The organism is Fulvivirga ligni (genome assembly GCF_021389935.1).
Classification (GTDB): Bacteria; Bacteroidota; Bacteroidia; order Cytophagales; family Cyclobacteriaceae; genus Fulvivirga; species Fulvivirga ligni.
On the sequence record NZ_CP089979.1, the window covers coordinates 6083187 to 6198529 of the forward strand.

Genomic DNA, 115343 nt, shown 5'->3' on the forward strand with positions numbered 1-115343 from the left:
TGCCCTTTTCCTCTGGTCTGATTTTCAGTGATTATTATGGTGCCCTCCATCACTCCGCTACCGAGCATCTGCTGAGCTTCTTCATTGGTAGAATGACAAGATGGCAGGAAAATTAGGTTTTTCCCCATAAATAATGTTTTGGCAAGAATTTTATACAAGTATTTTTGTAGTTTTGTTTATGAAATTCAAAGATAATTAATGGATGTAAATAACAATTTAGCGCCTTCCGAAAAATTAAGCAGTATAGTGGTGAAGGGTATGCAGGAGAAAAAAGCCTCAGATATTGTAGTAATGGATCTTAGAAATGTTAAAAATGCTATGGCAGACTTCTTTGTGTTATGCTCAGGAAGTTCTGACACACAGCTAGATGCAATAGCAGATTCTATAGATGAGCAAGTGTCCAAAGCGCTTGAGGAGAATCCATGGCACACAGAGGGTAAAGAAAACAAGGAATGGATGCTACTAGATTACGTTAATGTTGTAGCCCACATATTCAAAAAAGACAAACGCCAATTTTACGCTTTGGAGAGTCTTTGGGGTGATGCTGAAATAACAGAAATTGAAGATATCTCCTAAAGGATGAAACCTTATACCCCATTATGGAGTTTGAAGCTTAGATAATTTTTTACTATTGATATGCCAGATAAGAAGAGAAATATTTTACCAAACAAACCTCAAAAGCCGAATTACCAGGTTTGGGTCATTGTAGTTTTAATTGCAGTGATTTTCGGCATCATGCTTTTCAACAACTCGAGCACTTTAGCGCCTACTACCATGAGTAAGTTTGAAAGTATGATGATGGACAACGCCGTGAAAAAGGTGATGATCGTCAGAAATCAGAACTATGTAGAAATAACGCTTAAAGAGAGTGCGCTGGAAGATAGCAAATACCGTCAGCAGCTCGAAAACAACAGTCCTTTCGGAGTTGGAAGCGGACCTCACTTTAAACTTAACATTGGCTCAGTAGATAGCTTTATAGAACAATACACTGAATTTAATGATAAGCTTAATAAAGATGAGCAGGTAGACTATCAGGTAGATGATAAAAATGACATCAGTCAATACATATTCCAGTGGGGATTCTTTGTATTAATTCTTTTTGGATTCTGGTTCTTAATGAGAAGAATGACCGGAAACGGTGGCCCTGGCGGTCAGATTTTCAATATTGGTAAGTCTAGAGCAGCACTATTTGATGCTGAGAACAAGGTGAAAATTACTTTTGGTAATGTGGCCGGTCTTGATGAAGCTAAAGAAGAAGTAAAAGAGATTGTAGAGTTCTTAAAGAACCCAGGCAAATTCACTAAGCTAGGTGGTAAAATACCAAAAGGTGCTTTGCTTGTAGGCCCTCCGGGAACAGGTAAAACATTATTAGCGAAAGCAGTGGCAGGTGAAGCTGGTGTGCCATTCTTTACACTTTCAGGATCAGACTTCGTGGAGATGTTCGTGGGTGTAGGTGCAGCCAGAGTAAGAGACTTATTTAAGCAAGCCAAAGAAAAAGCTCCTTGTATCGTATTTATAGATGAGATCGACGCTATTGGTCGTTCAAGAGGTAGAGGTCAAATGCCTGGATCTAACGATGAAAGAGAGAACACCCTTAACTCTCTACTTGTAGAGATGGATGGTTTCTCAACAGATTCTGGAGTAATTATTCTTGCCGCTACCAACAGACCTGACGTACTGGATTCAGCTCTTATGAGACCAGGTCGTTTTGATAGACAAATTAGTATTGACAAGCCGGATATCGTAGGTAGAGAGGCTATATTCAAAGTACACCTTAAGCCTTTGAAACTAGGTAAAGATGTAGATGCTAGAAAACTAGCAGCTCAAACACCAGGTTTTGCAGGAGCAGAAATTGCCAATGTTTGTAACGAAGCCGCACTTATTGCTGCACGTCAGGACAAATCAGCTGTAGAAATGCAGGATTTCCATGATGCTATTGACAGGGTAATTGGTGGTTTAGAGAAGAAAAATAAGATCATTTCTCCTGAAGAGAAGAAAATTGTTGCTTACCATGAGGCTGGTCACGCAGTTGCTGGTTGGTTCCTGGAGCACGCTGATCCTTTGGTAAAAGTAAGTATTGTACCTAGAGGTGTGGCTGCATTAGGTTATGCTCAATATCTTCCAAAAGAACAATTCCTATATCAAACTGAACAACTACTAGATGAGATGTGTATGGCACTTGGTGGTAGAGCAGCTGAGGAACTGGTATTTGGAAAAATATCAACTGGAGCACTTAGTGACCTTGAAAGAGTAACTAAAATGGCTTACAGCATAGTATCTGTTTATGGTATGAACGATAAGATTGGTAACGTATCATTCTATGATTCAAAACAATCTGATTATAACTTCACTAAACCATATTCTGAGGCAACTGCTGAAACAATTGATCAGGAAGTAAGAAAAGTGATTGAAACGGCATTCTCCAGAACTAAGGATATGCTTTCTCACAGAAGTAAAGAGCTTGAAGTAGTGGCTCAGGAGTTATTAGAAAAAGAGATCATTTTCCAATCTGACCTTGAGAGATTGATTGGTAAGCGTCCTTTTGAACATCAGACTTCATATGAAGCTTTCACTAACGGTAAAGAGAAATCTGAAGACTCAGATTCTGATGAAAACAAAACTGATCCGGGAGTAAAATCTTCAGCACCGACAGATTCTACTGTACCTTTGAGAGATTCAGACAACTAGAATATCATATTCATATAGATGAATTAAAATCAGGCCCAATGTGTGCCTGATTTTTTTTATTTTTAGCCTTTTAGATTTTTAAGAATGATAAAGGAAATTACTGACCTTCAAGGAAAGTATATATATTTTGCTTCTGACTTTCATTTAGGAGTGCCTAGCAAAGAAGCTAGCCTGCAAAGAGAGAAGAAGATAGTGCGATGGCTGGATCAGGTGAAGAAAGATGCCCATTCTATCTATCTCATGGGTGATATATTTGATTTTTGGTTTGAGTATCGTCATGCTATTCCAAAAGGATACACCAGACTATTGGGAAAGCTAGCTGAGATAAGTGATAGTGGAATTCCCATAATATTTTTCACTGGAAACCATGACATGTGGATGTTTGACTACTTTAAAGAAGAGCTTAATGTAACCATTTACAGAGATCCACTTCAACTTAAGGTGGGAGCTCAAAAACTTCTCATCGGTCATGGTGACGGCTTAGGTCCTGGAGATCATTTTTACAAAGTGCTCAAGAAGATTTTCCGCAGCAAATTATGCCAATGGCTATTTGCCCGCATCCACCCTAATTTGGGTATAGGAATAGCTAATGCATGGTCTAAAAGAAGCCGAGTGAGCAGTGGTGGCCATGGTACTGAACAGTTTTTAGGTGAAGACAAGGAATTCTTATTCCAGTACTGCAAAACCACTGAAGCAAAGGAACATTATGATTGGTATGTATTCGGTCACAGACACCTTAACCTTGATCTGGAGGTGGCTAAAAACAGCCGATACATCAATCTGGGTGAATGGGTTACTCAGTACACCTATGGTAAGTACGATGGCAATCAATTTGAGCTATTAACCTTTGAAGAGTAGACTGATTATATGGTCACTATTTCTTTTGAGCCTTGCCGTCAAGGCTCAGGATTTTACTTTAATCAAAACGGTTAATATTACTACGCCTGAAGCAGTTTCTATAGATAAGCTGGGCAAGATTTATATTGCAGACAAACAAGGTAATGTGAATCGCTATCTGCCTGATGGCTCATTAGACATCACCTTTTCATCTCAAAAACAAGGACACATTGGCCTTATAGAAGCCTGGAATCCTTTAAAAACCTTTGTCTTTTATGATGATTTGCAGGAATACGCCTTCCTGAACAGGTTCCTTACCGCCTCAGAGAGCTTTCCGCTATACGATCTTTCTGACTTTAATAGCTTAGCGACCATAAGCTATGACAATAATCTTTGGATCATAGACATGGTTGATTACAGCCTAAAAAAATACGACCTCAACTACGGGCAATTCACCATTACCACCAATTTTGATCTATTGCTCAATCCAGATGATTATGACATTACTTTCATCAAAGAGTACCAGAACCTGGTCTTCATGAGTGACTATAATTCAGGTATTTACATCTTCGATAATCTGGGCAACTACCTGCGCCAAATACCAACAAGGGAAGTTGAGTATTTTAACTTTCAAGACAATTCCATCTATTACCTCAGTGGCGATAGTTTGGTGTCCACAGATATTTATAGTTTAAAAAGTAAAAACTCAGCTCTACCGTCAAAAGCCAAATTTGCTCTTAGCGCTGAATCCAATCTTTATCTTATTGATGATGAGCAGATAATGATATACAAAAGGCCTTAATTTATATAAAAATACACCTAATTGGGGGATAGAAAATTTCATCAATTTACAGACCTTAGCTTTTAAGTTCTGATTGATTCAAACATTTTTCCTCCTGCTCAATTCTTACGAGATTCGACGGGAGGAAATGTTATTTTAGACACTTTCCATTTTATAAGTTTGGGGCCTACTTGAGATGAACGAAAAAAAATGTGCAAAAAAAAAAAGAAGTGCTCCGGGTCAGAAGCACTTCCAAGGTCAAAAACTCAAAATAAATAGGATAAATTCTTAATTCATCCAATAACAACACTGCTAATATAACAATAAATACTTAAAAATAATTTAATCTCCTCCCCTTTTTTAATTGACGCTGGTGAGCAAACTATAGCCTGTTAATTTCTTATTTGAGTTGTAACTTTCTGATTTTACAACACCTACATCTTTAGCGATATAGTCAACAGCATACATCTCTATAGTCATGATAGACTCTGAAATGATCTTATAGGTCACTTTAAAACAATCAAAGGTTCCTGCTGGTGTGGTTATACTTTCTTTAGATTCCACTTTTCTATCTGTAATTCTTGTAGACATGTTAAACATGTTGCTTTTCATATGAATAGCCCCATCACTAAGTTTCTGCCCTACGCTGAGGTTAGCTGGCCAGTCTAATGACTCCATTTCAAGCTTAACATTCATACTTTCCATGCTTTGTAGCGCTTCAGCCGGAATGAATCTAGTCATATCCATCTCTATGGTACCATCTTTACACTCCATATCCACCTCTTTATCCATGGTTTCCTTATCCTTCTTATCATATACCTGAAAAGCTAAAGTAGCCTTCCACCCGCTGGAATTTTCATTTAATGAAGTGATCTCGTAAGCCTGCTTGCCCGTCTTCTTATCTTTTTGATCATAGGAAGTAATCTCCCATTTCTTTCCTTCTTTAAAATTATAGTACGGATTGCATTGGGAAAAAGCAGCATTAAAACTAAATATTACTAGTGCGAGAATGATTGTGATCTTATTCATATCTACATTTTTAGGTGATTCATTACTTAAATTAATATTTTAAAAGAACATGTAAGTACTCATTATCAGAGAATAATAAATACCATCATGATGATTGTCCGATATCGTTCAGTATATTTACGAAATAGTACAACATGTGCCCTATAAACGGCCTTCCTGATATCGGGAGCCATTTGGCATAATTTTTCTTTATGCATTCATTCAATTAATTGTAAACCTGTGGACAAAGAAATTGGTAAAATTTTAATGATTGATGATGACGAGGATGTGTTATTGGCAGCTAAACTGTTGCTCAAGAAACACGCTCATCAGGTAATCATTGAGAAAAACCCTAAAAAGATCCCTTTCCTGTTAAATAACGACAGTTATGATGTTATTCTGCTGGATATGAACTTCAGCAAAGACATCACCAGTGGTAAAGAGGGGTTTTATTGGCTCAGCCAGATTATAGAAAAAGATCCTTCAGCTGTGGTAATCATGATCACCGCCTTTGGAGATGTGGAAATGGCTGTAAGAGCTTTGAAGGAAGGAGCTACAGACTTTGTGCTGAAACCATGGCAGAATGAAAAACTACTAGCTACTATTTCTACAGCCATCAAGCTTAAAAAATCTTACAAAGAGGTAGATAAACTCAAAAAGGCTAAGAAGCAACTGGAAGAGGATATCAATCAGCCTTTTAAAGACATTATCGGTCACAGCAAAGCAATTCAGGAAGTATTTAACCTGATAGAAAAAGTAGCCAAGACGGATGCTAACGTCTTGATATTGGGTGAAAACGGAACTGGTAAAGAGTTAGTAGCTCGCGCCATTCACCAAAGATCATTACGAAAAGACAATAGCTTTATCAGTGTAGATATGGGTGCCATTACAGAGTCTTTATTTGAAAGTGAGCTATTTGGTCATAAAAAAGGAGCCTTTACTGATGCTAAAGATGATCGTGCCGGTAGATTTGAAATAGCGAATAGCGGCACCTTGTTTTTAGATGAAATTGGTAATCTCAGTATGCCTTTACAGTCTAAGCTACTTACCGTTTTACAGGGCAGGCAGGTTACTAGAATAGGAACGAACAACCCTATCAATATAGATATCAGACTAATCTGTGCCACCAACATGCCGGTAGAAGAAATGGTGCATGATAATACTTTCAGGCAAGATCTTTTGTATAGGATTAATACCGTTGAGATTAAACTACCGCCACTAAGACAGCGCCTGGAGGATATACCTCTTTTGGCTAAACACTTTTTAGGAAGCTATGCCAAGAAATACAGAAAAGAGGTAAATAAGATTAATGAAGATGCTATTTATAAGCTTCAAAAATATAACTGGCCAGGTAATATCAGAGAGCTGCAGCATGCCATGGAAAGAGCCATTATTATGAGTGATAATAATGAACTTGGTGCTGAAGATTTCTTCTTTTTAAACAATGATCGATCATCTGCTACTGACAGCTCTGCTTCTGTTTCAGCCGATAATCTCAATCTGGATGAAATAGAGAAATCAGCCATCGAAAAGGCCATAAGCATTCATGGTGGCAACATCTCTAAAGCCGCCAAGGAGCTGGGACTAACCCGAGCTTCATTATACAGACGCTTAGAAAAGCATGGACTTTAGTAATACCAAAAAGGCATCAATATACAGGGTAGGTTTGCTTACCCTGACTATATTTTTCCTATCCTACCTGATTTATAACGATGGCTACTTCATCACTGAAATAGTGGTTTTAGGGCTATTGGCGTTACAGATCATGTCATTACTTAAGTTTCTGGATAAAAACGATCAGGAAATCATCAACTTCCTAAATTCAATTAGGCATGATGATATTTCCTACACCTATAAAACAGATTTTAAAAACGAAGACACCAACAAGCTAAACGCTGAGCTCAACAAAGTATTAAAAGACCTTCGAGAGACACGCAAGCAAAAGGAAGCTGACTATCAATACCTTAAAAATATAGTTCAGCATGTTGGTATAGGACTAATCACATTTAATAAGCCCGGAGAAGTTCACATTATTAACACTGCCGCTAAGAAGCTCTTAAAGATCAATCAGGTAGATAATATCCGGGACTTGGGTCAGGTAAGTGAAATTTTGGTGGATGTATTTCTGAGACTGAGAACCGGAGGCCGTGACCTGATCCGCCTGGAGATAGGCGAAGATGTAGTGCAATTAGCCGTTTATGCTATTGAATTAACGCTTCGTGGCGAAGAGTTTAAGCTGGTATCCATTCAAAACATTCAGAATGAACTAGAAGAAAAGGAAATGGAGGCGTGGCAAAATCTGGTAAGGGTGCTCACCCACGAGATTATGAACAGTGTAACGCCCATCTCCTCATTAGCCAATACAGTAGAAGATGAACTCAACCTTCAATTAACTAATGATCAGGAGATTAACCAGATTTCTAATGATGAAATTGCCGATTTACATTTGGCCATTTCCACTATTAAAAAGCGAAGTCAGGCACTGATCCGTTTTGTACAAGACTTTAGGAACCTTACCCATATTCCTACACCAAAAATTTCTGAAATAAGGGTTAAAGAACTTATGGAAGAAATGCTCATTTTCCTTCGTAAAGAGATCAATGATAATAATGTACAAACCACCGTTCGCATAGATCCTCCTGAGCTGACCATTAATGCTGATAAGGACCTCATTGAGCAAGTATTGATCAACCTGATTAAAAATGCTGTACAAGCTTTTGACGAGCAAACCAATAAGCTGGTAGAGCTCAAAGCCTATGTAGACGAAAAAAGCAGGCCGGTAATATCCGTAAAAGACAATGGCAATGGCATTGATGAAGAGGCACTTGAAAAAATATTCATCCCTTTCTTCACCACTAAAAAGACAGGATCTGGCATAGGACTTAGCCTTTCAAGACAGATCATGAGGCAACATCAAGGCAATCTGGGGGTTAAAACTAAGATAGACGAAGGCACAGAGTTCTTTCTGAGGTTTTAGGTTATCACTTTATTCTTTAGATTTACGGAGCAAAATAAAACCATAGCCTACAACGCGAATGAACATTCAAGAAACCATTACCCAAATTTTAGTAGATAAACTTGGAATAGCAGAAACAGAAGTAACTCCGGATGCTAACCTGGTAAAAGACCTAGGAATAGATTCATTGGATTATGCCGAATTAGTAATGGAATTCGAGCAGACCTTTAACATCAGAATTCCTGATGAAGACGCTGAAAAGTTACAGACTATTAATCAGGCAGTAAATTATATTGATAATAAGCTGAATAAAAAGGCCTAATCAATCACATTTCGATTTTCTGATCTCAGATCAGCACCTGTATTATCCAGAATAACCGTCATTGCCATCTATGTGCTTTACATAAGATGGCATTCGCTTTTATGGCAAATAGGGAAGTGATTGGTTTTCCGTAAAATCCTCAGAACCAAGGAAAAAAGGCTTTAAAATAAAAAAGCCCAAAGAAATCTTTGGGCTTTTGTGACCTCCGCAGGATTCAAACCTGCAACCTCTTGAGCCGTAATCAAGTGCTCTATTCAGTTGAGCTAGGAGGCCTTTTCAAAATTGAGATGCAAATGTAAATAATTATTTCTCGCAAAAAAAGTATTATTCATGTCTATTTGTTTCAATTTATAGGCCACATAGAATGATCAAAGCACTTCATCTTGTACATCCAGACAATGATAAAATCATATTTCTTGGTAGGATACGAAGTTTATGGTCATTTAACGTATACTTTTTTAAAAAACCTTATCTTTGGCGCCTACAATAAAATGAAAGATTTCAGGTTAATTATACTATGAAGAAAATTTCACTATACATTCTCATTACACTTATTTCTATTTCAGCTTATGCCACTGGTACTGAGCCTGATAAGAAAGCATCATTACAACCTAGCAAAATGCTGCAGCCGATGAAAATCAGAGAACGTGCAGCCCGACCTGACATACCTGGTTCATTAATCATTAACCTTGGTTGGAACATACTTCAGGATACGCCTGACGAAATGGAATTAGGTAATTATGGTTCTAGAAGCCTTGAAATCTATTACTTACATGATATGCCAATCGGCAATACAGGATTAGAATTCAGACCAGGTATTGGTGTAGGTTTAGACAGATTTAAATTTGATAATAACATCACTTTAAACCAAACGATTAACGGTGATGGGGAAACAATAGTGAGCACCGCTGACTTAGATGAAGACTGGGATGTGAAAAAATCGCAGTTAGTGGCCAACTACATTGACATTCCTTTGGAACTTAGATTCTTCGCAAATCCTGATGACAAGAGAAGGAGCTTCAATGTAAGTATAGGAGGAAAAGTAGGAATGAGATTCAGTTCGCATACTAAAATTAAATACTCTGAAGAAGGTGAGAACATAAAGCTAAAAAGCAAAAAAGACTTTGGCCTTAACAGATTCAGATACGGTGTAACTGGTAGACTAGGAATTGGAGGTTTTAACCTTTTCTATTACCAGGGTCTTTCTAACCTATTTGATGGTGGGCCTGACGGAACGGAAGATGCCACAAAAATTACAGTAGGTCTTACTTTCACTGCATTCTAAAAGCAGCACAAAATATAAAACAAAAGGGCTGGCTCAAATGAGCCAGCCCTTTTGTTTTATATAGTCTTTATCAGCAGCTATTCGTAGCTTATCTCACTGATCAGAAATTCTCGACTTCCTTTACTTAACTCAAGCACTGCTACCTCCCCTGCCTTCTTCTCAATTAAAATTCTAGCCAATGGTGATATAAAGGCGATCTTGCCTTTCGCTATGTCAGCTTCATCCACTCCTACTATCTGATACTTCATTGACTTGGCTCCAACCTTTAATGTGATGGTAGCGCCAAATCTCACCTCGTCCTTTGGCTGATCTTCCAGACTAATAACTTTAGCCTCATTTATTCTTTCGTTTAACAGCTTGAGTTTGGCATTAATGAAATTGGTAGCTATACGTTTCTCATTTTCATTAATAGAACTTAAACCATCGCGTTCTTTTATTAGGCCATCTTTCTCTTTCAAAAGATCATTAAGGCCGTTCTGAGTCACAAAATTAGTAACACCAGCAGGCAAATCGGCCCTTGGTGGCACCATTGGAATCTCTTCCTGATCTTCCTCTTTTACAAATCCTCTACTCATATAAAAAGAACAACAGTAATCTGCCTTAGTTCAATCCTAATCCTCTGCCGGCATTTTCTCCATAAAGTAATTAGTGATTAGCGTATATAAATGCCTGCGTGTATTCTGGCCTTCATAGATTCCATGAGACCTGTTTGGGTAGGCCATCATATCAAACTGCTTATTCTGTAATATTAACTCATTGATTAACAGCTCCATATTCTGATAATGAACGTTATCGTCTCCCGTTCCATGTATCACAAGCAGGTTACCCTCCAGGTTTTTAGCATGAGTAATAGGTGAACCCGCCACCAGATCAGCTTTTGTTTCCTGTGGGATGCCCATGTAGCGTTCCTGATAGATGTTATCATAAGTCATTTGATAGGCCACTGCAGCTACAGCCACTCCGGTTTTGAAGACTTCAGGGTATTGAAACATCAAGTTTAAGGTGGATGATCCTCCTCCGCTCCAGCCCCAAACACCAACTTTCTCTTTATCGATATAAGGGAATTTTAGAATTTCAATGGCCCCTTGACCTAAGTCATGAATATTAATTCTACCGATATGACGATAAATGGACTTTCTCCATTCGCTTCCTTTTAAACATGGTGTTCCGCGCGGATCAATATCTACTACAATGTATCCCTTCTGGGCCAGCATAAGATTCCACATCCCTACGAAATTATCAGTAGCTACCTGACCCCAGGGCTCACCATATACATGAAAAATGACAGGATATTTCTTTGAGGCGTCAAATCCTAATGGTTTTATCACGCGGGCATCCAACGTAATATTATCTTCCGTTGTCACCTTAATAAACTCAACTGTGGGCATATCAAGTGCCTTCAGCTTGCCTTCAAACTTCTCATTAGAAACTAAGGTCTTTATGGTCTTATGACTTGGCAAGGACACCAACTCGACTTTAGCTGGCTTTAAAGCACTCTGAGAATAATGTAAAGCATATTTGCCATTTGGTGAAATATCATAAAGGTTAACTCCACTTGACTCTGAAGGAGTTATCCTTTTATCCTTTTTACCTCCTTTTAAATCAACGGCATATAAATATCGCTGTGTGATATCTTTTGGAGAGGCCGCATAATAAAGCTGAGAGTCCGTAAGGCCTGCTATTGATCCTGCATCATAATTCCCAGGAGTTAATAACACCTTTTCCCCGGTGGCAATATTTATCTTATACACATTTCTCCATTGGTCTTCAGTCATCCGAATAAACGACTTGCCGCCATCCGTTAAGATCAGGTCATTATCACCCCAGTGCGAAGATGCCAGGTCGGGATAAGAGATGTCTACCCAGGTATCTTCCTTTTCCTCGTATACTAATCTGGTCTTATTAGCTTTTACATCATACGCCCAGATTTTCAGGTCATTTTGCTTATGGTTGATCTGCTGAATCAGCAACAGATCATCAGAAACCCACTGAATACCAGGGATATAATTCTGAACGGTGCTACCTTCCAGCTCGACCCATATCACCTTTTGAGTAGCAGGAGTTACAATACCAATTTTAGCAGATGAAGGATCTTGACCAATCTTCGGATATTGAATGGGTATTGGCTTCGAATAAATAGAATCAGTATTATTGATCATGTAGAAGGTGCCAATAGTGGAAGCATCTAATTGCCAAAAAGCAATTTTGGAAGCTTTAGGACTCCATCTGAAACCATCACGGCAGCCAAATTCTTCTTCATACACCCAATCAAAAGTGCCGTTAATGATGTCTTTAGTTCCGTCTGTAGTAAGCTGAGTGATTTTACCTGAGGAGAATTCTTCCATGTAAAGGTTAAAATCCATTACATAAGCCACATACTTATTATCACCTGAAAACTTGGCAAACATGAGAGAAGAGGCAGAAAAGCCGCCTCCCAATTGAGATAGCTTATTGGTAGTGAGATCATAAACCCAATAATCACCTTTGGTATTAGACCTCCATACTCTTTTGGAATTTGTAAAAATTAAGATTTTAGTCTCATCATCAGAAAGCGAAAAATCTTCAATATCAAGCGGAGTTGAAGCTCCTTTTGGTGTTAACTGAGCAGAAGATAGAAAGCTTGATTCCTTTTGGCTTTTGGTCGCATATTTTATCAGCTCATTTTCGCCCTTTTCATTCGCGGATACCACCACATAAGCCTCACCCTTCTCGATCCAGCTAATCGGTGCCTGATAGTCTTGCTGAAATTCATTTGACGCAAAGATGCGATCAATAGTTAGTTTCTCTTTGTCTTGTGCGTACAGGAAAACCTGCACGAAACAGAGACAAAATATTATGGCCAGTGATTTTTTCATGGTGTATTTCTTTTTTAAAGAAAGATACACCGTAATTATCACGAAGGCAATAATTTGATAATCAGCATGCTGATTAAGAACATTGGGTAAGGAATAAATAAAAAAGGGTATGTACTAAATACCCTTAAATTCTGCTTTTCTCTTTTCCAGAAATGCGTTTACTCCTTCTTTGTAGTCATGTGAGCTGCCCGCTATTTCCTGACAGTAAGCTTCATAGTCTAGCATTTCATCTAAGGAAGAGGATCCTGCCTTGTTAAGCATCTTCTTCATCAAGCCAATAGCCTTAGTTGGTGCTGAGGCATAATAATCTGTGTAAGCTTTAACCGCATCATCTAACTCAGCCAAAGGCACTACCTTGTTTACTAGACCTAGTTCGAATGCCTCACGGCCTTTAACTCTACTGCCCATAGTACTTAGTTCAAACGCCTTAGCACTACCTACCAATCTCGGCAGGAAATATGAAGAACCCGAATCCAATACCAAGCCGATATTAACAAACACCTCCGTTAGCATTGATTCCTCAGCAGCTACTATGATATCACAAGCTAGCGCTATAGAACAACCTGCACCAGCAGCCACGCCATTAAGCCTGCAAATGATAGGCTTAGGTAGATTACGCATGGCTCTGATAATGGGATTATATCTTTTTTGAAGAGACGCTATGAAAGACCTTTTCTCGTCTCCGGAAGCAGCCTTCAAGTCTTGCCCTGAGCAAAAAGCTTTGCCTTCTCCAGTGAGCACTACTACTCTGGCTTCAGGATCTTTCTTTACGGCCTTAAGCACATCCTGAAGTTCGTAGGTAATACCATCGTTCATGGCGTTGTATACTTCTGGTCTGTTCAGGGTTATCGTGCAGACACCTTGGTTTGTTTCTACTTTTAAAAATTCGTACATGATGGGTATAGTTTATTATTCATGAGTCAAGAAAACACCTGATTGCAGCGTTTTATTTTGACACTATAATAATAAGAAGGCTGTAGTGAAATTTACAGCAAATCCTAATAAACTTCCTAAATGCACCTCTAATGGAGAGTGGGAATTTAAATATAACCTGGCCGATGATACTGCTCCGTGTAACACAAAGGCAACCATGATAGGAACGAACAGCATGCTATCCAGATATTTGAGATGAAAAACCAGCAACAAGCCGACAAAACCGGCTGAGCCAGCAGTATGAGCACTGATCTTAAAGAATGATGTCACTACTGTAACCAGTAATCCGGTGATGGTCATACATACAAACATGACCATAAAACTGATACCTAAGGTAGGCTTGCTAATGAAAAAATAGGCCGTAAGCCCATACCACATGGTTATAAATGAAAATGGTAACAGTCGTTCCCGTCTTATTTCCATTTTCAAGCTACTTATGGATTTCGTTAACTTAAGCGTGAGTACACTTATTACTGGCAAAATATAGGTGAGCACGAAAATTATTCCGGCTACCGGAAGTATAGAATTACCATCTATTGGCATGATGGCTGTTGGTGCGTACCAAAACAAGGTAAACAACAATAGCGTCGCCATAATCAACGGATGAAATACTACCGAAATAAAATTAGCCAGCTGTCTCAATACTATAATTCTTTCCTCAACCTGGCTACAGGAATATTCAATTGTTCACGATATTTAGCTACTGTACGGCGGGCAATGTTATAGCCTTTTCCTTTGAGAAGCTTCTCAAGCTTATCATCACTAAGAGGTTTTTTCTTATCCTCATCATCAATGATCATTTTCAGCTCATTTTTAACTTCTCTACTACTCACATCTTCACCAGAATCTGTAGCTATACCTTCTGAGAAAAAGTATTTCAGTGGGAAAATACCAAAGTCAGTTTGCACCGCTTTACTATTAGCCACCCTGGATACCGTAGAAATATCCATATTTATAATGTTAGCAATATCTTTCAGAATCATCGGGCGAAGTTTACTTTCATCACCTTCCTGAAAATATTCATATTGAAAGTCTACAATAGCTCGCATGGTGTTAAGCAATGTGTGCTGTCTTTGCTTAATAGCATCAATAAACCATTTGGCAGCATCTAACTTTTGCTTCACAAAGCTTACTGTATCCTTTAGTTTTTTATCTGATTTATCACTCTTATCATAAGCCTGTAGCATCTCAGAGTAAGAACGACTCACTCTTAGCTCAGGTGCATTTCGGGAGTTCAAAGAAAGCTCAAGCTCGCCATTATCATTAGTAAGAATGAAATCAGGAATAAGATATTGAGTTCTCACTAAACCAGTAGAACTACCTCCTGGCTTAGGATTTAGTTTACGAATGAGCTCTATCGCGTCCTTCACGTAATCTTCATCCTCAATATCCAGCTTCTTCATTATCTTGCTGTAGTGCTTCTTGGTAAACTCATCAAAGCATTCGCTAATAATCAGTTTGGCCACATACACATCTACATTCTGATCATCAGGTCTTCTTTCCAGCTGAAGTAATAAACATTCCTGAAGGTCTCTGGCAGCGATTCCCGGAGGGTCAAAAGTTTGGATCTTTCTTAAAATTTCCTCCACTTCATCCACGTCCGTATCTATATTTTGAGAGAAAGCCAGGTCATTAATAATAGAATCTACATCTCTTCTTATATACCCATCGCTTTCTATGCTACCAATAAGCTGGTTGCCTATGGCATATTGTCTATCATCCAGGCGTAAAAAGCCTAGCTGATCCATTAGTCTTTCATTAAGTGTAGAGTGCATGGCAATAGGCATTTCCTTATCCTCATTGTCACCATCTCCCTGCATTTTATAGCCACTAAAATCATCATCACGCAGATAGTCATCCACATCCAGATGATCATCATCTGAAGATGAATCCATATCGTCCTCATATTCATCCACCACCTCATCAGGCTCATCCTTACCTTCTTCCAGGGCAGGATTTTCCTCTAACTCCTCCTCTACTCTGCTTTCCAATTCGGCAGTAGGAATCTGCAACAGTTTTATAAACTGAATTTGTTGCGGAGATAATTTCTGTTGTAAACTTTGGGTTAAACCAAGCTTCTGCATCCTATGATTTTGCTTAAATCTTGCACTGACTAAATTTACGTCAAAGTTATTATATTTCTATGATTCTTTGACTAAAAGCCTAAATTATCGTTTTTTTGCCGATCAATTTTGGCGCTCTAGTAAGCATTAACAAAACAAGTAAATTTTAGTTGTGGAAGATCAAAAAAGAATCAAAATTAAGGAGCTGTTAGACTCTCCTCAAGTTGGCAAAAAGGTAGTTGTAAAAGGTTGGGTAAGAACCTTTAGAAGTAATCGGTTTATAGCCATAAACGACGGTTCCACAATTAATAATTTACAAGCCGTGGTGAATTTTGAAGCTATGGACGAAGCACTACTTAAGCGTGTAACCACAGGCGCTTGTGTTTCTGTGTATGGTGAAGTAAAAGAATCTTTAGGGAAAGGGCAGTCAGTAGAAATCATAGTTGAAAAACTAGATATTCTTGGCGATGCTGATCCTGAAAAATATCCGTTACAACCGAAGAAACACTCTCTAGAGTTTTTGAGAGAAATAGCGCACTTAAGGGTAAGAACAAATACTTTCAGTGCCATCTATCGTGTGCGACATGCTATGATTTTTGCGGTGCACAACTTCTTTAACCAGAAAGGTTTTTACAACGTTCACACGCCAATCATCACAGGATCTGATGCTGAGGGTGCTGGTGAAATGTTTAGAGTAACCACTTTAGACCTTGACAACCCACCGAGAGATGAAGAAGGAAAAATCAATGACAAGGAAGACTTCTTTGGCAAAGAAACGAACTTAACAGTTTCTGGTCAGCTGGAAGGAGAGACCGCAGCTATGGCTATGTCTGAGATTTACACTTTCGGCCCTACGTTTAGAGCTGAAAACTCTAACACCTCTCGTCACCTGGCAGAATTCTGGATGATAGAGCCGGAAATGGCTTTCTATGACATCAATGATAACATGGATTTGGCTGAGGAATTTGTAAAGTATCTGGTAAAGTATGCTCTTGAAAACTGCAAAGATGATCTTGAGTTCTTAAACCAAAGAGCACTGGATGAAGATAAAGTAAAGCCTCAGAACGAAAGAAGTGAAATGAGCTTATTAGAAAGACTGCAATTTGTAGCTGATAATGAGTTTGAAAGAGTAACTTATACAGAGGCCATTGACATACTTAGAAACTCTAAGCCTAATAAGAAGAAGAAATTCCAATATTTAATAGATGGCTGGGGAGCTGATTTACAATCAGAACATGAAAGATTCTTAGTAGAGAAGCATTTCAATAAACCAGTAATTTTATATAACTACCCTAAGGATATCAAAGCGTTCTACATGCGTCAGAATGATGACAACAAAACTGTAGCTGCTATGGATGTTCTTTTCCCTGGAATAGGAGAAATCATAGGTGGCTCACAGCGAGAGGAAAGATATGATAACCTGAAAGCCAGAGTAGATGAAATGGGTATTCCCGAAAAAGACTTATGGTGGTATCTAGACCTTAGAAAATTTGGTTCTGCACCTCATAGTGGCTTCGGATTAGGATTTGAAAGGCTGATACTATTCGTTACCGGAATGGGAAATATCAGAGACGTAATTCCTTTCCCAAGAACACCGGATAATGCGGAGTTTTAAGAAAAGCAACATATAATGAAAGCAAAAAGGCCTGAGGGTTTACTCAGACCTTTTTTTTATATAGCATTTTACCTTTTAAGCATAAAAAAAGTCGCTCTTTACCAGAGAGCGACCCTAAGCTGTACCTTAAAACCAACTAAAAACATACAGCTTTTAATCAACCTAAACCTGAAAAGCTTATTTCAATTGGCATGCCAATAAATTCTCAGGCTAAATCAGTCAAAAAACAAGCTTTTTATTACTAAACCGTCTCATATTTGGAAGATCACTCTAAGAAATGGAACAATCCTTAGATTTCAACACTATTCAGGATCATACTCTTCAGCTTCAGTAAGAATATAGTTGCAGTGATACATATCTTCCTGGTTCAACTTCAGCACTCCTTTAATAGTAACAATTTGATCTATTTTAAACCGACGGTGTCGGCCTGAAAACTCCAGCTCAGCTATCGACTCAGGACCGCCGTTACCACAAAAGAAACAAGAGGAATAAGGATTCTTAGAAAGAATAAATATATCATCCTTTTGATTGACGGATAGCATATAACCTTTTAAAAGCACCTCTTTGCCCTCCAGAGCTTTTATAGAAGCTCCGAATTCCGGGTAAAAATAATAGGCCTCTTCTTCCTCACTATATTTATCTGTGAAGGTAACATTTTCTAATTTCCTCCAGGTTATTTTAGTTTGTGCAACAGCCCATTGACTGGCAAAAAACATGATGAACGTGGCGATAAGAATTTTACGCATCTGCTAAGGTTTTAGAAATATTAATGTGAAAAGCCCTGACAGCTGGCAATAGAGCCGCAGTCACTGCAATGCCTACTGCCGCCAGAAATAACCACAGCTCACCGGCCCATTCAAGATTTTGCCATAGCTTATAATGAAAATTCATTTCCAAAACGCTGGAAAGCGACCATAGTAAAAGTCTGTTGAGAAATAGAGCTATAAAGAAACTGCACAATGTTAAAATCAGAGCTTCCTGCAACACCAACTGCACGAGCTGCCATCTGGCCGCCCCATATGATCTCATAAGAGCCATTTCTACTTCGCGCTCTTTAAATCCTTTATAAAGACTGATGAAAACACTAAAAGCAGACACCACAATAATGAAAATGCCTATTAGTTTTATCGTATTGGCACCAATTCCTAAAAATCCAAATAGCCGATCCATTTCATAGGCAGGCACTGCAGCCTGCATATTGGTTTTATCATTAATCTTCCTGGGTAGCTGTATCATTGCCATTGGGTTAGCAAACTTTACCAGCGCTGCTGTCACCTCTCTTTCATCTTCCTCATGTTCACTATGGCCATGGTTCTCATCTTCATGAGCATGCATATCCCAAACACTTTCCATTGAGGTGAGTAAAAGTTGATCCACCACAGCGTTGGTATAATCCAGTATGCCCACTACATGATATGAATGATCATGATGCGCCTCACCCCCTTCTACCAATCCGTGCGACCCATGGAATTGATCTCCAACTTTTAACCCAAGCTTTTCGGCCACAGCTGCACCTACAGTAACCTCAAAATGATCCTGCCACAACCGTCCCTTAAATATGTTTGCATGATACAATTCTGGATACTGATCCGTTGACCCGACTATTCTAAACCCTTTGTAGCTATCACCATATGCCAAAGGTATCACTGATGAAACCAATCGATTCTTCTCTAATTTCATTACCTCCTCATATGGAATGTTGCCAGTGGGTGCGTCTATATGATAAACTGCGGATAGCACCAGCTGCAAAGGACTACCCTTAGCGCCCACCACCATATCTACGCCTTTAAGATTATTATCCATCTGCTGCTGAAACTGCTCCTTTAACTGAAGCTACCCTTTCACAGTTTTTATCATCCAAATTAGAGGTAGGTTCATCGGCTAAAATAAGATCAGGACTGTTCACCACAGCCATGGCAATAGATGCCCTTTGCTGCTCTCCCTGACTTAGCTTTTGCGACCTAACTTTCAGCTTGTGCTCAATACCCAGACTAGTTGACACCTTCAAAATTCTGTCGCTGTCTTGAGACGCACCAGATAACCTCTGTACCAACCTCATGTTCTCTTCCAAGGTAAGTGAGGCGATAAAATGCGGCTTCTGATAAACCAAACCAATATGTCTACCTCTGAATTTATCTATCTCTCGGCTCGAGAGCGACTGAAACTGCCTACCCTGCAGCTCGAGGGTACCTGACTGCGGCTTGAGCAAGCCCGCCATCAGATGAAGAAAAGTAGTCTTCCCAATACCCGACTCCCCTAATATGAGCATATCCTCTCCATCCCTCAAACAGACATCAGGAAAACCAAAGCTCACAGACGAGTTATAAGCAAAAAATAATGACTTCGTCTTGAACATCTTATTCGTTTTCGACAAAGCTAGTCAAGGGAAAACATAAATGCAACATAGTTGCATTTATGTTTTCATTATATATATCTTTGCGTCATTCCAATCAAAACAAGACATGAAGAACAGATTTATTGGTATCCACGCTGATTTCATTGGCTTTGCTGCATCCGCCCTATGTGCTATTCACTGTGCGGCCTTGCCGTTTTTACTGAGCCTTGCGCCACTAGTCACTGTGCAATACCTTAAAAACCCCTGGATTGAATACACCATTATATTGATCAGTTTTCTTATTGCCGTCTATTCTCTGGCATTTTCTTACAGAAGGCATCACAGAGATTTATTACCCATAAAGGTGGTGACTTTAGCTTTTATACTCATTGCTACAGGTCAGTTAATAGATAAGGAATGGCTTGAAGTAGGATTATCATCTACCGGTGCCATACTAGTAGCCACAGGACATCTGATCAACTGGCGAAAAATCAAACAATCAAGAATTGACAACCCAAATTGTATAGATAAAAACGATAATGTTTAAAACTAAAAAACTGCCTGTAACCGTACTAAGTGGCTTTCTCGGGGCAGGCAAAACCTCACTTCTTAACCATATTCTCAATAACAGAAAAGGCCTTAGAGTGGCTGTAATTGTGAATGATATGAGTGAACTAAATATTGATAGTCAACTAGTACAGCATGAAGTATCACTCTCCAAGACTGATGAAAAGCTAATAGAAATGAGTAACGGGTGCATTTGCTGCACGCTACGTGAAGATCTTATTATTGAAGTAGAAAGACTGGCAAAAATGAGAAAGTTCGATTATTTACTCATTGAAAGTACAGGCATTTCAGAACCCATCCCTGTGGCGCAAACTTTCTCATTCGCTACCGGTGAAGAGCTTTATGATCTAAGCAAATTCAGCAGGTTAGACACCATGGTTACTGTGGTAGATGCTTTGAATTTCCTCAAAGACTTTGGTAGTGCGGATACCATTATGAGCCGCGGCATGACTGATGATTCCGATGATCAGCGATCCATTGTAAATCTTCTAACCGACCAGGTCGAGTTCGCCAATGTAATAGTTCTCAATAAAACAGATCTGGTAAATGACCAACAACTCCACCTTCTGGAGGGAATTATCAGAAAGCTAAACCCTGAGGCTCATATAATTAAGAGTTCTTTTAGCCAGATAGACCCGAAAGCGATACTTAACACCAAGTTATTCGATTATGAAAAAGCGGAGCAATCTGCTGGCTGGATCAAGGAACTGAACAATGAGCATACACCTGAAACTGAGGAATATGGCATATCATCGTTTGTTTTCAGAGACAGAAGACCATTTCACCCTGAGCGTTTTCTCCAGTTTGTCAATAGATATTGGCCAGCCAATGTCATTAGAAGCAAAGGCATTTTTTGGATTGCCTCTCGCCCTGACCAGGCCCTACTATGGAGCCAGGCTGGTGGATCATTAAAAGCGGAGCCCTACGGAAGATGGTGGGCATCTATCTCTATTCACGAGCGCGCATTGAACCCATCCTACATGGAAAATCAGGATGAGATTATGCAAAAATGGGACTCTGAATATGGAGACCGAATGAACGAATTAGTGATTATTGGCAAAGACCTAAATCAGGAAGAAGTAACGAGAAGCCTTAATAAATGCCTTGTCGATGATTTTGCATCGCATTATCATGATGACTTTCAGGACGATTGGCCGGTTTGACTTACTACATAACAACTCTTGCCCATTTTTCTATATGAACAATGGGCAGATTGTCTTTCCCGATCTTTAATAATAAATAACCCACCCATCTACGACATGACTATTTTGGTAGGCCGCCACGAAACTATCTTTAAAGTATTCATTTATACCATGGTTTACCTTTGCTACAAAAACACTCTGCTCAGTATCCGCCGGTTGTAAATCCCATGGCTTAATCAACAACCTCTCCCATTTCTGATTTCTTTCAAATTGAATCTCTCGATCCAGATCACTATCACCATCGGCTATCGAAATAATACTTCGGTCAAGATTGAAAGCAAGTGAAGGCAACCTTTCATTGTAAACATAAATCTTTTCCACATCAGGGATGTCTTTAATAAAGGCAGCTACATTGCGCTGATCGTGCACTTTGGCCGGGTTATTATGAAAAAATATGGAAGCTAGCACTGTAAGACTTGAAGTAAATACCACGGACAAATAAATAAGCAGCCTGTCTGGGCTTTCACTCTTAATTCTAACATACAGGATAATTGAAACCATCATCAATAGACCTATACTACAAAACCATAAAAATCCATAAACTAACGAATGATCAAACAGCGGCATTAATCCAAGAGCCAGGGCAACTATGCCTGTAAAAATCAAAAAGCCTGCATCCCAGCGCAATTTATTCTTAACCCTTTCCCATGAATGAGCGGCTAAAAGTGCAATACCGCCGTAGATGGGAAGTACATATAAAATAAGTTTGGAGGTAGATAGTGAAAAGAAAATAAGCGGTAAAAAAATCCATATCAGCAACACGGAATCAACCGAATAAGCTTTTAATCTCAACCTACTTAAAGCTCTTAGGACTATAAAGGCCCAGGGAAGAGAGGTAAGTGGAACAATTACCAAATAAAACCAAAATGGCTGCCTTCGACCGAATGTATTGGTAGCGAACCTATCTATGGTATGCTTAAATATAAAATAATCCGCAAAAGCATGATCCTCTTTATAGAGTACAACAAACCATGAAAAAGATATAGCCAGCATAAGAAAAATTCCCAGGGCGTGATACTTCCAGGATTTATACGCGGCTTGCACCAACCTATTATAGGCCACTACAAAAACTATGGGCACAATAAATATTACCGGGCCCTTATCCAAGAAACCAATCCCTAATAAAATATAAAAAGCAAAGAGAGCCCATCAGATTATATTTCTCTCTGTATGACATCCAACTGACTATGACTGCTAGCACTAAAGTTGTTAAATAAGTATCAGTGGTAAGCGCCCGAGAGCCTATAATTACGGCTGGAAACGAAAAATAAATAGCTGCGGCAAATAAGGCCGTCTTCCTGTTTTTAAAAAGCCGAAGACCAATGGTATAAATAAGCAGCACCTGAATAAGTACAGCCACTTGAAGAAAGAAGCGGGCAGCAAAAACATTGACACCAAAAATATCATACGAAAGTACTGTAATCCAATAAGTTACAGGGGGCTTATGGTAATGCCCTATCCCTAGAAGTTTAGGGTGAACATAATCACCCGAATTTATCATTTCACGACCTATTTCAGCATACCTGGCCTCACTGGTTTCCGTTACACCCCAAGCTGATAAGTTCACGAACAAAATTACTGTCGCAAACATCAGCAAATATATTATACCCTGATTCTGTTTGAAGAATGTCATAATTTAGCTGCTACACTAAACCACACGCTTCTTTATATTATATGGTTGGTTGCCTCTGAGATTTTTACAGCAAATCACACTTTAGCCTGATACGTCTCTTCATTATGCATATTCTTCCACGCCGTAAAACCGCCAGCCAAATTATAAACATCATTAAAACCAGAATGATATAAAATCAAAGAGGCGATGTACCCACGAAGCCCTTTAGCACAGTACACGAGCTGTGAATTATTCTTATCCAACTCTTCAAATCGATCCCTCAACTCATCTAGAGGAATATTGACAGCACCTTCAATTGCTCCATTATCGCATATCTCTCCTGATCCGCGTACATCCAAAATAGTAAGCGATCTCGCTTTGTCTATTAACTCTTCCGCTTCAGTGACATTTACCTCTGCGAAATTGCCCTTTAACGAATTCTCGGCTACATAGCCAATTACAACTACAGGATCTTTCGCTGGCGAAAAAGGTGGAGCATAGGCTAAATCTAACCTAGGCAGATCATGAATTGTGAGTTTGGCATAAATAGCCGTCGATAGCACATCTACCCGCTTATCTACTCCTCTTTCGCCAATCATCTCAGCACCAAGCAGTTGGCCACTTGTCTGATCATAATATATTTCAAGAAATATATCTTTAGAATCAGGATAAAACCCAGGTGTGGTTCCCCCAATAAACATGGAAGATTTAAACGGAATATTTTTTCTATTTAATTCTTTAATCCCCAAACCCGTGCGTGCAATGGTGTAGTCAAATAATTTCATAATAGCAGTACCATAGCCACCACTGAAAGTTTCTGTAGCCCCAGCTGCATTAGCGCCAGCCACTCTGCCCGCCTTATTAGAATGTGTGCCCATAGGAAACCACCCAGCTTCTTGAGTCAACATATTTGGAATAGCAGCACAATCACCAGCCGCGTAGATATCAGGCAGGGAGGTTTCCATTCTTTCATTTACGATGAGAGCACCATTCTGAAGATGTTCGGCTCCCTTGTTAATTAACATCTCCGTATTTGGCTTAACGCTAATACTCACAAGCATAAAATCCGTATGAAATCGATCTCCGTTGCTTAGAATAATCTCCTGATTTTTAGCATCAATCTCCTTCACAGAAACACCAAGCTTTAGGTCAACGCCATTTCTTCTCAACTCACTAGCAGCCATGTGAGCAAACTTTCCATCCCAGTTTGTCAGCACCTGATCACCAAGCTCCACCACCGTAACCCTCTTTCCAGCATGAATCAGATTCTCTGCTGTCTCCAAACCTATCAGACCGGCACCCACAATGGTAATATGTTCAGCATGATCCACCCCCACTTTGCCCATAATTTTATCAAAGTCTTCAATAGTCTTAGCGAAAGCCCAATTATCAAATAACTCAATTCCTGCTATTGGAGGCAGAAATGCACGTCCCCCGGTGGCAATAATCAGCTTATCATATTGATAGGATCCTCTGTGCGTATAAACAAGGTGAGCTGCGGGATCGATATCAATAACTGGTTCATTTAAATGTAAATCCACCGCAAACCTTTTTCTTAATAAATCAGGCTGCACTACCATAAGTTTGTCTCTGGAGGTAATCTTTCCAGACATAGCATATGGAATGCCGCAGGTAGCATAACTAATATGCTCCGTCTTCTCGAAAAGCTTGATCTCAGCATTTTCGTCTGTTCTTCTGGCTTTAGCTGCTGCAGAAGGCCCTGCAGACAGTCCGCCGATTATAATAATTCTATTTCGTTTCATAATTCTATTAGAGATGAACATCTATCGGTTGATTGATGACAAAATTAAAAATGGAAAGCAGCGTCAATTCTGACCGATAGCATCTCACTACATGACAAGGATCAGGGTTAGGAGGTTATGTGATAAGAGTTACAGAAAGGGCATAAAAAAAGCCGCTCTGACCAAAGAGCGGCTTTCGAAATACAAATCTAATCAACCTAAACCTACTTATCTATTTACAATGGCTATGCCAATAGAAAAATATGTCATTCAAGCCATTTAAAGCATGTTATATTCAAAATACACTCCATTTTATGGAAGGATTTTTATAAGGTGGAATATGATACATAACCTAAGATTACCTTCAGATTAATTCTGTAATCCAAAATTTCAGGCATAAAAAAACCGCCCCGAGTTGGGGCGGTCTCTCATACAACTTTTTAATCAACCTAAACCTGACAAACTTATTACATCAGGCGTGCCAGTGGGTAAATATGCATTTCAACCAATTCAAGACACATGACATATTAAAAACACTCCATATCATGGAAGACTTTTTTTAAAATGGAATATGACAATAAAAAAACCTATTACGAACCATATCCTTCAACACGTCAAAACCTATAGACATAAAAAAAACCGCCCCGAAAGGGGGCGGCCACTCATACAACTTTTTAAATCAACCTAAACCTGATAACCTAATTACAACCAATGTGCCAAAGGCCGAATTGGCCTCAATTCAATCTAGAGACACTTTATCAAATCATATCCTTCCGATCAACGGAAACACTGTTCACCGAATGGAAAACTGAACGTGTTTACTCAACCTTTAATGATGATAAAGAGATGTTGGAGGGGTGATAGAACTTTACTTAAACTTTGAGGTAAATGTGATGGGCGCATAAAAAAGAAAGCCGCTCCAGGGCGGAGCGGCTTTAATTTACAACTAATCAACCTAAACCTGACAAACCTATTTCAATAGGCGTGCCAAATTATAAATTCGGGTTAAAAGCCATTTAAAGCCCACTTGGCAATCGATCTTTCCAAATTTTGGAAAAATAGTTTCTAAGATGGAAAATTAGTCTACTTCAGCAAACCTGTCATCACCACACATTCTCACCACTTTGGGCTGGAATGTGCCGACTACATCTACTAAATCCACTTGAGCCGCCATCACCTGATGAATATCCTTATATGCCATAGGCGCCTCATCCAGGCCTGAGCCAATAACATGGACACCGGCATGCTTTAAGTAGCTTCTCACTTCATCTCTGGTAAGCATGGCTTTGGCTTTAGTTCTACTCATTACTCTACCTGCACCATGTGAGGCGGAGTTAATAGAAGCATGTTCGCCTCTACCTCTTACTATAAAACCAGGCGACGTCATGGAGCCAGGAATAATTCCCATCACGCCTTTACCGGCAGGAGTAGCACCTTTTCTATGGACAATAATCTCATTGCCCTCAGCATCTTTCTCCTTCCAGGCGAAGTTGTGGTGGTTTTCAATCATGGCCAATGGCTGCTCGCCAAGGGAGGTTGCCATTCTCTCATGAACCTGGTGATGACATGCCGATGCATAATCACCTGCCAGATTCATAGCCAACCAATATTCCTGGCCGTCTTCAGTATCCAGATCCAGCCAGGCCAGGTGCTTAGCTTCCGCCGGAAGTTTGCACTTATCCATGGCCAGCTTGGTGTAATGCCTGGCAATATTAGCTCCCAGACCTCTGGACCCAGAGTGAGATAACACAGCCAAATATTTACCCTTTGGCAGATTATACTCGTTTTCCACATCCACAATTTCAGTGACACCAAACTCCACAAAGTGATTACCGCCACCACTGGAGCCTAACTGTGAATATGCCCTGTCTTTTAGCGACTTCAGGATATTAATTTCTGAAAACTCACTTCTATCGATTACATCATGACCTTTAGGCCTTTTGAATATAGCATTCCCAAACCTGCTGTTATCATTCAGCATTTTCTTATAGTTATCCAGGTTTTTATATTCAAATACTGCTGGTAAATCATACAGAGTCATGCACATTCTACAGCCAATATCTACTCCTACACCATATGGAATTACAGCATTTCTGGTGGCCAGCACACCACCGATGGGTAATCCATAACCCTGATGCGCATCAGCCATAAGCGCCCCTGAATGCGTGATCGGTAACTTCATGGCTACTTCCATCTGATTTACAGCACCAGCCTCAATGCCTTCAGCACCATAAGTTTGGTAAGGAATTCTTTTCTTGTTTAGCTCCAGCGTTTCATTATACTCTGTCTTGATAATCAAGCTCTTAGCCACTGGGGCCAAGTTTTCATGTTTTAGGTAAAGCGCCGGATTCTGCACTACTCTGGTTAAAAGCTCAAGCTTAAACTTTTTGCTTTTCCCTTTGTAGGAATTCTCCATAGCCTTTATAGCTTCTCCAATGGCTCTACCTTCAGGATATCCGAGCTGTCTCAGCTCTTTACCTGTCAACTTTGTTGTTGCCATCTCCAATTATTTTTAAATCTTTTCAATCTTGTTCTTTTAATATTTTGCTTCAACTCCTTGGTTACATGGTTATCAACCGAATTCATTAAAGCCTTGCGATAATAACCGATCGCTTTACGGTATTCTCCTTGGGTTTCAGCTACTTTACCCAAAACACCAAACACATAATCCTTGTCGATGTCATCGCATTTCTCTGCTTTGACCATCAGATCAGACAGTGCCTGATATTTACGCTTAGACCAGTAGAGCTCTACCAAATCTTCATAAACCTCAATATAGTTTGGGTTAAAATGAAGAGCCAGCAAATAATGTCTCTCTGCCAGAGCTTCATTGGTTTGATAATAGTGATGCATCCAGCCCATGGTATAGTGTAATTTAGGATAGCCCGGCTCTTCGGTCAGTCCGCTCATTAACAGCTTATGCGCCAAATGATAATCACCTTCATAGATAGCATCTTCCGCAAATGGTATTAAATCTTCAATATATTGTTCATATATGTTCATGATACAAAAAGTTAAGAGGCTGTACCATTTACAGCTTTATACCATCAATACAGCCTCAAATTATTTAGATGGAGCGAATATGCTTTTCAATTGATCGATCACCTGGCCGTTTCCAGTTACAGTGATCTCACCGATTTTATCAGCGATTTTTTCTACGTACTCCATTTCTTTTAGCTTATACAACATGTCGTTGTCTTCCATCAACTTTGCAGTGTTTAGCAAGCTCCTGGTGGAAGCAGTTTCCTCCCTCCTGGTAATAACATTTGCCTGAGCTTGTTTTTGAGCAACCAAAACCTGATTCATGATATTTTTCACATCACCAGGTAAGATCACATCTTTCACACCACAATCCTTGATTTTAACACCAAGTGCTATAGCCTTTGCTTCAAGAGCATTCATCACATAATCTCCAATCTCATCTTTTTTCTCTAGCAATTCATCTAAAGAAAAAGTACCCACATACTCCCTGATGGCTAATTGCACTAAGGTGTACAATTGTCTCTCGTAGTCCTTATTAGCAATCACAGCCTTCTCAATATCCACCACTCTGTATTGAACCATAAAATTGATTCTCAAAGCAGCTTTATCACTGGTAAGGATTTCCTGACCGGTAATTTCTAACTGTACTTGCCTTAAGTCTACCCTTGAAATAGAAACCTCCTGAGCATTTTTCCAGAAGTAATAATCACCTGGCCCAAGGATTTTACTCACCTTATTATCAATGAATAATACGCCTTTTTCAAATGAGTCGATTTTGCAGACTCTTATATATGGTACAAGTTCTTTTATCTTCACAGAAACCAAATCGATATTTTCAGTGATATCCACTTTACTCAAGTCAGCTACCACAAATTTCCATTCGGTTACTCCCTTCCAGAAAGCGTATCTCCCTGGAGTAAGCACTCCGCTAAAGTTTCCGTTTACATATTTCAAGACTATCTGACTATCCTTTACTTCAACCACCTCTAATAAGCCTTTAAGCTCAGAGTCTTTTAAAAGGATATTCAAATCTACGGGCCACATAAAGGCCCCACTTCTATCATACTGAACCACTCTTTCAAATGGACTGATCCAGTACTTACCTTCGGTAATTACTCTCTGGTAATCACCATTTCGGAAAACCAATCCTACTTTTCCGGCATTGATCTTTGTCCTCATCATGATCATACTTTTTTTAGGTCAAAACTTCATTTATCATCATTGGTCCAATAATTTAAGTTTAAAGAAAATGTCAAAGGCTAACCATAAGCCAACGGCGGAGTTGCGATTAAGCACAGCATTTTCGAATGGTTCTTTAGTATTAAGCCTTCGAAGGCCGCCTACACTTCGAGTGCCTCAGTGTGACTACTTGGGGCGATCACACATCGATAATAAAAGGTAGCACCTTCAGAGAGCTACTTAGCTAAAGAAGCATTTGAAAAATGAACCATGAGGTATCCTCACACATCAGGGCCTTAACCTATTTTTTGAGTAAATCTGCCAGAGACTTACAAAGGCGGCCTTTGATCATTTTCAATGGTGTCAAATTTTAAAGAGTTCGACAGACTCTCCTATTTGGATTTTGAGCCCAAACAAAAACCACGTTAACAGCATGGTGTACTCTACCACTGAGCTACTTTATCCAGCCTTTTCAGGAGATAAAGACGGGAATCGAACCCGCGACATTTAATCTGTTGTTCTAACCACTGAACTACAATGACTACATCGTCAAAGGAAGGAATCGAACCTTCGTCCCACAGAACCGTGAAGAAACACGAACTCACAATAAGCAGTATATCCCGAAGGACACTGTGGTGCCCTACAGAAACACTCACCTTAGTCTTATTGCAGCCATTTTCCTCATGCTTCTACCTTTTCGGTAAAAGATTTTTAATGTTGTGGCTATCTCATATTGAGACCTTCAAAATCTTCTTTATTTTGAATAGAGAAACATTTCGAGTACCTCAATGTGACATTTCATAATCAAGTAATTACTTTTCAAACAGCCCTAATTTTGTGGTGATTGCAGGATGCGAACCTACAACCACCAGAATCTGACAAACCGCTATTCCAAAGGAGCTTTATCAAACATCACAGCACAAACGGAGTACTGCTTGTGGTCTTTAACCACTCTCCTATGTTTTTCAGGAGACACCCGTTTTGCCTCTCCCGTGGTTTACCAATCGGATAGACTTTTTCTATCCTTTCACTTTATATTTTAATTTGGGCATAAAAAAACCCCGACCTTATTCAGGACGGGGTTCAATGATGCTCTTAAAGAATATCACCTATTCCGTATCCTGAAATTTATATTTTCAACATTCCATACTTGTGGACTACCCAGGTGTGAACAAGACGCACCTCTCCCCTGAAGAAAAATACCAATACCAAATATTATTCTGTTTTCTGTCATAAGCAGGAATTTTTATCGCATAAAAAAACCCGGACTTTATAGGCCCGGGTTTAATTTATCTATTCAAATAAATTAATATCTACCGGACCTATACCTACAAAAATCTATGCTTAACCCATATTTCGTGGGTTCCATGCGATTGATATGTTGTGTGTATAGTTTCATTTGTTTCTCTGTTTGTGAGTGCAAGTATCGTAAAAGGATTTTATAAAACAAAATATTATTTTGAATTTATGCTTTATACAGAATCAGTCAAAATAAAGATAGTGATTCTAATATGATTGGTTACAACATAAAAAAAGCCGTCCTTTTTACAAGAGACGGCTTTTATATAAATTATCAAAATATGGTCATGTTCGTTTAAGAAACTTAAAAGTTTCTTTAAAATGTCCTTCTTTGTCTCTAATTGCCAGGAAGTAATATCCAGGAGCCAGGTCTTCTACCTTTACTCTATAATTGTTTTCTTCTATCTTCTCTATAGGAACTTCTACAACATTACCAATGATATTATGCACGGTAAATGAAGCACTTTTCAGATTAGAGTTCTCGATCTTAACATTTAGATAGCTTATAGTAGGATTTGGGAAAAGCTTTATTTCGTTCTTTTTCACCTCCAATGAAGCCTTATTGAAGCGGTTCATCTCAACATTTTGGGCAAACGCAGAACTTGCGCCCAAAAGCATTGATAATGAAAGTATAGTTAACAGTATATTTTTCTTCATAGGTTTTGGTTTCAATTCTCCAATGAAGTCCGCAAAAATTGATCCAGAATTATAATGCCTAACAATATTAGTTCTTTGCAATCGTTACAATGGACACTTTTATGGTTACGTAAGCAAAGAGTAAAATGTTTAGAATTTAATTTAACAATTTTAAAGCAGAAGGCAAATTTTTCACAAGGTCTGATGCTATCATACCTGTAAATCCTTTTTCCTCAGCGGCCAGATCACCTGCCAGGCCATGAACAAAAACGCCCATACAAGCAGCATTTTTAGGATTATACCCCTGCGCTAATAATGATGTCACCACCCCAGTAAGTACATCTCCAGCTCCGCCTGTAGCCATACCTTGATTACCGGTACTATTAAAAAAAACTTCACCCTCAGGTGTGGTAATAGAAGTATGCGCCCCTTTTAGCACTACGATGATGCCATAGGTTTTTGAAAATTCTTTTTGTATTTCCAATCTTTCAAAATCATTTTTCCATTCACCTACCAGACGCTGAAACTCTTTCGGGTGTGGAGTAAATATGGAATTCTGTGGAATCAGCTCCAACATCTCTCTATGTTCTGAAATAATATTCAATCCATCCGCATCTATCACCATCGGTTTATCGAAAGACTGAATGGCCTGCATGATACTGTACATGGTCTCTTGCTCCTTACCTATTCCTGGCCCTATACCAATGGCATTGTACCTCGACTCATCCGTATAGCTGGTTAGAAAATGATCCCTCTCATCTACTTGAGCCATAGCTTCAGGTACAGACATCTGCATAATCTCATAACCGCACGAAGGAATATACATGGTAAGCAAGCCCACCCCTGACCGTACCGCCGCACTGGCAGATAGTACAGCAGCCCCCATCTTTCCGTAGCTGCCTGCCATAATTAGAGCCCTGCCATTGTCTCCTTTATTAGAAAACTTCTTTCTTTTTTTAACCAGTGACTTAACATCATTAATTGACAAGTATTTATAGCTCGATTCAAGACCATCAATCCCGTTTTGGGATAATCCAATATCTTTTATAATCCAATCACCAACGTATTCTGAATTTTCAGGCAGTAAGAAAGCCAGCTTGGGAAGCTGAAAGGAAATTGTATAAGCAGGTTTAATCACAGCTTTTTGCTCAGTAGGCCGATCAGCAAACAGACCGGAAGCAATATCTACAGAAACCACTTCTTGCTCTGCGCTATTAATGGCAGTGATTACTTCTGCATACAAACCCTCTACAGGTCTGCTAAGGCCTGAGCCAAAAATTGCATCTACTATTAGATCATAATGATCAAAGCCTGGAATTTCAGAGGAACTAGTTATCTCTTTAATATCCACCAAATCTTCAAGACGCTGCAGATTAACTTTAAAATCATTGGAAGATTTATCTGATTTGCGAACTACAAACACCTGTATTTTATAATGGCGCTCATGCAACATTCGCGCTATAGCCAGACCATCACCTCCATTATTTCCAGTACCACAAACTATGACTATATTATGCTTGGGGTCATACTTTGAAATAAACCAGTCAACAAAAGCGGCAGAAGCCCGCTCCATTAAATCAATAGATGATATAGGTTCGTTCTTTATGGTATACTGATCTAATTGTCTTGTTTGCTCAGCTGTTAGAATTTTCATGTGCTTAAGTTTTTATCAGCGACATGAAATTAGCTGTCAAGTTCCTGATATTGAGATACAAAATCAGAAATTAAACTCATTTCATGTCAGTTTTTATCGATAGGTTGAGACATGAAATGATGTATTCATGCTATCTATCAACCTCTCCGAGTACGATATCTATAGAGCCTAAAATGGCTATTAAATCGGCTATCATACTCCCTTTTGATAACTCTGAAATAATGGAAAGGTTTACATAACAACACGATCTTGCTTTGCACCTAAATGGCACGTCACTCTTACCATCTGCACGGAAGTAAAAACCAAGTTCACCTTTAGGGTTTTCAGCTCTGGTGTAGATTTCCTGAGCCTTAGGCCTGATCTTTTTAGGAACCAATGCCTGAGGATCAAAATCACGAGTTCTCTTGTGCTCGCCTTTTAGTTTCTGAATACATTGTTCTATGATCTTGAGCGACTCATGGATTTCCAGAACCCTCACATAAGTTCTATCCCAGCAATCTCCTTTAGTCCCTACTAAACCTTCACCAACTGGAACATCAAAATCTATTTCTGGGTAAACGGAATAGCCATCTACCTTTCTTAAATCATAGCGCAAGCCAGAGCCACGAAGCATAGGGCCGGTAACACCATAGTTAATGGCCAAATCCAGCGGAAGCACACCAATATTAGCTGTTCTCTCTACGAAGATTTTATTATCAATAACCAGCCTCTTAAGCTCATCAAGCTTAGGCCTCAGGTAATCAACAAACTGCTGACATCTGTCTTCAAAACCTACAGGTAAGTCATAAAACAAGCCACCTACCCAGATGTAATTATATAGCATACGAGCCCCACTGGCCCATTCTAATAACCTTTGGATGTGCTCACGATCGCGCATCATCCATAAAAACGGCGTGAAAGCTCCAATATCCATAGCGTAAGTACCAACAGCCACAAAATGAGAGGCCATTCTATTTAACTCCGCCACCAATACCCGAATATATTCTACTCTCTTCGGTATTTTATCAGTAATGCCCAGCATCTTCTCCACACCCATAGCCCAGGCATGCTCTGAATTCATGGCCGTGAGATAATCCATACGATCTACGTAAGGTATAGTCTGGTTATAAGGGAGAGACTCAGCATGCTTTTCAAAGCAACGATGTAGATAGCCCAAATGCGGCACCACATCCCTGATAATCTCACCATCAGTGACTATCTCTAACCTCAATACCCCATGCGTAGATGGGTGTTGCGGCCCGAGATTGACCAACATCTCCTCACTTTTAAGGTCTTTCTCCTGATATTTATTAGGTTCAGACTTTAAAAGGTTGTCTTCTTTATATTGATATTGAATTTGGTTAGCCACAGTTTAGTATTCTACTTTTATGCCCCGGTAATATTCCTGATGCTTATAATCTTTTCTTAAAGGATGACCTTCCCAGTCGGCAGGCAATAATATTCTGCGCAGATCCGGATGACCTTCGAAGTGTATGCCCAGCAAGTCATAGGTTTCTCTCTCATGCCAATCGGCTGTTTTCCAGATACTTACCATAGAAGCCACCACTGGTTTTTCTCTAGGAAGCACCACTTTAAGCATTAAGGCATGTTCAAAAGGAATAGAGTAGAAATTATAGATCACCTCCATTGTGTTTGCCTCAGGGCCATTATCAACCCCGGTAATGCAGGAAAGCATATCGAAGAACAGGCTCTCATTACTATATAAGCTCTCGGCAACCTGAATTAAATCTTCAGCATTGATTACAATCATTTTAGGTGAAGATAATTCATTGACCTCCTGGATCACTTCATCACCACATGATTGACGGATTATGTTGATTATATCTTCAAACTGCATCTTCTTCTTTCATTAGTTCCTCCAAAGCAGTTGGCGCCATGAGGGTTTCGTTACGGATTTTTTCATGCAATTTCAAAAAGCCACCTATAAGCGCTTCTGGTCTTGGCGGGCAGCCCGGCACATAAACATCTACAGGGATAATTCTATCTACACCTTTCACCACATGATAGCCATGTTCCCAATAAGGACCTCCACAGTTGGAACAAGATCCCATAGAGATAACATATCTAGGCTCAGACATTTGCTCATATAAACGCCTGATTCTATCCGCCATTTTAAAGGTTACGGTGCCTGAAACGATCATTACATCCGCCTGCCTGGGAGAGGCACGAGGAGCCATACCAAAACGATCCATGTCATAAGTGGCTGCTCCAGTAGTCATAAACTCGATGGCGCAGCACGCCAAGCCGAAAGTCATGGGAAACATTGAGGAAAGCCTGGCCCAATTAATTAGGTCATCGACTTTAGTAATAATTACACCTCCACTGTTAAATTGCTGATCCAGTAATCCCATATAATATTATTGATTTAGCTTTTGCCTGACTTGTATTTCTGATTGATCTTATCATACAAGCTGCCTGGCACTGGAGATTTAAAATCTGACTGCACCATTTTTGATTTAGGCCATTCCAGATATCCCTTTACCCAGGCATAAGCTAACCCTAAGGCAAGAATTAAAATAAATACAAACATTTCAATAATAGAAAACCATCCCCACAAGCCATCAGTCTGCTCTATTAGCTCCTTATTGCCAAAGACAGTAGCCCAGGGAAACAAGAAAACTATCTCCACCTCAAATAGCAGAAACAAAAGGGCTATAACGTAAAATCGTATATTGAAACGATTCCATCCGGAGCCCACAGGCTGCTCACCACTTTCATAAGATTCCAGCTTTTCCGGATTAGGTCTGTTTGGTCTTACCAGCTTCGAACTGATAAGTCCTCCGAGTACAAAGACAAACCCTCCTATTAAGAAGATAAGTACACCACCGAAAGCTGATATTTGTTCATTTTCCATTATCAAACCAAAGATAATAAACAGATCGATGTTTCATATGTATCTCACTTATTTTCACACCTCTACATTCACATAAAACAGCAAGCTTAATAGATTACTTTTTTCTATTCTATCATAGTTACAACTGATTTAAATCATTGTATATCACCACCATGATTGCCGTAATTTGTACAACAAACAAAGACCAAAAATCATGACTGTGAATAACAAAAAGAACATAGAAAAACTAAATGTATTACTTGCTGACTATCAGATTTATTATCAAAATCTGAGGGGATTTCACTGGAACATCCAGGGTAAGCATTTCTTTCAACTGCACGCTAAGTTTGAAGAGCTATATCTTGACTCAGCACAGAAAGTAGATACTATAGCTGAACGAATTCTTACCATAGAAGGTAAGCCGCTGCATTCCTTTGAAGACTACATTAGCACGGCCACCATCAAGGCAAAAAAAGATGTACATGATGGAGAAGGTGCCGTTTCTGGAGTAATAGATGATTTGAAAAACATCATTGAACTGGAAAGAGAAATTAAAGAAATGGCCGCTGAAAGTGGTGACGACGCTACCGAAGATTTAATGACAGGCTTTATAGATGAGCAGGAAAAAACATTATGGATGATGAAAGCCTGGCTTAAATAATAAGCCTCAAACAAGAATCATATACAATCAAGCAAAGCTGTCTGGAGTGATTTTAACTCTGGGCAGCTTTTTTTCATAAAAATTTTAGCTCCAAAAATCCTACTGACATACTGCTGTCACTCCACCCTATTTTCTTTGAATCATAAACTTTAAAAATCACAGAAACTATGGAAGTAATAACAATGGATTTGATGCAGCTATTATTATCTGAAATGGAACGCGAAGCCGTAACCACAAAAAAGATGTTGGAGCGCATTCCTGATGATCAGCTAGATTATAAGCCTCATGAAAAGAGTATGGCTATGAGATATTTGGCGACTCACATAGCTGAAATACCTACATGGGTACCCATGATATTGAATACTGAAGAGCTTGATTTCAAGGAAAACGAATATGTACCCAAAGAAATTAAGAATAACGCTGACCTCATGAAACTCTTTGAAGACTCATTGGCCTCCGGCAAAGAAGCACTCAAGAAGGCAGAAATCAGTCAATTAGAAGATCATTGGACAATGAGAGATGGTGATAACATCTTTTTTAAGGATACAAAATATGAAATGATAAGACATACCTACTGCCAGATTGTGCATCACAGGGCACAGCTTGGGGTGTATCTTAGATTACTGAACGTACCTATTCCGGGCAGCTACGGACCTAGCGCCGATGAACCATCATAAATCATTGCAGAGTGGACATTTTGAATAACATGTCCACTCTTCTTTATAAGCAATGAGTAACTGTTTATATTGCAGTGAAAATTGCTTATTCATGACCAACCCAAAAACCGTACTCATCCTCGGGGCCAACTCTGATGTGGCCAAGGCCGCTATCAAAATCTATATTCTGGAAAAGAAATATCATGTGGTTGCTGCTTCCAGAAATATTAAGCAACTAAAGGAGTTTGGCCAGGAGAATCAATTACCAGCTGATCAATTGACCATATTAAGCTTCGATGCCGTAGATTTCGATAGCCATGAAGCTTTTTATAAAAATCTTCCCTCCAAACCACATATAGTAGTGTATGCCGCTGGCTATTTAAAGGATAATGAGGAAGCTCTTAGAGATTTCGATGGAGCCTTTCAGATGATGAAGGTGCACTATGCAGGTGCTGTTTCTATCATTAACCGCATAGCCATGGATGAATCCAACACCAATCTGGAGCAGATTATAGGCTTATCTTCCTTATCCGGGGTAAGAGGCAGAAAAAGCAATTTCATATATGGTAGCACCAAATCAGCTTTCACTCAATATTTTGCAGGGCTGAGGCAGTATCTTGCTCAGAGAAAAATTAAGGTGAATGTAATTGTAGCTGGCTACATCCGCAGCAAAATGACCGATGGCCTAGACCTGACTGAGTCATTGATGCTGGAGCCAGAGTTGATCGCCAGAGCAGTGGTGAAGGCGAATAGAAAATTTATTATAGTTCCAGGATATAAATGGAAAGCGATTTATAACATTCTGAGAGTACTGCCGGAGCAACTGGTAGCTAAATTGCCTTAAAAAACAGGAGGTTCCCAATAAAAATCGGGAACCTCACTGAACTTGGAATTAGGCTGAATTATAATCTTTAACAGTCTGTATTGGATCTAAAACTCCAATGCCAACCAGACCCTGAATAGTCATAAATATAGTAGTAGTGGCGCTTATTCACCCTACACCCGAAGATGCTTCTACCACTGTAAATATAATAATTATAAACATATCCTACTGGCAAATCCACGCTGAATAATTCTTTTCCATCAGCAAGACCTTGTAAGCGAATCTGTGTGCCCTGGAAGGGATAAACGTACACTCTTGATCTTGTACAATCAGCCCAGGCGTAGTTATAACCAGGACCATACCTATTTAAAAGACAAGCCTTATAACCATTATAGAAACTTGGGAAGTTACAGTAGTTATTAAAAAACCATACATCATTCAAACCTTCTTGCTTTACAGTAGGCTCGCCCTGAAGATCAGAAAAATAATCGCCTTGCTCTGCTAATTCCTGCTGAATAGCTTCATCATCTTCCTCCATTTTAAGCTCGAATTTATCTTCCATCTCTAATATTTCAGTAGGAATAGAAGCTCCCGGAGCTAATTTTCTATGAATCTCAGCAAAAGTTAAGCCTTCTACCTCTTCATTTAGTAATGGCTCACCACCTGGTTTAAATTTTTCCAGCACCGCTATATCATCTCCGTTTGAAATGAACTGCAACGTGTTATCCGCTACGGTAATTTCTGAAATTACCCTTTGACCTGTCTGAGACTGATCTTCCGTTTTGATTGATTGAGTCTCCTCTTCCTGACAAGCCCACATAAGACTTACCATCATAATTACACTTAAATACTTTTTCATAATAACCACCTGTGTTTAGTTGAACAAAATGTTTACACAAATTTGAGAAGAGCCAGAACGACAATCCAGGGCCATATCCCTGAGATTATGCGAGGAAAAACAACCTTTAGCCACAGGGGAAAATCATCCGAAAGAGATTAACAAATCATACTTTACATTGAAAAAATATAATTGATTTTAGTTTGAAAATTAGCATCAACTTTATACATTAGACTCATTATCAACCTTTAACCCAATTTTTTATGAAAAAAGCAACAACATTGCTTCTTCTTATTATAGCACTTCTCAGTGCTTGTAGTGAAGAGGAGCGATTTGAACCTGAACCGCTGACCGTAGAAGAGATGACATTTATTCAAAACAGCTTGGATGACCATTTCAATCAGTTAAATAACACTGAGATCAGCAACGTGAAAGAAAAATATAACAGCGTAGATCTATTCATACAAAATGGAACGGCCGCTGAGAAAGGTCTCTTTATGAAAAAGAATTCTTTCTCTCTTGATTTGTTAAGAAAGCTTCAACAAACCTCATTAGGTGCGTTCGAATTGTATAGCACAGACAAATCTAAAATTAAGATTCCTGCTAACGGATCAGTAGACCCAAGTTGTGCTACTGATTGTAGAGTAGCATCTTATGAGCTTTGGTTAGAAGTTTTCAATAGCTATAAAGATGCTAAACAAGGCGAAAAATATGCAGATCTAAAAGCCAGCTGGTACTATAAAAACTGTATGCTGAGCTGCAACGAGTAACCTAACCTATACCTACCAGAGGCTGTTTTAATAGTGGGGTTGTACCTAATATCAACCAAACTAGTGAAGCAGCCTCTTTTTATTTAAAAAAGTACGCATACAGCATATATAAAAGACTTATCCACCCCTTCAAAACAACAAAATTTTGCTTAATTTTAATAAAGTAAACTTAACCGATTGAACCATGTCTAGTATTGTAAGCACCTATTTAAACTTCCCGAGAAATACTGAGGAAGCTTTTAATTTTTATAAAACCGTATTTGGTACTGAATTTCAAGGAGATATCATGAGAATAGGTGACGCACCCGTTCCGGATGGTGCCCCACCGTTATCTCAAGAAGATAAAAACCTGGTGATGCATGTAACCCTGCCTATACTTGGCGGCCATCTTCTTATGGGCACCGATGCACCAGAAACGATGGGATTCAACCTCATAAAAGGTAACAACATGCATATCAGCCTACATCCTGAGAGCAGAATGGAAACCAGGAGACTGTTTGATGCGCTGTCTGAAGATGGGCACATTACCATGGAACTGACAGATATGTTCTGGGGCGATTATTTTGGCAGCTGTACAGATAAGTTTGGCATCCATTGGATGTTCAATTGCCAGGAGAAGCCTGAATAATAAATTGCCTTCGCAGCACTGAAAATACTGCGAAGGCCTTAATATCAATCCGCTAAAAAGCTCTGCTCTAATTCCTGCAAAGCCTTCAACTGCTTTAATTCCTTTATTACCCCTTTTCTAATGATTAGAAATAAGATTATCATAATGAAAACATATCCTATGTCCATCAAATAGATATATTTTAAGTCTATATACCTCATAAATTCGGGCGTGAGCATATACCAGCCAATAGAGTACAGTGTGACTATAGCAAATGTAACAGGGCCATGAATGGACTTGCGCCAATTATAAAAATCCGCTGCTTTGCCAGTTGATTTAGCGGCATTATCGTCATAAATTATTTTAGACGCTTTAGCATGGCTAATCAATTCAATAAGAATTCTTAGCAACAGCCCACCAATCATAAAACCAATCCCTACCCTACTAAAAGTATCTTGCAAAGGCGCCAGATAATAAAAAAACATAGCTAAGCCAACCACTACCAGACTTAAGATAACGGTGTTAGCTATGTGATCCTTCTTCGACTTAGCATAGCTACTTTTTGCTTTATTCAACATGCCATCAGCCGTCAATCTTGATGACGCCGAAACCCTGGCCTTTCCCCAATTCTCTTTTAACTTATCAAAACTATTATCCATGATTACTAAGTAATTGATTGAGTTTTTTCTTAATTCTTGAAATCTTGACCCTCAAATTTCCCTCTGAAATACCAACGATTGTGGCTATTTCAGCATACTCTAATTCATCGAGCACCAACAAAATGATCACTCTATCCAGCTCTTTTAGTTGGCCTATAGCAGAGTACAGGTGACTATAATCCTCATGCGTACTATCATCTGTCACCGAAGGCACATCGCTCACCTCTGTCTTTGAAGCATTCCTTTCTTTTCTGATGTGCAAGAGACAGGTATTGACACAAATTCTATAAATCCAGGTCTTCGGTGCCGATTCTGATCTAAATTTTGGTAATGCAGCCCACACTTTCACGAATGTTTCCTGCGTCAGGTCATTGGCCAAATCTCTGTCTCCTTTGGAATATCCCAGGCAAAGCGAGAAAACCATCTCCTGATATGAATTAAAATATGCTTGAAACTTCTCCTTAAGTAACATTATTGATTTAAGAATGAATTTACCTGATCATAAAACCATTCAGGCTGATCAAACATAATGAAGTGCTTACTATCTGCAGCCACTTTAATCTCCTTATTTCCCAGATTGGCATACTGATCATTCATAGTTTTCAAGGCCTGCTCTTTACCAAAAGCATCAGCAGAAAGCACCAAAGTGGGGATATCAATAGAAGGCAACTTCTCTCGCAAGTCTAATTTCAAAAGTTCCACATATCCTTTCACATAAATTTCCCGGTCAGTTTGCATAATGTAGTCAACTAATAAAGATTGCTTATCAGCCTTATTAGTCATTCCCTGAGCCATTTGAACCGCCATAACACTAAGTGCCGAATCTGTCATATTCAGCAGCTGCTGACTGTAGGGATTATCTGCCGAAATCTGACTCGCTGGCACCTGAGGCATCATCACCGCCCTAATACATGGAAGAGCATCGACCAAAATCATTTTCTCAATTCTATCAGGTTGGTCACTCGCCAGATCAATAGCTAACATACCGCCCATGCTGTGCCCTATGATAATGGCTCCCTGAATATTTTCATCTTCCAGGTATTTAGAAAGACCTTTGCTAATAGTGTCATACCATGGAAGACCTATAGAAGGCACGCCTTGAAATCCTGCATAGGTAAATTGATAGGTTTTGTATTTTTTATCTAAAGATTTTATGGTAGCATCCCAAACTTCACCAGGGCAAGTAAAGCCTGGCAAAAAGATTATTGGCGTGCCCTCTCCTGAAACCTTCACTTTAAAAGATGAGTCTTGCGCGCTCATCGAACCAATGACAATGAAGGACAGTAAGAACGAAAGTGCAATTAATTTTCTCATTATATCTAAGTTTTTGTGGCTTAGATACGGCTGACTCTCATTTGTTACACTTATCCGAAAATATTTTTTATTAGTTAGAAAGATAACCGTATTTATCCAGCAGCACCTTCTTGCTCATAGGGTTATCAGTGAGACCGAGCGCTAGTTCCAGGTGTTTTCTGTGAGCTACGAGATCAATGTCTTTATAGAGCTCTAAGAGCAGGCACTGATACTGAAAGTTATCAGCCATTTTTAACTTCAAGGCTTCCGGCAAAGCCTGATCATAACCACGTGCTTTCGCCATAGCAAATGTTCGATTTACTGCTCGCGTTAGAGAGTATTCAACCCTCAATAGTAAATTATAAGCCTGGAAAATATTTTCCCATTTTGTATGCTCACTAATTTTTTTTCTTGTGTGCCAGTAGGCTATAACTGCCTCAAGATAATATTTATGAGTTTTATCCTCAGCCGCCTTAGCTAAGTAAAACTCACCTTTAGCTATCAGGTCTTTATCCCAGAGACTTTTATTTTGTTTTTCGAATAGAATAAACTCACCTTTATCATTGACCCGGGCATCGAATCTTGAAGCATGAAAGCAAAAGAGCGACATTAACCCAAATGTACCCGGTACGCCAGTAAGTTTACTTTCACACATGAGAAGCAACAAACGCATGGCCTCATAACAGAGATCTTTTCGAATAGTATAAGATGGATTTGAAGAATAATACCCTTCGTTAAAGAGTAGGTAAATCACCAAAAGAACATTATCTAACCTTTGTGAAACCAAGTAATCAGTGACATTAAAATCATGAACATTAAAATCCTTAAGGTTTTGCTTCGCTCTAGTTAATCGTTTGTTAACATTTGCCTTTGTAGTTAGCAGAGCATTGGCAATTTCGTCAATATTAAATCCACAAAGAATACGTAAAGCTAGTACTACTTGAGATGAAGTAGTATTGGAAGCATCGCATACAGCGAAAATCATTTTGAGCTGGCTGTCTTGAATATTTGCTTCACTAACATCTAAATCTGCCGCTGAAAAACTCTGCTGAGTCTTAGCCAGGTAGGTGGCCACTTTACTATCAAACACTTTTTTATGCTTGAAGTGATCTTTGCAAGCGTTCTTAGCCACAGTATATAGCCAGGCTTGAGGCTTTTCAGGCACACCTTTGAGCTTCCAGGATTCGGTGGCTTTGAGGAAGGTGTCACTCACTATGTCCTCAGCCAGATCTATTTGATCAAGCCCATATTTATTACAGATTACAGCAACAAGCTTGCTGTATTCCGTCCTAAATAAGTCTGGGATAAGCTGATCCGGCATAGCGGCAATATTTATAGATTAATGTAGGGCACCTCAATAAGTTTTGAAATGCCCTTTAAGTTTTAAGCATCAAATACCATCACATCTCGTACTTCCACGGTGCCGCCGTTTAGAAATATAGGACACCCTTTAGTCATCTTCACTGCCTCTGCCAAAGTTTCTGCTTTTACCGTGGTGTAGCCGCCGATATACTCTTTCACCTCTACGTAAGGCCCATCAGATACTACTGTGTCTTTTGTTACGGTTTGCCCTTCAAAGCCCAATGCGTCGGTAGCCACTAACTTATCCTGGGCGGCTATACCACCGATCCAGTCATTCCAAAGCTTGACGGACTGCTGCATTTCTTCAGGAGAAGGCTGTGGAGCATCATTTCTTTCATTACGGAAAATCATCATAAATTCTTTCATAACAATATATTTTAATGGTTTATGCTTAGATGACGATCGACTTAAATTGAATAGAACATAGTCTGAAATATTTTTTCAAGAGCCTAATCAATAATAACATCCTCGCGCACATTTGCTTTCCCTCCCCAAGTGGTATAAGTATACCGATAGTAGTATTTTAAGGCCGGATCATTTCTAATGGATGATAATTGTAAGTACTTATTTTCGAAGCTTTTATAAGTCATAGATTGACCAGGAGTAGGATCCACCCTTACCCAGCCAAATTCCTGAAGATAAACCTCCGCCCACGAATGCAATGGTGTATTTCCATAAGATGTGGTTATACCATCTATAACCCGTGCTGGTATGCTGTCAGCTCGACAGAGCGCCACAAACAAGTCGGCAAACTCAGTGCAATCTCCAGATTTGCTCTGAAAAGCTTTTGCAGCTCCTTTTACTTCTGCAATGTACCCTTCATAGTAAAGGTAATTCCGAACAAAATCGAATATGTTTCTTACTGCTTTCTGCTCATCTTCATCCGCTAATTCCATAGCCTGGCGTTTAATTTTAGCGTTGGATATCTCGATATATTTCTCCTCCTGAAGATACTGTGGCATCATCTCAATTGGAATATCGTTGACCTTCTGCTTTTTAATTGAAGCCAGATCATATTTAAAAAGCTCAGCTTTAAACTTGATAGATATCTCAGCCTTCTCTCCCAAATTCTTCATTACAAATACTGCATAAAGATTTTCTCCACTGCTAAATGTATCGCTGGGCTGAACTGAATAGGTGAGCTCACTTATACTTTGCCTGCCCGCAAGACTCTTGGGAATTTGATGTATTATCCTTAAACTATCAATAGCATCCGTAGCGGGCTCTATCGCTAATTTAAATTCTATATGGTGTTCATTCTTTTGAGCCTTTACCACTAGACCTGAAAAGCAAACTATAACTACCACCAGTTGGATTTTAAGAAAGGATTTTAATAAGATCTGTTTTTTCATCGTGATTGAGCTAAAAGCCAGGGTATTAAAGTTTTTTCTCTCCCCACATTCTCCCAGCTGTTGTGTTTAACGCCAGGATAGGAAGTAAATTTCACTTTCTTACCTCCTTGTTTAATAATAGCATCATAAACCTGCTTTGAATACTTTATGTCTACCACGTCATCATTTTCTCCGTGAAAAAAACACAGCGGCACATCCAGCATATTAGAAACCTGATCTTTACTGCCACCACCACACACCACATAGGCAGCAGCAAACTTTCCCGGCTCTTTCTGAAGGAATGACAAAACGCCAAATCCACCCATTGAGATGCCATATATATAGACCCTATTTGGGTCAATAGGATATACCTCCATGATGGAGTCTAATAATTCCAGAGTTTGCTGAGCATCTATGCTATGCTGATCAGACCAGGTATTTCCCCAACCCTGATCAGGATTAGTACATTTAGGAGTAAGTACAAAGCAAGAATAATCGGACTGCACGGGCTTTTTATACCACTGCAAATCTCTTGATACGGTATCGGAACTACCATGTAGATAAATAACTAAGGGATAAAGACCGTCCCAATCATAATCTCCAGGCTCAAAAAGTCCATAACGGGTAGATTTATAGAAGCCTTCATGATATTCAGAATATTTCTCTGAAAGCTGAGCATGAACGCAAGAAAGAGACACCAGTACAAATATTAGACATATCTGGCAGGTCTTCATAAGGTTAGATTAGAGGTTTAGCTCATCAATATAGTAAATTTATTAATGCTTAATAATTCCTTTGGTACTGACTTTCATTATTTCCCATTGCCCTTGCCCCTTTTCAACGGCATAGGTCAGCTGCTTCAAGTCAGGAGTAAGGTATGGGTTCCCCTGACTGTTCTCATTAATGCTCTTCGGAAAAGGCATTGGCCTTGACCAAACGCCGTCACCATTTTTTTCACAGTAATACAAATCCAAAGATTCTCCTATGGCGGCAAAAATCAGATATCTCCCATCAGCAGAAACATAAGGTGTGCAATACCCGGGGGCATTAAGTCCTTCAAAAGTCATCTTAGTGGCTTCGGAATATGCTCCATTTTCGAAAGCAGAAGAATAGATATGCATATTAGAATAGTCCGGCTCACTGGCATGAAAATACATGGTGCCATCCGGCATTAAAGTCGGGTGAGAAAGCAATTTATCTCTCAGATTAGTAACCTCAACATATTCAGGCTCACCCCAGCTACCCTCAGTCTTTACACTTTTCCAAATATGCCAGGTATCCGATACATCAGAACCAGTAGGTCGAGTAGAGCTAAATACAAGCGTCTGTCCATCAGGAGAAAAGCTCATGCCATGTTCGCTAAAGTCAGAATTAAAAAAAGCCGGCTCCGCAGCGTGCCAAGTGCCATCTACATATTTACTTACCAACACATCGAACTTTGCAAAAGCTGTATCCGAAACAGTGAAATAATACTCCTGAAGATCATTAGAGAATATTCCCCTGTGAATAAGTTGACCCGCCGGCACCAACTCAGGCATTAAAGAAATGGGTTTACTGGCTGAAACATGAATGTAGGGCATGGCCGATTGCTTTTTTGGCTGTTGGGGTTGACAGGCTAGAATAATTAGAATCAATAGGGAAACCGAATGTCTAATATTCATGAATTATGAAAAAACGATTAATCTTCTTTATTTTCCTCGGTTAAATAAACCATATTTTTGTTAAAAGATGGCAATTTATCGCCTAAAACAGAGAAAAATTCTATATCAGCATTCTCGACTGCTGATAATGCTTGCTGTAGAATATCGGCACCCGCATCGGTTAGTTTTATTACCTTGGCCCTTGTATCTGTAGGGTGCTCATGCCTGCTTATAAAGTTTTTATCTTCCAAAGTCCTCAGCACTTTAGATACCATCATACGATCAGAATTACTTTGCGTGGCAATGTCCACCTGAGTAACCACATCACTCTTTTTACCAAGCCAGCCCAACGCCGCCAGCAACACAAACTGTGTGTGCGTGATGTTCAATGGATCAAGCACTCTTTTTTGTTTGCGCTGCCATAGCATAGTGAGCTGCCCCAGCAGATAGCCCGGACTTTCATTAGGACTTTTAAATTGAAATTCGATCTCTTTAGGCATATTGTTGATGAAGCATTTTTGACGAAATTAAGTCAAAATCATGTTTATTGACCTCAAAAAATCCAAAACGAAACGGATATCCCCATTTTTGTTTATTCTGAATGAAATGAAGATCATCAATCAACGGGAGAATTGAAACATCATCCGTTGTAAAAAACTCTATATTACGTCTGGATGGGCAAAAATCTTCAGACACTTGAAATTGATATATTTCATCATCAATCACTTTGCCTAACGCTGTAAATTCCTGACACTTTTCGGGTTTACCAAAACTCAGCTTTCCAGAATAGTAAATCACAAAATCTCCGGTACGCATTCTTTTAAGCGGCGCCACCTTACCATGACAGGCCTGAGCAATACCTTGCTCAATGCCATTTTTCACATGATCTTTAGATGCCACCAGCATCCAATATTTAACTTCTCTGTCCATCTCACTTAACCTCCAAAAATGTGAGTTTATATCCATCCAGATCTTTTACATGAAAAGCGCGACCAAATGGCGTTTCAATTATGGGGCCTGCAGTGCTCACACCTTTTCCTGCCAAATCTTTCTTCAACACTTCCACATCCTCATCTACAGCAAACCATAGAGCTGATCCCACACCTACTTCTTTTCCTTCAATGGGTTCCAGTGGTGTTCGGATAGCAAAACTAGCCTCCCCTTCCTTGTACTTAAAAACATAAGCCTGAGGATTACTACTTCCTACCTCAAAGCCTAACTGATTAGTGTAAAAATCTTTAGATGCCTCCAAATCCTTCACTTGTAATGATGCAAATGTTAATTGTCTCATGATTTTAAAATTTTATTGTTGTCACAAATATAATATACACGACAACAATATAAAAATTAATTATCATCATTAATTGAATTTCAGTGCTTCTCATTTAACGCTTACTCAGCTGAAAGCCATCTGCAGTTTCCACAACCTGCCATTCAGGTGCTAATTCCAATTGCCAACCTGAGCCACTAACTTGTGAAATAGAAATTTTTTTAGGTGCTGAAACAGTTACTTTGCTCCAATCTGACGCAAGCAGGGCTCCATCTGTAACGGTAAGTACTCCCCAATTATCAGTGACCCGTAAATTAGGATAAACCGTACCCAACTCTTCTAATGGCGTGATATTTCTAGGATCAAATGATATATTCATATTCTGGAATGGTAGCTCAAGTACTGGTTTTTCACTGAATTTGACTTTTAGCTGTGCTATTTTCTCAAGTCTCATTTTTTCCCGCTCCCTCTCTTGGTTCAATATCTGCTCATAGCTATAATCATTAGACATAGCGATTGTGTCTATTGACGAGTTTTCATCAATGCTTACTGAAAATTTTTCCACGAAAAAGTCTGACAAATTAGTGCCCTTATGGATTTGACGATGCCATCCTGGTAAAATTGAATTGAGCATAAATCCATATATGGGCACAGTTTGATAGGCGAAGGAGCGAACGAAGGTGGGATTCTCAAAGAATACATTCTTGCTTTCTATTAAATGCGTAATTATTGCAGCATTATCTCTACCGCTCAGCATCAAACCTGTAAATTCAGCCAGCCCCTCGTTTAGTTCCAAGGAATTCTCTGCCTCTTTTAATTCAGGCGTCGCCTGTCTCCTATCCCTAAACATTAGCGCATTTTCTATATGCTGTAAGCGTAATGAGTCATCATCAGCCAGCAGGGCTTTTTCTAGTGCCTGCAACTCCAATCTCAGAAGAAGCCTTCCTTGATATGTATCCAGATGGGCATTATCTCTTTCCTGAAGAGAATCAAAACCGATAGCGGGTTGAAGCCTATGAAATAATTCATGAATTACTAAGTTATTACGGGCTACTCCTCTTTCCGGAAGCGGCAAAACCAGCATAGACCAACGCTTCCCATTCCAGTTTAAGGCTGTATTGGCAGTATTTATGGCATCCGGGAGACTATCGGTAAATATTGAACCAACCGCCTTAAAGCCCTTTATATCGCTGTCTTCATTTGAATAAAACACCCTGGTATCGGCGTCAACTATAATAATTGGGCCATTAAGTTTCTCACCCCACATTACACCATTATCTAGTTTGAGCACACTATCCACATCCTGGAAAGTAGATAAGATATCCTGTTCTAATGAAGATAAACTTTCGGTAGAAGCTGCTAAATTATCTTCCGATGACTTTACATTACACGCTACCAGAACCGTAGCTATCAGAGCATATAGGAGCTTATTCATATGTATTCTTTTATTTACACCACCATCTTATTTCTTAAACTCAACCCGATAAGCCAATCCCTGCTGATCACTTGAGTTTTTAATGGCATGAGGCCCTTCGGCATCCATGAGATCACCATGATTTAACACCTCCTGAGGCATTTGCGGTATGGGAATACTATCTTCTATAATGAAATTATCTCCTTTGACATTGTATTTATAATAAGTCATAGGAGTGGCATGAGTAAACCACATCACACTTTTCCATTCATGGACATGCATCGGTTCAGTTTGATTAGCTTCCAATATAACCTGAAGGATTCTTACACTGGAGTCTTCATAGACAATTTTATGACTTTCAGGCGCAGCTTTTAACGCATCCAGGCTATCTGCCCAGTTCCAGTTAGCTTCATTTTTAGTTGAAGGCATAACCAGCTCTTCCTGATCAGCCGGATTTGCAGTGGCATTTTCTGAAACCATGAATTTGGCGGTGGTGAAACCCAAAATTCCACCAATTACGAGCCCGATAAGTAGATATGATATTTTCATTAGTTTGTTTATAATAACATATCAATCTAGCTGATTTTCAGATTATTTCATAGCAGATTTCAGCAATACCACCACCTCTTAAGACCTAGATACGCTTTTCCTCTAACCCTCTCCCAACTGCTCCCCAAGCTTCTTTGGAGCGACTATACAATAGGCAGCCACCAGGACATCACTAAGTAATTGCTCATCGACCTCACTTAACTCAACGATCGTCCATCCTTGTTGTCCCCATTTATTATCTACCGGATAAATAGCGGGATTAACGGCTGAAAAATCGCTCTGTTTTTCTTCAGATAGCTTCAGGGTGGCTCTGGCGTTTTTCTCATCATAAGTGGCGAATATTTTATTCTTTACTCTAAATGATATTTTCTCAAAGTGAGGATCAACAGTAACTTCCGGGAAGGAAAGAGCTATTTTTCCCAGAGTTGTGAAGGTGGTCATAATTTATGATATGCTTTGAAACGCAGGCATTCAACTACCCAGCCCATCCCTCTCTATCCAGACTACGGTATTGGATAGCTTCGGCTAAATGTTCTATTCTTATCTGGTCAGCATCGGCAAGGTCGGCTATGGTGCGGGATACTTTTAGGATGCGGTCATAGGCGCGAGCGGAAAGGCCAAGCTTTTCCATGGCTGTTTTAAGCAGTTTGCGGCCTGCTTCGTTTATTTCGCAGACGTCTTTCACCATTTGGGAAGGCATCATGGCATTGCAATGGATGTGCTGCTTATCTTCAAACCTCTGGATCTGTCTTTCACGAGCTTTAATTACTCGAGTCCTGATGTCTTCACTGCTTTCCGTTTTTCGATTGGCAGTCATTTCATCGAAGGATACCGGTGTTACTTCTACGTGCAGATCAATTCTATCTAGCAAAGGACCGCTTACTTTGCTCAAGTATCTCTGTACTACACCTGGCGCACATACACATTCCTTTTCAGGGTGATTATAATACCCACAAGGACAAGGATTCATACTGGCTATTAGCATAAAATTAGCCGGGTAATCCAGCGAAATACGTGCTCGAGATATAGTCACCCGCCTTTCTTCCATAGGCTGACGCATAACCTCTAATACAGTACGCTTAAATTCCGGAAGTTCATCCAGAAACAACACACCATTATGAGCCAGCGAAATCTCACCAGGCTGAGGATTTCCGCCACCGCCAACCAGGGCCACGTCGCTTATGGTATGATGAGGTGCACGATAAGGTCTGGTGGATATGAGGCTAGCCTCTGCGCCTAGCTTACCTGCTACAGAATGAATCTTGGTAGTTTCCAGTGCTTCATGAAGTGATAAAGGCGGCAGTATAGATGATAACCTCTTGGCTAACATGGTTTTACCAGCCCCAGGAGGGCCAATCATAATAGCATTATGACCACCAGCTGCTGCTATTTCTAACGCCCTTTTAATGTTTTCCTGACCCTGAACATCTTTAAAATCAAAGTCATAATTATTTAGCTCGGCCATAAACACATCACGTGTGTCTATTTTCAGCGGCTCTATCTGAAGGTCTTCTTCAAAGAAATCAACGGCCTCTTTAATATTATCCACCCCAATGATATCAAGATCATTAACTATGGCCGCCTCTCGAGCATTTTCTTTGGGTAATATAAAGCCTTTGAACTTGTTCTTCCTGGCCTCAATTGCTATGGGTAGTACGCCTTTGATCGGCCTGAGCTCTCCATCTAGCGAAAGCTCACCCATAATCACATATTGAGAAAGGTGCTTGGCCTGTATTTGATCTGATGCTTGTAATATGCTTAGCGCTATGGGTAAGTCATAGGCACTACCCTCCTTCTTTATATCGGCGGGTGCCAGATTTACTACCACCTTTTGGCGTGGCATTCTAAACCTGTGAAATTTGATGGCTGACTCTACGCGGTGTTCACTTTCCTTTACTGCACTATCTGGCAGGCCACTCATATGGAATTTAGTTCCCTGACCTACATTTACCTCAATGGTAATGATCCGTGCATCGACTCCGTAAACTGCCGCTCCAAAAGCCTTTGCCAACATATTACACCTGTTTTTCTATAAGCATGATAAGAATGTGAATCACCTTGATATGTATTTCCTGTATTCTATCTGCATAACCATAGTGCGGCACGCGTATTTCCAGGTCGGCTAGCTCTCCAAGCTCGCCACCACCGTTGCCAGTTAGGGCTACTACCTTGGCGCCTTTTCTTTTGGCTACCTTGGCTGCTTCGATAATATTTTTAGATTTACCGCTGGTACTAATACCCAACAGTACGTCATTTTCATTGGCCATGGCCTCTACAAAGCGTGAAAACACGTGCTCGTAGCCATAGTCATTACTAACACAAGAAATATGACTGGGATCTGAAACTGCTACAGCTGGCAAAGGTTTTCTATCATCTCTATACCTACCTGTAAGCTCCTCTGCGAAATGCATGGCGTCACAGTGAGACCCACCATTACCGCAAGAAATAGCTTTCCCTCCTTTTTTGAAGCTTTCAGCAAAAAGAGCTGCAGCCTCTTCTATCTTTTGAATATTAGAAGCATCTGTTACGAAATCTTCTAACACATCAGAAGCCTGCAAAAGCTCCTGCTTTATCAACTGTACGTTTGTCATAAATTAATTATAGATCAGTTCCCTGCTCTTTTTTCTCCTCCACTTTTACAGCAGTAGTACTTCTGGGTGTTCCTACAGACTGTAAATCAAACATCTTTGCCTTCAGGGAATTTATTTCGTGCTTTAATCTCTCCTTCTCCTTCTTCTGGTGTCTGGCCTCCATAGTAATGAGCACAATATCAATAATGAATAAGATTAGGCCCAATACAGAAACGTAGATCATAAGATCCATTCGCTCGCGGAGACGAAGTAAAAATTCAAAATCTTCCGATTTGTAGTTCACATATATAGACACTAGTAAAAGCGCTACATGAAACAAAAAATAGATTAGATAAAATATAGACTTCGGCTTCTTCATACGTTATTTCTTCAAGGCGGGAAATTAGAGAATTATTACATTCATTAAAATTAAAAATACAAAATTTAATCAAGTATTCTGCATCACGTTTAGCTTTTTGTAGATGCCTTCCTGACTCAATAATTGCTCATGAGAACCCCGCTCAATGATTTTCCCTTGTTGTATAACAATAATCTCATCAGCATGTTGAATAGTGCTCAATCTATGGGCTATTACCAATGAAGTTCTGTTCTGCATAAGGTTAGAAAGCGCTTCCTGCACCAGTCTTTCAGACTCTGAATCTAATGCCGAGGTAGCCTCATCAAGTATCAAAATAGGCGGATTTTTCAATACCGCTCTGGCTATACTTATTCTCTGCCTTTGTCCACCTGAAAGCTTCATACCACGATCACCGATATTAGTATCATAGCCTTCTTCCATTTCTTTGATAAAATTATGGGCGTTGGCAATTTTTGCGGCATTGATTACATCCTCCATTTTCGCCCCTTCAATACCGAAAGCTATATTATTGAAAATAGTATCATTAAACAGAATAGATTCCTGTGTTACAATACCCATGTGCTTTCTAACAGATTCAACATCATAATCACGAATGTCTTTTCCGTCAATTTTTATGCTACCACCAGTTACGTCGTAAAACCTGGGGATAAGATCTGCCAAGGTAGACTTACCGCCTCCTGAAGAGCCTACCAAAGCCACTGTTTTACCTTTAGTAATGGTGAAGTTGATATCTGAAAGAACCTTGGTATCCTTATCGTATGCAAAGTCGACATGATCGAAGCTCACCTCATTCTCAAACTGCTCTAGTATCTCAGCGTTTGGCTTGCTGATAATGGCAGGTTTAATATCAATGATGTTGAAAATTCTCTCGGCAGACACAAGGCCTTTTGGCACAGTAGAAAATGCCTGAGAAAATGCCTTAGCTGGCGATATAATCTGTGAGAAAAAGGCAAGGTAAGCAATAAACTCACTAGCTTTTAACTCGGTAGAATCTGATAAAACCAGGGACCCACCATAATATAAAATTACCGTAACAATACCGACTCCTAAAAACTCAGAAACCGGCGACCCCATTTCTTTTCTGTAGGAATAAGATAGATTGACATTTTTATAATAATTAGTCTCATCATCCATCTTCCTTCTTACATAATTGAGTGCGTTAAAGGCCTTTACAATTCGAATTCCACCAAGAGTTTCATCCAGAATATTCACAATTCGCCCTAAAGATTCCTGACTTTCTACAGCCTTTCTTTTCAGCTTCTTCACAATATATCCTAGCACCCCACCAGAAATGGGTAATATAAGAATTGTAAAAAGTGTGAGTTTATAGGAAATAGTAAATAAGGCTATAAAATAAAAAATGATCTGAACAGGCTCTCGAATTAAAGATTTGGGACTATTCAGCACCGAATTTTCCACCTCTTGTACATCATTTGTAATACGAGACATTAAGTCTCCCTTTCTTTCATTACTAAAGAAACCGAGATGCATTACAGATACCTTATTATAGATATCCATTCTCATATTCTTCACCACATCTAACCTCACCTTTGAGCTGGTAATGGCTCCTAAATACCTAAACACATTCGCCAATAGTACAGAAACTACCAGAACCAAACAGACAAAAATCAATGCCCCTTCTTTCCCGTGGTTTTCTATTACCTCTGTGAAATAGTAATTAAAATAATCAATTGCATCTAGCGACAGTGTGAACTCATTTGGCTTCTCATACACCTGAGCTGCTTCCTGTTCAAAGAGAACATTAAGCAAGGGAATAAGCATAGCAAAATTTATCACACTAAAACCTGCGCTTAGAAATGTAAATAGCACGTACTGTGGAGCACGTACTTTTAACTTATGCGCATAGCTAAAAACTCTAAAGAATAGTTTCATCTATATAATTTTTCTCTTTCTTCATTCACACGGGAATTGTGGCCAATTCCCCTTCAACTGTGCGAATTTACCCTATATATCATTAAAACTCATTGTACCGGTGAGGAATATTCCATCTCAGGGCCATTGACGTATAATTAGTGGATTCATTTAATGAAGCCTGATCACTATCCAGCTTCCTGTAAATGTGGGTTAGATCAATGAAAAGATTATGTTTAAACTGATAAGATAGATTCAAACTTCCATAGGTGAGCGTAGAGCCAATACCCTGACCAATCTCATTATTAAAATCTTTTTCACGGGTAGTATTTCGCAACAGAATATTTCCGCCCCAGTTTTCATCGGTGCCATCAGTGCCATATTTAGCCCTGATCAGTTTAGCCGTTACTTGCAATCTTCCCAGCGGCTGATACCTTAATATTCCAACAACCTCATTAAAATTAGCTCCCAATGGGTGTGCCAGCGGTTGCAAATAATGGGAATAACTACCATAATCAGTATCATGCGAGTAAGTATATGGCCTGGAAATATTAGTCTCCACCTGCACATCCAGATTATTGATACCCAGGGCATTAACATATTCAGCACCTAGCTGAACGGCATATTTATTTGCCCACCAACCAGAACCTTCCTTAATGTTATCCAGCACAAACTCATCTAGCACTAGCTGGCCATAAACAGATACTTTTTTAATCGGAAGCCATTTGAAATCAGCTCCTAAAAGGACATTGTCTGAGCTACCATTTTGCTGCTCTATTGCCCTGTAGAATATAATTGGATTCAGGTATTTCAATTCATACCCATTATTACTCGTAGAATCCGTATTAGAAAATACCACTGCTTCAAACACTCCTACATTCAATTTCTTTCCGATATTCAGACTTAAATGATGCAATGACATATACTTGTTATCATAACTACGGCTACCTGTAAGGCCTGAGCTATTCCCCAGCACATTGGCCGTCATTTGCGTAAAGAGGTTGGTATAGTTCAGTTTCCAAACCTTGGTTTGCATCTTAAGGAAAAGATAAGCTGGTGCATAATCTGATAAAATTAATGACCTGTATCCATTACCTATCTTAAACCTGTCATGCCCAAACTGTAAGTTGATGTGCTTAGTAGCATTAAAAGTAATGTAACCTCTGGCCGTAAAGTAATCAACGCCGTTTTCTTTATATCCTTTCCAAAAACCTTCATGAGGCACTACCAATCCTTGTCTGACATCACTCATTACATACTCAGGAAAAATAGCCTGATTTTCACCTAGAAAGGAATAAAATCCTACTTTCCCATCTATCATTCCCCTCACCTGCACACCTCTGGTGTTTATATAAGTACGCTGATCAGATGCTGATTCTGTTCCACCAGATAAGTACAACACAGGATTTATATGTAAGTCAAAATCTTTGGTATTTACATGATATAAATCCGATTTACTTCTATAGAAATGCTTTAAAAAGGGCTTCCTACTCTGATAGTTAGCACTGTCTGCATATTCCCAATTATCATTACTCAGATAGTTTAGGTTAAACTCATCCACTCTACTCCAGCCAGACTCACCCCTTAAAGAGTCTACAAAATCAGCTATTTGCTCTCTTTGATATCCCTTCCATGAAGTGAAAAATCCAGGATAAATCTTCCCTCCTTGAATCTCATACCTATCTATATTATGGTAATAATCAGAATTTAGAGGAGCTATGGCACTCTGCGCTAGCAGACCAGCAGGATACAATACTGCCAATAGTAAAAAAACACCAATACACTTTTTCATCGTAAAAAAATAAATGTTGTCAAATGATTTGATTGACTATAAAGATTCGAAATCCACGACCGGTTACCTACGACCGAACAGTTCGATTATATATCTATGAGACTCTTATCAAGCTGCAAAATAATGGATTTTTTATATTTTGTTTTGCCCAGCTACTGATAAATAGTCTTTTAGCAAGATCCAGGTTTAAAATCAAATATCAAATGATAAATCGCTTTCTATCTCTATTCAAAAACATTGCGTTTCAAACAAATGAATGTAGTTTTTGTGCCCGAAAAATATTATATTATTAAAGGTGGACTTTTAGGCATTGTTCATTTTCTGCATAAAAATTATAGTATTTGGTTATCAATTTATCGGGAGCACAATCATGAAACACAAATTTATAACCCTTAGATATTTTATTATCATTTTTTCACTATCCACATCTTTGAGTTTTGCTCAAGAGAGTGAAACAATAATCACTGACAGGCCTGATCAAACCGAGGCATCTCAGCTCACCCCTAAAGGCTGGGTGCAGATAGAAACAGGATTCCTGATAGAGAACGATAAGTCTGATGGCATTAAAACCCGTGAGATCGTATATAATACCACACTTTTAAAATACGGTATCTCAGACCGCATCGAACTGCGGATCATTCAAGAATTTTTAGGCTCAGAAATTAACGGAGACCAGGTAGCCAGCGGAGCCGGACCTCTAGCCATAGGCGCAAGATTTGCCTTAGCCGAAGAGGATGGTATCTGTCCACAAATAGCGTTTATTGGTCACATCAATTATAGAACAGGTGACCAGGATTACAGGCCAGATCAAGTAGCACCGGACTTCAGGTTTACGTTTGCTCACACCCTTAGTGAGACGTTTTCGCTCGGCTATAACTTAGGAGCAGAGTGGAATGGTTATGACGCTGTAGCTACGGGAATATACACCTTATCATTGGCCGCGAGCCTTTCCGATAAGTTAGGTGCATTTGTGGAAGTTTATGGATTCTTACCTACAGGGCAAGAAAAGAATCATCGTTTCGATGGTGGTATAACATATTTGATTTCAAATAATCTTCAATTTGATGTGTCAGGTGGATTTGGCATATCTAAGATCTCACCTGATAACTTTATCAGTACTGGTCTATCCTGGAGGTTTGGAAAATAACTCATCATTAGACCCTATTACAATGACTAATTCTGTTAAATACGCCATTACACTTGGAGCCATAAGCATTATGCTTTCTGCACTAATTATATATGTAGAAAGAAATATGTATTCAACCAATATTAAAAATCAACCCTACATCGCGTTAGGGGAATACCTTAAAAACGTCTCCACTAAAGCCCACCTGTGGTTTGAAGAAGCCATGTCTGGAGATGAAAGTATCGATGTAAATAGAGATGTTTATGACTTACTACAAAAATCAATCACCACACTTGAAGCCGTGATTGAAGGCGGCGAAACCGAAGTAGGCACATTTACACAAACATCTGACAGCGAGTCTATTAAAATCATTAACAAATCCATTGAAGATATTAAAAGACTAAAATTATCGGCAGAAGAAAGATGGAGATTCAAAACCTTGGATGCATCATCCTCTACTAGTGAAGGAGAGGAAGCCGGTGGGGCTTTAGATCAGAAATTTGATGCGGCGTATGAAGATCTTCAAAACACGTATGATCGCCTAACAAATCATGTAAAAGGAGTTGTTAAACAAGACAATGAATTCCTCAATATTCTATCCTGGACTTCTATTGTCTCAATGCTAATCGTATTTATTCTATCTTGTTTTTTGCTGTATAAGATACAACACAAATCTGAAGTATTAACCGCGGATAATGCAAGAAAACTCAATGAAGAAACCACCAAAATCGCAGCCTTTTCTTCTTTCGTGCAATCAATAGCAGAAGGCAATTATGATAGTCATCTGGAAATAAAAGATGAACTGGGCGCAAAATTAATAGATATGCGCGACAGACTCAGCGAAAACTCAAAAAACGAGACCCAGAGAAGCTGGTCATCAACAGGATTGGCTCAAATGGGCGATATATTAAGGACTGATTATTCAAAGCTTTCGGATCTATACGATAACATTTTAAAATTTGTAATTGAATATACCCATAGCAACCAGGGTTCACTATTCCTCATTAATGATGAAAACAACAGGAATGATCAATACCTGGAGCTTGTAGCTTCTTATGCGTATGACCGTAAGAAGTTTCTTGAGAAAAAAGTAGATATAGGCGTTGGTCTGGTTGGCCAAAGTTTTCTGGAAGGAAAAACCACTTACTTGCTTGATTTCCCTGAAAACTACATTAACATCACCTCTGGCTTAGGAAAAGCCCCTCCGAACGCCATTATCATAGTTCCATTAAAAATAAATGAAGAGACCTACGGTATTTTGGAGATGGCGTCCTTTCGAAAATATGAGCCTCATGAAATTGATCTCATTGAGAAATTCTCAGAGAGTATAGCTTCTACAGTAGCCACTGTAAGAACAAACCAGCAAACCAAGATCTTACTTGAGCAAACACGACAGCAAACGGAAGAAATGCGCAGTCAGGAAGAAGAAATGCGACAAAATATGGAGGAACTGAACAGTACTCAAGAGGAAATGTCGAGAAAAGAAAAGGAATACATTTCAAGAATTGCAGAGTTAGAAAAACAGCTTAATTCTAAATTGGTCTAAACATTCAATAAATGGCAATTTTATTTCTACCTTTGCTTCAAACGAGGTAATAATGAGGGCGCTATAATTTTGTTTAATAAATAAAACAAAAAGCTTTTGCACTTATCATATAAATGAGTAATTTTGTGCCTCTTTTGGGAAGAACGATAAGAAAAGGTATATAAAAATGAAAAACGACATACATCCTGAGTACAGAGAGGTAGTTTTCTATGATACTTCTAGCGAACATAAGTTCATGACTAAGTCTACAATGACTTCTGAAGAAACTATTCAGTGGGAAGACGGAAACGAATACCCATTAATTAAAGTGGAAGTAAGCTCAGCTTCTCACCCATTCTACACTGGTAAAAAACTATTTGTGGATACTGCTGGTAGAGTTGAGAAATTCAACAAGAAATACAAAAAGAAGTAATTCTTTTAGATATAACATTTATTATATAAAAAAGTCTTCAGGATGAATTTATCCTGAAGACTTTTTTATTTTTGCACCCATGAATGTTATCCTTTTTGACCATCCTACCATCAGGATGTCGCTACTCCCCTTTACATTCACCAGACCAGTATCAGAAATAAGAGTAGGCATACTCACCATTTCTGAAAAGTGGTCTAAAAGACTAGGGACCGACATTTCCTTTGCTACTCAGGACTACCTGAAGGACAAATACCCGCTAATATCTCAGAGTAAAAATCTTTGGATAAATGGCGCAGTATGCCCTGATGAAGCACTAATAGAGACCATTTTAGCCTTAAAAGAAGGCAATTGCCTTACGTATAAAGGCCAGCTTATAGCGGCTGTTAGTGAGCAGCTAGATCTGAATGACTATTCAGATCTGGATGAGCTACACTATGACAGCCCCATAACCATCATTGAGCACAAGTGGCTTATTTTCAAAAAGAATGCTGAGCAAATCAGACAGGACTTTGATTTAATTACCCATAATAGAACCTCGGAAGACATCATTGACCCCCACACGGTAATTTATGGTGCAGAAAATCTCTTCGTAGAAGAGGGTGCCACGGTAAGGGCCTCAGTGATCAATGCTGAAAAAGGGCCTGTTTATATCGGTAAGAACTCTGAAATATGTGAAGGCTCCCTTATCAGAGGTGCTTTTGCTTTGGGTGAAGGTGCCGTTGTAAACATGGGAGCCAAATTAAAAGGCGATTCTACTATTGGTCCCTATTGTAAAGTGGGTGGTGAAATCAGCAACTCTGTGATATTTGGCTATAGCAATAAAGGCCATGATGGTTTTATTGGTAACAGCGTGATTGGCGAATGGTGCAATATGGGTGCCGATACCAACACGTCCAATCTTAAAAACAATTATGCAGGAGTAAGACTGTGGGATTATGGCTCAGAAAGCTTTGCTGACACTGGTGAAACCTTTTGCGGCCTTATGATGGGTGACCACTCTAAGTGTGGCATCAATACGATGTTTAACACGGGCACAGTGGTAGGCGTAAGCTGCAACATATTTGGTTCTGGCCTACCCAGCAACTTCATCCCATCATTTTCCTGGGGTGGATCCGACGGGCTCAGCACCTATCTACCTGATAAAGCACATGAGGTGGCCAGCAGAGTATTGCAACGCCGCAGCATGATTTATGACGAAACAGAAAGAAAAATTTTAGACAGGATATTTGAGCTTACTGCCAAATACCGTACCTGGGAAAACGAATAATATGCGATTTTCAGATATTAAAGGCCTTGAAAATGTAAAGAAAAAATTGATCAACGCTGTAAGCAATGATCATGTGGCACATGCTCAGCTCTTTCTGGGTAAAGCCGGTAGCCCTAATTTACCTTTGGCTTTGGCTTTTGCGAATTACCTAAACTGTGAAAGTCCCTCAGCTACTGACAGCTGTGGCGTCTGCGCTGCGTGCTATAAAATGGATAGGTATATTCACCCTGATATTCACTTTGTGTACCCGGTAAGTGGCACTAAGGACATAAAAGGAAAAGATGTGATAAGTACTTCATTTTTAAAAGAATGGAGAACTTTTCTTACTGCCAACCCAAGTGGCAACCTGGACGCCTGGTCCGGACACTATGGTGGTGAAGACAAGCAGGGCAATATTTCTAAAGAAGAAAGTAGACAAATTATAAAAAGCCTTTCTTTAAAATCCTTTGAAGGCAAATATAAAGTAATGGTAATCTGGCTTCCTGAATACATGAACGTATCAGCGGCCAATGGTATTCTTAAAATATTAGAGGAGCCACCAGAACAAACCATTTTCTTACTGGTTTCTAATGACTCAGAAAAGCTTCTTACTACTATCTTATCCAGAACACAGATTGTAACTATTCCCAAATACAGTGATGCCAGCATAGAACAGATGCTCATTGAGAATCAGGGAATTGAAGCTGCCCAGGCTAACCAGCTGGCCCATTTGGCTGATGGTGATTATAACCTGGCACTGAAACTATTAAATAACATTGAAGACGATAGCCACCAGCTTTTCACTGACTGGATGAGAGATTGCTTCAGAAAAGATTTTAGCCAACTGGTATTAAAGAGCGATCAGTTTCATGGCATGAATAAAGTAGCTCAAAGAAGTTTATTTCAATATGCGCTGAATATGTTTAGAGAGGCCTTGATTTACACCGCCGCCCCTGATTTAAAAAGGGTTAGCGGAGTGGTAAGCACTTTCATTGATAACTTCAGCAAAGTAATGGACAGCGAAAAGGTAGAAAGAATCAATAAACTTATTAATGACGCGCACTACCATTTAGAAAGAAATGCGAGTCCGAAGATTATATTTTTAGACCTTTCACTACAAATAGCCAGAATTATAAAATAATATGGAGAAGATTAGAATAGGAACAAGAGGCAGTAAACTAGCCTTATGGCAGGCGGAGCATGTGGCGGAGCTATTGAGCAAAGGTGGCGTAGAAACAGAAATCATCACCATAGAAACCACCGGAGATAAAATTTTAGATGTATCTATTGCCAAAATTGGCAGCAAAGGTGTTTTTACTGAGGAAATTGAGGAAGAGCTTAAAAATGGAAACATTGATATTGCTGTTCACAGTGCAAAAGATATGCAGTCTGAACTGCCAGAAGGCTTTGAATTGATTGCCTTCACGGAAAGAGAAGTGGTAAATGACGCCCTAGTAGGCTTAGATATGACCATTTCCTTAGACAGAGAAGACCTGGTCATCGGTACTTCTTCCACCAGAAGAGTGGCTTTATTAAAGTATTTCTACCCTCATATTAAGACAGTATCCGTAAGAGGAAACCTTCAAACAAGGATACAAAAAATGAAAGATGGTGCCTGCGATGCACTTCTTTTAGCCTATGCCGGCGTGCACAGAATGGGTTATGATGATATGATCATTTCTAAATTACCTTTAGATAAATTCATTCCTGCTGTAGGGCAGGGCAGCATTGCTATAGAATCATCTTCTAGTCTTTCTGCAGAAAAGAAAGAACTGATTAGAAAGTATGTAAACCATGATGTTTCTGAAAAGAGGCTGAGATGTGAGCGTGCTTTTCTTCGCAAGTTGCAAGGTGGCTGTAGCATTCCTGTGTTTGCCTTATCTGATATTCACGATGAAACCATTACGGTGAAAGGTGGTATTGTAGACCTGGAAGGAACGAAGATCATCAGAAAACGAATGATGCATAAAATAGAAGATGGAGAGCTAGCCGGACAAGAATTAGCTGAAGAGGTACTGGCAGCTGGCGGGGAAGAAATATTATTTGATATCAAAGAAAAATTAAATCAACACGACTAAACCCATGATCAAAAGAGCATTTCATTTATTTCTTCTGATTTCTATTATGGCCTCATGTGCCTCTGAGAAAGACTATTTGGTGACTATCCATACAGACTATGGCGATATGCACGCTATATTATTTGATGATACCCCAAAGCACAAAGAGAACTTCATTAAACTAGCGAAAGAAGGTTTTTACGACAGCCTTTTATTCCATAGAGTGATGAAAGAATTCATGATACAAACAGGTGATCCAGAATCTAAAAATGCTGTTAAAAATGCTCCTTTGGGCACAGGTGGACCTAATTATACTATTCCCGCAGAATTCAAAGAAAACCATTTCCATAAAAAGGGAGCCTTATCAGCAGCCAGAATACCTGATAACATGAATCCTAAAAAGGAGTCTAGCGGTAGTCAGTTTTATCTGGTACAGGGTAAAACCTGGACTGAAAAAGAGCTTACCACTGACATGGAAAAGCTAGGCATGGCTGCTCAGCAGATGATGAGCAGAATAAGCCAGGATTCAGTAAAGCAGCTCTTGATTAACATTTACCAAAAGGAAGGCCCTGAGGCTTATGGTGCCAAATTAATGGAAATGAAAGAGTACATTGAAGAGGTGATGGAGGTAGATCTTACCAAGGAAGTGAATGCTGAAAGAATGGAAGCCTATACCACTATTGGAGGCGCACCACACCTTGATGATGAATACACAGTGTTTGGTCAGGTAATAGATGGCCTAAACGTAATAGATGACATAGCTGCTCAACCAACAGATCGTAGAGACAGACCGGTAGAAGATATAAGAATGAGCGTAAAGGTAGAAGAGCTTCCGAAGAAAAAAATCAGTAAATTATACGGATACGAGTACCCTAAAGAAGACTAAACTGTGAAAATATTAATAACCGGATCTAACGGCCTTTTGGGGCAAAAACTAGTAAAGCAGCTTACAGAAGATACTGACATAGAGCTAATTGCAACTGCCAGAGGAGAAAACAGACTTCCTGCCGACAGCAAATACACCTATGCTCAAATGGATATCTCTGACAAAGGACAAGTTTTAAATGTCATTGCTGAGCATCAACCTGAAGTCATCATCAACACTGCAGCCATGACCAATGTGGACCAGTGCGAAACTGATCGAGAAGGCTGCTGGAAGCTTAATGTAGACAGTGTGGAGTATCTTATTGAAGCTACTGAAAAAGTTGGAGCTCATTTGGTGCACGTATCTACAGATTTCATTTTCGACGGATCTTATGGACCTTTAAAAGAAGATGCTGAACCAGCACCTGTCAATTTCTATGGCGAGAGTAAACTAGCCGCTGAACAGCTACTATTAGACAGCAAGATTACATGGAGTATAGCCAGAACCGTATTAGTATATGGCATAGCCCATGATATGAGTAGATCCAACATCATTCTTTGGGTTAAAAATAACTTAGAAAATAACAAGGAGATCAATGTAGTGGATGATCAATGGAGAACTCCAACTTTAGCAGAAGATTTGGCCATGGGTTGTTTTTTAATAGGAAAAAACAAAGCTCAGGGCATCTATCATATCAGTGGTAAAGACATGCTTTCTCCTTATGATATAGCTATTGAAACTGCTAAGTTTTTTGAATTAGACAGCAGTCTCATTCACAGAACGGATGGGTCTAAATTCCAGCAAACAGCTAAAAGACCTCCTAAAACCGGTTTTATTATTGACAAAGCTAAAAATGACTTAGGCTATAATCCTCATTCATTTGAGGAAGGTCTGGCAGTGCTTAAAAGTCAATTATCATAAATAATGAAGGCTACATTATCAAGAGTATTATTCTTGCTAACTGTAGCCTACTTTCTTTTTCTTTCTGTAATCACTATCCTCCTCATCCAAAGTGATTATAATGACATTCTTACCTGGTATCAGAAAACCTACCCCAACGCTTATAAAATCCAGGATTTCGGAGATAATTACTTCACAATCGCACATTTTGAATGGCTGCAATCTGCAGGATGGGTATTTGTAGCTGTCTTTCTTGTAGCCATAGGTTTATTGCTTTTCAGGAGCACCCTCATCCTTAAATTTTATCGATCCGTTCTTACGGAAATACAGCATTCAGCCGCAAGTGTAAAGCATTCCTTCTTGTCATTATCAAAATCGCAGACGTGGTTATTTGCTATTGCCTTTCTTGTTATCATTGGCCTTCATACATTTCTATTCATCGGCTTGCCTTTTCATGTAGATGAGGTCTTTTCCTTTGTATATTTTGCTCATGAGGGTCCTATCATCACTGGCACTTATCTCTTTGAGAACAACCACATCCTATACAACTTAGCCACATCAATATGGTCTCTGGTATTACCCCCTTTTATCGCCAGTAGAATTACCAGCTATCTCACTCATTTATTGATACTTACTGCGATATTTTCTTTTGTTAATAAAAAAATTAATTTCAGAGCAGCGCTCCTATGCATAATATTCACAGCCTCCTCACTGTCTTCTGCTATTTACGGTATTCAAGGGAGAAGTTATGACCTGATAGCCCTTCTTTGGCTGGTTAGCTTAATATCTGTGGAAAAACATGGGAAGAAAGATAAGTTACCTGCATTGTTTATAATCTGTAGCATTCTGGGGTTCTTTAGTGTTAGGCTTTACATCTATCCATTTACGACAGCTCTACTATTCTATGTGTTTGCAAGCTTTAAAAATCAAAGACTGGCCAATTGGGGTAGCCTCCTCAAATCAGTATTCATCATTGGCCTAGGCTCATTGGCCCTATATACTCCGGCCTGGCTGGTCAGTGGCACAGATGCACTCTTTCTTAACCAAAGAGACCACCATGACCTGATCGATTATCTACCAGCCTTCTGGTCTACTCTATCTGTTATCACAGAGTTTAATAGCAAAACATACATTTTCGTACCTTTTCTGATATTAATTGCAGCAATATTTTTCCGTAAAGTCAGAAAAAGCACTCAGCCATTTCTAATTATCAACGGACTGGTACTGACCACTTTAGTAGGGTTGATCTATGTTACCCGAACATATCCACCGGTGAGAACTTTTGGCTATGCCAATATCCTGTTTTTCTGTACAGTGGCATTAGTAGTTGATCAGTTGTTATGTCTAATTAAAAACCAAATGGCCTTTTACACTGCTATCCTCTTTGTGATACTTTCAAAAATTGGGCTCTTTGCTTATGGCTATGAGTATGGATGGAGAGCTAGCCTTTCAACTTCGCTTCAAGACCATGAATTCTACAATCACCTGGATAATATCGTTTCAGATATATCAGAAATTAAGCCGAAGAAAATCTATACCAACAATGCAGATGAGTATTTGATTTTCTATCTAAGACTTAGGGATATTGAGAATGATGATGCATATACATTCATATCTGAATCATCCTCCTTACCATTATGTGATATGATTATTAATTATAAGGGCACAATAGTGCCGCCTAAATCATGGAAGCAATATCCTGATGAAAGCTTTGGCAGGGTTTACTATAGCCAGTAACTATTGCATTAATTCTGAATCCAGAGTATCTACCTTAAATTCTTGAGGGATTTTACGAGCCTGCATAATCCCTCTTATCAAGGAAGCAATTATGGCTGCTTTTAATATTATGCCTCTGAACAAAGTCATCGGGTCAATTAGAGCGAATAATAATATCAGAGTTCCGTAGATAATCAAGGCCGTTAAAATGGCAGCAAAAGGCTTACTCTCAGTCCAGAAGGCGAGTAGGATATATATCACACCCATTACACCATAAAAAATTAATGAGATAAGATCATCAGCCAAAACCACCCCATAAACAACAGCCCATATAAAGAATAGTCCTCCTAAAATGAATAAAGTTAATTTTGTGGACTTGATAGCCTTCTTAGCAAAATTACCGTCATTTTTGCGCATAACTTCCTGCGCTATACGCTTAGCTCTTTCTTTTTCTTCTATTTCAGACATGGTATTGATATTTCGACTTCCAATATAATAATTTTATTCAATTATAATTTCCAGCTCCACTCTTCTGTTCTGTTTACGACCTTCCGGGGTATCGTTACCAGCCACGGGTTCTTTATCTCCATATCCTTCTACTATTAACCTATCTTTCGCCACCCCTTGATATGATAGGAATTCTGCTACTACTTGAGCTCTCTCTTTAGAAAGCTTAAGATTGTTATCCGGATTACCAACATTATCGGTATGGCCGGCTATTCTTAACTTCCAGTTGGGCCTGTTTTTTAATAAAACAGCCAGTTCTACCATTGAATTATAGGAAGACATGGCCATCTTGGTACTGCCACTTTTAAATTCCAAATTGGCAAATGCTGTATTCACTACTTCCTGCTCCTCAGCTAAAACCACCTCACTTTCTGCAGCTACAGCTTGTTCTATCTCTTCTAAATAAGGTTCTTCCGTAGTTTCCACTGCCGGCACATTATCTTCTTCTACAACCTCCTCCACGGGTTCAGGGCAACCATAATTCTCTCTTTTCCCCGCCTCTTCTTTGCATTTATCTTCGTTATCATATAGTCCATCTCCATCAGTATCCGGACAGCCTGCATGCTCTTTATCTCCCGCTGTCTTAGGACAGAGATCTTCATTATCTTTCACTCCATCACCATCCAAATCCGGGCAGCCTGATAATTCGGGTGACCCTGGCTGACTCACGCATTCATCTTTACTATCCTCCACCCCATCATTATCAGAATCAGGGCAGCCATTAAACCTTGCCTCACCTGCTTCGTTCGGACAAGTATCATCCACATCTTTAATACCATCTCCATCAGTATCCGGACAACCTTGAAGAGCCTCACTACCAGCAACATCGGGACATAAATCATCTTTATCCTGTACTCCATCGCCATCGGTATCCGGGCAGCCTTTAAAAGCCCAAACTCCCGGTGTTTTTGGACATTCATCACGTTTATTAGACACGCCGTCTCTATCCCTATCTTTCTTTTTCTTATAGGGTATATTCAATTGCAAGCCAAAATAAGCATGAGCACTAGTAGCATCTTTACCCAGAAGGTAATTACTAACAATATCCCGAGACCCCACAATCAGGCAGGCGAGTCGGAAATAAATTCCTGCATTAGCATTGGCCAGTTTATCGTAAGAAAGAGGTACTCCTATTTCAAAAGCCCTGCTTTCCCATCGTGGGGTTAAAGAAACAGTGGATATGTATCGTGTCTTTTCTTTATCGGATTCCCCTCCTTTTAAAGCTATTTGAGAGGTGAAGTTAGTATAGAATCCACCTGAAACTTTGTAATCAGCATCTAACAAAAAGCGAGTGGGCAAATTCATCTTATAGCTTCCGCCTCTTTCATAAGTAAATATGCTTTCCAGAATCTCATCTATATCACCATTTAAATTGTTTACATCCAGATCTTCCGTACTACCAAAAATATTTCCACTATCCTGGCTCTTGGTGTACTTTATACTTCCCAAGTCAAGAAGAGATAAGCCTAGTCTAAGCTTATACTTATTCTTATCTCTTCGTAGCAAGCCTTCCTTACCGTCCATGTCATAACGATACCTGTCAATATGAGGCCGCCATTCATAAACCACACCGAGGTCCAGCCCTACCCCCGTATTTTCAAAAGTTTTGTAGGTAAAATCATCCTCATAAGAGATATTATCAGACAGCCCACTTTGTATATCTATAGCTAAAACGTCTACGAGATCATTAGCATCTCCCGCATATGATAGTTGATTGAGATAAGCATAACCAGAACTAATACCATCTAATAATTTTAAGGTACCGGCGGCTTTTAAAAAACTGGTTTCATGATCAAAAACCACTCTACCATAAGTTAATCCCACCTCATTCCATTCATGTGTTTGTGCGTAAATGTTACTTAAGTCGTAGCTTTCATTTTCATCTATTACAAACTCCTCCTGATCGAATATTTTATTTAAGAAATCAGCAGCATCGCTATTTATACCATCCACATTAGTGAGCGTGCGTTGCCTCACACTTAAACCCAGGGCATGTTTTGGACTCAGAGTGAGCATAAATGAGAGCGGAGCATAAATATCTGAAACCACCTTTCCCCCTTTATCACTTCCCTTGTCGCTCTCAATCAGTCTGTCAAAATCAAAGTCGAATTTCTTAACATCCGCATTAGGCAGGGAGTAGTAGTTATTACTCACATAGGCACTGGCTCCTATAATATTCATTTGAAATTTATAGCGGCTGTCTACTATAGATGCAGGCTGATTACTGATGCCATAAATACCGGTGTAATTACTGGAATGAAAGCCAAGCCAATCTTGTGCATACATCAAGGAGGGTGTGATGCAAAGCATGAGTATAGGTAGGAAATACTTCTTCATAGCACAATAGACATGAGTGTTACTGAATATACTCATTGTATTAAAGAAGTAAAAATTTATACTTATCTATTCTTCAGGCAGAAGTATCAGAGGTTAAAGTTTTTTTTGAACCCCTCTTAAAAGATCCGGATCTAACGTACTACTTGTGGCGCCACTGTGAAGAACAGAGATGTCTCCAGTAGTCTCCAAAACTACTGCGAGGACCTGATCCTTATTAGTTACATTAGCCTCTCTCAACTTAGCATAAAGATCAGCCTCAGTAACCCTGGTAGCTTTCAAGTTTTCAGTAAGTATATGATTGCCATCCATCAGCAAAACCGGAGTATTAGTAACTGCATTTTCAAATACAGCGCTTTTTTTACGCATACGAGCCACTATATATTGTAAAGCGATCAGCACAACCAACCCAATGGCGCCTTTCACCACACTTTGTTTAGGCAATAACATGGTACTCGCGATTACACTACCAATGGCAATAGTGATAGCAAAATCAAAACTGCTCATCTTAGCAAAGGTGCGCAGGCCATTAATCCTGGTAATTATAATGACAATGGCATAAATAATGATTGTAGAAAAGATGGTAACGAGGATGTCATATCGCTCAGAATACAACCAAGATAAATCTTCAAAAACTTTCATGTGCGGTGGGTTAGTTTAATATTTAACTTGATCAAATCATAAAGGCTTACCTCTTTATGCCAGTCTATCTTTTCATATTTTTATTAGATCTATCTTTATTTTTCACAAACACCAGCTTATTCTTACTTTTTGGAATTTCTCTCTGCTCCACCTCAAATTTTCCGATAGATTCTATTAGAGGTGTTAGTTTATCAAATCCATAATTTCTGGAATCAAAGTTAGGCTGCTTCTTCTGCAGCAAACTGCCAACATCTCCAAGGAAAGCCCAACCGTCATCATCAGATAAGTCGCTGATAGTTGAAGAAATTAATCCTATTTCCTTATTTGTAATAGTATCAACCTCTGACTCATTTACTTCTTTAGCCTCCTCTTTTTCCTTTCGTTGATTTTTTAATATTTCTATATAAATAAATTTATCACAAGCCACTATGAAAGGATTCGGCGTTTTCTTCTCGCCCATTCCTATCACTTGCATTCCTGCTTCCCTCAATCTGGTAGCCAAGCGTGTAAAGTCACTATCGCTAGAAACCAGGCAAAATCCATTTACCTTATTACTGTACAAAATATCCATGGCATCGATGATCATTGCTGAATCGGTGGCATTTTTACCCGTGGTATAGCCGTATTGCTGAATAGGAGTAATGGCATTTTCCAACAGTAAATTTTTCCATTTATTTAACCCTGGCCTGGTCCAGTCGCCATAGATCCTTTTTATGGTTGGGTTGCCATATTTGGCTATCTCCTCCATCATTTCCTTCACATAGGCTGACGGGATATTATCGCCGTCAATTAAGACAGCCATATTTACACTTTCTTTCATAGGTAGTTTTGGATAAATATTCCTTCTATACCATTTGACTTTAACCTGGCTACAGTCTATATAAATACAAATGGTCGCAGAAGTATCAACCTCCTACGACCATTTATGTTTAGAATAACTACTACTGGCAGCTACTCGCCTTCGCCAACGGCCTCTATACTTCCCGTACCTAAAAAGCCTCGTCCTTGAGCAAAATAGACATTGATAGGCTTTTCATTTCGGAGCATATCTAAGGTAGAATGAAACATAGATGAAGGTAAATGCATTCTAATGATCCCATCTGATTCGTAGTCATTTTCGAAAGCCATTCCTGGGTCATTGAATCTCACAAAAGCACATGTTTTGCCTGCTGATGTATATAGGGCTATCTGTGCACGATTAGTTTGGTAGCCTTGCTCGCTACCATAGATTAAAACATGATAATAACTGACTGCTGCCATGGTATTATAAATTAAGGTTGAACAAAAATTAATACTCGAAGTTCAACCTTTTCATTATCCCATAACAGGGGAAAATATCCCGTAGCTACCCCCTATTTTTCCCTTTTTCTCCTGGCTTCATTTTTCATCGCCAGAGAAAGGAAGTAAACAAAGCCACCTGCCACAGTGCCTAAAATACAGATCATAGATATTATTGCACCTGCACTCATTTCACAAAAGTTTTAAAGATGTACTTATTTAGTAATAGACCAGCTATTATTACCAGACCCCACTGAGTAACTATGGATGCGTTACTATACACATCAAACACATTCCAATTACCATTAGCATCAAACCAAGGGTTTTTAGAGAATCCTTGAGACATCCACCAGATGATTAACACCACCGCCAGAAACACATTGAAGATTAGTGCAGACTTAAATAATGATATGGGTATGCTGAAATCAGAATCGGTATCTATATAGTCTTTCTTGAAATCCACCACTCCATATTTTAAGACGGCAATTAATATCAGTAGGCCCGAAATGATTAACCCTAGTCCCCAAACCCAATCCTGATTAGTGAAAATATCCAGAGAATAGGCTGATGGAAAACCAAATATAATGGAGAAAACCAGAGTGCGTACCGCTGCTGATTTTCTGGTAAGTCCCATATCTATCAGGTTGCTAATAAATAACTCCAGCATGGGTAAAAGAGAGCTAAATGCTGCCAGAAAAAAGGCGAGAAAGAATATAAATGATAGTATCGCTCCTCCGGGAATGGTAGCGAATAACTTAGGGATGATAGTAAAAGTTAGTGCCTGATTACCGCTTTGCAAGAAAGATATGGCCTCACCTTCATTAGGTGCTAAAGCGAAAACAGCTGGCAATATTGCCATTCCGGCCATTAAAGAAGCGGTGTTATTACCAAACCCGCCGATGAACGTATTGAGCACTACATCTTCCTTCTGTCTGGAATAAGACGAAATGGTCATAATCAATCCCCATCCTGCTCCCGTAGACCATGCCGACTGTGACAGGGCTTCTATCCATATTTTCGGATCAGAAAAATACTTCACATTGATTGAAAACATGTACTCCAAACCTTTATAGCCATTATCCATGGTTAATGCCATTATAGTGATGAGTATAAGCAGTATGAATAAGCTGGGTATCAATATCTTATTAGCTTTTTCCAATCCGTTTTGGATGCCTTTTATCAATACATAGATCCCAGCAATTAAGGCCACAATATATAAGCCTATAGTCCATGGGCTACTGTATGCTATTGAGTTCCAGAATTCACTGAGATATTCAGGGTTAGCGTCCAGATTATCGGCAATAGTATTTTTACCCTGAAAGAAAGCGAAGAGATTTTCAGTAGCAAGCCCCAGGTATCGAAGTGCCCAGCCAGTTACAACCGCGTAATAAAAAGCAATGCCTAAAGTACAAAGCGTAATGAAAAATCCGCCCCAGGCCAGTCCTTTGCCTCCTACCTGGCCGAAAGAGCCAATTACTCCTTTTTTAAATTTCTTGCCAATGGAAAATTCTGCCATTAAAATGGGTACAGACCAAACTAAAAGAAAGAGTATCCATAAAATAAGAAAAGCGCCTCCGTACTGGCCGGCAAGCCGGGGAAATCGCCAGAGGTTTCCCGCTCCTATAGCCATACCTAAAGAAGCTAAAACTATACCCCAGCGATTACTAAATTCTTCGTTTTTAGACATAGATTGATGTTGAAATACCTCTAATGATAGCCAAATTTTATCAACTATTAAAATGAGATATTTCTAACGGAGTCTATACCTTAAGAAAGGCTTTTAATCTTCGAACAATTCCTGCGCAGGCTGCCCAGTAGCGCCATTTGGCAACATAACGTTTAGCATCATAGCTATAGATGGTGCTATGTCAGTAATAGGATGATACTTCACTGAACTACCATGTTTTACACCATGTCCGTAAAATAACATCGGCACGTGAGTATCATATGAATATGAAGATCCGTGAGTAGTTCCAGTATTCCCATCATGCCTGCCAGATTCTAACCATGACGGCTCTAATGCATAAAGTACATCTCCTGATCTAACCTGATTATAACCTCTGGTTAAAAGGCCTTTAATACCGTTAATATCATAATCCAAATTATGGATAACATAGGCAGGGTAAGTCTCTTTAACTCCGTCTAACTCCATAATATAATGAGCTACAAGATCTTGCACATCATGCAGGCTTTGCTTTTTCTCTAGAATGGTTTTATGGTTTAAAAATACTTGAGAATTGCTCACATTTTCCACCCAATCAGCTTCCCCAAACTGTTCATTTAAGAATCTGTTCAGCTCATCACGTAGGCGGTGCACAAAGTACCCTGAAGGTATTTTGTTATCAGTAAAATACTGAGGCACTTCAGAAACCGCATGATCAGCACTAAGAAATACAGTATAGTTACCTGCACCTACCTGCTGGTCTAATTTTTTAAGGATTTCAGCAATATTCTTATCCAATCTGATATATGTATCCTCTACCTCCATAGAATTAGGTCCAAAACGATGCCCTACATAATCGGTTGATGAAAAGCTCACCGCCAGGAAGTCAGTATCGTCATGCTTACCTAAATTTTCGCCTGAGATTGTAGCCAATGCCATCTCCTTTAGCATGTCGTTTCCAAAAGGCACAGCTGCCAACTGACCAAAATTCTCATTATCCAATTTGTATCCTTTACTTAAACTAGTACCTTGACCATAAAAATCACCTTCATAATTATTTTCGTCAGAGCCCGCCGCAGTGTAGCTTCTTGAAACATTTATTGGCTTCCACTTTTGTGACAATAATTTTTTAGCCCATTTCTTATCATTAAACTTCTGCACCCAGGAAGGAAGCTCATTTTTATAATAAGTACTAGTTATAAAATCTCCGGTTTCAGAATCATACCAGTAAGCTTCTCCAAGGTGGCCAGCAGGAAAAATTGCTCCTCTGTCCTTTATAGATATCCCAATGGTCTTAGCTCTCTTCTGAGTCGCCAACTTCAGTTCATCTGTAATAGTGGTGGTAAGCATATTTCTAGGAGACATCATACCCTTATTAGAAGAACTACCTACAGTTGTTTCCGTGCTATCATAAGCACAGTAGATATGATGCTTTATCTTTTTTGAATACCAATCATTAGCAATAATTCCATGAATTGCAGGAGTAGATCCTGTATACACCGATGTATGTCCTGGTCCTGTATATGTGGGCACATAGTTAAAATGCGCGTTCTTAAACATGAAACCCTCATTGATCAGCCTGTTAAAACCGTCATCTCCAAATTTGTCATTGAATCTATAAAGATATTCCTGACGCATTTGGTCTACGATGATACCTACTACCAGTTTAGGCTTTTCAGTTTGGGCTTTAGCTAATGAAGTGAGGCAAAGAAGTATTGCCAATAAATGGATCTTTTTCATGTCGGATTCTGCGTAAGTAATTGTGGATTACAATTATAAGAAATAATGAACAGAGGAGTGCTAAACCTTAGTTATCACAGTAAATTTTAACATATTCATCATCTTCATAGACCTGCTTATATATCAATTCTCCTTTCGAATTATAATATATAACGATGTAATACTCAGCCTCCTCAATGTGCTTCTCAGTAAAATATACCGGCTTAGCTTTTGTACCTACATTGATAATATCATTGAATGTAGGCGGTACTACTTCACCTCTTACGCTACTGTAAACACCGTATCCGGTTTCTTTCAGAAAAATTGCCACAGTTTCAACTGAATCTTTGCTTACAATGTGAATGGATTTGATGTTTTCATCCACTACTTTATCAATATAAATATTATAAAGTAGCCAATTGAAATCTTTCTTCACTATAGCCACGCTATCACTCCAAAATTGAACCTTCTCATAACCAAACTCACTCAGGCGCTTGTTCTCCTTGGTGATAAACCCATAGCCATCATTTCTTTCTACTACAAATAGCTCCTGATTGTAGGGCTTTATATTTTTATCATATTGCGCATGAATAAGCAGCTTTTTATCTTTTCCATAAAGTCCAAACTTCTGATTTCTTAAAAGGGAAAGATAGCCGTTATTATAATTACCAATAGCTTCATAAACGAAAGGCAACAAAGACTCGCCAGTGCTGGAGATTAATCCCTTATTGTTCTTTGAAACGATAAGCATATTACCTCCCACTGTTTTAACTTCATTAAAGCTCCCACTATAAATCTCTTTACCTTCAGCATTTAATATGCTCTTACTCCTACCATTATCAACTAAAACATATTCCAGAGAATCTACAGCGGCAATTAAACTCAATTGATTAGTTGACTTAAGCAAAACAGATGTGCCTGCCGTATGCAAAACAAGAGAGTCTTTATGATATACGGCCGCAAAATTATTTCCTAACAGTCTTAGAGAATCCTGATCATGTCCGGCAATTCTCTCATTATTTATATCATATAATGACCATAAGCCACTATGATATAAACCCACCCATTTTTTATTCACTACAGCCCGCTCAGCAGGCTCCTTATCAATGGGTCTAAAAGCTTCATTTAACAAATAGCTTTTAGCCTGTTCCTCTATCAAATACCCCTTATCCAATGCTTTTATCTTATAGCCATTAAAAGGTATTATCTCCTCTAATTTTTCATTTAAAACAGCCTCATCATCTCCATTATACAGCCATATATATTTATCATTGATTACATCGTAGTCATCATATTTCATATCAAAATACGTAGGCACATTATTGGCAACGCCTAATAATTGAGATCTATTTTTCACTGAGTATTTGGTACCATTTTCAAAAACATAAAATGGACCATACCGCACAATATCAGTAAATAAAGGCTTCGTAATCATCCTTCCGGAAAAAGTACTTAGTCCCCAGAATTGTCCTTTTTTATAAAGAATAAACTCTCCGTTTAAAATCCTTATTTGGGGAAAGCTTATCGGTAAAACTTTAAAGCCACCCTTCTGAACCAACCCATATTTATTATCCTTTTCTACCTTTAAAAGGCCCATTCCCAGATCTGCCCAACTATCAAAAGCACCTTGATAAATGGACCTGTTATTCAAACCAAAGAGCTGATCCTGACCGGCATAAACACCAGAAATTATCCCACCGCATAACATTTCTGGTCCCAAATCTTCAAGCAACGGACTTAAAATTAATTCACCATCCGCATCCATAAATCCATACTTTCCATTTTCCCTAATCGGAAACAAAACCTTATCCTCTAACTTGTGAGTATACTTTAAAGAGTCATTCATTAAAGATGAGGGCAGTTCATCTCCTCTCTCTTTGAGAATATGATATAAAAAGGCAATCGCCTTATTTCTTAAACCACTCTTATTAAACCTCTGAATGAATGAGAAGTATGATTCTGGGCTATTATCAGCAGTAACTATTTCATAGATATTATTTTCAGCATCCTTGCGGTAGGGTGTATCAGGATTTTTCTCTAAAAAGCTGACATAACTTTCTAAATGACCATCTTTAGTACTAATGTCATAGAATAAGCGCTCATACCTTCTACTGGCTTCCGGCACCTGAATGGCATCAGGATAGGTATTCATAAACTGCTTGTAACTCTCGTATGAGTTAATTTCGCGAGCCTTATTAAAAGCAATCTGATTCCTATTTTTAATAGCCTCAACAGTCTGCCTGGCTCCTAAGAAATGACTAATGAAATAAATAAAAGACTCTTCCGTATTGAGAACGGCTGCTCGGCTATATGCCAAACTATCAATACCACCCTTTAGTATAGCAATGTGGCTGCTATCTATATTAGCCTTGATATGCTTCTCCCGTTCATCTTCCTCCATGAGAGGAAAAATCCGTTCACTTTTAAGCACATAGGCGTATGCAGAATCTACATGGTTATATTGAGAATCCGTCTTAAATAAAAAGTATGATTTAGTATAGTAAGGCGCACTAAGTGCACTATCCTTTTCTAAAGCTTTATCTACCAGTTCAAAGGCTTTTTCATAATTACCCTTCTCGAACTGATTCATGGCTCTGCTACTTAAACCAACCTGTGCCCACCCCTGATGATATCCAACCAGACAACCTATAATAAACAGAAATATCCGCATGAGGCCTCTTTGCCAATTTTGAATCTCAAATATTAATAGAATCTACCATATAATAAAAATCTTTAGGCTCCTTTCTCAGGAATGCTTTCCATACAGTGGAAAAAACAATCTTCATAAATATTATTAAACCGCTGATTATCAATCATATAATTTAAATAAAGGCTTTGGCATATTCTTAGAATAAAAGATTTCAAAACTCGGAAAGATTATGAAGACAAAAGAGAAGATGAAAGTATTTGTTGTAGACGATGATATTTTCAGAACATATTTATACGAACAGCATCTGGTAAATCTCGGCTTTAAAGAGGTTAGCATCTACCACACTGGGACCAGCTGTCTCAACGCACTTACAGAGGAGCCCGATATTATATTCCTTGACTATCACATGGATGATCTGAATGGCCTTGAAGTGCTGCAAAAAATCAAAAGATTCAATCCTAATATTTATGTGGTTTTAATCAGTGGACAGCAATCTATGGAGGTGGCAGTTAAATCTTTAAAGATCGGGGCCTTCGATTATATAATTAAAGAAGAGGAAGAACTCAATAAGATTGAAGAAGTGGTTGAAAAGATCATTAAAGTGAACAAGCTACTTCACACCAAGAATAACCCAAAACCAAATCGTGTACATTCTCTAGCAGGCATTGTATTGATAGCAGCTATTGTATGCGGCATGGTATACCAGTTTTTACATTAGTAAACACTTCTAAACCTATGCAAACCAACTACCACATATTACTCATTATATTCATGCCCTTATTTTTAGGTTCATGCACTCAGAACCTATTCAATAATAAGTCAGAAGGCATTGATCCAATATTCCATCAGCAGGAAGAAATCATCTATAATATAAAAAAGGATGACAAAATAAGCATAAGCATCTGGGGGCACGATGATCTTGGAGTGGGTTCTATTTATGGTATTTACAACTCTAACGAAGTATATGGCAAATGGCTCATGGTAGACCAAAATGGTTTTATTGATGTGCCTAAGCTAGGCCAATTTCAAATACTTGGATTAACTGTAAGAGAAGCTGAGATAACATTAACTGAAAAATTTAGCAAGTGGATAAAAGATCCAATCATTAATGTTAAAGTGCTGAATAAAGAAATTACAGTATTGGGCGAGTTCATGTCACCCGGCAAAATCCAGATCCAAAAAGATGAAAATAAGCTAATTGACCTTCTTGGTTCAGCAGGCGATTTTGATTACTACGCAGACAAATCTGATGTACAGGTAATAAGACAAGTAGGTGAAGAGACCTACATTGCTCATGTGGATCTTACCACTATGGAAGATTACCATCTAAAAAATATTACGCTCATTCCTGGAGACGTGATCTACGCTCCGGCCAGAAAAGGTAAAGCCTTTGATAAGAAAATCACTACTCTGATTCCAATAGGGTCAGCTGTTAGCACATTAGCCATCATTGCAAGTTTTATACTGGAACCATGAAAGAGTTGACCAAAAAGTTTCGCCTTTTGAGGCCTCTTCTCAGAGGGCTTCCTATTATAGTGGTCTGCTTTCTAATAGCTGTTAACATAGCCTCTAGATACCTCAGATATGCCACTCCAAAATATGAAAGTGCTGCAAAACTAAGACTTGCTGATAACAACGAAGGTCCTACCAGCACCATGCTATATAAAGATTTCGACATTTTCACTAATAAGAATAAAATCGGGGCAGAGATCGAAGTAATTCAATCGAACCACATCATAAACAGAGCCCTAGATAGTGTAGACTTTGATGTTCAAACCTACCGGGTAGGTAAGATGAGCACTTCTGAGCTTTACAAGGAAAGTCCATTCATAGTTGACTACAGTCAACTCCTTCCTGAGTTCAAAGAAAAGATATTTTCACTTACAGTCCTTACCAAAGACTCTATTAAGTTAGCCTGGGGAACTGCCAAGCCAATCAGAACTGTTTTTGGAGAAAAAATTCACTTTGAAGGTGGCATACTCACCATAAATCAAAATGAAAAGCTATTATCTCAACGTCCAAATTTAAAGCTAATAGATCAGTATCAATTCAAAGTTAGAGATCGTGCCAAACTGATTAAAGAAGTTGTGAGCGGACTTGATATTATCTCTATAGATAAAGACATCGCCATATTAAGAGTAGGGTATCAGCATGAAGTCCCTCAAAAAACTGCAGACATGGTAAATAGCCTTTGCCAGGCATATATCGATGACTATGAAGACGATAAGTTTAAGGCTACTAATACTACAGTAGAATTTCTAGATGAGCAGTTAGCTGAAATTGGAAATAGACTAAAAGCGTCTGAAAATGACATAGAAAACTACCGTAATACCAAAGATATCATTAATGTACGCCAGGAAACTGAAACTGATCTAAGGCAAATATCTCAAATGAGAATTCAGTTGGCTAACCTTAAAATGAACCTTACTGCCATTGACTCCTTGTATGCCTACATCGAAGCAGGGAAAGCCAATTTTCTGGAACTAGCACCTACATTTGAAGCCTTCAATGATCTTTTGTCTACTGAAATGGTAAAAAACCTTAAAGCTTTGCAAGCAGAACGCAAGGAGCTATTGACCATTTACACTGAAGAGGATGAAAAGGTAAAGCTGGTAAACGAAAAAATTGATGACATAGCCGCGTATTTGGTTGAGAGCATTAAGAATACCAGAAATAACCTCAATATAAAATATAACCAAATCAAAGATGCGATAGCTAAAGCCGAAGAGGCATTTATTGGTCTTCCCTCCAAAGAGAAGGACATGACTATTTTAGAGCGTAACTTCATGCTCAATCAAAAGATTTATAATTTTCTTCATGAAAAAAGAACAGAAGCTGAAATAGCTAGAGCTGCTTCTATTTCATTTCATAGAATTATTTCTCGTGGTGAGATTCCTTCAAAGCCTGTTTCCCCAAATAAAACGCTTATTATGTTTGTTACGGGGATTCTTGGTCTTGGATTTGGCGTAGCATCTATACTCATAGTGCATTCCATGAAAGCCAAAGTGAATGACACCATTACCATTGAAAAAAATTCTGATCTTCCTATAGCTATTGAAATACCTAAGTTTATCAAACCATCTACTATTGAAAGAGGATTTCAACAGCTGGGAATTAAGCTTGAGCTAAAAAGCTTCTTCAGGCCAGGCAATGTAGTATGTGTAAGCTCTTTCACTGATCCTGAGGGCCGTTCCTTTTTCGTAGAGAACCTCACCAAATCACTGCAAAAGAGAGGCTTTAATGTAGCAAAAGTAGATGCTTTTGACACCAATTTTGACCGGGATGAGCAGCGTTTAGTATTTCAAAATTTGAGTGCCAGCACCATAAAAATCATTGACAACGTATCCGTTGACGAAGATAATTATTCGCTGATGCTAATGTCCGCTGCAGACATCAACCTCTTCATGCTAGACAGTAGAATTACTCCTGCCAAACGCATAGATGAGTTCAACTTATTGCATGACGAATACAAACTCCCAAATACCTTTTTTGGCCTTAACAGAGCCGATTACAACCCTAGTATCATAAAATTAATTTTCAGAAAAGTCATCCGCTATGGAAGAAAATACGTGGCGCCTTTGATGAAATATATTAGGAGTAAAAAAGCGGTCCAGGCATGATCTCTTTCAGTAAAATATTACGAAATGATAAGCTCATAGTAGTGGCTAACCAAATGACGGTAAGCGGCACTACTTTTTTGACAAATATCATGATAGCCACCATTGCCGGAATCAGTGTTTTTGGAACATTCAGTGCATGGCAAATTTCTCTCCTGCTGGTTTTAGCCTTTCAAATGGCTGTAATTGGGCAGCCTATGCAAGTCTTTATCGGCAGAAAAGATAAGGAAGAACTCAAATCCTATTCTGCTTCTGTACATTGGCTTCAAATCATATTTTTAACAAGCGCAGCTTTCATTTTTATTTCATTTTCACTGATCACCCAATATTTTTCAATATCCATAACTCTTAGCTTTTTAGCATATGGTTTTTTCTATCTTTTTCAAGAGCATTTTAGAAGATACCTGATCGCTAGGGGCCAATTAGTAACCACTTTCATTAGTGATGCCATTTCCAGTGGTGGTCAACTTTTAGTACTTGGCTTACTATGGTGGAACAATATTACCCCCACCTTGGAGATTCTGTTTTTAACCATAGGATTAACCACAGTGCCCGCGGTTCTATTTATTATCATCAAAGAGAGAAATGTTTTTAAGCAAAAGTTTTATCTGACCAAGTATATCAAGGAGCACTGGCAAAATGCACGATGGCTGGTACCAACTGCCCTTATCCAATGGGGTGCTTCCAATTATTTGCTTGCCGCCTCTGCCGTTATTGCCGGCAGTACCGTTTTGGGGGTATTAAGATTGGCTCAAACAGCCATGGGAATATTCAACATAGCCATTCAAGGTTTGGAGAACTATTTACTTCCCTACATGAGCAAACTAATAACTGGCGGTACCGATAGTGCGCTGGACTTCACTTTCCGTATGATTAAGAAAATATCATTATTAACAGCACCAATTTTAATTTTGGCAGCCTTGATGGCCGAACCCATTCTTGAGCTGGTCAATACTGAATACACTCAGTATGCATCTCTGTTAAGGTGGTGCTGTTTGCTTTACATCATTATATTATCCTCTTTCCCTGTAAAATTATTCATTAGGGTTTTAGGCGATTCAAGACATTATTTTATTGGTTATGCCATTAGTTTGGCCGTATCTGTACTGACTGCTCAATGGCTTATTTCCCACTGGGAGGCAGTAGGCGTGGTGATGGGTTGGTTGCTCAGTCAACTTCTTATCAATGTGTATTGGACAATTATTATCACAAAAACGAAACAATTAAGTTGGACACTAAAGTAATTCACATAGTATTAGGGAAAGCGAACCCCGCGAGAATGAATGGGGTGAACAAAGTTGTTCATGAGCTTGCAACCCATCAGGCCATGGCCGGCTGGAATGTAGAAGTTTGGGGTATAACCAAAGACATCAATAGTGAGACTCCAGACCGTGAGTATACGCTCAGGTTATTTCAGGCATATAGAAATCTCTATAAGGTTGATGAGAAGATTATAGAAGCTCTAAAAAAGGAAGACGCTCAACACACAACCATACATTTGCACGGAGGTTTTATTCCCACATTTTACACACTGGCAAAACATTTAGTAAGCATCTCTCTACCATATGTGTTCACACCTCATGGTAGTTATAATCAGATAGCTTTAAGAAGAAGCTTTTACCTAAAGAAAATATACCTTAAAATTTTCGAAAAGGATTTGGCCAATAATGCCCAGTATGTGCACTGTCTAGGAAAGAGCGAGGTGATAGGTACAAAAAAACTCTTCAAGAGAGCTAAGACATATCTTATGCCTTATGGATTTAAATTAACTGAAGAGGCATACCGAACTCCTCCTATGAATGAAAAATTTATAGTAGGATTCTGCGGCAGAATAGATACTTACACTAAAGGTTTAGATGCTCTCACAGAAGGCTTCCTAAAGTTTGCCAATGTAAACCCTAACTCAGAATTATGGATCATTGGAGATGGTGGTGATTTACAATCTTTAAAAAGGGAAATAGCACCATTTAGTAATGGAAAAATAATTTTTTGGGGCAGTAAATACGGTCAGGAAAAATTAGACCTCTTAAGTAAGATTAACGTCTTTGCTCACCCATCACGAAACGAAGGTCTTCCTACTGCAGTACTAGAAGCTGCGTCTCTTGGTAAGCCTACCATAATTACAGAAGCCACAAATCTGGGAGATGCTGTTTGCTCTTATAAATGTGGCTATGTAATGCAAAAAACTAAAGGCAAAGAGCTTTATGAGGGCCTCATGTATATGAAAAACAGAATAGAGGAAGACCCTAAAGCCATGACTGAGGAAGCCATTAAAATGGTATCTGAGGCTTTCGATTGGTTTAATCTTTTGGATGGATATGCTAAAATGTATGCAATAACTCATGCAGAAGCAGCTTGACATAGAGCAGTTCTCAAAAAAAATCTATCTCATACTGACCATAATTATGGCCATAAAGATAGCCGGTTTCTTCACTTGGAGTGAGAATGTGGCTATCACCAGGGTTTTTAAGGTCTTTAGTAGGATAGCTATGACTATAGCTGCCTATTATGTTTTCAAATACATCATTAAAAAAGGAGCCGTAGACTCATATAAGTGGGATAACGTTTTTGCTCCTCTGTTATACGGCGGATATTTATTGCTTGGTTTCACCTCATTTATGTGGTCCACCAAGCCCAGCCACAGTTCTCTACAGTGGTTCATGGATCTTGAAAGCTTCGTTTTTTGCTATTATTTCATGAAGAGCTTTGAGCTACTTGATATATTTTTCCCAAAGGCCAATGTTAAATTCTATCATATTTTGGCCAACGCTTCTTTCCTTATCATCCTCATTTTCATTATTGGATTGATGATAGCTCCCGATGAGTTTTACCGCATGACTCACGGAGGTGAAGAAGCAAGATTGGGAGGTTATATGATGAACCCCAACGAACTTGGAATGCTCTGCGTAGTAAGCATTTGCTGTTACATATTCAATTTATATCGAAACCACAGAAAAGTATGGACCATCATCAAAATTTTATTGGTTCTATACGCTCTGATATTAACTGGTTCAAGATCTTCCATGATTGGCTTTCTGCTGGTAGTGTTCTTCCATATTCGCCAATCTGATAATATCAAGTTAAAGCTTGCCATTAATGTAGGTGCCGTATTCTCCATACCAGTAATTGTCCAAACCATTTTCATTAAGCAAGGTGATGTTGAGGAGGTTCTTAGTATGACGGGTCGCTTGCCTTTCTGGACCGCTCTCTTAAACGAAGGCCTTCCTCGCGAGCCCTGGTTTGGTTTCGGCTTTATGCGTATTGCCTACAAAGATTATTTTAAAGGCGTTCATACCTATGCCGGACAAATGACTCATAACACCTTCATACAAGTAGTTATGAATTTGGGTTTTGTAGGTTTCGGGCTGGTTCTATTACAAATGATTGCCACCATTAGGGGCTTTTTAAATGTAGATGACAAGGAGAAAAAATTAATGCTTTTAGGCGTCCTCATTCCTATAATCATTAATTCATTCACTGAGTTTGGCATATTTGGAGAAACAAATTATGGCATCCTATTCTACCAGCTACTAATATTTGGAATATCTTTTCGCTATCACCCTATTCTTTCCCGCTCTGAAAGATTATTTCTGAGGCGCCGGAGGCCTGACTTTGTTATTCCATAAGATGGAAACCAGTTCCTATCAAAGGAAATTTAAATACATCGGCAGGCTCACAATTATCTAAATTTCAACCACTTACAGCAAAATCAAACAATGGCATCTCATTAGATAGTCCATTGGTATGAAAAACCGACGCTTAAACATAGATGATTATAAGATTGTAGAGCAAGTATTTGCCTCTTTCGCAATCCGCTTAGCAATAGAGCCTAAGGCCAATCATAAATCAGAGTCTTTCAATGTATTCAAAAATCCTGATGGATCGGTGAGGTGGTTATGGCCATCAAATGCCAGGGAGGCTAATTTCTTACAATTTTACAGCGTCAATACCTGGAAAGCATACCTATTTACTATGCTCGTAAAGCTGGTGTTCTTCTTCAAAATTCAAAGGTTAATATTTCAGCGCGTAGAACTATTCATTCATTCAAATGACATAGTGGATTGGGGAATGATGAAGTTTAATCAGTTTACCGTTTTCACTGGAACTCCGGGGAAATACAGAAAAGCAGTTTGCTTCCATTATGAAAAGGAGAAACCTGTATTCAGCAAAGTAGCACTTACAGGAGCTTCATTAGTAGCATTAGCAAAAGAATACAAGGGTTTGCTTACCTGGAAAAAAAGAATAGATGGAATAAATATTCCTGAAATTCTCGATTATTCTAACCCTTCAAAGATCACTATATCATCGATAAAATCCGAGGAAACTAAAAAGATAGAAGCTTACAGTCAGGACCTTCTTAATTATCAATTGAAATTAAGTGAAACCACCGAAAAAGCGTTATATCTTAATAATTCTACCTACTATTTTGATATACAAAAACTAATTCCAGAACTCCATTATCTGGATCAATCCAAATTCCCCCATGGCTTAAAGAATAAGCTCATTAATACATTTGAGAGACTTGATACATCTCAGAAATTTCAATTTACTTATAGCCATGGTGACTTTACGCCTTGGAACAGCTACATCAATAATGATCAGTTTTATTTGTATGATTTTGAATTCAGCAAAACTGAAGCGCCCTTATACTATGACATCATACATTTCCACTTTCAAAAAGAAATCTTAGTTAATCATAATTTCAATGGCTTTAGTATCTGCACAAAAATTGCTGATTTTCTTAATGAGGAGCCTAGAGATGTGGTATATAAATACATTGAGTTATACCTGCTATATCAAGTTTCTTATTCACTACTCATGTATCAGGAGCAGGAAGTATGGCACACTCAGATTACGTGGCTTTTAAAAGCCTGGGATGATGCCTTAACAGAAGTAGGACCTCAGCACCAGGACATAAGACAAGCTCTTGTCTCTGATGTATTGGACAGAATATTTTACACAAAGCATAGCCTATTAAAATCAATAGATGAAAATCCGTATGAATTAAACATCAAGTCTGATTTAGACATTTTGATAGATAAAAAACAAGCAAATGGTATTGTTGAATACTTCAAAACTCACCCATTTGTAGAAAGCACTAATATCAGGAAAAAGTCATTTATGACTTCTATTGATTGCTTCACCATTAATGGCGGCTTTCTATCAATTGATCTATTATTTGAACTGAAACGCAAGGAACTGATCCTGGCAAGCAGCAAAAACATTCTGGAGAATTCCAGAAAAACATCTTACGGAATTCATGTTCCTGACATAGTTAATGATTTCAAGTATATTTTTAATTTCTATATCTTAAATGGAACAGACGTACCAGAAAAATATATAACATATTTCAAGAACCAGAGAATGGATGATAAGAGTAAAATCATCATTGAGGTTTTGGAGAGGTATAAATTAACTACTAGTAAATTTGAGGATCTTTTCACCTATTCGGAGGAAACTAGGAATAGTGTTCTAAAAAACCTTCATAGGATTTACTTCAACCGAAGCATTCATCGGGTTGGCAATAAAGTGACATATTTCACTGATACGATTCGTCAATTTTTCAATAGATCAGGCATTGTTATAACCTTTAGTGGTGTAGATGGCGCTGGTAAGTCTACCGTAATTGATCATGTGAAATATAATCTTGAAAAAGTATATCGTAAAAATGTGGTGGTTTTGAGACATCGACCAAGCATTTTACCTATTCTGAGTGCCTGGAGATATGGTAAAGCCAAGGCAGAAGCCATTTCCGTAGCCAAACTACCCCGACAAGGTGACAATAGCAATAAATTATCATCCTTTGCCCGATTCCTATATTACTACATGGATTACATTGTAGGGCAGTGGGTAATTTACTTCAAATATCTAAGAAGGGGCTACATAGTATTGTATGACCGCTACTACTATGACTTTATAAATGATGCCAGGAGATCAAACATTCAGCTTCCTGAATCCATTGTGAAATCCTTGTACACATTCGTATCGAAGCCTCATTACAATTTCTTCTTATACGCTGATGCTGAAGTAATTACAAACAGAAAGAAAGAATTATCAAAACCTGTTATCGAAGAACTCACTCATAAATATTTAAACCTATTTAACCAGCTGTCTAGTAAATATAGAAGATCAGAGTTCCGAGCGATGGAAAACATACAGCTGGAGTCTACACTAAGCGGTATTATGAACACCATTAAAACCAAATTGTGATGATCAGATTAGTTGAAAAAATTATACAGCAACGCAACCCACTTTTCAAGCTTAATGAAAGTTTAGATGGCCGAGTTTTATTGGCCTTTATATATCAAACTATCAAATCGCTAGTGAGGGGAATGAAACTATTGATATATCTAAAAGCACCTAAAGGGGCTATGCTAGGAAAAGGAGTACGCTTGAAATTTTCTAATAAGATCAAATTTGGGAAATACTTAAAATTAGGAGACCATGTTGAACTTAACGGACTATCAGTGAGAGGTTTGTGTTTAGGCAACAACGTTAGCATTGGTTCTTTTAGCCGTGTGGTTGTATCCACCACTCTGCAAAATCCTGGTAGTCACATTTCCATCTGTGATAATGTAGGCATCGGCGAATATGCCTATTTAGGTGGAGCAGGTGGGCTCACTATTGAAAATAATTGCATTGTAGGCCAATACTTCAGCTGCCACCCAGAAAATCATAATTATCAAAGTTTAGATGATCTCATTAAAAATCAGGGGGTAAGTAGAAAGGGAATTTACATCGAAAAAGACTGCTGGATCGGCAGTAAGGTAACCATTCTTGATGGTGTTGAAATTGGCTATGGTAGTGTGATTGCGGCAGGATCTGTTGTCACCAAATCATTTCCTCCGCTCTCAATAATTGGCGGAGTACCCGCTAAATTGATTAAAAAGAGAGGACCAGAAGATAAACTAAACGCAGCCTAATATGAAAACAATACTTGTTACCGCATATGCTGTAAACCCGTATAAAGGATCTGAAGATGGCATGGGCTGGAATGGCATTCTACAAATAGCCAAAAATCAGGCAGTAATCGCTGTTACCAGGGAAAACAATCGCCCGGCTGTTGACCAATACTTCAGTGAGCATCCAGAATTAGAGGAAACACATCAACCCATTACTTTTCTGTATTATGATTTACCGAAATGGACCAGATGGTGGAAAAAGGGACCTCTCTTGTCTATGATTTACTTTTACATGTGGCAATTAGGGCTTCCATTTTTCATCAAAAAACAAGGTATGAAATTTGATGTGGCTCACAATTTTAATTTTCATAATGACTGGACCCCATCTTTCCTGTGGCTGCTTGGCAAACCTTTAGTTTGGGGGCCAATTGGCCATCACCCACTTGTGCCTAAACAGCACCTTATGCAACATGGAATTTCAGCTTTTTTAAAAGATAGGGCACTTTGGCTGATGAAGAACGTATTTTGGCACTTAGATCCATTCTTATGGATTACAAAAATAAAAGCTAAAAAAATCATTTGTATGAATAGCTCGGTGGCTACTAAGCTAAATTTATCCAAAGATAAATACATCATTATTCCATCAGTGGCTGTAGAACGGCCTAAAATGGACATCACTCACAAAAAAAAGGAGAAGTTTACGGTGATGATCGCCGCAAGGATGGTCCCTCTTAAAGGATTTGATATGGCTATTCATGCTTTTGCGTCCTTTCTAAATACGTTAGAAGATTCGGAGAAAAGCAAAACCGAGCTTTTACTCATAGGTAGTGGCCCTCTCAACGCAAAATTACAACAGCAGGTAAGTAATCTGGGCATAGAAGCATATTGTCAGTTTATACCATGGATTGAAAGAGTAGATTTATTAAATAAATACAATGATGCCTCAGCCTTTCTTTTCCCTTCACACGAAGGAGCCGGTATGGTAGTCGCTGAGGCTCTATCTTATGGGGTGCCTGTAATCTGTTATGATAATTATGGACCGGGAGAACTGGTTCCTCCATTTTCTCAATTAAAGGTACCTCTCTGCAATTACAATGATGAGATAGAGATTTTTAAAAATAAGTTATTAGACTTATTTTCTTCCATATCTCTTCAGAAACACGAGAGCATTCTGGCTCAGGAGCATTTTAATCATTGGCTGCACTGGGATATAAGAGGAGAGCAATATAAAACCATCTATAACGAGTTATTCAATTATGAGCAGAATATACGCCATTCATTTGCTTAATGACAGAAGTGGAAGTCCATTTGTGTTTCGTCAGGCAATTGAAGCGTTAGTAGAAAGTGGCAATGAAATAATTTTGTACACTTCTGAATCTAACAATGGATTTCTCTCCGATATAGAAAATATTGAATACAACTACATAAGCTACGAATGGAATAAAATAAAGATTATTACATTATTTAATTTCCTAAAAGTTAATCTCTATATACTTCTATCACTATTCTTTAAAATACATAAATCCGACACCATATATATTAACTCTCTATTACCTTTCGGAGGAGCCATAGCTGGAAAATTAAAAGGTTGCAGAGTTATTTATCATATGCACGAGGTTTCAATTAAACCTCGTTTACTAAAACGGTATTTAATAATGGTGGCCAATAGATGCTGTAATTTATGCATCCATGTATCCCATTTTTTAAAAGAAGAACTTTCACTTAAGATCAAGCGCCAGGTCGTGATATCTAATAGCTTGCCTCAAACATTTATTGATAAGGCTTTAGATAATCAAGCACTTAATAAAAGTGATAGATTCACCATACTTATGATATGTTCTCTAAAGGATTTTAAAGGTATCCCTGAGTTTATAAGACTATCTACTGAGCTCCCAGAAATGCGCTTCATATTGGTGCTCAATGCCAGTTTAAATGATGTGGAAAAATACTTCAGCAACTACCATATTCCTAAAAATCTGTATGCTTACCCATCTCAAAAAGATGTACATCCATACTATCAAAGGGCTAGCGTGGTGGTGAATCTTTCACGTACCAACGAATGGCTCGAGACTTTTGGAATGACTGTATTGGAAGGAATGTACTATGGAAAACCTTGTATAGTGCCTACCAAAGGAGGTGCAAGCGAGCTGATCCATGATGATTATAATGGATACAGAATTGACGGAAATAATATTGGAAGCCTGAAGCGATCATTAATGGCAATGGAAGAAGACCCAGGCCTTTATCAAGACCTTTCGGAAAACAGTTTATCAAAAGCGTCCCATTATACACCTACAATTTTCAAAAATGAAATAGTTAAACTTTTTAATGGATAGTCTAAATAATAGATGGTACTTCCATAAAATGGAAAAGTTGAAAATTAAAACTAACAAAACCTACTGAAATTCAACCACTTAAGATTTGGCATAAATTGGGTATATCTCATACAAAACTAACTGCCCATGAAAACGAAAAAAATTGCAATCATCGGAACCGTTGGTCTTCCGGCCAACTATGGCGGCTTTGAAACATTAGTAAGTTACCTAACCAAGTTTCTCAATTCAAAATATGATCTCACTGTATATTGCAGTGGCAAGAAATATCCAAAAGATAAAAGACTGAAGCAGTATAATGATGCTAAACTGATTTATCTTCCCTTAGATGCTAACGGTGCTCAAAGTATTCCTTATGACATCATTTCCATAATTCATGCTGTATTTTATGCCGATGTATTACTAATTCTTGGTGTGCCTGGTGCAATCATTTTACCTTTTGTTAGATGGTTCACTAATAAGAAAATCATCATTTCTATTGATGGCATCGAGTGGAAGAGAGATAAATGGGGGAAGTATGTAAAGAAATACCTTAGATTTTGTGAAAAGCTTGCGGTTAAATACTCGCATGTTGACATCTCTGATAACGAAGCTATACAGGATTATACTGCTACTGAATACAAAACGCTCAGTAACGTAATAGAATACGGTGGCAATCACACCATTAGAAAGGGGATTACTCAAGAATATATTACTAAGTATCCTTTCTTATCATCTCCTTATGCGTTCAAAGTATGTAGGATCGAACCCGAAAATAACATCAAGATGGTTCTGGAGGGTTTCTCAAAAAACACCGCATTACCATTGGTTATAGTTGGTAATTGGAACAATAGCGAATATGGTAAATCATGCAAACAAGAGTTTAGTCAGTTTGAGCATCTTCACCTATTAGATCCTATTTATCACCAAGAAACGCTAGATGTACTAAGGGGTAATTGCAGGTTATACATCCACGGTCACAGTGCAGGAGGCACCAACCCATCGCTAGTTGAAGCCATGTATCTGGAGCGAGCTATTTTCTGTTTTGACGTTAGCTATAACAGGGCAACTACAGAAAATAAAGCCCGGTATTTCAGCAGTTCTGAACAGCTAATGGAATTAATCAGCAATATTGACGAAACTACCTTGAGTGAGCTTGAGACCCAGATGAAAAGCATTGCCGAAAGAAGATACAGTTGGGAAATCATAGCTAATAAATATGGCTACCTAATTGACAAGCTCGCCTATAAGAAAGTGAAGGGCAAAATTTCTCCATCACTATCTACGGCTGTTCAAGATTCGGATCTTCTTCAATATGAAATCTCTCATTACTCTTCTTTAGACTCAATACATAACCAATAAAAACTAATATGGATATTATAATATATACAGTAATAGGTTTTGCCATTGGTATTATTTTACTCCCATTAATTAGATACTGGGGCATCACTTTTAAGTTTGTAGATAGGCCAAACCAAAGAAAACTACATGTTTCCCCCATACCGGCATTAGGAGGTGTAGTGGTTTTTCTAGCTATTGCGGCATTCTTTGTCTTGCAACCCAGCTTGACTGCTTTTCCACAGTGGGTATTATTCATTTTACTGCTTACAGCACTGTTTTTAACAGGTCTTCTAGATGATAAATTTGACCTGCCTTCACTGGTAAGGCTAGGAATACAACTAGGCTGTGCTACTCTCCTTGCATTAAATGGAGTAAAAATAGATTCATTATATGGTATTATAGGCATCTATGAAATTCCTGAAATGCTTCAAATACCTCTAACCGTTGTTGTCATTACAGGTGTTGTAAATGCATTTAACCTTATCGATGGCATAGATGGCTTGGCCGGGGGGCTCTCTTTTATTAATTCAACAGTCCTGGCAGTGATATTCTTTATGATCGGCCTACAGGAAATGGCTCTATTTTGTGCGTTATTAAGTGGCGTTTTATTTAGTTTCCTTGTATATAATTTCCAACCCGCTAAAATCTTTATGGGCGATTCAGGCTCTCTGATTTTGGGTTTTATCTTCAGCACTTTGGGTTTATATATTATTAAGATTGATGTTAGTAAAGTATATCCCATTGAGGTTAACATTAACCTGGCAATAGGCTTGGTGGCTCTTCCTGTTTTTGATACTGTTAGATTATTTGCAGAAAGAATTCTGCAAGGTAAATCACCATTTGCTGCTGATAAAAATCACATTCATCACCTTATATTAAATAAGCACCAGGGGCATATGAAAGCATCCTATGTGATCTATATTGTACACTGTGTTTTTGTCATAACGTCATTGGTGAGTTCAAGACTACCTCTATCTATTTTATTGACAATATTGATAATTGAGTACTTCTTATGTATATTTTGGTATAGAAACAAAAATTTATCACCAAAACCAGATAGTGATTATCTGCTAATTACTGAGGAGGAAGGCTAATGCCCCAATCATATACAATATTTATAGTAGAAGATGACCCATGGTTCGGCGAAATGCTGAAATACCACTTATCTCAAAATCCAGATCATCGAGTAGAATTATTTAAAAGTGCCAAAGAAGTGTTAGCGGCCTTATCTGAAAATCCAAATCTCATCACGTTAGATTTTTCGCTTCCGGACATGAACGGTGATGAGCTCTTTTCAAAAATTAAGGCCAAAATGCCTAATCTGCCAGTGATAGTAGTAAGTGGACAGGAACAAGTGGGCGTCGCTCTGCGGCTAATGAAAATGGGGGTCTCAGATTATTTTCTAAAAAATGATGACACCAAGGAACTTGTTTGGAACGCCATTGGTAAGATTAAGGAAACACAAGATCTTAAAGAAGAGGTAAAACAATTAAAGGAGCAGCTAGATCAAAAATATGACTTTGACAAACTGATCAAAGGAAATAGCCCTCAGGTAATAAAACTATTTGAGGTGATGAACAAGGCTGCTAAAACTAATATTAATGTTTCCATAACAGGAGAAACCGGTACCGGAAAAGAATTGGTAGCGCAGGCTATTCATTATAATTCACCAAGGCAGAATAAAGCCTTTGTACCTGTAAACATGGCTGCCATTCCTTCTAACCTGTTAGAAAGTGAGTTATTTGGCTATGAGAAAGGGGCGTTTACTGGAGCGGTGGGTAGCAAGGTTGGTAAGTTTGAAGAGGCGAACCACGGAACTATTTTTTTAGATGAAATAGGCGAAATGCCGTTGGAGTTACAGAGTAAACTCCTACGCGTGCTTCAAGAGAGAGAAGTTACCAGGTTAGGTAGTAACAAGAGCATCTCTCTAGATATTCGTGTAATTATAGCAACGCATAAAAACTTAGCCAATGAGGTACGCGAAGGTAATTTCAGAGAGGATTTATATTATAGAATAGTAGGGCTTCCCGTAACTACTCCTCCCCTGAGAGACCGCGGAAATGACATATTCGTTCTGGCGGAATTTTTCTTAAAACAATTCAGTAAAGAAAATAAGCTAGATAAAATCACCATTGATAAAATGGCCAAGAAAAAACTTATGGGCTATGGCTTTCCTGGAAACATAAGAGAGTTGAAGTCTATCATAGAATTGGCCGCTGTAATGTGTGAAGACAATGTAATAAGTGAAAAGGACATCTCTTTCATTCCTACAGATAGGAAGAACAACTTCATTACAGAAGAAAAATCAATGAAAGAGTATAATAAGGACATTATAAGATACTTCTTAGATAAGTATGATCATAATGTTTTGCTTATAGCCAAAAAGCTAGAAATTGGAAAATCAACCATATATAAAATGATTAAGGAAGGAGAGTTGTAGTGGAAAAGGATAGTGATAAAAACACAGCAAATATAAATGAAGTTGGCTACCTCAAGGAGAAATTACTCACTATTAACAACAGTGAAAAACTCCATTTAAAAGAAAAGGACAACACAAGTCAACTTGAAGCAAGTATTCGCAAATACCGTGTCACTAAAGAACTTCAGGATAGTTTTTGGGAGATAAATCTACCATTACAAACTATTCATCTCTCAAAAAGCGACTCTACTTTTAATTTTGATGATAATGAGCAAACACAAAGCTTGTCCAAATGGATTGAACTTATCCACCAGGGTGATCGAAAGAATTTCCTAGCTACAATCCAAAATCCAGACCTTAAAAAGAATGACAAACTATCACTGGAGATTAGATTAGGGAAACCCTCTGAGAGCTACAAATGGTACATGGTTCGTGGATTAGTAACAGAAGTTAACGATGACGACAAACCCACGATAATTACAGGCATCTTTTCCGATATTTCAGGAATTAAAAGAGCTGAATTAGACATTCGCAAGTCTAATCTCCGTTTAAAAACTACTATAGCAAGACTCAACAATGGCATTTTATTAGAAGATGAAGACCGAAAAATCATCATTACTAATCAAGTGTTTTGCAATATCTTCGGTATTCCGGTAGAGCCAGAGCTACTTATTGGTAGTGACTGTTCTAATTCTGCCGAAGAAATAAAAGGCCTATTCAAAGATCCCGCGCTTTTCGTTCAAAGAATTGATGAACTACTTAAAGACAAAGAACATGTTATTGGCGAAGTAATCGAAATGGCTGATGGCAGAATCCTTGAAAGGGATTTCATTCCAGTAATCATGGAAAATCAATATGTTGGCCACTTATGGAAGTATAGAGACGTAACGAACATAGAGCAATCTCAGCAGTTGCTTAGAACCAACGAAGAGAAATATAGAAGCATTATTGCTAATATGAACCTAGGTCTGCTTGAAGTGGATAATGAGGACAATATTATCTATGCTAATCAATGCTTTTGTGATATTACCGGGTATTCTTTTGAAGAGATTAAGAGCAATAAAGCCTCTGACTATCTCCTGAAAGGTGAGAATGCACAATTCATGCATGACATCAATGAGAAGAGGAAATTAGGCATCTCTGATATGTATGAAATACCAGTAAAAAATAAGCGAGGCGAATTGATTTGGCTTCTCATCAGTGGTGCCCCTCTCTATAATAATGTAGGTGAGCAGACCGGATCTATCGGGATTCATTTGGATATAACTGCGCAGAAAAACCTGGAAGGTGAACTACGAGACGCTAAGTCTATGGCAGAAGAATCTGCTAAGGCCAAGGAAATTTTCCTGGCTAACATGAGCCATGAGATAAGAACTCCCATGAATGCCATATTGGGCATGAGTAATTTACTTCAGAAGACTAATCTAAATTACGACCAAAATAATTACCTCAGAGCCATCAATACCTCTGCTGAAAACCTATTAGTAATTATTAATGACATATTAGACCTCACCAAAATTGAATCAGGAAAGTTAAAAATAGATAGCATCACTTTTAACTTGAAAGAGTCTATAGAGCAGCTTGAAAAAATGTTTCTTTATAAAGCCCAGGAAAAAGGCCTCATTTACAATATCCGTTATGAAGCCAATTTGCCTGAGTATTTTCAAGGTGATCCTTATCGAATCAATCAGATTCTAATTAACCTGGTTGGTAATGCCATAAAATTCACACATCAAGGTAAAGTAAGTATTTCAGTAAAAGCTAAAAAGCAAAAGAATAAACAATTTGCCGTTAGCTTCATTGTTTCTGATACGGGAATAGGTATGGATGAAGGGTTCAAAGAAAGGTTATTCGAAAATTTCAGCCAGGAAGATCCTGGTATAACCAGAAAATATGGAGGTACCGGTTTAGGATTAGCCATTAGCCGACGACTTATTCATCTACTGAACGGTGATCTGGAAATTGAAAGTGAAAAAGGCCGTGGTACTACCATTACACTCACTGTGCCTTTAGAATTAGGTGTGAAAGCTGAAGAAATAGAAGAGGCACCCAAGTCTGATACTGAAGAAAAAGCGCTGGAAGGCTTAAAGATTTTGTTAGTTGAAGACAATGAGTTTAATAGGCTTTTAGCCACCACACTGCTAACGAATCATGGAGCCCAGGTTACTGAGGCATCTGAAGGTAAGGAAGCTACTGGTCTGGTAAAAGCCCAGAGTTTTGACATCATCCTTATGGACATTCAAATGCCTGTTATGAATGGCTATGATTCTACTAAATATATTCGAGAACATATTAGCAAAACTATTCCCATCATTGCACAGACTGCCAATGCCGTTAAAGGAGAAGATGTTAAATGTTTTGAGGCTGGCATGGATGATTACATAACTAAGCCTTTCGATGAGGAAATACTGATAGGTAAGATTCTTAAAGCTGCCCGCCCTGAAAAGCTACGCCCTATATACGAAAGTGTAAAAGAAGAGGAAATACCTACTGAGCTTTATAGCATCCAAATGCTGGAAGAAATGTCTCGTGGTGATATTAATTTCATTAAAAAAATGCTGCAAACGGTAGTAGATACTTTACCTGAAGAGCTCAAGAAGCTAAATAACGCCTATCAAAAAGGAGAAAAAGCTACCGTTAGAGCTGTAGCTCATAAAATTAAACCTGGCCTATTTAACCTAAAGATAGAGTCCGCACCAATGGTAAAGGAAATTGAAGCCTGGGAAGAAGGTCAGGATTGGGAAGAACTAGGTGAAAAAATAGACATCGTAACCGATCACATCAATATTGTAATAGAAAAGATTATTTCAGATCACCTGGAATAAAAAAAGGACCAAATTGGTCCTTTTTTTATATTATAATATATTCTAGTTTTATCTTAAGAAAGAGCTTTTTTCATAGTCTCTCCAATATCAGCAGGAGAAGCTACTACGTGTAATCCACACTCTTCCATAATCTTCATTTTAGCTTCAGCGGTATCTTCTGCTCCACCAATGATGGCTCCAGCGTGTCCCATTCTTTTACCTTTAGGAGCTGTTTGTCCTGCAATGAAACCAACTACCGGCTTAGGATTGCCTTGACTCTTAATCCATCTTGCAGCTTCAGCTTCATAGTTACCACCAATCTCACCAATCATTACAATAGCATCAGTTTCGCTATCATTCATTAGTAACTCTACGGCTTGCTTAGTGCTGGTTCCGATAATAGGATCCCCACCAATTCCAATAGCTGTAGAAATACCTAATCCAGCCTTAACAATTTGATCAGCAGCCTCATAAGTTAAAGTTCCTGACTTTGATACTACCCCAATACGACCTGGCTTGAAAACAAACCCTGGCATAATTCCTACTTTAGCCTCTCCTGGAGTGATTACTCCTGGGCAGTTAGGACCAACTAGCACTACGTCTTTATCGCTGATGTATTGCTTAGCCATCATCATATCCTTAGTAGGGATACCTTCTGTGATCGCTATTATTACTTTAATACCTGCATCTGCAGCCTCCATAATAGCATCTGCAGCAAAAGCTGGTGGTACAAAGATGATAGAAACATCTGCTCCTGTAGTTTCAACTGCCTCTTGCACAGTATTAAATACCGGTTTTTCCAAATGGGTCTGACCACCTTTACCAGGAGTTACTCCTCCTACTACGTTAGTACCGTACTCGATCATTTGTCCCGCGTGGAAAGTGCCTTCAGAGCCTGTGAACCCCTGCACAATTATTTTGGAATCTTTATTTACTAAAACGCTCATGTGTCACCTATTAAAATTTGACCACAAAAATAGAATTTTATCTATCTTAAACAAAGATTTAAGCCGCAACTCCCGCCTCAATGGGAAAACAATTAACAATGATTTTATATCTCAAAAAAATGGCAACTTATTCCTGGCTTGTCCCGTAATAAGAGAATATAGATTAATTAGTTTTTTATAGTTCAGGTTATATAAAGAGGGCTACTTGTTTAGCCCTTTTTTAATCAAAAAAATCCACCCATTTCTGAGTAGATTTTTAATGTTAAAGTTGGTTAAGATTATTTCGCTGAAGAGTAATTCTTAGCTACTTCATCCCAGTTCACCACATTCCAGAAAGCTGAAATATAGTCAGGTCTTTTATTTTGATAATTAAGGTAGTAAGCGTGCTCCCATACATCTAATCCTAGAATAGGTGTACCTCCACAGCCAACACCTGGCATTAGCGGGTTATCCTGATTAGGTGTAGAACAAACTTCTACTTTACCACCATCATGCACGCATAACCAAGCCCAGCCAGAACCAAATTGAGTGGCAGCAGCATTTGAAAATGCTTCTTTAAACTTCTCAAATGATCCATAAGCTGCATTAATAGCATCGGCTAGCTCGCCTGTAGGTTCTCCGCCACCATTAGGTGACATCACTTTCCAGAATAGGCTGTGATTAAAGAAACCTCCACCGTTATTTCTAACAGCGTTATTATCTGTATTCTCAGCCAGAAGTTCCTTGATAGACTTATTAGCCATATCTGATCCTTCTATAGCACTGTTAAGTTTGCTTGTATATCCTGCATGGTGCTTACCATGATGTATTTCCATTGTTCTTGCATCTATGTGCGGCTCTAGCGCATCATGTGCATAAGGTAAATCGGGCAATTCAAAAGCCATAATTTTATTGGTTTTAATAGTTTAACATTCATTTAATATTCTCTCCAACTCAGAAAACTATTTTCCTCTGAGTTTTTGAAAGAATGTAGTAACCATACTCCCTGCTTCATCTGCAAAAGGCCCTCTCTTCACTTCTGTCTTTGGATGCAGCATATTAGGATTAATGGTCATAAACCCTCTCCTATCATCAGCTGCCGCATACACCAACTTTCCCAGCTGGCTCCAATATAATGCCCCTGCACACATACCACAAGGTTCTAAAGTTACATAAAGGGAACAGTCTGAAAGGTATTTTGTTCCCAGATAATTGGTAGCAGCGGTAAGCGCCAACATCTCTGCATGCGCCGTAGGATCACCCAAACGCTCGGTTTGATTGTAGGCCCTGGCTATAATGGTTTTATTAGCTACCACCACAGCACCTACAGGTATCTCCCCTTCTTCGGCTGCAATAGCGGCTTGCTTTAAGGCTTCCTTCATAAAGTGTTCATCACTATGTATAGAAAGCTCCATTATAAACTACCCTTTATTTTTAAACTTGTCATAATCTCACCTGCAGTAGCTTGCCATTTTTGTTGTAGCTGCACAGGACAGTTAAAACTAAACACTATTGTTTTTCCCTTCTGGATAAGGTACTGGATATAAATATATTTTCTGACCGGACCAGTATTGGTTAATGAATATTTCTCTCCGTTGATTTGGGAGGTAAACTCAAACACCATATACTGCCTTCCATTGATTTCTTCAATCCCTTCTTTAATCATATCTACTCTATCGTAAAGATTAATAAGACTGGCCTTAAAAAAATCTTTAGCAATTTCAATATCACTTGGTCTCCATTGAGTAGCAGAAATATTGATACTGAAGTCTACAAAGCGAGATTCATTGGTATATGCCGCCAGAGGTTTCCTCACAGATGGATATCTCTGAGCAAGATCTTCCGCTGACATAGGGTAAAAATTAGTTGGTAATGACGCCGTGATGTTGTCATTTATTTTGGTTTTCACCATTTTTTCCTGTGCAAACAGTGTAAATGGCATCAATAACAATAAAAAAGAGAGCTTTAACATAGTAATAAGCGAAATTAATAGTCTATCGTTTTTCCTCAGAATGAAATTACATTTAACTTTGGCCTCCAAAATTAAAATATTTTAGCATGCTTCGAACACATACTTGTGGTGAATTAAGAATAAACGACATAAATACAGATGTAGTATTATGCGGCTGGGTTCAGCGCGTAAGAAATAAAGGTAGTGTAATATGGGTTGATTTGAGAGATCGCTACGGTATTACTCAGTTGATCTTTGAAGAAGGCCACACTGAAGCTGCTATTCTTGAAATTGCCAATAAGCTAGGGCGTGAATTCGTAATTAAGGCATCTGGAAAGGTTATAGAAAGACTTTCAAAAAATGATAAGATAGACACCGGAGAGATTGAAGTGAAAGTTTCTGCTCTGGAGGTGCTTAACGAATCTAAAACACCTCCTTTCACCATAGAAAATGATACTGATGGCGGCGATGACCTAAGAATGAAGTATCGCTACCTGGACCTAAGAAGGACTAACGTAAGAGAAAATCTTTTACTTAGACACCGCATGATGCAGGCAACACGCGCTTACTTAGATGCCCAGAAGTTTACTGAGGTTGAAACGCCTGTACTTATAAAATCTACACCTGAGGGTGCTCGTGACTTTGTGGTTCCTTCAAGAATGAATCCGGGCGAGTTTTATGCATTACCACAGTCACCACAAACTTTTAAGCAGTTGCTAATGGTTTCTGGTTTCGATAGATATTTCCAGATTGTAAAATGCTTTAGAGATGAGGACTTAAGAGCTGATAGACAGCCTGAGTTCACTCAGATAGACTGTGAAATGTCTTTCGTAGAGAGAGAAGACATTATCAGCACTTTCGAAGGCATGGTGAAGCACCTTTTCAAAACCGTAAAGGGTATTGATATCACCGAAATTGATAGAATGAGCTATGATGATGCCATGAAATACTATGGATCGGATAAGCCAGATACTCGTTTCGATATGAAATTTACTGAGCTGAATGATCTGGCTCAAGGCAAAGGGTTTAATGTTTTTGATAGCGCTGAGTTGGTAGTGGGTATTTGTGCTAAAGGATGCTCAGAATATACCAGAAAGCAAGTTGATGCGCTTACTGACTTTGTAAAGAGACCACAAGTAGGAGCTAAAGGGTTAGTATATGTAAAATGTAATGCTGACGGCTCATTCAAATCATCAGTAGATAAATTTTATAGCCAGGAAGATTTAAAAGCATGGGCTGATGCTATGGGAGCAGAAGCAGGTGATCTTTTGCTAGTACTTAGTGGTGATAAAGACCACACCAGAAAAGCACTAAACGAGCTTAGACTTCACATGGGTAGCGAACTTGGCCTTAGAGACAAGAATGTATACAAAGTGCTTTGGGTTCTTAATTTCCCTCTTTTGGAGTGGGATGAGGACACTCAAAGATATCATGCTATGCACCACCCATTTACCTCTCCAATTCCAGAGGATTTACAAAAACTCGAATCTGATCCTGGTGTAGTTAAGGCTAATGCCTATGATATGGTAATCAATGGTGTAGAAGTAGGTGGTGGATCAATCAGAATCCATGACAAAGAAATACAGCAGCGCATGTTTAAGCAGCTAGGGTTCTCTGATGAAGAGGCAAAAGCTCAATTTGGCTTCTTAATGGACGCTTTCGAATATGGAGCACCTCCACATGGTGGTATTGCATTTGGTTTTGACAGGCTATGCTCACTTTTCGGCGGTTCTGACAGCATCAGAGACTTTATAGCCTTCCCTAAAAATAATGCAGGTAGAGATGTGATGATAGACTCCCCCAGCCCCATTCATGCAGATCAACTGAAAGAATTAGGCATAGACTTAAAATAATATAAGCCATCGACTCTTTTAAGAGAGTCATCCAAGCTAGAAGAGGCTGTTGAAATTTCAACAGCCTCTTTTTTTTACGGCAACATATTCAACAAAACGAGAATATTTGTTGAAAGCCTTTCCCGTGTAAACTTTCCATATCCACGTTTAAACGAATATAGGCCTCTTCAATTTCATGGCGTGAGGCTTGCGGCCACCGCAAGTACAAGAAAATCGAAATTTTTAAAATCCACCTGGTTTAATCACTTCGTTAATACTAACCCGTGCAGCTAAGAACTGTATTGGACTTGATTACAACATGTGTTAATCAAAACCAGATTTTTAATTTAAACAACTAACACTATGAAATTGAATTTTTTAAGAATATTAACCTTCGCAAGTGCTGCCCTATTCTTAGCATCATGTGGAGATGATGATGGCGATGGCAATATGGATCCTGCCATTACAGGTAGCTTCGTAGCCACGAATCAGGAAGTAGAAAACAATACAGTAATAGTTAGCTCTGTAACTATGAGCCAGGATGGTTGGGTAGTTATTCATAGAGATAACAATGGCTCACCTGTAGTTCCTGGTATTATTTCAGAACCAAAATGGGTAGAAGCTGGAACATCAACCGACGTAGAAGTTATGCTGAAGGAAGGTGAGACAGTGGAAGAAGATGAAGATATCTGGATTATGCTCCACACCGATAATGGACAAGCAGAAGTCTATGAATTTGACGGAGCAAACGGTTTAGACGGTCCTGTAACTGACGCTCAAGGTAATATTGTAATGTCACCAATAACTGTATTGGGAGAGGCTACTGGTAGCTTCACTGCTGAAGATCAGGCAGTAAGAAATAATAAAGTAATGATTAAGTCTGTAACTGTAAACAGAAAAGCCTGGGTAGTAATTCATGCAGATAATGGTAGCGGTGGACCAGTGGTGCCAGGTATTATCTCTGAGCCAAAGCAAGTAGAAGCAGGTACTACGCAAGATGTAGAAGTAATGCTTAAAGACGGTGTTACAGTAGAAGATGATCAAACTATATGGATCATGCTACATACAGATGATGGAACTATAGGAGAGTATGAATTTGATGGTAGCAACGGTCTAGATGCACCATTAATGGCTGATGGAAATATAGTAATGTCTTCAATAATGGTAGACTTAGCTGCCACAGCAAGCTTTAGTGTTACTGACCAGACTATTATGGATAATATGATAACAGTAAGTTCTGCTACATTTAATAAAGATGGATGGATAGTAATACACGCTGATAACGGCGAGGGTGCTCCTGTTGTGCCTGCTATAATTTCAGTACCTAAATATGTAGAAGCAGGTACCTCAGAAGATATTATGGTAGAATTTAAAGAGGATGCTAATGTGATGGCTGGCGATAAAATATGGGTTATGCTGCACACTGACAATGGTACTATGATGGAGTATGAGTTTGATGGAGCAAACGGATTTGACGGTCCTATATTTGATGATGATGGAAACATGGTCATTACACAAATCACGGTAGATTTAGTGCCTATGGGAAGCTTAACCGTTACTAACCAGCCTATATTGGATAACATGCTTACAGTAGGCTCAGTAACTATGAACAAGGCCGGATGGATAGTAGTACACAACGATACTGGTGAAAATGCACCTGTAGTTCCAGGTATCATTTCTACCCCTAAATATGTAGAAGCTGGCACCACTGCCAAAGTAGAGTTGATGATAAACGAGGGAGCTCAAATCAATGAAAACGGAAAAGTGTGGGTAATGCTTCACACAGATGACGGAACTATGATGGAATATGAGTTTGATGGCTCTGAAAACAGTAATGATAAGCCAATATTAGATACTGAAAGTCAAGTAGTAATGACTCAAATATCAGTAGACTAAGATATAAATCCACAATCAATGAAAGGCAGATTCGAAAGAGTCTGCCTTTTTTGTTGTATATAAATTAATAGTGAGATCACCTTATTAACTCATTAATAATTGCTAAATTAAATAAGAACTAACGGGCTATAATTTTATTCAAAAAGTCTAATAACATTACTTCAAATCATAGTTCTGGCTGTATTTAATATTATTGTAATATGGTACAAACTACTGTGGATTATAAGAATTTCTTAAATAGCGTTAATGCTTTTATTTATGGTGTAGATGAAACCGGCAGTATCATTTTTTCCAATACGGCCTTTCAAGAACTGGTGGCCATTGAAGAGGAAAAGCTGGAAGGAATGAAATTCTATGACCTCGCAGTGAATTCCAATGAAGTTAAAAACAAATTTAAAGAACAAACCCAAGCAAGTACAGCACAAGCGACTTATCAGCTTCAGTTAAAAAATGATCCTTCCCTGGTTTTCAATCAAACCGTATCTGAAGTTAAAAATGATAAGGACTCAAAATATTGGTCCGTAATTGGTGAAAGTTCTGCAATGGCCTCTCCTCTTAATCAAGCCATGAGTTATACCAACTCCATTCTTGACTCTATGTCAGAATCAGTGATTGTATATGATAAGAACATGGACCTACTAATGATGAATGCTGCTGGCAAAAAGCTTTTAGGCATTGATCCTGAAGTGGCCCTGGAGGATATATTATTAGATGGAATCGTCTGTTATGAGGCTGACAAAAAAACCATTGTACCCACAGATAACTACCCAAGAAATAGAGTTTTAAAAGGAGAATATCTGGATGATATAGAAATGTACGTCCATAATAAAACTACCAACACAGGGGTTTTTATTAATGTAAATGGCAGGCCCATACATGATGAAAATAATGATATTACCGGTGCCATTATAGTCGCTAACAATATCACAACTCGAAAAATTTCCGAGTTTGAAACCAGAAAACAATCCGAAATATTAGACCAATCCCAAAAAATGGCTCAAATAGGCCATTGGGAAGTGGACCTGAAGACTAATAAGATATTCTGGTCATCAGAGACTAAAAAGATACATGAAGTAGACAAAGATTATGAGCCGGAACTTGAGACCGCCATCAATTTCTATGATCAGGACTCCAGGCCCATCATAATTGACACACTCAATAGATGCCAGAAAACAGGTGAATCATGGGATTTAAAGCTTGGAATCATTACCGGCAAGGGCAATTACAAGTATGTAAGGACCATCGGAAAAGTAGAAATGGAAGATAATGTAGCTACCAAGCTTTACGGTGTTTTCCAGGATATTAGCCAGGATAGAAAGAGAGAAGAGCAACTCATCGCATTCGTAGACGCCGCACCTGCAGCCATTGCTATGTTTGATGATAACATTAGATATATCGCTGCCAGTGATAAATGGTATAAAAACTATAAACTGGAAGGAAAAGAAATTATTGGCATCTCACACTATGAAGTATTTCCAGAGATAGGTCAGGAATGGAAGGACATTCACCAGCGTGTATTGAAAGGAGAAATCTGTAAAAATGAAGAAGACCGATTTGAAAGATTGGACCATACAGTGCAATGGCTCAAATGGGAAGTGAGACCCTGGTATGAGCTCTCAGGAAATATTGGAGGCATTATTATGCTTACTGAGGATATTACTTTAGAAAAACAGGCTAAAGAAGAACTCAGAAAAGCCAAAGAGGCAGCTGAGGCGGCCGCAGATGCTAAAGAAGAGTTTCTTTCCACCATGAGCCATGAAATAAGAACTCCTATGAACGCGGTTATTGGTATGACTCATTTGCTATTGCAAGAAGAGAAATTACCGCATCAGGAAGAGAACCTGAAAACTCTGCAGTTCTCCGCTGAAAATCTACTGGTACTTATTAATGACATTTTAGATTTTAATAAAATATCCGCTGGAAAAATTAATCTTGAAAAGGTTCCTTTCCGCCTAAGAGAGTTAGCTAACAATATCAGGAAGTCATTTCAATTTAAAACACAGGAAAAACAAATCAGATTATCATTTATTTATGATAGCGACATTCCCGAGCTATTGATAGGTGACACCACTCGTATCAACCAGATTCTGGTTAACTTAGTTGGGAATGCTGTTAAATTCACTAACGAAGGGGTAGTAAAGCTCACTATCCAGCTAAAAGCAGAAACGGAAGAGTCAGCCTTAGTCAGTTTTTCTGTTAAAGACACCGGCATTGGTATTCCAAAAGAGTATCAAGCCAATATTTTTGAAAGATTTGCGCAGGCAGGAAAAGAGACCACTCGAAAATTTGGTGGCACAGGTCTGGGCCTGGCCATTACCAAGAAATTATTGGAGCTTCATCACTCTGATATTACCCTTAAAAGTGAAAAAGGGAAAGGCTCTGAGTTTTTATTTGATATCAAATTTAAAAAAGCAGATGCTAAATATGAAAACACTCATATAGCTCCTATCGTTGATCATAAAGAACACCAACTTGATAATGTGAAAATACTGCTGGTAGAAGATAATCAGGTGAATCAACTGATTGCCTGTAAGTTCCTCGAGAACTGGAACATAGAAGTGGAAGTAGCTGATGATGGGCAAATTGCCTTGGAAAAACTACTTTTAAACAGCTATGACCTGGTACTTATGGACCTGCAAATGCCAGTGATGGACGGCTATGAGGCCACGCGGCAGATCCGTAAAAATTCTGCTTTTGATGATCTTCCCATTATCGCACTTACTGCAGATGCCACTACCAACATTAAAGAACGGGTGCTTGAGGTGGGTATGAATGATTTCCTCACCAAGCCAATCAACCCTGATGAGATGAAGAGTAAAATTGTTAATTATACACTTGGGAAAACCGAAGCTTCTCAACCCATCAGCAAAAAAGAGAAGGAAAATCCTATGGAGGAAATTAGCTTTAAAATGATTACTCAAATGGCTAATAATGACTCGAATTTTATTATTAGCCTCATAGAATCTTTCCAAAGAGAGCTGGCTTCTTTTACCTCAGATTTTGAGGTGGCAGCCAAGAATCAAAAAGTTCAGGATATGAAGAACCTGATTCATAAAATGAAACCTTCATTTGAACTTTTCAGCTTGAATGAATATCACAACCAGCTAAACACGCTTACTGATAAAGTAAACAATGGACGCACTGATATTACCAGCCATCTACAGGAGATAGAATCCAGGTCTGAAGCCATTATGGACGCCTTAAATAACAAAGCAAATACCATTAAGCAATCCGTTTAACTACCCGTAAAATAGTGGATTTTAGCTCCTGAGGATTAAACGGCTTAGATATAAAACCCTCTAAACCTGCTTCAATAGATTTCCCTTTAGACAATATAGTGATAGAGGCCGTTAAGGCAATTACTGGAATAGAGCTGTACTTACCATCTTCTAGTTGTTTTATCTTTTCCGTAGCTTCATAACCGGTCATACCAGGCATCTGCAGATCCATTAAAATGATATCATATTTCTTTTGACCAACTAGTTTTAAAGCCTCAAAACCGTCATGAGCTATATCGTATTCAATGCCCCATGAATCTAAAAATCTTCCAGCGATGTATCTGTTGGTTTCCATATCTTCCACTAGCAGCAAAGAAAGCCCACTAAGAATTTCCTCATCCTGTTCAAATTTCGAATAACTGGCTGACTGCTCTAATTGATTAAAACCAAGGCTAAAATTAATCTCAGTTCTAAACACCTGCATATCAGCATCTAGCATGTTCACCAGCTGGTCAGTAAATGTGAGGTTAAACTTATCGTTTTCATCGGTATAATGCTCTCCACCATCTGCTCTATTGGCTGTAAACTGTATACGAAGGCTGTTTTCGTCCTCCTCTAGCAGCTCGATGTACAGAATGAGCTTATTAATCTCTCGTTTGCCAAACCTTTTAAGGCACAATCGTATAAGCTGCTTTAGCCGTAGCGGATCACCCACTAAAAAATCTGGAATAGCCAAATCATAATTGATTTTCAAAGTTGTAGTGTCTGACCGAAACTCAGTGATAAGTTCTTCTAAAAGTGCTTTAAGATTAAATAGAATTCGAGTATCACTAGAATGATTATTATAAATCTTGCCACTATCCAGCACCTCACTAATTACGTTAAAAAGATTCTCAGCAGAAGACTTTAATAACTCCAAATCATCCTTCTGAAGGTTTTCCCCATTTTTCTGTTCTTTAAGAAGATAATAAATACCCATGATTTCATTTAGGGGCGTTTTTATCTCATGACTCATAGATTGAAATAAATCATTCTTTATATTCAGTGCATCGACCAGCTTTTTCTGCTCACGGGTTTTATTCAAATAGCACATCACTATTTCAGATAAAGAATTCAATGCTTTTTTCTGAGAATCAGTAAGTTCCTTTGGTTTTCTGTCTATTACGCAAAGTGTGCCCAGGGCGTGGCCTTCCGTGCTTATAAGTGGGCAGCCAGCATAAAATCTGATGTTAGGATCATTAGTTACCAGGGGATTATTTGCAAAACGATCATCATCTAAAGCATCCTTCACCTGGAGAAATTTCTTATCACTTACAGCATATCTGCAAAAAGCCATATCTCGTGGTGTTTCAGAAACATCAAGGCCTATTTTAGATTTAAACCACTGCCTTTTATCATCTAATAGAGATATTAATGTAATAGGAACTTCACAAATATTAGAAGCTAGTGCGGTAATATTATCAAGCACTTCATCCACTTCCGTATCCATAATTTGATAAGATTTCAGGCTTTTTAACCTTTCCTTTTCTTCGTTATCCACAAGTCACAATTTAGGATGAGTAATATTAAATTATAGCTATACTAAATATAAGCTTTCCTTTCCATAAAAAGAAGGGCTTACCGGGTCTCCCTTTTGTGAAATGGACTAATTTAGCGGTCTAAATTTTGAGTATGAATTCTGTTACTTTAACTGACATCCAAATCAGGACCACCCTTTTACCAGGAGATTTAGGCTATGTGGCTCATTTACATGGTAAGCTTTATGAAGAAGAGTGTAAGTATGGCCTTAACTTCGAAAAATACGTAATGAAAGGTCTATATGAATTTATTGATACCTATAACCCTGATAACGAGCGTGTTTGGATCTGTGAGCATAATGAAAAAATTATTGGATTTCTATTAGGCTGCAAAAAGGAAGAAAGTTTACAGCTCAGATACTTTATAATTCTTCCGGAGTACAGAGGCATAGGACTTGCCAGCAAGCTGATGGAACACTTCGTATTTTTTATGAGGGCAAAAGGCTACAGTCACTCCTATTTATGGACCACCGAAGAACAAAAGGCGGCCATTCATCTTTATAAGAAATTTAACTTTCAACTTACTCAGGAGAAGGTTTCCAAAGACACTTTTAGTAAAGAAATAACTGAGCAGCGGTTCGATCTTCATCTGTAGGATGTAAGATTTATCTCCGAAACAAGCAAACGGAAGCGTGTTTGAGCATGTTTTTGGCTTCATCCGTCTGTTATTAAATGTATATTATACACTTAAAAGTTATCTGTAATTAATTTACATTAAAATTTAGTTCAAGTTCACTTTACTACTTTCTTAGGTATTATAGCTATCAATTCTTATCAGGTGTAGCTAAGATTTTATTAGAAGCTTTGCTGAACAATTAAACGTTCAACTTAAACCTTATAAAATGAAAACGCTACACTACTACCTGGCCTCAGCCATAGCTTTGGCCACTATTTCCTCATGCTCACAAGAGGCCGTTCAACCTGAGACAATTTCCTATGAAAGTCAGCTTACTTTAACCAATCAGGAGAATTTAGAATTGCTTAAATCCGATGTTAGCCAATCAGCTTCCATTACTGTTAGCAATGAATCTCAACTTAGAAGCGCCATTGGAAGTGCCTCTCCCGGAGACGTTATTCGTGTGAATGGAACCATAAGACTAACGCGGACATTGGAGCTAGCCAGAAGCGGTAACTCCGGCAGCAAGATCAACTTCACTGGTGGCACCTTAGACTGTTCCGGCCTATCCTCTGGCTGGGGCGTAAAGGTCAATGGCAGCTACTGGAACATCAGTTATATGACCATCAAAAATGCTCCTGACTGTGGACTGGTATTTCAACATGGTGGATATAACTGGGTTTATCAGGTAATAACCCATGGAAATGGAGATTCCGGGCTGCAAATTTATAATGGCTCTCACCACAATAGCATTAATTATTGCACTTCATATAATAACTATGATGTGGCCAATGGCGGTGAAAATGCCGATGGTTTTGCCTGTAAACTTTCTGCTGGTGCCGGCAATCAGTTTGATAATTGCTGGGCAGAAAACAATTCTGACGATGGCTGGGATTTATACGGACAGCCTTACACAGTTAAAATCACCAATTGCACAGCCAAAAATAATGGCTACGGCACCAACGGTGATGGTAACGGATTTAAGCTAGGCAGCGCCGGCCAGAATGTACCACACACAGTGACTAATTGTACCTCTGGTAATAACCTGGGGGCCGGTTATGATGGTAACGGTAATACAGGGCACATCACAACTACCGGAAGCGGCGGATACGGCAATGGAAAAGGTCTCTGGTTAAGAATTTATTGAAAGTTCAACTAAGTTTCATATTCAAGTTTTAGTTTAAAAAGCAGGTCAACTCCAGTTGATCTGCTTTTTATTTTTGATACATTTTTGAGGCAGGAGGGCTAACAATCTAATTTTCAAGTGATTATCCAAATTAGTTTTGTATTATTTTTTATTTGAATAGTTTAATTAATTGATTAACTTCTATTAAGAAAAACATTTTAATTACACCTACACCTATCATGAAAAAAATGCCATACCTCCATTACCTGCTCTGGGTATGCGTGGGAGTCTACACCTTATGGATATACTCCTGCAATCCTAAGCCTGGTAATAATGAAACCACCACAAATGACAGTACTGAAAGTTTAACCAGCCACGCGATGGTTCAGACTGCCTCATTCCCCAACGGAAATGATACTAGTTGTGTAGCTCCAGACGAATGGTTTAGCGGCCCTGTTCCCGAACCAGATCCTACCATTTTCCCAGAAGATCCGTCTAATTGCGATTTCCACATTATCTCCTGGCAATACTTCCTTTGGCTCACAGAGAAAGTCAATGGCAAGCTCCGCTTTGAGACCATGTTTACCGATAAATCTATTACACCTGAAACCAAAAATGACACTAATCAGGAGTTGGATATTGTAGAACAAGCCTTATCCAAAGGAATACTAATAGATTTAAATGGAAGAGCAGTGTATAGTAACATCATTATTAATGACATCTATAGAGACTGGATCATTGACAACCATCTGTACAATGCTGACAGCCTGGCCAATTTTGATCCCAAGGCCGACTTCCCTGTAGGATCGCTATCAATAAAAACTAGCTGGAAGATCGTACAACCAGGGGAGGACACCTCGAATTTGTACACTACCAAAAAGAAAATTCAACTTCTTACCATGGTAGGTGGCGAACCAAGAATACCAGATAACCCTAAAACTGACAGTGCAGAGGTTGCCCTCATTGGCCTGCATATAGCTGTGGTAGTTAAAGGGCACCCTGAATTTGTATGGGCTACTTTTGAATTTGATGACAATGCCCCTAATTTCCAACCTCATCAGGCTATGGATAGTCCTGTGTCTGATAAAGACTGGCTTCTTTACACTGCTAAAACAGTGGCACAAAAAACTAATGCCAACAATGCTCAAATTCTAAAATTTAAGGATGAAAGCAAGCAACTATTAACACCGGTTACCCAGGTAGCCCGCCAGTATGTAAATGGAGGGGGAGACAGTACTAACCAAAATAATATTGAACACCTTAACACTAACATAAAAGATCAACTAGCCAATACCACAAACTCTCTGTGGAGTAACTACTTCGAGGTAGGAGCTATTTGGTTCAATACCACCAAAGGTACACTTGCGCCTGATTGGTCTCCTAACGTTGACAGTGTGATGGTAACAGGGTCATTAAGACTATCCAACTCTACCATCGAAACCTTTACTCAAAAGGTGATCAGCCAGAATGAATGCTTTAGCTGTCATAATACCATGACCTTCTTTGCTGATGACAAGCAACCACTTCCTGGTAAAAATCTGAGTACCAGTCATATTCTTTTAAAAAGATATCAAGGCGGTGGCCAGGTAAAACGTGGCCAATAATTTACAATTCCTAAACATCATATTATCATGTCAGAAACCTCTTTAAGAATACACCCTGCTATTGGCATGGCCAGAGTAGGCAACAGTACTGAATATTATCTGGGGCCCGAAACGATGGCCGCTCACCCTCAGGAAGGCTCAGATACCACCGGGGGCTTACCCATAAAACCCAACACTGAAAGCACCACCATTACCAGCGGCGACCTGAGAGATGGCCAGGGTAGACTGAAACGCCAGGCCGCAAGATTTAAGATTTATCAATATGCTAACTCCCCCAGCACTCTAAGCTACCCTTCTACACCGGGTGAAGAAGTTAAAATTGGCTCAGTGGTAGATGGAAAAAAGGTAAGTAATATCATCTGGACCGCTCATTTGGCCAACAAAAAAGCTAATTGTTGGATGATAGATGAAACTGCCAATAAAGGTATTCTACTATATGAAAATGGTAAAACGCCACCCTTGAGAAATCCATCATTTGGATCTGACCCCGGCAGCACCAATAGGCTTCAGAAGCTCATCATTGATGCTGGCCCCCGGGCTATCAACAGTGCCAATGGCTCTTCACCAGTGAAATTTGATAATAAAACCACAGCATCCTACCTGAACACTTCATCGGGGAAGATTACAGAGGTTCCTAATTATCCTATTCAATTTCCTGCGTCTAGCGGTTCTGAAAGTGATGGGAGCACCCCAATTGACTATTTAGGTGAGCTATTGACCGATGAGCAAGGTAGGCTTCTAGTGCTCGGCGGTCATGGACTGGCCTGTGGTTTTAACAATGAAGGGCAATTTGACGCCAGCCAGTCATTATGTGCTGATGTAGACAACAATAACTGGCTGGACGACACCTCTGACGGACCAGTTACTGCCACATTGGTTTTTGAAGATGGTACTCAACATGTAATTCCCGGTAGTGCCTGGGTAGTTGTTACTGACCCCGCGTATGCTCCACAGACCCTCAACGTTGTGAGTCTTTGGGATGATGTATATAACACCTGGTTAGAAAATTTCAATTTACAACCCGAAGTATATAGCGGTTCTTATAATCAGAACTATCAACCTGATTTTAAGGAAGATGTGTTTCCCGTACTCAATGCAGCCCACATGCAGCGATGGAATACGAATCTTCCGGATCAGGCCGTGACGGCTCACAAAAGCATGATGAATTTCACGGAACAACCGCCGAAGATGAACATCATGTCTTTCATTAGAAAAGTGGATGGGAGTCAAAATGAAAAAGGGTCACCTTTAATGCCGCTCTCTCTTGGTGATGCTGACCAATCTTTTCTCACCATATCCCATCAGCAGTACTTTTTTATGGAACAATGGACCAAAGGAAAATGTGTTGGCGCTACGCCTGTGAAACTCGGTGCCGGTGAGCAACTGGACAAGACCATTCTGGTGAATTGTCTTGGGGGAAGATTTAGTCCGGGCATAGATATGACCTTCATTGTAAGAGACACCCATTTGTACAACAGTAACTGGCACGATCCAAACATTGGCCCTTTTAGGATAAACGCAGAACCACTGGATTATGCTAGTGCCACAAAAGATCAGCCTTTTCTTGGTGTAGGTTACACTCCTTTAAGGCCAGATCCTGTACAGCCGGGTGATATATGCAAGTTTATGGCTATACCCTGGCATACTGATTATAACAGCTGCGCCACCCATACACCTGATCCTAATCCCGGGGGTAAGCTTACAAAAGAGAATGTTTATAGTGGGGAAGTAAATACCACGCTTTACTGGTCATGGCCTGCCCAGCGACCCGTGGCAGTCTACACTTTCAAGGACCTTTCAGCCAATGAAGGTAACTTAAAAAACACGATCCAACGATTTTCCGTCAGAGGGGAAGGCACCGCTGCCACTTCTCCCATGAATAATCCGGGCTGCCCTGTCTCCACAGATTTTGATACCGCAGCCATGAACGTTGGCCGCTATCAAAACAGGAAGAACATACTTACAGGATGGAGTAAAATTGGCACTGTAATTCAAGGTACCGCCATAGATGGCTACCCTGATAGCTATGATAAAGATTACTATCTGGAAGTGCAGAGTGAATTTGAAAAGGATTATAGCAACCTGGTAATCCAGTGGCCTAATAATGTGGATGATAGTGTTCAACCCCCTGAAAATTAATTACAATGACATTAAAGAAGATTGCAATCATTGGCGCAGGCCCCGCTGGGTGTGCCTGCGCCATTAGGTTATCTCAGATAACAAACTATAAAATCACTTTAATAAGTGCCCCAGAGAAAGACTTCTATATTGGCGAATGTGTCCCTCCGGAAATAAAAAAGCCTCTGCTTACACTTAATATTTATAAGGCCTTTTTAAAAGACAAACATATTCCCTCTTTCGGATCTTGCTCCTACTGGGGCAGTCAATATCCTGGCTACAATGATTCTATTATGAATCCTCATGGTCATGGCTGGCACTTGAATAGAAAAAAGTTTAATCAACTTCTGATTCAAACCGCTGACAGTAAGAAAAATATTCAGTTAATTAAAAATTCTACTTTCAGAAAAACACTGGACAGCAGCACGCTCATTTACAAGGATCCTGACGGAGCTAACCGAACACTGTCTTATGACTTTATTATTGATGCCTCCGGTCCTAAAAGCATAGTTGCCAAGTATTTTGGCGAGACTCAGATTCATGACACACCACTAATATGTGTAGGCATGAAGTTTAAGCAGGAAAAACCAGCCTTACTATCACACCTCACACAAATAGAAGCTGTAAAACATGGCTGGTGGTACGCCACATCCCTTCCCAATCAAGAAGCGTTAGTGACCTTATTCACACATGCCAGTATCATAAAAAAATTACAACTGAACTCATTCTTACCATGGCATAACCTACTTGAGGGCACTAGCACAGAGCATTGGTTAAAAGAATACCATTATTCTCCTTCGCAACATCATTTATTCATGTTTGCTGCCCATTCCTTCTGCCTCTCCTCCATACACGGACGCAATTGGTTGGCGGTTGGAGATGCTGCATCATGTTATGACCCCATTACTTCGAACGGTATTATCAAATCCATTACAGAAGGCATACGATCAGCAGAAATGCTTAGAAATGGAGATAGATACATGAAAAACCTTTACATACATGATCAAAATGTAAAAGCACGATATGAACATTATCGGAACATGAGGTCATTATATTATAATCTGGAAAGACGGTGGCCAAATAGTGCTTTCTGGAAGATTATTCAAAACCCTGAAGAAGGTAACTCAATCCAGGACTTTGCCATGAGCCATCAGCACTGATTACCTACCTAAAAATGGAATGCCTGGAATATAACGGACTCTCATTTGCTGGTTAGATTTAACAATGTTGATGATAATCAGCGTTAAATTATAAAGATACATTACCGCGAAGAATACGACCATAAAGAGCATACGCGGTCGGATTATGGATGAACTAATGTTTTGCTCTGACTCAAAGGCGTAAGCTATACTTGCCACAATAGCTGAATACCCAACAAAGAGCACCATTACCCAGGTGATCTGGAAGTTAAGAATCGATTTTGCAGTAGAATTAATACCTTTTATCTTGTCCTTCTTGGAGATCCACATAATAAGGGGCACCAGAATACCGAGAATCGGAAAAATAATAAAGGTAAGCGCCGCCAGATTAAGACTGGTAAGAAAGCCATTATTCTCTTCTACGGTCCAGTCCATGATTTCATCTGGTGCTACATCAAAAGCAGCTGCCAGCCTTTTTAAGGAATCCCCTCGAGGTTCCGTCTCACCGTTTTCAATTCTCTGAATGGTTCGTAGACTCAACCCTGTTTTATCAGCCAATTCCTCCTGAGAAAACCCTTTTCTACTTCTTAAATTTTTAATTCTGAGAGCAAGTTCTTTATTCTTCATTTTTAGGTCGTTAAAATTCAGGGAGCAAGGTATAACTTACTGCACATTTTGGCTGCGTCATGTTTATGACATATTTACGACATTGGTGTCAATAAGCTGATTTTAGGCTTTAAATTAAAATCTTACTCAACCTTTTGTCAATACTAATAAGACACTTTACATATCCATTCTCCTATTTAATCGAAATCAAAAAAGCCTTCACCTGCCTTTTAAATAAATGATTATCACTCTCCTTTTCTGAAGAACTGATCTCCGACCCCAACTTACCATAGAAAGAAAAAGATTTTGGGTGACTGCTACCTAGCTGGATATATTCAAATCCCAAATCAGCATAGTAAGGAATCAAAACATGGTTCAACCAATAACCACCATAGCCTTTTCCTTTGTCGGCGATGTGAAAATATTTTAGCAGAACCGTCTTTTGCTCTTCCTGTGGCAAATGCTTTTCTATTTCCTTGATTTTTCCTCCCACTACGCTGAGTACGCCAATGATTTCACCCTCTCTTTTAATAGTATGAATATGAAACCAAATGCCAAGCTTCTCCTTTATGCTTTCAATGAAACGGATAGCATGATACAATTCATTATAATCATCCCAGTCATTCTTCAGCTTCCATTCCACATACTTAGCTATTGGCTGGAAAAGTGAAGCTTGAAATTCCTCGTGTAAGGCATAAGTTTCGGTGCCATTCTGGTGAATTATATTCATGTTGGTTGTCAATTAATTATGACTTGATTCTGAAAATGATTAACCAACTTAATCAAGATATTTCTACAAAATAAACAG

The 115343-nt window shown here is 38.9% G+C and carries 105 protein-coding genes and 2 tRNA genes (1 of these 107 only partly in view); 47 read left to right on the forward strand and 60 right to left on the reverse strand.

The features are described from left to right. A protein-coding gene (locus LVD16_RS25805) for a biotin--[acetyl-CoA-carboxylase] ligase (protein WP_233771182.1) crosses the window boundary here: on the reverse strand, nucleotides 1-128 show its start. Its footprint begins 595 nt before the window's first position; 128 of the gene's 723 nt are visible here — the first part of the coding sequence; it begins with the start codon at nucleotides 126-128; the stop codon falls past the left edge of the window. 70 nt (nucleotides 129-198) lie between these two features. On the opposite strand from LVD16_RS25805, the gene rsfS reads away from it, so the two are divergent. From rsfS to LVD16_RS25825, 4 genes are all read left to right on the forward strand, one after another. Then, entirely contained in the window at nucleotides 199-576 is a 378-nt protein-coding gene (rsfS, locus tag LVD16_RS25810) for a ribosome silencing factor (RefSeq protein ID WP_233771183.1), read from the forward strand. A gap of 60 nt (nucleotides 577-636) precedes the next feature. Beyond that, nucleotides 637-2688, forward strand: a complete 2052-nt coding sequence (gene ftsH, locus LVD16_RS25815) for an ATP-dependent zinc metalloprotease FtsH (RefSeq protein WP_233771184.1) — start codon at nucleotides 637-639, stop codon at nucleotides 2686-2688. Between the two features lie 84 nt (nucleotides 2689-2772). Continuing rightward, on the forward strand, nucleotides 2773-3546 hold the full coding sequence (locus LVD16_RS25820; RefSeq protein ID WP_233771185.1) for a UDP-2,3-diacylglucosamine diphosphatase: 774 nt from the start codon (nucleotides 2773-2775) through the stop codon (nucleotides 3544-3546). After that, nucleotides 3536-4327 (forward strand): hypothetical protein, encoded by a 792-nt coding sequence (locus LVD16_RS25825; protein WP_233771186.1) that lies wholly within the window; start codon nucleotides 3536-3538, stop codon nucleotides 4325-4327. The genes LVD16_RS25820 and LVD16_RS25825 overlap by 11 nt, the downstream gene beginning before the upstream one ends. 339 nt (nucleotides 4328-4666) lie before the next feature. Here the strand turns inward: LVD16_RS25825 and LVD16_RS25830 are convergent, their stop codons facing one another. Beyond that, nucleotides 4667-5335: a TapB family protein gene (locus LVD16_RS25830; protein WP_233771187.1), complete on the reverse strand. Its 669-nt coding sequence runs from the start codon at nucleotides 5333-5335 to the stop codon at nucleotides 4667-4669. A 246-nt stretch (nucleotides 5336-5581) separates the two neighbouring features. On the opposite strand from LVD16_RS25830, the gene LVD16_RS25835 reads away from it, so the two are divergent. Genes LVD16_RS25835 through LVD16_RS25845 form a run of 3 tightly spaced genes read left to right on the forward strand, consistent with a single transcriptional unit; the run spans nucleotide 5582 to nucleotide 8592 of the window. Next, nucleotides 5582-6946, forward strand: a complete 1365-nt coding sequence (locus LVD16_RS25835; RefSeq protein WP_233774625.1) for a sigma-54-dependent transcriptional regulator — start codon at nucleotides 5582-5584, stop codon at nucleotides 6944-6946. Beyond that, nucleotides 6936-8291, forward strand: a complete 1356-nt coding sequence (locus LVD16_RS25840) for a sensor histidine kinase (protein WP_233771188.1) — start codon at nucleotides 6936-6938, stop codon at nucleotides 8289-8291. The genes LVD16_RS25835 and LVD16_RS25840 overlap by 11 nt, the downstream gene beginning before the upstream one ends. A gap of 58 nt (nucleotides 8292-8349) precedes the next feature. Beyond that, nucleotides 8350-8592, forward strand: coding sequence for an acyl carrier protein (locus LVD16_RS25845; protein ID WP_233771189.1), 243 nt, complete (start codon nucleotides 8350-8352; stop codon nucleotides 8590-8592). Between the two features lie 199 nt (nucleotides 8593-8791). Here LVD16_RS25845 and LVD16_RS25850 read toward each other — a convergent pair. After that, nucleotides 8792-8865: transfer RNA gene (locus tag LVD16_RS25850), tRNA-Arg, on the reverse strand. A gap of 244 nt (nucleotides 8866-9109) precedes the next feature. On the opposite strand from LVD16_RS25850, the gene LVD16_RS25855 reads away from it, so the two are divergent. Then, nucleotides 9110-9877, forward strand: a complete 768-nt coding sequence (locus LVD16_RS25855; RefSeq protein WP_233771190.1) for a porin family protein — start codon at nucleotides 9110-9112, stop codon at nucleotides 9875-9877. Nucleotides 9878-9954: 77 nt separating this feature from the next. Here LVD16_RS25855 and LVD16_RS25860 read toward each other — a convergent pair whose 3' ends face one another. The 5 genes from LVD16_RS25860 to rpoN form a co-directional block, all read right to left on the reverse strand. Then, nucleotides 9955-10452: a GreA/GreB family elongation factor gene (locus LVD16_RS25860; protein WP_233771191.1), complete on the reverse strand. Its 498-nt coding sequence runs from the start codon at nucleotides 10450-10452 to the stop codon at nucleotides 9955-9957. A 36-nt stretch (nucleotides 10453-10488) separates the two neighbouring features. After that, on the reverse strand, nucleotides 10489-12732 hold the full coding sequence (locus tag LVD16_RS25865) for a S9 family peptidase (RefSeq protein ID WP_233771192.1): 2244 nt from the start codon (nucleotides 12730-12732) through the stop codon (nucleotides 10489-10491). 114 nt (nucleotides 12733-12846) lie between these two features. Beyond that, on the reverse strand, nucleotides 12847-13626 hold the full coding sequence (locus tag LVD16_RS25870; protein WP_233771193.1) for an enoyl-CoA hydratase/isomerase family protein: 780 nt from the start codon (nucleotides 13624-13626) through the stop codon (nucleotides 12847-12849). A gap of 63 nt (nucleotides 13627-13689) precedes the next feature. Beyond that, the gene (locus LVD16_RS25875; protein ID WP_233771194.1) at nucleotides 13690-14259 is read right to left on the reverse strand and encodes a phosphatase PAP2 family protein; all 570 of its coding nucleotides are present in this window, start codon (nucleotides 14257-14259) and stop codon (nucleotides 13690-13692) included. A 50-nt stretch (nucleotides 14260-14309) separates the two neighbouring features. Continuing rightward, the gene (gene rpoN, locus LVD16_RS25880; protein ID WP_233771195.1) at nucleotides 14310-15749 is read right to left on the reverse strand and encodes an RNA polymerase factor sigma-54; all 1440 of its coding nucleotides are present in this window, start codon (nucleotides 15747-15749) and stop codon (nucleotides 14310-14312) included. Between the two features lie 151 nt (nucleotides 15750-15900). On the opposite strand from rpoN, the gene asnS reads away from it, so the two are divergent. Continuing rightward, nucleotides 15901-17343: an asparagine--tRNA ligase gene (gene asnS / locus LVD16_RS25885; RefSeq protein WP_233771196.1), complete on the forward strand. Its 1443-nt coding sequence runs from the start codon at nucleotides 15901-15903 to the stop codon at nucleotides 17341-17343. Nucleotides 17344-17645: 302 nt separating this feature from the next. Here asnS and LVD16_RS25890 read toward each other — a convergent pair whose 3' ends face one another. From LVD16_RS25890 to LVD16_RS25900, 3 genes are read right to left on the reverse strand one after another with little or no spacing between them, the layout of a single operon-like run. Further along, nucleotides 17646-18089, reverse strand: coding sequence for a DUF3299 domain-containing protein (locus tag LVD16_RS25890; protein WP_233771197.1), 444 nt, complete (start codon nucleotides 18087-18089; stop codon nucleotides 17646-17648). Next, the gene (locus LVD16_RS25895) at nucleotides 18082-19146 is read right to left on the reverse strand and encodes an ABC transporter permease (protein WP_233771198.1); all 1065 of its coding nucleotides are present in this window, start codon (nucleotides 19144-19146) and stop codon (nucleotides 18082-18084) included. Before LVD16_RS25895 ends, LVD16_RS25890 begins: the two co-directional genes overlap by 8 nt. Then, complete coding sequence (locus LVD16_RS25900) at nucleotides 19139-19699, reverse strand: ABC transporter ATP-binding protein (RefSeq protein ID WP_233771199.1); 561 nt, start codon at nucleotides 19697-19699, stop codon at nucleotides 19139-19141. Before LVD16_RS25900 ends, LVD16_RS25895 begins: the two co-directional genes overlap by 8 nt. Before the next feature lie 106 nt (nucleotides 19700-19805). Between LVD16_RS25900 and LVD16_RS25905 the strand changes: the two genes are divergently transcribed. Both LVD16_RS25905 and LVD16_RS25910 read left to right on the forward strand, forming a co-directional pair. After that, nucleotides 19806-20225, forward strand: coding sequence for a MerC domain-containing protein (locus LVD16_RS25905; protein ID WP_233771200.1), 420 nt, complete (start codon nucleotides 19806-19808; stop codon nucleotides 20223-20225). Further along, nucleotides 20218-21408 carry a GTP-binding protein gene (locus LVD16_RS25910; protein WP_233771201.1) on the forward strand — a complete coding sequence of 397 codons (1191 nt, stop codon included), beginning with the start codon at nucleotides 20218-20220 and terminating at the stop codon, nucleotides 21406-21408. Before LVD16_RS25905 ends, LVD16_RS25910 begins: the two co-directional genes overlap by 8 nt. A gap of 66 nt (nucleotides 21409-21474) precedes the next feature. Here the strand turns inward: LVD16_RS25910 and LVD16_RS25915 are convergent, their stop codons facing one another. The 13 genes from LVD16_RS25915 to LVD16_RS25975 all read right to left on the reverse strand — a co-directional run bounded on the left by LVD16_RS25915 (nucleotide 21475) and on the right by LVD16_RS25975 (nucleotide 35405). Continuing rightward, nucleotides 21475-22527, reverse strand: a complete 1053-nt coding sequence (locus LVD16_RS25915; RefSeq protein WP_233771202.1) for a glycosyltransferase family protein — start codon at nucleotides 22525-22527, stop codon at nucleotides 21475-21477. A gap of 19 nt (nucleotides 22528-22546) precedes the next feature. Then, entirely contained in the window at nucleotides 22547-23080 is a 534-nt protein-coding gene (locus LVD16_RS25920; protein ID WP_233771203.1) for an ArnT family glycosyltransferase, read from the reverse strand. Nucleotides 23081-23154: 74 nt separating this feature from the next. After that, entirely contained in the window at nucleotides 23155-24822 is a 1668-nt protein-coding gene (locus LVD16_RS25925) for an FAD-dependent oxidoreductase (protein WP_233771204.1), read from the reverse strand. Nucleotides 24823-25879: 1057 nt separating this feature from the next. Then, on the reverse strand, nucleotides 25880-27301 hold the full coding sequence (locus tag LVD16_RS25930; protein WP_233771205.1) for an RtcB family protein: 1422 nt from the start codon (nucleotides 27299-27301) through the stop codon (nucleotides 25880-25882). After that, complete coding sequence (locus tag LVD16_RS25935) at nucleotides 27283-27804, reverse strand: tetratricopeptide repeat protein (RefSeq protein WP_233771206.1); 522 nt, start codon at nucleotides 27802-27804, stop codon at nucleotides 27283-27285. Before LVD16_RS25935 ends, LVD16_RS25930 begins: the two co-directional genes overlap by 19 nt. 60 nt (nucleotides 27805-27864) lie before the next feature. Continuing rightward, entirely contained in the window at nucleotides 27865-28965 is a 1101-nt protein-coding gene (locus tag LVD16_RS25940) for a slipin family protein (protein ID WP_233771207.1), read from the reverse strand. A 481-nt stretch (nucleotides 28966-29446) separates the two neighbouring features. Further along, nucleotides 29447-29496, reverse strand: a tRNA-OTHER gene (locus LVD16_RS25945). A 1050-nt stretch (nucleotides 29497-30546) separates the two neighbouring features. Continuing rightward, complete coding sequence (locus LVD16_RS25950; RefSeq protein WP_233771208.1) at nucleotides 30547-30918, reverse strand: T9SS type A sorting domain-containing protein; 372 nt, start codon at nucleotides 30916-30918, stop codon at nucleotides 30547-30549. Nucleotides 30919-31054: 136 nt separating this feature from the next. After that, nucleotides 31055-32551 carry an NAD(P)H-hydrate dehydratase gene (locus LVD16_RS25955; RefSeq protein WP_233771209.1) on the reverse strand — a complete coding sequence of 499 codons (1497 nt, stop codon included), beginning with the start codon at nucleotides 32549-32551 and terminating at the stop codon, nucleotides 31055-31057. 130 nt (nucleotides 32552-32681) lie between these two features. Beyond that, nucleotides 32682-33899 (reverse strand): NADH-quinone oxidoreductase subunit D, encoded by a 1218-nt coding sequence (locus tag LVD16_RS25960; RefSeq protein ID WP_305038993.1) that lies wholly within the window; start codon nucleotides 33897-33899, stop codon nucleotides 32682-32684. A 3-nt stretch (nucleotides 33900-33902) separates the two neighbouring features. Then, nucleotides 33903-34388: an NADH-quinone oxidoreductase subunit C gene (locus LVD16_RS25965; protein ID WP_233771210.1), complete on the reverse strand. Its 486-nt coding sequence runs from the start codon at nucleotides 34386-34388 to the stop codon at nucleotides 33903-33905. Next, nucleotides 34378-34902, reverse strand: a complete 525-nt coding sequence (locus LVD16_RS25970; protein WP_233771211.1) for an NADH-quinone oxidoreductase subunit B — start codon at nucleotides 34900-34902, stop codon at nucleotides 34378-34380. The genes LVD16_RS25965 and LVD16_RS25970 overlap by 11 nt, the downstream gene beginning before the upstream one ends. A gap of 14 nt (nucleotides 34903-34916) precedes the next feature. Further along, nucleotides 34917-35405, reverse strand: coding sequence for an NADH-quinone oxidoreductase subunit A (locus LVD16_RS25975; RefSeq protein WP_233771212.1), 489 nt, complete (start codon nucleotides 35403-35405; stop codon nucleotides 34917-34919). Between the two features lie 193 nt (nucleotides 35406-35598). Here LVD16_RS25975 and LVD16_RS25980 point away from each other — a divergent pair, with 193 nt between their 5' ends. The 3 genes from LVD16_RS25980 (at nucleotide 35599) to LVD16_RS25990 (ending at nucleotide 37545) form a co-directional block, all read left to right on the forward strand. Then, nucleotides 35599-36045: a Dps family protein gene (locus tag LVD16_RS25980; RefSeq protein ID WP_233771213.1), complete on the forward strand. Its 447-nt coding sequence runs from the start codon at nucleotides 35599-35601 to the stop codon at nucleotides 36043-36045. 167 nt (nucleotides 36046-36212) lie between these two features. Then, on the forward strand, nucleotides 36213-36722 hold the full coding sequence (locus tag LVD16_RS25985) for a DinB family protein (protein WP_233771214.1): 510 nt from the start codon (nucleotides 36213-36215) through the stop codon (nucleotides 36720-36722). Nucleotides 36723-36813: 91 nt separating this feature from the next. After that, a complete protein-coding gene (locus LVD16_RS25990; RefSeq protein ID WP_233771215.1) occupies nucleotides 36814-37545 on the forward strand; it encodes an SDR family NAD(P)-dependent oxidoreductase in 732 nt (243 codons plus the stop codon). Nucleotides 37546-37612: 67 nt separating this feature from the next. Here the strand turns inward: LVD16_RS25990 and LVD16_RS25995 are convergent, their stop codons facing one another. Next, entirely contained in the window at nucleotides 37613-38383 is a 771-nt protein-coding gene (locus tag LVD16_RS25995; protein ID WP_233771216.1) for a hypothetical protein, read from the reverse strand. 242 nt (nucleotides 38384-38625) lie between these two features. On the opposite strand from LVD16_RS25995, the gene LVD16_RS26000 reads away from it, so the two are divergent. Both LVD16_RS26000 and LVD16_RS26005 read left to right on the forward strand, forming a co-directional pair. Continuing rightward, nucleotides 38626-39132 (forward strand): hypothetical protein, encoded by a 507-nt coding sequence (locus LVD16_RS26000; RefSeq protein WP_233771217.1) that lies wholly within the window; start codon nucleotides 38626-38628, stop codon nucleotides 39130-39132. A 184-nt stretch (nucleotides 39133-39316) separates the two neighbouring features. Next, nucleotides 39317-39760, forward strand: a complete 444-nt coding sequence (locus LVD16_RS26005; RefSeq protein ID WP_233771218.1) for a VOC family protein — start codon at nucleotides 39317-39319, stop codon at nucleotides 39758-39760. Nucleotides 39761-39804: 44 nt separating this feature from the next. On the opposite strand, the gene LVD16_RS26010 is transcribed toward LVD16_RS26005, so the two are convergent. From LVD16_RS26010 to LVD16_RS26100, 19 genes are all read right to left on the reverse strand, one after another. Beyond that, on the reverse strand, nucleotides 39805-40398 hold the full coding sequence (locus LVD16_RS26010; RefSeq protein WP_233771219.1) for a hypothetical protein: 594 nt from the start codon (nucleotides 40396-40398) through the stop codon (nucleotides 39805-39807). Continuing rightward, complete coding sequence (locus LVD16_RS26015; protein WP_233771220.1) at nucleotides 40391-40870, reverse strand: RNA polymerase sigma factor; 480 nt, start codon at nucleotides 40868-40870, stop codon at nucleotides 40391-40393. The genes LVD16_RS26010 and LVD16_RS26015 overlap by 8 nt, the downstream gene beginning before the upstream one ends. Beyond that, nucleotides 40870-41712, reverse strand: coding sequence for an alpha/beta fold hydrolase (locus LVD16_RS26020; protein WP_233771221.1), 843 nt, complete (start codon nucleotides 41710-41712; stop codon nucleotides 40870-40872). The genes LVD16_RS26015 and LVD16_RS26020 overlap by 1 nt, the downstream gene beginning before the upstream one ends. Before the next feature lie 70 nt (nucleotides 41713-41782). Further along, a complete protein-coding gene (locus LVD16_RS26025; protein WP_233771222.1) occupies nucleotides 41783-43012 on the reverse strand; it encodes an RNA polymerase sigma factor in 1230 nt (409 codons plus the stop codon). 62 nt (nucleotides 43013-43074) lie between these two features. Continuing rightward, nucleotides 43075-43419, reverse strand: a complete 345-nt coding sequence (locus tag LVD16_RS26030) for a YciI family protein (RefSeq protein ID WP_233771223.1) — start codon at nucleotides 43417-43419, stop codon at nucleotides 43075-43077. 83 nt (nucleotides 43420-43502) lie between these two features. Continuing rightward, the gene (locus LVD16_RS26035) at nucleotides 43503-44405 is read right to left on the reverse strand and encodes a transglutaminase-like domain-containing protein (RefSeq protein ID WP_233771224.1); all 903 of its coding nucleotides are present in this window, start codon (nucleotides 44403-44405) and stop codon (nucleotides 43503-43505) included. Continuing rightward, the gene (locus tag LVD16_RS26040) at nucleotides 44402-45118 is read right to left on the reverse strand and encodes a carboxylesterase family protein (RefSeq protein WP_233771225.1); all 717 of its coding nucleotides are present in this window, start codon (nucleotides 45116-45118) and stop codon (nucleotides 44402-44404) included. Before LVD16_RS26040 ends, LVD16_RS26035 begins: the two co-directional genes overlap by 4 nt. A gap of 42 nt (nucleotides 45119-45160) precedes the next feature. Next, nucleotides 45161-45964 (reverse strand): TolB family protein, encoded by an 804-nt coding sequence (locus LVD16_RS26045; RefSeq protein WP_233771226.1) that lies wholly within the window; start codon nucleotides 45962-45964, stop codon nucleotides 45161-45163. A 98-nt stretch (nucleotides 45965-46062) separates the two neighbouring features. After that, nucleotides 46063-46524 (reverse strand): MarR family winged helix-turn-helix transcriptional regulator, encoded by a 462-nt coding sequence (locus LVD16_RS26050; RefSeq protein WP_233771227.1) that lies wholly within the window; start codon nucleotides 46522-46524, stop codon nucleotides 46063-46065. Beyond that, nucleotides 46517-46954: an EVE domain-containing protein gene (locus LVD16_RS26055; protein WP_233771228.1), complete on the reverse strand. Its 438-nt coding sequence runs from the start codon at nucleotides 46952-46954 to the stop codon at nucleotides 46517-46519. Before LVD16_RS26055 ends, LVD16_RS26050 begins: the two co-directional genes overlap by 8 nt. A 1-nt stretch (nucleotide 46955) precedes the next feature. Continuing rightward, nucleotides 46956-47315 carry a VOC family protein gene (locus LVD16_RS26060; protein ID WP_233771229.1) on the reverse strand — a complete coding sequence of 120 codons (360 nt, stop codon included), beginning with the start codon at nucleotides 47313-47315 and terminating at the stop codon, nucleotides 46956-46958. Between the two features lie 94 nt (nucleotides 47316-47409). Beyond that, a complete protein-coding gene (locus LVD16_RS26065) occupies nucleotides 47410-48729 on the reverse strand; it encodes a hypothetical protein (protein ID WP_233771230.1) in 1320 nt (439 codons plus the stop codon). A 27-nt stretch (nucleotides 48730-48756) separates the two neighbouring features. Beyond that, complete coding sequence (locus LVD16_RS26070; RefSeq protein ID WP_233771231.1) at nucleotides 48757-49257, reverse strand: hypothetical protein; 501 nt, start codon at nucleotides 49255-49257, stop codon at nucleotides 48757-48759. Nucleotides 49258-49359: 102 nt separating this feature from the next. Next, nucleotides 49360-49698: an MmcQ/YjbR family DNA-binding protein gene (locus LVD16_RS26075; RefSeq protein WP_233771232.1), complete on the reverse strand. Its 339-nt coding sequence runs from the start codon at nucleotides 49696-49698 to the stop codon at nucleotides 49360-49362. 34 nt (nucleotides 49699-49732) lie between these two features. Beyond that, the gene (locus tag LVD16_RS26080) at nucleotides 49733-51271 is read right to left on the reverse strand and encodes a YifB family Mg chelatase-like AAA ATPase (protein WP_233771233.1); all 1539 of its coding nucleotides are present in this window, start codon (nucleotides 51269-51271) and stop codon (nucleotides 49733-49735) included. 1 nt (nucleotide 51272) lies between these two features. Further along, nucleotides 51273-51848 carry a D-sedoheptulose 7-phosphate isomerase gene (lpcA, locus tag LVD16_RS26085; protein WP_233771234.1) on the reverse strand — a complete coding sequence of 192 codons (576 nt, stop codon included), beginning with the start codon at nucleotides 51846-51848 and terminating at the stop codon, nucleotides 51273-51275. Nucleotides 51849-51855: 7 nt separating this feature from the next. Beyond that, nucleotides 51856-52206 (reverse strand): hypothetical protein, encoded by a 351-nt coding sequence (locus LVD16_RS26090; RefSeq protein WP_233771235.1) that lies wholly within the window; start codon nucleotides 52204-52206, stop codon nucleotides 51856-51858. Nucleotides 52207-52275: 69 nt separating this feature from the next. Continuing rightward, nucleotides 52276-54099 carry an ABC transporter ATP-binding protein gene (locus tag LVD16_RS26095; protein ID WP_233771236.1) on the reverse strand — a complete coding sequence of 608 codons (1824 nt, stop codon included), beginning with the start codon at nucleotides 54097-54099 and terminating at the stop codon, nucleotides 52276-52278. A gap of 82 nt (nucleotides 54100-54181) precedes the next feature. Next, entirely contained in the window at nucleotides 54182-55870 is a 1689-nt protein-coding gene (locus tag LVD16_RS26100) for a hypothetical protein (protein WP_233771237.1), read from the reverse strand. A 370-nt stretch (nucleotides 55871-56240) separates the two neighbouring features. On the opposite strand from LVD16_RS26100, the gene LVD16_RS26105 reads away from it, so the two are divergent. The 9 genes from LVD16_RS26105 to LVD16_RS26145 all read left to right on the forward strand — a co-directional run bounded on the left by LVD16_RS26105 (nucleotide 56241) and on the right by LVD16_RS26145 (nucleotide 65759). Next, complete coding sequence (locus LVD16_RS26105; RefSeq protein WP_233771238.1) at nucleotides 56241-57017, forward strand: transporter; 777 nt, start codon at nucleotides 56241-56243, stop codon at nucleotides 57015-57017. 22 nt (nucleotides 57018-57039) lie between these two features. Beyond that, nucleotides 57040-58542: a GAF domain-containing protein gene (locus tag LVD16_RS26110; protein ID WP_233771239.1), complete on the forward strand. Its 1503-nt coding sequence runs from the start codon at nucleotides 57040-57042 to the stop codon at nucleotides 58540-58542. Nucleotides 58543-58708: 166 nt separating this feature from the next. After that, nucleotides 58709-58954 (forward strand): type B 50S ribosomal protein L31, encoded by a 246-nt coding sequence (locus LVD16_RS26115; RefSeq protein ID WP_233771240.1) that lies wholly within the window; start codon nucleotides 58709-58711, stop codon nucleotides 58952-58954. Between the two features lie 79 nt (nucleotides 58955-59033). Continuing rightward, nucleotides 59034-60221 carry a GlmU family protein gene (locus LVD16_RS26120; RefSeq protein WP_233771241.1) on the forward strand — a complete coding sequence of 396 codons (1188 nt, stop codon included), beginning with the start codon at nucleotides 59034-59036 and terminating at the stop codon, nucleotides 60219-60221. A gap of 1 nt (nucleotide 60222) precedes the next feature. Further along, a complete protein-coding gene (locus tag LVD16_RS26125) occupies nucleotides 60223-61341 on the forward strand; it encodes a DNA polymerase III subunit (protein WP_233771242.1) in 1119 nt (372 codons plus the stop codon). A gap of 1 nt (nucleotide 61342) precedes the next feature. Then, on the forward strand, nucleotides 61343-62278 hold the full coding sequence (hemC, locus tag LVD16_RS26130) for a hydroxymethylbilane synthase (RefSeq protein ID WP_233771243.1): 936 nt from the start codon (nucleotides 61343-61345) through the stop codon (nucleotides 62276-62278). Between the two features lie 4 nt (nucleotides 62279-62282). Further along, the gene (locus LVD16_RS26135; protein ID WP_233771244.1) at nucleotides 62283-63143 is read left to right on the forward strand and encodes a peptidylprolyl isomerase; all 861 of its coding nucleotides are present in this window, start codon (nucleotides 62283-62285) and stop codon (nucleotides 63141-63143) included. A 3-nt stretch (nucleotides 63144-63146) separates the two neighbouring features. Continuing rightward, complete coding sequence (locus LVD16_RS26140; RefSeq protein ID WP_233771245.1) at nucleotides 63147-64043, forward strand: SDR family oxidoreductase; 897 nt, start codon at nucleotides 63147-63149, stop codon at nucleotides 64041-64043. Between the two features lie 3 nt (nucleotides 64044-64046). Beyond that, entirely contained in the window at nucleotides 64047-65759 is a 1713-nt protein-coding gene (locus LVD16_RS26145; protein ID WP_233771246.1) for a hypothetical protein, read from the forward strand. On the opposite strand, the gene LVD16_RS26150 is transcribed toward LVD16_RS26145, so the two are convergent. The 9 genes from LVD16_RS26150 to LVD16_RS26190 form a co-directional block, all read right to left on the reverse strand. Then, entirely contained in the window at nucleotides 65760-66206 is a 447-nt protein-coding gene (locus LVD16_RS26150; RefSeq protein ID WP_233771247.1) for a hypothetical protein, read from the reverse strand. A 33-nt stretch (nucleotides 66207-66239) separates the two neighbouring features. Then, complete coding sequence (locus LVD16_RS26155) at nucleotides 66240-68582, reverse strand: DUF5723 family protein (protein ID WP_233771248.1); 2343 nt, start codon at nucleotides 68580-68582, stop codon at nucleotides 66240-66242. Nucleotides 68583-68675: 93 nt separating this feature from the next. After that, nucleotides 68676-69221, reverse strand: a complete 546-nt coding sequence (locus tag LVD16_RS26160) for a DUF421 domain-containing protein (RefSeq protein WP_233771249.1) — start codon at nucleotides 69219-69221, stop codon at nucleotides 68676-68678. Nucleotides 69222-69285: 64 nt separating this feature from the next. Next, a complete protein-coding gene (locus LVD16_RS26165; protein ID WP_233771250.1) occupies nucleotides 69286-70041 on the reverse strand; it encodes an NYN domain-containing protein in 756 nt (251 codons plus the stop codon). 131 nt (nucleotides 70042-70172) lie between these two features. Further along, nucleotides 70173-70481 (reverse strand): hypothetical protein, encoded by a 309-nt coding sequence (locus tag LVD16_RS26170; RefSeq protein ID WP_233771251.1) that lies wholly within the window; start codon nucleotides 70479-70481, stop codon nucleotides 70173-70175. A gap of 92 nt (nucleotides 70482-70573) precedes the next feature. Continuing rightward, on the reverse strand, nucleotides 70574-70690 hold the full coding sequence (locus tag LVD16_RS26175) for a MetS family NSS transporter small subunit (protein WP_233771252.1): 117 nt from the start codon (nucleotides 70688-70690) through the stop codon (nucleotides 70574-70576). Beyond that, entirely contained in the window at nucleotides 70687-72186 is a 1500-nt protein-coding gene (locus LVD16_RS26180; protein ID WP_233771253.1) for a sodium-dependent transporter, read from the reverse strand. Before LVD16_RS26180 ends, LVD16_RS26175 begins: the two co-directional genes overlap by 4 nt. 93 nt (nucleotides 72187-72279) lie before the next feature. Then, complete coding sequence (pafA, locus tag LVD16_RS26185) at nucleotides 72280-73902, reverse strand: alkaline phosphatase PafA (RefSeq protein ID WP_233771254.1); 1623 nt, start codon at nucleotides 73900-73902, stop codon at nucleotides 72280-72282. Between the two features lie 67 nt (nucleotides 73903-73969). After that, a complete protein-coding gene (locus tag LVD16_RS26190) occupies nucleotides 73970-76552 on the reverse strand; it encodes a WG repeat-containing protein (RefSeq protein ID WP_233771255.1) in 2583 nt (860 codons plus the stop codon). 208 nt (nucleotides 76553-76760) lie between these two features. On the opposite strand from LVD16_RS26190, the gene LVD16_RS26195 reads away from it, so the two are divergent. From LVD16_RS26195 to LVD16_RS26260, 14 genes are all read left to right on the forward strand, one after another. After that, a complete protein-coding gene (locus LVD16_RS26195; RefSeq protein ID WP_233771256.1) occupies nucleotides 76761-77249 on the forward strand; it encodes a response regulator in 489 nt (162 codons plus the stop codon). A 17-nt stretch (nucleotides 77250-77266) separates the two neighbouring features. Next, nucleotides 77267-78007 carry a polysaccharide biosynthesis/export family protein gene (locus LVD16_RS26200; protein ID WP_233771257.1) on the forward strand — a complete coding sequence of 247 codons (741 nt, stop codon included), beginning with the start codon at nucleotides 77267-77269 and terminating at the stop codon, nucleotides 78005-78007. Further along, complete coding sequence (locus LVD16_RS26205) at nucleotides 78004-80151, forward strand: GumC family protein (protein ID WP_233771258.1); 2148 nt, start codon at nucleotides 78004-78006, stop codon at nucleotides 80149-80151. Before LVD16_RS26200 ends, LVD16_RS26205 begins: the two co-directional genes overlap by 4 nt. Beyond that, nucleotides 80148-81392, forward strand: coding sequence for a lipopolysaccharide biosynthesis protein (locus LVD16_RS26210; protein WP_233771259.1), 1245 nt, complete (start codon nucleotides 80148-80150; stop codon nucleotides 81390-81392). The genes LVD16_RS26205 and LVD16_RS26210 overlap by 4 nt, the downstream gene beginning before the upstream one ends. A 35-nt stretch (nucleotides 81393-81427) precedes the next feature. Then, nucleotides 81428-82507: a glycosyltransferase family 4 protein gene (locus tag LVD16_RS26215; protein ID WP_233771260.1), complete on the forward strand. Its 1080-nt coding sequence runs from the start codon at nucleotides 81428-81430 to the stop codon at nucleotides 82505-82507. Then, nucleotides 82491-83774 carry an O-antigen ligase family protein gene (locus tag LVD16_RS26220; protein ID WP_233771261.1) on the forward strand — a complete coding sequence of 428 codons (1284 nt, stop codon included), beginning with the start codon at nucleotides 82491-82493 and terminating at the stop codon, nucleotides 83772-83774. The genes LVD16_RS26215 and LVD16_RS26220 overlap by 17 nt, the downstream gene beginning before the upstream one ends. A gap of 118 nt (nucleotides 83775-83892) precedes the next feature. Next, nucleotides 83893-86358, forward strand: coding sequence for a nucleoside/nucleotide kinase family protein (locus LVD16_RS26225; RefSeq protein ID WP_233771262.1), 2466 nt, complete (start codon nucleotides 83893-83895; stop codon nucleotides 86356-86358). Next, nucleotides 86358-87071 (forward strand): acyltransferase, encoded by a 714-nt coding sequence (locus LVD16_RS26230; protein ID WP_233771263.1) that lies wholly within the window; start codon nucleotides 86358-86360, stop codon nucleotides 87069-87071. The genes LVD16_RS26225 and LVD16_RS26230 overlap by 1 nt, the downstream gene beginning before the upstream one ends. A 1-nt stretch (nucleotide 87072) precedes the next feature. Next, nucleotides 87073-88338 (forward strand): glycosyltransferase, encoded by a 1266-nt coding sequence (locus LVD16_RS26235; RefSeq protein ID WP_233771264.1) that lies wholly within the window; start codon nucleotides 87073-87075, stop codon nucleotides 88336-88338. Continuing rightward, nucleotides 88307-89386, forward strand: coding sequence for a glycosyltransferase family 4 protein (locus tag LVD16_RS26240; protein WP_233771265.1), 1080 nt, complete (start codon nucleotides 88307-88309; stop codon nucleotides 89384-89386). Before LVD16_RS26235 ends, LVD16_RS26240 begins: the two co-directional genes overlap by 32 nt. 126 nt (nucleotides 89387-89512) lie before the next feature. After that, nucleotides 89513-90724 (forward strand): DUF1972 domain-containing protein, encoded by a 1212-nt coding sequence (locus tag LVD16_RS26245; protein WP_233771266.1) that lies wholly within the window; start codon nucleotides 89513-89515, stop codon nucleotides 90722-90724. Between the two features lie 8 nt (nucleotides 90725-90732). Beyond that, entirely contained in the window at nucleotides 90733-91797 is a 1065-nt protein-coding gene (locus LVD16_RS26250; RefSeq protein WP_233771267.1) for a glycosyltransferase family 4 protein, read from the forward strand. Further along, complete coding sequence (locus tag LVD16_RS26255; protein WP_233771268.1) at nucleotides 91797-93143, forward strand: sigma-54-dependent transcriptional regulator; 1347 nt, start codon at nucleotides 91797-91799, stop codon at nucleotides 93141-93143. The genes LVD16_RS26250 and LVD16_RS26255 overlap by 1 nt, the downstream gene beginning before the upstream one ends. Further along, nucleotides 93143-95947, forward strand: coding sequence for a PAS domain-containing hybrid sensor histidine kinase/response regulator (locus tag LVD16_RS26260; RefSeq protein WP_233771269.1), 2805 nt, complete (start codon nucleotides 93143-93145; stop codon nucleotides 95945-95947). Before LVD16_RS26255 ends, LVD16_RS26260 begins: the two co-directional genes overlap by 1 nt. Before the next feature lie 53 nt (nucleotides 95948-96000). Here the strand turns inward: LVD16_RS26260 and sucD are convergent, their stop codons facing one another. The 4 genes from sucD to LVD16_RS26280 all read right to left on the reverse strand — a co-directional run bounded on the left by sucD (nucleotide 96001) and on the right by LVD16_RS26280 (nucleotide 98824). Next, nucleotides 96001-96873 carry a succinate--CoA ligase subunit alpha gene (gene sucD / locus LVD16_RS26265; protein WP_233771270.1) on the reverse strand — a complete coding sequence of 291 codons (873 nt, stop codon included), beginning with the start codon at nucleotides 96871-96873 and terminating at the stop codon, nucleotides 96001-96003. A 278-nt stretch (nucleotides 96874-97151) separates the two neighbouring features. Next, nucleotides 97152-97757: a superoxide dismutase gene (locus LVD16_RS26270; RefSeq protein WP_233771271.1), complete on the reverse strand. Its 606-nt coding sequence runs from the start codon at nucleotides 97755-97757 to the stop codon at nucleotides 97152-97154. A gap of 57 nt (nucleotides 97758-97814) precedes the next feature. Beyond that, the gene (locus LVD16_RS26275; RefSeq protein ID WP_233771272.1) at nucleotides 97815-98267 is read right to left on the reverse strand and encodes a nucleoside deaminase; all 453 of its coding nucleotides are present in this window, start codon (nucleotides 98265-98267) and stop codon (nucleotides 97815-97817) included. Beyond that, entirely contained in the window at nucleotides 98267-98824 is a 558-nt protein-coding gene (locus LVD16_RS26280; protein ID WP_233771273.1) for a hypothetical protein, read from the reverse strand. The genes LVD16_RS26275 and LVD16_RS26280 overlap by 1 nt, the downstream gene beginning before the upstream one ends. Before the next feature lie 86 nt (nucleotides 98825-98910). Here LVD16_RS26280 and aspS point away from each other — a divergent pair, with 86 nt between their 5' ends. The 3 genes from aspS to LVD16_RS26295 all read left to right on the forward strand — a co-directional run bounded on the left by aspS (nucleotide 98911) and on the right by LVD16_RS26295 (nucleotide 105770). Then, the gene (gene aspS, locus LVD16_RS26285; RefSeq protein WP_233771274.1) at nucleotides 98911-100656 is read left to right on the forward strand and encodes an aspartate--tRNA ligase; all 1746 of its coding nucleotides are present in this window, start codon (nucleotides 98911-98913) and stop codon (nucleotides 100654-100656) included. A 342-nt stretch (nucleotides 100657-100998) separates the two neighbouring features. Then, nucleotides 100999-102531, forward strand: a complete 1533-nt coding sequence (locus LVD16_RS26290) for a DUF7282 domain-containing protein (RefSeq protein WP_233771275.1) — start codon at nucleotides 100999-101001, stop codon at nucleotides 102529-102531. A 200-nt stretch (nucleotides 102532-102731) separates the two neighbouring features. After that, a complete protein-coding gene (locus tag LVD16_RS26295; RefSeq protein WP_233771276.1) occupies nucleotides 102732-105770 on the forward strand; it encodes a response regulator in 3039 nt (1012 codons plus the stop codon). Here the strand turns inward: LVD16_RS26295 and LVD16_RS26300 are convergent. After that, the gene (locus LVD16_RS26300) at nucleotides 105754-107289 is read right to left on the reverse strand and encodes a response regulator (RefSeq protein ID WP_233771277.1); all 1536 of its coding nucleotides are present in this window, start codon (nucleotides 107287-107289) and stop codon (nucleotides 105754-105756) included. The two genes, LVD16_RS26295 and LVD16_RS26300, sit on opposite strands and share 17 nt — an antisense overlap. A 131-nt stretch (nucleotides 107290-107420) precedes the next feature. Here LVD16_RS26300 and LVD16_RS26305 point away from each other — a divergent pair, with 131 nt between their 5' ends. From LVD16_RS26305 to LVD16_RS26325, 5 genes are all read left to right on the forward strand, one after another. Then, nucleotides 107421-107921 (forward strand): GNAT family N-acetyltransferase, encoded by a 501-nt coding sequence (locus LVD16_RS26305; RefSeq protein ID WP_233771278.1) that lies wholly within the window; start codon nucleotides 107421-107423, stop codon nucleotides 107919-107921. A 247-nt stretch (nucleotides 107922-108168) separates the two neighbouring features. After that, nucleotides 108169-109089 carry a right-handed parallel beta-helix repeat-containing protein gene (locus tag LVD16_RS26310; RefSeq protein WP_233771279.1) on the forward strand — a complete coding sequence of 307 codons (921 nt, stop codon included), beginning with the start codon at nucleotides 108169-108171 and terminating at the stop codon, nucleotides 109087-109089. Nucleotides 109090-109307: 218 nt separating this feature from the next. Then, nucleotides 109308-110672 carry a hypothetical protein gene (locus LVD16_RS26315; RefSeq protein ID WP_233771280.1) on the forward strand — a complete coding sequence of 455 codons (1365 nt, stop codon included), beginning with the start codon at nucleotides 109308-109310 and terminating at the stop codon, nucleotides 110670-110672. A 27-nt stretch (nucleotides 110673-110699) separates the two neighbouring features. After that, nucleotides 110700-112811: a LodA/GoxA family CTQ-dependent oxidase gene (locus tag LVD16_RS26320; protein ID WP_233771281.1), complete on the forward strand. Its 2112-nt coding sequence runs from the start codon at nucleotides 110700-110702 to the stop codon at nucleotides 112809-112811. A gap of 5 nt (nucleotides 112812-112816) precedes the next feature. After that, the gene (locus LVD16_RS26325) at nucleotides 112817-113950 is read left to right on the forward strand and encodes a tryptophan 7-halogenase (RefSeq protein WP_233771282.1); all 1134 of its coding nucleotides are present in this window, start codon (nucleotides 112817-112819) and stop codon (nucleotides 113948-113950) included. Here the strand turns inward: LVD16_RS26325 and LVD16_RS26330 are convergent, their stop codons facing one another. Next, nucleotides 113951-114556: a helix-turn-helix domain-containing protein gene (locus tag LVD16_RS26330; protein WP_233771283.1), complete on the reverse strand. Its 606-nt coding sequence runs from the start codon at nucleotides 114554-114556 to the stop codon at nucleotides 113951-113953. 172 nt (nucleotides 114557-114728) lie between these two features. Then, nucleotides 114729-115265, reverse strand: coding sequence for a hypothetical protein (locus LVD16_RS26335; protein ID WP_233771284.1), 537 nt, complete (start codon nucleotides 115263-115265; stop codon nucleotides 114729-114731). Nucleotides 115266-115343: the final 78 nt, after the last annotated feature.

What these genes read in the sequence shown, in the direction of transcription:
- rsfS (WP_233771183.1), top strand. Translation starts at nt 199, where the DNA reads ATGGATGTAAATAACAATTTAGCGCCTTCCGAAAAATTAAGCAGTATA.
- ftsH (WP_233771184.1), top strand. Translation starts at nt 637, where the DNA reads ATGCCAGATAAGAAGAGAAATATTTTACCAAACAAACCTCAAAAGCCG.
- LVD16_RS25820 (WP_233771185.1), top strand. Translation starts at nt 2,773, where the DNA reads ATGATAAAGGAAATTACTGACCTTCAAGGAAAGTATATATATTTTGCT.
- LVD16_RS25830 (WP_233771187.1), bottom strand. Translation starts at nt 5,335, where the DNA reads ATGAATAAGATCACAATCATTCTCGCACTAGTAATATTTAGTTTTAAT.
- LVD16_RS25835 (WP_233774625.1), top strand. Translation starts at nt 5,582, where the DNA reads ATGATTGATGATGACGAGGATGTGTTATTGGCAGCTAAACTGTTGCTC.
- LVD16_RS25840 (WP_233771188.1), top strand. Translation starts at nt 6,936, where the DNA reads ATGGACTTTAGTAATACCAAAAAGGCATCAATATACAGGGTAGGTTTG.
- LVD16_RS25845 (WP_233771189.1), top strand. Translation starts at nt 8,350, where the DNA reads ATGAACATTCAAGAAACCATTACCCAAATTTTAGTAGATAAACTTGGA.
- LVD16_RS25855 (WP_233771190.1), top strand. Translation starts at nt 9,110, where the DNA reads ATGAAGAAAATTTCACTATACATTCTCATTACACTTATTTCTATTTCA.
- LVD16_RS25860 (WP_233771191.1), bottom strand. Translation starts at nt 10,452, where the DNA reads ATGAGTAGAGGATTTGTAAAAGAGGAAGATCAGGAAGAGATTCCAATG.
- LVD16_RS25865 (WP_233771192.1), bottom strand. Translation starts at nt 12,732, where the DNA reads ATGAAAAAATCACTGGCCATAATATTTTGTCTCTGTTTCGTGCAGGTT.
- LVD16_RS25870 (WP_233771193.1), bottom strand. Translation starts at nt 13,626, where the DNA reads ATGTACGAATTTTTAAAAGTAGAAACAAACCAAGGTGTCTGCACGATA.
- LVD16_RS25875 (WP_233771194.1), bottom strand. Translation starts at nt 14,259, where the DNA reads ATGGCGACGCTATTGTTGTTTACCTTGTTTTGGTACGCACCAACAGCC.
- rpoN (WP_233771195.1), bottom strand. Translation starts at nt 15,749, where the DNA reads ATGCAGAAGCTTGGTTTAACCCAAAGTTTACAACAGAAATTATCTCCG.
- LVD16_RS25890 (WP_233771197.1), bottom strand. Translation starts at nt 18,089, where the DNA reads ATGCGTAAAATTCTTATCGCCACGTTCATCATGTTTTTTGCCAGTCAA.
- LVD16_RS25895 (WP_233771198.1), bottom strand. Translation starts at nt 19,146, where the DNA reads ATGGATAATAATCTTAAAGGCGTAGATATGGTGGTGGGCGCTAAGGGT.
- LVD16_RS25900 (WP_233771199.1), bottom strand. Translation starts at nt 19,699, where the DNA reads ATGTTCAAGACGAAGTCATTATTTTTTGCTTATAACTCGTCTGTGAGC.
- LVD16_RS25905 (WP_233771200.1), top strand. Translation starts at nt 19,806, where the DNA reads ATGAAGAACAGATTTATTGGTATCCACGCTGATTTCATTGGCTTTGCT.
- LVD16_RS25910 (WP_233771201.1), top strand. Translation starts at nt 20,218, where the DNA reads ATGTTTAAAACTAAAAAACTGCCTGTAACCGTACTAAGTGGCTTTCTC.
- LVD16_RS25920 (WP_233771203.1), bottom strand. Translation starts at nt 23,080, where the DNA reads ATGACATTCTTCAAACAGAATCAGGGTATAATATATTTGCTGATGTTT.
- LVD16_RS25925 (WP_233771204.1), bottom strand. Translation starts at nt 24,822, where the DNA reads ATGAAACGAAATAGAATTATTATAATCGGCGGACTGTCTGCAGGGCCT.
- LVD16_RS25930 (WP_233771205.1), bottom strand. Translation starts at nt 27,301, where the DNA reads ATGGCAACAACAAAGTTGACAGGTAAAGAGCTGAGACAGCTCGGATAT.
- LVD16_RS25935 (WP_233771206.1), bottom strand. Translation starts at nt 27,804, where the DNA reads ATGAACATATATGAACAATATATTGAAGATTTAATACCATTTGCGGAA.
- LVD16_RS25940 (WP_233771207.1), bottom strand. Translation starts at nt 28,965, where the DNA reads ATGATGAGGACAAAGATCAATGCCGGAAAAGTAGGATTGGTTTTCCGA.
- LVD16_RS25950 (WP_233771208.1), bottom strand. Translation starts at nt 30,918, where the DNA reads ATGAAGAAAAATATACTGTTAACTATACTTTCATTATCAATGCTTTTG.
- LVD16_RS25955 (WP_233771209.1), bottom strand. Translation starts at nt 32,551, where the DNA reads ATGAAAATTCTAACAGCTGAGCAAACAAGACAATTAGATCAGTATACC.
- LVD16_RS25965 (WP_233771210.1), bottom strand. Translation starts at nt 34,388, where the DNA reads ATGCAGTTTGAAGATATAATCAACATAATCCGTCAATCATGTGGTGAT.
- LVD16_RS25970 (WP_233771211.1), bottom strand. Translation starts at nt 34,902, where the DNA reads ATGGGATTACTGGATCAGCAATTTAACAGTGGAGGTGTAATTATTACT.
- LVD16_RS25975 (WP_233771212.1), bottom strand. Translation starts at nt 35,405, where the DNA reads ATGGAAAATGAACAAATATCAGCTTTCGGTGGTGTACTTATCTTCTTA.
- LVD16_RS25980 (WP_233771213.1), top strand. Translation starts at nt 35,599, where the DNA reads ATGACTGTGAATAACAAAAAGAACATAGAAAAACTAAATGTATTACTT.
- LVD16_RS25985 (WP_233771214.1), top strand. Translation starts at nt 36,213, where the DNA reads ATGGAAGTAATAACAATGGATTTGATGCAGCTATTATTATCTGAAATG.
- LVD16_RS25990 (WP_233771215.1), top strand. Translation starts at nt 36,814, where the DNA reads ATGACCAACCCAAAAACCGTACTCATCCTCGGGGCCAACTCTGATGTG.
- LVD16_RS25995 (WP_233771216.1), bottom strand. Translation starts at nt 38,383, where the DNA reads ATGAAAAAGTATTTAAGTGTAATTATGATGGTAAGTCTTATGTGGGCT.
- LVD16_RS26000 (WP_233771217.1), top strand. Translation starts at nt 38,626, where the DNA reads ATGAAAAAAGCAACAACATTGCTTCTTCTTATTATAGCACTTCTCAGT.
- LVD16_RS26005 (WP_233771218.1), top strand. Translation starts at nt 39,317, where the DNA reads ATGTCTAGTATTGTAAGCACCTATTTAAACTTCCCGAGAAATACTGAG.
- LVD16_RS26010 (WP_233771219.1), bottom strand. Translation starts at nt 40,398, where the DNA reads ATGGATAATAGTTTTGATAAGTTAAAAGAGAATTGGGGAAAGGCCAGG.
- LVD16_RS26015 (WP_233771220.1), bottom strand. Translation starts at nt 40,870, where the DNA reads ATGTTACTTAAGGAGAAGTTTCAAGCATATTTTAATTCATATCAGGAG.
- LVD16_RS26020 (WP_233771221.1), bottom strand. Translation starts at nt 41,712, where the DNA reads ATGAGAAAATTAATTGCACTTTCGTTCTTACTGTCCTTCATTGTCATT.
- LVD16_RS26025 (WP_233771222.1), bottom strand. Translation starts at nt 43,012, where the DNA reads ATGCCGGATCAGCTTATCCCAGACTTATTTAGGACGGAATACAGCAAG.
- LVD16_RS26030 (WP_233771223.1), bottom strand. Translation starts at nt 43,419, where the DNA reads ATGAAAGAATTTATGATGATTTTCCGTAATGAAAGAAATGATGCTCCA.
- LVD16_RS26035 (WP_233771224.1), bottom strand. Translation starts at nt 44,405, where the DNA reads ATGAAAAAACAGATCTTATTAAAATCCTTTCTTAAAATCCAACTGGTG.
- LVD16_RS26040 (WP_233771225.1), bottom strand. Translation starts at nt 45,118, where the DNA reads ATGAAGACCTGCCAGATATGTCTAATATTTGTACTGGTGTCTCTTTCT.
- LVD16_RS26045 (WP_233771226.1), bottom strand. Translation starts at nt 45,964, where the DNA reads ATGCCCTACATTCATGTTTCAGCCAGTAAACCCATTTCTTTAATGCCT.
- LVD16_RS26050 (WP_233771227.1), bottom strand. Translation starts at nt 46,524, where the DNA reads ATGCCTAAAGAGATCGAATTTCAATTTAAAAGTCCTAATGAAAGTCCG.
- LVD16_RS26055 (WP_233771228.1), bottom strand. Translation starts at nt 46,954, where the DNA reads ATGGACAGAGAAGTTAAATATTGGATGCTGGTGGCATCTAAAGATCAT.
- LVD16_RS26060 (WP_233771229.1), bottom strand. Translation starts at nt 47,315, where the DNA reads ATGAGACAATTAACATTTGCATCATTACAAGTGAAGGATTTGGAGGCA.
- LVD16_RS26065 (WP_233771230.1), bottom strand. Translation starts at nt 48,729, where the DNA reads ATGAATAAGCTCCTATATGCTCTGATAGCTACGGTTCTGGTAGCGTGT.
- LVD16_RS26070 (WP_233771231.1), bottom strand. Translation starts at nt 49,257, where the DNA reads ATGAAAATATCATATCTACTTATCGGGCTCGTAATTGGTGGAATTTTG.
- LVD16_RS26075 (WP_233771232.1), bottom strand. Translation starts at nt 49,698, where the DNA reads ATGACCACCTTCACAACTCTGGGAAAAATAGCTCTTTCCTTCCCGGAA.
- LVD16_RS26080 (WP_233771233.1), bottom strand. Translation starts at nt 51,271, where the DNA reads ATGTTGGCAAAGGCTTTTGGAGCGGCAGTTTACGGAGTCGATGCACGG.
- lpcA (WP_233771234.1), bottom strand. Translation starts at nt 51,848, where the DNA reads ATGACAAACGTACAGTTGATAAAGCAGGAGCTTTTGCAGGCTTCTGAT.
- LVD16_RS26090 (WP_233771235.1), bottom strand. Translation starts at nt 52,206, where the DNA reads ATGAAGAAGCCGAAGTCTATATTTTATCTAATCTATTTTTTGTTTCAT.
- LVD16_RS26095 (WP_233771236.1), bottom strand. Translation starts at nt 54,099, where the DNA reads ATGAAACTATTCTTTAGAGTTTTTAGCTATGCGCATAAGTTAAAAGTA.
- LVD16_RS26100 (WP_233771237.1), bottom strand. Translation starts at nt 55,870, where the DNA reads ATGAAAAAGTGTATTGGTGTTTTTTTACTATTGGCAGTATTGTATCCT.
- LVD16_RS26105 (WP_233771238.1), top strand. Translation starts at nt 56,241, where the DNA reads ATGAAACACAAATTTATAACCCTTAGATATTTTATTATCATTTTTTCA.
- LVD16_RS26110 (WP_233771239.1), top strand. Translation starts at nt 57,040, where the DNA reads ATGACTAATTCTGTTAAATACGCCATTACACTTGGAGCCATAAGCATT.
- LVD16_RS26115 (WP_233771240.1), top strand. Translation starts at nt 58,709, where the DNA reads ATGAAAAACGACATACATCCTGAGTACAGAGAGGTAGTTTTCTATGAT.
- LVD16_RS26120 (WP_233771241.1), top strand. Translation starts at nt 59,034, where the DNA reads ATGAATGTTATCCTTTTTGACCATCCTACCATCAGGATGTCGCTACTC.
- LVD16_RS26125 (WP_233771242.1), top strand. Translation starts at nt 60,223, where the DNA reads ATGCGATTTTCAGATATTAAAGGCCTTGAAAATGTAAAGAAAAAATTG.
- hemC (WP_233771243.1), top strand. Translation starts at nt 61,343, where the DNA reads ATGGAGAAGATTAGAATAGGAACAAGAGGCAGTAAACTAGCCTTATGG.
- LVD16_RS26135 (WP_233771244.1), top strand. Translation starts at nt 62,283, where the DNA reads ATGATCAAAAGAGCATTTCATTTATTTCTTCTGATTTCTATTATGGCC.
- LVD16_RS26145 (WP_233771246.1), top strand. Translation starts at nt 64,047, where the DNA reads ATGAAGGCTACATTATCAAGAGTATTATTCTTGCTAACTGTAGCCTAC.
- LVD16_RS26150 (WP_233771247.1), bottom strand. Translation starts at nt 66,206, where the DNA reads ATGTCTGAAATAGAAGAAAAAGAAAGAGCTAAGCGTATAGCGCAGGAA.
- LVD16_RS26155 (WP_233771248.1), bottom strand. Translation starts at nt 68,582, where the DNA reads ATGAAGAAGTATTTCCTACCTATACTCATGCTTTGCATCACACCCTCC.
- LVD16_RS26160 (WP_233771249.1), bottom strand. Translation starts at nt 69,221, where the DNA reads ATGAAAGTTTTTGAAGATTTATCTTGGTTGTATTCTGAGCGATATGAC.
- LVD16_RS26165 (WP_233771250.1), bottom strand. Translation starts at nt 70,041, where the DNA reads ATGAAAGAAAGTGTAAATATGGCTGTCTTAATTGACGGCGATAATATC.
- LVD16_RS26170 (WP_233771251.1), bottom strand. Translation starts at nt 70,481, where the DNA reads ATGGCAGCAGTCAGTTATTATCATGTTTTAATCTATGGTAGCGAGCAA.
- LVD16_RS26175 (WP_233771252.1), bottom strand. Translation starts at nt 70,690, where the DNA reads ATGAGTGCAGGTGCAATAATATCTATGATCTGTATTTTAGGCACTGTG.
- LVD16_RS26180 (WP_233771253.1), bottom strand. Translation starts at nt 72,186, where the DNA reads ATGTCTAAAAACGAAGAATTTAGTAATCGCTGGGGTATAGTTTTAGCT.
- pafA (WP_233771254.1), bottom strand. Translation starts at nt 73,902, where the DNA reads ATGAAAAAGATCCATTTATTGGCAATACTTCTTTGCCTCACTTCATTA.
- LVD16_RS26190 (WP_233771255.1), bottom strand. Translation starts at nt 76,552, where the DNA reads ATGCGGATATTTCTGTTTATTATAGGTTGTCTGGTTGGATATCATCAG.
- LVD16_RS26195 (WP_233771256.1), top strand. Translation starts at nt 76,761, where the DNA reads ATGAAGACAAAAGAGAAGATGAAAGTATTTGTTGTAGACGATGATATT.
- LVD16_RS26200 (WP_233771257.1), top strand. Translation starts at nt 77,267, where the DNA reads ATGCAAACCAACTACCACATATTACTCATTATATTCATGCCCTTATTT.
- LVD16_RS26205 (WP_233771258.1), top strand. Translation starts at nt 78,004, where the DNA reads ATGAAAGAGTTGACCAAAAAGTTTCGCCTTTTGAGGCCTCTTCTCAGA.
- LVD16_RS26210 (WP_233771259.1), top strand. Translation starts at nt 80,148, where the DNA reads ATGATCTCTTTCAGTAAAATATTACGAAATGATAAGCTCATAGTAGTG.
- LVD16_RS26215 (WP_233771260.1), top strand. Translation starts at nt 81,428, where the DNA reads ATGAATGGGGTGAACAAAGTTGTTCATGAGCTTGCAACCCATCAGGCC.
- LVD16_RS26220 (WP_233771261.1), top strand. Translation starts at nt 82,491, where the DNA reads ATGCAGAAGCAGCTTGACATAGAGCAGTTCTCAAAAAAAATCTATCTC.
- LVD16_RS26225 (WP_233771262.1), top strand. Translation starts at nt 83,893, where the DNA reads ATGAAAAACCGACGCTTAAACATAGATGATTATAAGATTGTAGAGCAA.
- LVD16_RS26230 (WP_233771263.1), top strand. Translation starts at nt 86,358, where the DNA reads ATGATCAGATTAGTTGAAAAAATTATACAGCAACGCAACCCACTTTTC.
- LVD16_RS26235 (WP_233771264.1), top strand. Translation starts at nt 87,073, where the DNA reads ATGAAAACAATACTTGTTACCGCATATGCTGTAAACCCGTATAAAGGA.
- LVD16_RS26240 (WP_233771265.1), top strand. Translation starts at nt 88,307, where the DNA reads ATGAGCAGAATATACGCCATTCATTTGCTTAATGACAGAAGTGGAAGT.
- LVD16_RS26245 (WP_233771266.1), top strand. Translation starts at nt 89,513, where the DNA reads ATGAAAACGAAAAAAATTGCAATCATCGGAACCGTTGGTCTTCCGGCC.
- LVD16_RS26250 (WP_233771267.1), top strand. Translation starts at nt 90,733, where the DNA reads ATGGATATTATAATATATACAGTAATAGGTTTTGCCATTGGTATTATT.
- LVD16_RS26255 (WP_233771268.1), top strand. Translation starts at nt 91,797, where the DNA reads ATGCCCCAATCATATACAATATTTATAGTAGAAGATGACCCATGGTTC.
- sucD (WP_233771270.1), bottom strand. Translation starts at nt 96,873, where the DNA reads ATGAGCGTTTTAGTAAATAAAGATTCCAAAATAATTGTGCAGGGGTTC.
- LVD16_RS26270 (WP_233771271.1), bottom strand. Translation starts at nt 97,757, where the DNA reads ATGGCTTTTGAATTGCCCGATTTACCTTATGCACATGATGCGCTAGAG.
- LVD16_RS26275 (WP_233771272.1), bottom strand. Translation starts at nt 98,267, where the DNA reads ATGGAGCTTTCTATACATAGTGATGAACACTTTATGAAGGAAGCCTTA.
- LVD16_RS26280 (WP_233771273.1), bottom strand. Translation starts at nt 98,824, where the DNA reads ATGTTAAAGCTCTCTTTTTTATTGTTATTGATGCCATTTACACTGTTT.
- aspS (WP_233771274.1), top strand. Translation starts at nt 98,911, where the DNA reads ATGCTTCGAACACATACTTGTGGTGAATTAAGAATAAACGACATAAAT.
- LVD16_RS26290 (WP_233771275.1), top strand. Translation starts at nt 100,999, where the DNA reads ATGAAATTGAATTTTTTAAGAATATTAACCTTCGCAAGTGCTGCCCTA.
- LVD16_RS26295 (WP_233771276.1), top strand. Translation starts at nt 102,732, where the DNA reads ATGGTACAAACTACTGTGGATTATAAGAATTTCTTAAATAGCGTTAAT.
- LVD16_RS26305 (WP_233771278.1), top strand. Translation starts at nt 107,421, where the DNA reads ATGAATTCTGTTACTTTAACTGACATCCAAATCAGGACCACCCTTTTA.
- LVD16_RS26310 (WP_233771279.1), top strand. Translation starts at nt 108,169, where the DNA reads ATGAAAACGCTACACTACTACCTGGCCTCAGCCATAGCTTTGGCCACT.
- LVD16_RS26315 (WP_233771280.1), top strand. Translation starts at nt 109,308, where the DNA reads ATGAAAAAAATGCCATACCTCCATTACCTGCTCTGGGTATGCGTGGGA.
- LVD16_RS26320 (WP_233771281.1), top strand. Translation starts at nt 110,700, where the DNA reads ATGTCAGAAACCTCTTTAAGAATACACCCTGCTATTGGCATGGCCAGA.
- LVD16_RS26325 (WP_233771282.1), top strand. Translation starts at nt 112,817, where the DNA reads ATGACATTAAAGAAGATTGCAATCATTGGCGCAGGCCCCGCTGGGTGT.
- LVD16_RS26330 (WP_233771283.1), bottom strand. Translation starts at nt 114,556, where the DNA reads ATGAAGAATAAAGAACTTGCTCTCAGAATTAAAAATTTAAGAAGTAGA.
- LVD16_RS26335 (WP_233771284.1), bottom strand. Translation starts at nt 115,265, where the DNA reads ATGAATATAATTCACCAGAATGGCACCGAAACTTATGCCTTACACGAG.